We start from the raw sequence: 115,277 nt of genomic DNA, 5'->3' as shown, positions 1-115,277 counted from the left end.
TTTAGAATTAGAGACCCTTTGGACCTCTGGTTTTGCTAAAAAACCACCCCGAAAAGAACTCTTGATTCGTAATAATTAGAGAGACGTGTTGCAAAATCCTATTCCCCAACTTTTATTTACGCGTCCCTCACTTAAAAAAACATATGAAGAATCAACAGCTTAATAGGAATGTAAAGCCATATGGTGGGCGATGAGAGACTCGAACTCCCGACATCCTCGGTGTAAACGAGGCGCTCTACCAGCTGAGCTAATCGCCCAATGCAATGATCAGCAATTGAATGGAGACTCTTTAAGGAAAAATTTTTCTAAACGCAAGAATAAAGATGGTATTTGATAATTTTTTTTAAAAATGCATAATCCTTCTTGACATAAACGCGTGAACCCCTTACACGACCGCTTGTACCAAATTAAATTGGTTCGAAAAAAAATGCGCGGGTGTAGCTCAGTTGGTTAGAGTGCTGGCCTGTCACGCCGGAGGTCGCGGGTTCGAGCCCCGTCACTCGCGCCATTTCTTGATTCCTTATGAAATTTCCTTTTTTTAAGTATCCATATGCTATAAGTGAGGTGGTGGAGTATTTGATTGGGGGATAAATATGTTTTTTCTTTCTTTTTATATGGTTTATAAGAATAGGGCTTGCGTCTTTCTTTGCTCTGCGTTACCTATGCCGATAAGAAAAGTATCGCTCTGTATGCCTTTGAAGCAGTATGAATAGAGTTAATAGAGCGATTGTTAAATTTGTCTGTTTGGTCTCGCAATATTGAATCATTGTGTTAAACTCAGGCATTTCGTTACGATGGAAGAGGGTTATGGCTTATTTATTGAGCTCTTACTTACCAGTCTTGATTTTCATTATTGTGTCAGCGGTTATTGCTGGAGTTTTGTTGATTACACCTTACATTGTAGCATATCGTTCCCCCGATCCTGAAAAGTTATCGGCTTATGAATGTGGGTTTAATTCATTTAGTGATGCACGCATGAAGTTTGATATTCGTTTCTATTTGGTATCAATTTTATTTATTATTTTTGATCTTGAAGTTGCTTTTCTTTTTCCTTGGGCTGTTTCATTCGAATCAATAGGTATGTTTGGCTTTTGGTCGATGATTGTATTTTTAGCGATTTTGACTATTGGATTTATATATGAATGGAAAAAAGGAGCTCTTGAATGGAATTAAGATCTAATAATTCAACGATTACAGCTCCAAAACCAAAAGGAATCATTGATCCAAATACTGGTGGGCTGATAGGATCTGATGATAAGTTTTTTCGTGATATCAATGCTGAATTATCAGATAAGGGTTTTTTAGTTACCTCGGCAGATGCTTTGATTACTTGGGCACGTACCGGTTCTTTAATGTGGATGAGTTTTGGTTTGGCTTGTTGTGCTATCGAAATGATGCAATGCTCAATGCCTCATTATGATAATGAGCGTTTTGGATATGCACCACGAGCTTCACCCCGCCAGTCCGATGTGATGGTGGTTGCTGGTACGCTCACAAATAAGATGGCGCCTGCTTTAAGGAAGGTTTATGATCAGATGCCTGAGCCACGTTATGTGATTTCTATGGGATCATGTGCAAACGGTGGGGGATATTATCATTATTCCTATTCAGTAGTGCGGGGATGTGATCGTATCGTGCCTGTCGATATATATGTTCCAGGGTGTCCACCTACAGCAGAGGCATTATTATACGGCATATTGTTGTTACAGAAAAAAATCCGTCGTACCGGATCCATAGAGCGATAGAGAGTTTTCTTGTCATGGTGGATGAAACATTGGTTGAACTTGCTGCTTATTTGGAAAACAAGTTAAAAAATAAGCTTGAAGAGACTGTTCTTGCTTTTGGTGAATTGACCATTGTGGCACGTCTTGATGCAATTATCGATGTCTTAATGTTTGTTCGAGATGATTCTCGCTGTCAATTTATTAATCTTACAGACATTAGTGGTGTGGATTATCCTTCTCGCGATAAGCGCTTTGATGTTTCTTACCAATTGTTATCTCCTCGTGAGAATTTACGCTTACGTGTAAAGGTTCGTACTGATGAAAATACTCCTGTTGCTTCAGCTTGTACGGTTTATCCTGGTGCAGAGTGGTATGAACGAGAAACGTATGATATGTATGGGATTTTATTTTCAGGACATCCGGATTTGAGACGGATTTTAACAGATTATGGGTTTGAAGGATATCCTTTACGCAAAGACTTTCCTGTGACAGGATTTGTTGAATGCCGTTATGATAATGAAGCAAAGAGAGTGATTTATGAGCCTGTTGTTTTGCGCCAAGAGATGCGTAATTTTGATTTTCTGTCTCCTTGGGAAGGAGGACAGTATACTTTGCCACGTGATGGAAAAGCAGATGAAAAAAAATAATATTGGTTTTGATAAGGTATTATATTAGAGTACTGTATTTATTAAATAATTAAATATTTTTTAGCGTGATAGATTTTTTGATATTTGATATGAAGTTTTTTAAAAAGCAAGGGGTTGATTGTGGCTGAGGTCAATGTTCGAAACTTTAATATCAATTTTGGTCCGCAGCATCCTGCCGCGCATGGGGTTTTGCGCATGGTTCTTGAGTTGGACGGTGAAGTTGTTGAGCGTGTAGATCCACATATTGGGTTGTTGCATCGCGGTACTGAAAAATTAATGGAAACAAAGACTTATCTTCAAGCGGGTCCTTATCTGGATCGTTTGGATTATGTTGCTCCTATGAATCAGGAACATGCCTTTGTTCTTGCTATTGAAAAGTTATTAGATATTAAAGTTCCTAAAAGAGGGCAATTAATACGTGTTTTGTTTTCTGAAATTGGGCGTATTCTTAATCATTTGCTTAATGTAACGACACAGGCAATGGATGTTGGCGCTTTAACACCACCGCTTTGGGGGTTTGAGCAACGTGAAAGGTTGATGATTTTTTATGAGCGTGCCTGCGGTGCTCGTCTTCATGCAAATTATTTTCGTCCCGGTGGCGTGCATCAAGATTTACCAGAATCTTTAGTTGAAGATATTGGTGATTTTATTGATCCATTTCTTGTTTCTCTCGGAAAACTTGATGCGCTTGTGACCCCAAATCGGATTTTTAAGCAGCGTAATGTGGATATTGGCGTTGTAAGTATTGATGAAGCTTGGGCACGCGGTTTTTCTGGGGTTATGATTCGTGGAGCTGGTGTTCCATGGGATTTGCGTAAAAGTCAGCCTTATGAATGTTACGATGAAATGGAATTCGATATTCCTGTAGGTAAAAATAGCGATTGTTATGATCGCTATCTTATTCGTATGGAAGAAATGCGTCAATCAGCGAAAATCATGCGCCAATGTGTGGAGCGTTTACTGAGTACTGAAAAAAATGGACCGGTTTCGAGCTTGGATCGCAAAATCGTACCACCGACGCGGAGTGAAATGAAAAGCTCGATGGAAGCACTGATTCATCACTTTAAACTCTATACGGAAGGTTTTCATACACCTCCTGGAGAAGTATATGTTGCTGTGGAAGCTCCGAAGGGTGAGTTTGGTGTTTATCTTGTTTCTGATGGGACCAATAAGCCTTATCGTGTCAAGTTGCGTGCTCCTGGGTTTGCTCATCTCCAAGCTATGGATTTTTTAACCAGAGGTCATATGTTGGCAGATGCTACAGCTATTTTGGGTTCGATTGATATTGTTTTTGGGGAGGTTGATCGCTAATGTCCGTACGCCGTCTTGCAGATGATGTTTATCAGCCGGCTGAGTTTTCTTTTACAAAAGAAAATCAGATATGGGTACAAAATACCATAAAAAAATATCCTGTAGGGCGTCAGCAGTCTGCTGTAATTCCATTATTAATGCGCGCTCAAGAGCAAGATGGTTGGGTGACACGTGCTGCGATTGAGCATATTGCTCAGATTCTTTCCATGGCTTATATCCGTGTCTTAGAAGTTGCTACTTTTTATACTCAGTTTCAGCTTAAGCCTGTTGGAACAAAAGCGCATATTCAAGTTTGTGGTACAACGCCTTGTATGTTACGTGGTTCTGATGAATTGATTAAAGTTTGTCAGAAAAAAATTCATCATGAACCTTTTGCGACCAATCAGGATGGAACCTTATCATGGGAAGAGGTAGAGTGTCTTGGTGCTTGTGTTAATGCTCCGATGGTTATGATTTTTAAAGATACTTATGAAGATCTTACAGCTGAACGCCTTGAAGAAATTATTGATGCATTTGAAGCAGGTGAAAGTTCTGAGATAGCGGTTGGTCCACAAAATAGTCGTAAATCGTCGGAACCGATTAGTGGTTTAACTTCTCTTATTGATGATGAGAAAGAAAAAAAGATCTCTCAAGTCTTCACCAAAAAAGGATAAGGAAAGAATGGGAACATAATTAAGTATTTTTCTTGAAAAAATATTTTATTATTCTACCCATGATGGCAACATTTAACAAAAAGTAAGAAGTCTTGAAAAGATATTTAAAAATTGCATTTGAGGAAAAGCGGAAAATGCTATGGGTAATAGAAAAAAGGTGAGGTATGCTAGCTGATAAAGATCGTATCTTCACCAATATTTATGGCTTAAAAGACAAATCATTAAAGGCTGCGATGTTGCGTGGGCATTGGAATGGTCTGAAAGAGATGATTGACAAAGGTCGTGATTGGATCATTGACGAAGTGAAGGCATCGGGTTTACGCGGTCGTGGTGGTGCTGGTTTTCCTACTGGTATGAAGTGGTCCTTTATGCCAAAGCAGAATGATGGGCGTCCTCATTATTTGGTTGTCAATGCCGATGAATCTGAACCTGGAACTTGTAAAGACCGTGATATTTTACGTCATGACCCCCATACTTTGATTGAAGGATGTGTAATCGCTACTTTTGCTATGGGAGCCAATGTTGCTTTTATTTATATTCGTGGTGAATATATTCGTGAACGTGAAGCGCTTCAAGCTGCCGTTGATGAGTGCTATGATGCGGGGTTACTTGGCAAAAAAACGAAATATGGGCATGCTTGTGATATTGTTATTCATCATGGAGCTGGTGCTTATATTTGTGGTGAAGAAACGGCTCTTCTTGAAAGTCTTGAAGGAAAAAAGGGGCAACCTCGGCTTAAGCCACCATTTCCTGCCAATATGGGGGTTTATGGCTGTCCAACAACAGTAAATAATGTAGAGTCTATTGCCGTTGTTCCAACGATTTTGCGGCGGGGTGCTTCGTGGTTTTCATCAATTGGACGAGCAAATAATGTTGGAACGAAATTATTTATGGTTTCAGGGCATGTTAATGCACCTTGTACATTTGAAGACGCTCTTGGTGTTTCATTCCGTGAATTAATTGAAAAACATACGGGTGGTGTTCGTGGTGGATGGAATAATCTTTTAGCGGTTATTCCAGGGGGGGCTTCTTGTCCAGTCGTTCGTGGTGAGGATATGATCGATGCGATCATGGATTTTGATGGGATGAGAGATGTCGGGTCTTCTTTTGGCACAGGGGGAATGATTGTTATGGATAAATCAACCGATATTATCAAGGCAATTTGGCGTATAGCTGCTTTTTTCAAGCACGAGAGTTGTGGACAGTGTACACCGTGTCGTGAGGGGACGGGGTGGATGATGCGTCTTTTAGGGCGTATGGTTGAAGGAAGAGCGCAAAAACGCGAGATTGATCTTTTGTTTGAAGTGTCTAAACAGGTTGAAGGACACACTATTTGTGCGCTTGGTGATGCTGCCGCATGGCCTGTACAGGGGTTGATACGTAATTTTCGTCCGGAAATCGAGCGTAGAATTGATGAATACACGCGAAATGTAGTCCAAAGCAAAAATATTGCTTTAGAAGCGGTTTAATAACGGATTTTGTTCTAAGAGCAACCGAATGCAAATTTTAAGTGGGTTATCCGCAGGTTGGATGGGTGATGATAAATATCAAAGTTGATGGCAAAGAGATTGAAGTTCCTGATTACTACACGTTGCTTCAGGCTGCTGAGGCGGCGGGTGTTGAAGTGCCACGTTTTTGTTTTCATGAATCTTTATCAATTGCTGGAAATTGTCGTATGTGTTTAGTTGAGGTTAAGGGTGGTCCTCCAAAACCTCAGGCTTCTTGTGCTATGGGGGTTCGTGATTTACGAGTAGGGCCTAACGGTGAAGCACCTGAAATTTTTACCAATACGGCGATGGTAAAAAAAGCACGTGAAGGTGTTATGGAATTTCTTCTCATTAATCATCCTTTGGATTGTCCAGTGTGTGATCAAGGGGGAGAGTGTGATCTTCAAGATCAAGCAATGCTTTATGGACGAGATTGTTCTCGTTATACAGAAAATAAACGTGCTGTAGAAGATAAATATATTGGACCTCTTGTCAAAACTGTTATGACACGATGTATTCATTGTACACGGTGTGTTCGTTTTACAACGGAAGTTGCAGGTATTTCTGAGCTTGGTTTGATCGGTCGTGGTGAAGATGCTGAAATTACGACGTATCTTGAAAAAGCTATGACATCTGAGTTACAGGGAAATGTTATTGATCTTTGTCCAGTGGGAGCTTTAACTTCAAAACCTTATGCGTTTCATGCCCGTCCGTGGGAATTGGTAAAAACGGAATCGATTGATGTGATGGATGCGCTTGGTAGTGCTATCCGTATTGATAGCCGCGGCCGTGAAGTTATGCGGATTATGCCGCGTACGAATGAAGATGTAAATGAGGAATGGATCTCTGATAAAACGCGTTTTATTTGGGATGGATTACGGACTCAGCGGCTTGATAAGCCATATATACGCAAAGATGGAAAGCTTCAACCTGTCAGTTGGACAGAAGCTTTTGCAAAAATTAAAATGGTGATCTCTAAAATTTTTCCAGAAAAAATTGGAGCCATTGCTGGAGATCTTGCTTCTGTTGAAGAAATGTATGCCCTTAAAGCATTATTGAGCTCTTTGGGCTCAACGCTTTTTGATTGTCGTCAAAGAGGGGGGGCTTTATCGCCAGAGTTTGGACGCTCGAGTTATATTTTTAATCCTACAATTGTAGGTATTGAACAGGCTGATGCACTGCTTATTGTGGGATCTAATCCACGTCATGAAGCAGCTGTTTTAAATGCGCGTATTTTAAAGCGCCAACGGATGGGCAATTTTCCTATTGCATTAATTGGAGAGAAAGTCGATTTACGTTATCCTTATTCTTACCTTGGATCTGGGAGTGATACATTAACGACACTTATTCGTGGAGAGGATGTTTTTTTTAATGTCTTAAAAGAAGCGAAGAGGCCCCTTATTCTTATCGGAGAGGGGGCTGTTTCAGGAAATGAAGGTTTATCTGTTTTAAAAAGTCTTGCTAAATTAGCTGATAATATTGGTGCTCTGAGTGAGACATGGAATGGGTTTGGGGTTCTTCATAATGCAGCATCGATTGTTGGAGGGTTAGACATAGGCTTTACTTCTAAGCTTGGGGTTGCAAATATACTTAAAACCTGTGAAGTTCTATTTTTGCTTGGTGCTGATGAAGTAGAATTAGCCAATACAAAAGCTTTTACAGTTTATATTGGGAGCCATGGTGATAATGGTGCACATGCTGCTGATGTTATTTTGCCTGCATCTGCTTACACTGAAAAATCAGGGCTTTATGTGAATACAGAAGGACGTGTTCAAATGACAAATCGGGCTGGTTTTGCTCCAGGTGAAGCAAAAGAAGATTGGGCTATTTTGCGTGCTTTATCGGATATTTTAGGACAAAAACTCCCTTTTGATTCTCTTCCTCAATTAAGGCAATGCTTGTTTAATGATTATCCACACCTTTGTGCTGTTGATGATATAGTGCCTTCTGATATAAGTGGTCTTAAGGCGCTTGGTTCAAAAATGGTTTCTCTCGAGAGTCAAACATTTACTTCTATGGTTAAAGACTTTTATTTAACAAATCCGATAGCACGTGCTTCTGCTGTTATGGCTAAATGTTCATCTCTTGCAAAAAATCGTTCTACGCAAACTGTACTGTAAAGTAAGGGCAAAGGAAAAAGAATAATGATGTATGATTTCTTTATGACTTGGCTGTTGCCATTACTCATTATAATCGGAAAAACACTTCTTCTTTTGGTCGTTCTTTTGGTCTTAGTTGCTTACCTTCTTTACGCAGATAGAAAAATTTGGGCTGCGGTACAATTGCGTCGTGGACCAAACGTTGTTGGTCCATGGGGATTGTTACAGTCTTTTGCAGATTTAATTAAATTTGTTGTGAAAGAACCTATTATCCCAGCAGGTGCAAATAAGGGGGTTTTTCTTTTGGCTCCTTTTGTTTCAGCGACACTTGCTTTATCAACTTGGGCTGTTATTCCTGTCAATGAGGGTTGGGAGGTTGCGAAGATTAATGTTGGCTTGCTTTATATTTTAGCCATTTCATCTCTTGAAGTTTATGGTGTTATTATGGGGGGATGGGCATCAAATTCAAAATATCCTTTCTTAGGAGCTCTTCGTTCGGCGGCACAAATGGTTTCTTATGAAGTTTCCATTGGTTTTGTGCTTGTGACCGTTATTTTAGTGAGTGGTTCGTTGGATCTTACAACAATTGTTCTTAAACAAAGTCATGGTTTTGGTACAACTCTTGGTCTTCCTTTTAACAGTTTTCTCGATTGGAATTGGTTGGTCCTTTTTCCAATGTTTATTATATTTTTTATTTCTGCGCTTGCAGAGACAAACCGTCCTCCATTTGATTTGGTGGAAGCAGAATCTGAACTTGTTGCTGGTCATATGGTAGAATATTCTTCAACGCCTTACATGCTCTTCTTTTTAGGTGAATATGTTGCGATTGTTTTAATGTGCGCATTAACAACCATTCTATTTTTAGGCGGTTGGCTGCCTCCTTTAGATGTTTGGTGGCTTAATTGGGTTCCTGGTATCATTTGGTTTGTTTTAAAAGTCTGTTTTGTATTTTTTTGGTTTGCTATGGTTAAAGCATTTGTTCCACGTTATCGCTATGATCAGCTCATGCGGCTTGGTTGGAAGGTTTTTCTTCCTCTCTCACTAGCAATGGTTGTGATAACTGCTGCTTTTTTAAAGTTTACGGATTTCGTTTAAGAGGAGATTTTACGATGTCAGGTTTCATTCAGGCGGCAAAGTCACTTCTTCTATTGGAATTTGTGAGTGCTTTTTTCTTAGCTATGCGCCAATTTTTTTCACCAAAGCCCACGATTAATTATCCTTATGAAAAAGGTTTTGTATCTCAGCGTTTTCGCGGTGAGCATGCATTGCGTCGCTATCCAAATGGTGAAGAACGGTGTATTGCTTGTAAATTATGTGAAGCGATTTGTCCTGCTCAAGCGATTACAATTGAAGCTGGGCCACGGCGCAATGATGGTACACGTAGAACTGTCCGTTATGATATCGATATGGTTAAATGTATTTACTGTGGTTTTTGTCAAGAAGCTTGTCCGGTTGAGGCTATTGTCGAAGGTCCAAATTTTGAGTTTGCGACGGAAACACGTGAAGAACTTTATTATGATAAAGAAAAGCTTTTATTGAATGGAGATCGCTGGGAGCGAGAAATTGCTCGAAATATATTGATGGATGCGCCTTATCGTTAAGTGTATCGTTAAATGAGGTGTCGGATATTTTTCCGATAAATTGTAATCTGGTATGAAGTTTATACCAATTGTTTGAATAATTAAGGAGAAGCCTATGCTAACAGATCTAGCGGCGGCATTTTTCTATTTGTTTGCTTTTATTATGCTAACAAGTGCAGTTATTGTTATTACAGCACGCAATCCAGTGCATTCTGTTTTGTTTTTAATCCTCGCATTTTTTAATGCAGCAGCTTTGTTTTTACTTGCAGGGGCAGAGTTTTTAGGGCTTATTCTGCTTGTTGTGTATGTTGGAGCTGTCGCTGTTTTATTTTTATTTGTCGTTATGATGCTTGACGTTGATTTTGCTGAGTTAAAGAGTGGAACTCTTCGGTATGCTCCTATTGGAGCTCTTATTGGTGTTATTATCGCTGTAGAATTGATTGTTGTTTTTATGAGTAGCTATTTTTCTCCAATCTTGAGAACGCATGTTACGCAACCAATGCCAGATTTAGCCCAGCGAACAAATACACAAGCATTAGGTGATATTCTCTATACGGATTATGTTTTCTATTTTCAAATTGCTGGAATGATTTTATTGGTTGCAATGATTGGAGCTATTGTTCTAACACTTCGTCATAAATTAGGAGTAAAGCGGCAATCTATTGCGGAGCAAGTTTCTAGAACGGTAGAAAGTGCTATTGAAATCAAACAAGTTGAATCAGGCAAAGGTATATAAGGGGGCTATGTAGATGTATATTGATATTACACATTATCTCACTGTTTCTGCTTTGATGTTTACAATTGGTATTGCTGGAATTTTTCTCAACAGAAAAAACGTGATTATTATCTTGATGTCCATTGAGCTTATATTGCTTTCAGTTAATCTCAATTTTGTTGCATTTTCAGCATTTCTTCATGATCTCGTTGGTCAGGTATTTGCTTTATTTGTCTTAACCGTAGCAGCTGCTGAAGCTGCCATTGGTTTAGCAATTCTGGTCGTTTTTTTCCGTAATCGTGGTTCCATTGCGGTTGAAGATGTTAATGTAATGAAAGGCTAACCAGTGATGTATTATACGATTGTCTTTCTTCCGCTTTTGGGTTTTTTAATTGCTGCACTAGGTGGAAAAACGATAGGAGATCGTGCGAGTGAATTGATAACATGTAGCTTTATGGTTGTTGTTGCCATATTATCGTGGATAGCATTTTTCAGTACTGCACTTGGTCATATTCCAGCGATTGATGTATCGGTATTACATTGGATGACTGTTGGTGACTTAAGCTTTAATTGGGCTTTACATGTTGATGCATTAACAGCTGTCATGCTTATTGTTGTAAACAGTGTTTCGGCATTGGTGCATATTTATTCAATTGGTTATATGCATCATGATCCTTCAAGGTCTCGTTTTTTTTCTTATCTTTCTTTATTTACATTTATGATGCTTATGTTGGTCACATCCAATAATTTGATTCAGATGTTTTTTGGATGGGAAGGTGTCGGACTTGCTTCTTATTTACTCATTGGTTTTTGGTTTCAGCGCGATTCTGCTAATAAGGCCGCAATGAAAGCTTTTGTAGTTAACCGTGTTGGAGACTTTGGTTTTCTCTTAGGAATCTTTAGTATTTTTGTTTTGTTCCAATCGGTTGATTTTGCCTCTATTTTTGCAAAAGCTGCCGACAAGAGCTTTATACAAAATGTGACATTTTTAGATTGGCAATTTGATGGGCAGACGGCAATTACCATTACATGTCTTTTATTATTTATTGGTGCGATGGGAAAATCCGCACAATTTCTTTTACATACTTGGCTGCCTGATGCAATGGAAGGACCAACCCCTGTATCAGCGCTTATTCATGCTGCTACAATGGTAACGGCTGGTGTTTTTATGGTTGCGCGTATGTCGCCAATTTTTGAACTTTCTTCGACTGCTTTGACCGTGATTATTATTGTTGGTGCAACAACAGCGTTTTTTGCAGCAACTGTGGGGTTGGTGCAGAATGATATTAAGCGTGTTATTGCTTATTCTACATGCTCTCAACTTGGTTATATGTTTGTGGCATTAGGTGTTGGAGCTTATGGCGCTGCTGTCTTTCATCTTTTTACGCATGCTTTTTTTAAAGCCTTATTGTTTCTTGGTGCAGGTTCTGTGATTCATGCTGTATCTGATGAACAAGATATGCGAAAAATGGGTGGGTTACGCAAACATATAAAGGTCACCTATTGGATGATGATGGTCGGGACCATTGCCTTGACCGGTGTTGGAATTCCAGGAACACTTTTCGGGACTGCAGGTTTTTTCTCAAAAGATGCGATTATAGAGTCTGCTTTTGCATCTCATAATATTGCTTCAGGATATGCTTTTTATCTTCTTGTTTTTGCTGCCTTTTTAACAAGTTTCTATTCATGGCGGCTTATCTTTATGACATTCCATGGTAAACCACGGGCAACAGTTGATGTGATGCATCATGTTCATGAATCGCCTCCAGTTATGTTGATTCCACTCTTTCTTTTATCTATTGGAGCAATATTTTCTGGTGTCGTTTTCCAACCTTACTTTTTTGGTGAGTTGTATAATGCTTTTTGGAAGGGAGCATTATTTACAAGCAGCCATAATCACATTCTTCATGATGCCCACCATGTCTTTAATTGGGTAAAATGGTCGCCATTTATAGCGATGCTTCTTGGGTTTATCTTAGCTTATTTATTTTATGTTTCTATTCCATCTCTTCCTAAGAAAATGGTTCGTATTATGCCAAGAACATATAACTTTCTTTACCAAAAATGGTATTTCGATCAATTATATAACTTTTTGTTTGTTCGTCCTACCTTTAGAATTGGTTCTTTTCTTTGGAAAGTGGGAGACGGTAAGATTATTGATGGTCTAGGCCCTAATGGTATTGCAGCGCGTGTTGTTGATATTACAAATAGAGTTGTTCGAATGCAAACAGGCTATCTTTACCACTATGCATTTGCAATGCTTATCGGCGTTGCATTGCTCATTACATGGATGATGATCGGGGGCGTAAACTAATGACCGATTGGCCTATTCTTTCTACGGTTACATTTTTGCCGCTTGTTGGTGTGCTTCTGATTTTGTTTATCAAAGATGATAGTGAAGTAGCACGCCATAATATACGTAATGTCGCATTTTTTACGACTCTATTTGTTTTTATTATTTCTTTAATTATTTGGATAGGATTTGATTCTAGCAACCAAAATTTTCAAATGGTTGAAAAATCCAGTTGGTTAGGGGGGGGTATTAGCTATCATATGGGGGTTGATGGTATTTCTATTCTTTTTGTTGTTCTCTCGGCTTTTCTTTTGCCTTTCTGTATTTTAGCAAGTTGGGAGAATGTTAAAGAGAGATTAAAGGCTTATATGATTGCGTTTCTTCTTCTAGAAGTTGCGATTATTGGCGTTTTTTGTGCTCTTGATGCAATGCTATTCTATGTTTTTTTTGAAGGCAGCCTTATTCCAATGTTTATCATTATAGGTGTATGGGGAGGAGCACGTCGTGTTTATGCAAGTATAAAGTTTTTCTTATATACTTTACTTGGTTCAGTGCTTATGCTGGTTGCTCTTATGGTTATGTATTGGGAGGCTGGGACACTTGATATACCAACTTTACTCAATTATCAGTTTCCTGCTCATATGCAAATATGGCTATGGCTTGCATTTTTTGCTTCTTTCGCAGTTAAAATGCCAATGTGGCCAGTTCATACATGGCTCCCTGATGCTCACGTAGAAGCACCGACAGCGGGTTCCGTTATTTTAGCTGGTGTCTTACTCAAATTAGGTGGGTATGGTTTTCTTCGTTTTTCTTTGCCTATGTTTCCTATCGCTTCAGCAGATTTTGCGCCTTTTGTTTTCACATTATCGCTTATCGCTATTATTTATACATCACTGGTTGCACTTGTTCAAAGTGACATCAAAAAACTTATTGCTTATTCTTCAATAGCGCATATGGGGTATGTGACAATGGGTATTTTTGCTGCAAATGAACAGGGGATACAAGGGGCTATTTATCAGATGCTATCCCATGGAATTGTTTCAGCAGCATTGTTTCTTTGTGTTGGGGTTATCTATGATCGCTTGCATACACGTGAAATTTCAGCGTTTGGTGGTTTAGTGAATAATATGCCTAAATATGCTGTTGTTTTCTTAATTTTCACTATGGCAAATGTTGGTTTGCCTGGAAGCTCAGGATTTTTGGGTGAGTTTTTAACCTTAATAGGTGTTTTTCAAGTAAATAAATTAGTTGTTGTTTTAGCAACAACAGGTGTTATCTTATCGGCAGCCTATGCCCTTTATCTTTATCGGCGTGTGGTTTTTGGTTCCTTGGATAAAGAGAATTTAAAAGTATTAATAGATCTTTCTTTAAGAGAAAAATTCCTCCTTTATCCAATGGTTATTCTTACAATATTCTTTGGTATCTATCCAACGCCTATTCTTAAGGCAACGGCGTTTTCCGTAGAAACCCTCATCAATAAACTGCACTAGATAAGGGAAGAATGCACATGCAAACTGAAATAATAGCGCAATTAGTCTTAATTCTTCCAGAGCTTTTAATTGCATTAGGAGCTGTCGTGCTACTTATGATTGGTGTTTATTCCAATACACGTGCTTCTTTAACAGTGACAGGTTTAGCCATGGCACTTCTTGTGGCAACCATTATTATTCTTATAGTTTTTCCGAAAAATGGTTCATTTCAAACCAATGCGCTCGTTATCGATTCCTTTAGTCGTTATATGAAAATTTTAATGCTTATTGGTGCACTCTTTTCTCTTATCATGTCTGTTGGTTTTGCCAATGCACAAAAGTTTAATATATTTGAGTTTCCAGTGCTTGTTCTTTTAGCAACCCTTGGAATGATGTTTATGATTTCAGCGGGTAATATGCTGTCGCTTTATATGGGGTTAGAATTGCAATCTTTAGCTTTATATGTTTTAGCAGCGATTAATCGTAATAATGTGAAATCTTCTGAAGCCGGTATAAAATACTTTGTTTTAGGAGCATTATCTTCAGGGTTGCTTCTTTATGGTATTTCTTTACTTTATGGTTTTACCGGTCAAATTGGTTTTCACGAAATTGCTCTTGCTTTAAAAGGTAAGAATGTACAATTGGGGGTCATTTTTGGAATTGTCTTTATTTTAGCTGGTTTGGCTTTCAAAATTTCTGCTGTTCCATTTCATATGTGGACACCTGATGTTTATGAAGGAGCGCCCACACCGATTACAGCATTTTTTGCTGGTGCCCCTAAAGTTGCTGCAATGGCTTTAATCATCCGTATTATTGTGACGACCTTTATTCCCCTAGGGCGTGTTGATAACGTGATGCCTGCATGGCAACAAATTTTGGTGTTCATGGCGATTGCATCAATGATACTGGGTGCTTTTGCTGCAATTGGTCAAAATAATATTAAGCGCTTAATGGCTTATTCGTCGATCAGTCATATGGGCTATGCACTTGTTGGTTTATCTGCTGGAGATATGCTAGGAGTAAAAAGTGTTATTCTTTATATGACGATTTATCTTGGAATGACGATTGGTTCATTTGCCTTTATTCTTGGAATGCGCTCTCAGAATGGCAATGTTGAAAATATTTATGATCTTTCAGGGTTAGCAAAGACGAATCCTTTTATGGCTGTTGTGATGACAATACAGCTTTTTTCTTTAGCAAGCATACCTCCTATGGCTGGTTTTTTTGGAAAGTGGTATACATTTTCTGCGGCTGTCCACGCTGGACTTACTCCACTTGCTGTCGTGGGGATGATAGCGTCTGTCGTTGGGGCTTTTTACTATTTGAGAGTCATTAAAATTATGTGGTTTGATGATGCAAAAGCGCATTTTGTTGCTTTATCGAATGAGCTTCAGTTTTGTCTTAGTCTTTCTGTATTCTTTATTTTATTTTACGCGCTTTTTGGAGTTTGGTTCGCTGAGCTAGCAGAAAAAGCAGCAACAGCATTGTTTTAATGAATATGGTTTATACTTTATCAGATTTTGCACAAAAACAGGGATATACTGTTGAAGCGTACGATAGTGTTGATTCAACAAATCTCATTGCGCAACGAAAAGCGAAAACTGGTCATCAAGGTAATCTTTGGATTGTTGCACAAGAACAATCACAGGGAAGAGCAAGAAGAGGGAGGACTTGGTCTAGTCCAAAAGGGAACCTTTATTCTAGTCTTTTATTAATTGATGATATTGTTCATCAAACTGCGGCTCAACTTGGCTTTGTTGCTGGAGTAAGTGTGGCAGAGGCAATAAAACAATTGATAAAAGAGGAAAAGCAGACAAACAATATTGTGAGCTTAAAATGGCCAAACGATATTTTGCTCAAAGGAGAAAAAAGCTCTGGAGTTTTGCTTGAGATTTTAAAATTGTCATCACAACAATATGCCTTGGTTATTGGTATTGGAATAAATGTGAAATATAATTATGAAGATGCACCTTATTCCACTTCAAGCTTAAAGAATATCGGTTTGCATATTGATGCAGAACAATTATTTACGGTTTTGACGGAGTGTTTTTCTAAAAATTACCTTCTTTGGAAACAACCAAAAGGATGTGAAATAATCCGAAAAAAATGGCTTTTATATTCCGCTCACCTTGGAAAACATGTCAAAGTGGTGAATGATGAAAAAGTCATTGAGGGTATTTTTGATGGTCTTGATAGTGATTTTAACTGCATCATAAAGCAAAAAGACGGTCAGACAGCCATTATAACAGCTGGAGATGTTCATTTTGGTTCCGCTGATTCTATTAATGCAGGTCGTTATTGAAAAATTATTTTACCATCAGATACCTTAATGATTTGGGAGATGTTTATGGTTGCAGCCAATAAGAATGAATTTGTTTTTTTACCTCTGGGAGGTGTAGGTGAGATAGGGATGAATTTAGCTGCTTACGGATTTGGTCCCCAAAGTCTTCGTGAATGGCTGCTGGTTGATATGGGGGTTAGTTTTGCTGGTTCTGAATTACCAGGTGTCGATCTTGTTTTGCCTGATATTCGTTTCCTAGAAAGTGAAAAACATAATATACGGGGTCTTGTTTTAACACATGCACATGAAGATCATTATGGGGCCGTTCTTGATTTATGTCCAAAGTTACAAGTGCCAATTTACTGTACGCCTTTTACGGCAGGGTTATTGGAAACTAAAAAACAATTAGATTTTGAATCTCAAAAAATTTTACTCAATATTTTTCAAGCTGGTGATTGTTTTCAGGTAGGTTCCTTTGCTGTAGAGGCTATAGCCGTTAACCATTCAATACCAGAATCTGTATCTTTAGCAATTACAACCTCTTTGGGGACTGTGATTCATACTGGTGATTGGAAAATTGATCATACCCCTTCACTCGGGGCTGTAACCGATGAAAAAAGATTTCGTGCTTTAGGCAAAAAAGGTGTTTTAGCATTACTTTGTGATTCCACAAATGCATGTCGGGATGGTATATCTCCATCAGAGCAGCAAGTTCAAGCCAGTCTTTCTGAGATTATTTCCAAAGCTGAAGGGCGCGTTGCGATAGCAACTTTTTCTTCTAATATTGGTCGGATACGTTCTATTGCTCTTGCAGCTGAAGCTGCTGGACGTAAGGTGCTTGTCATTGGGCGTTCCCTTAAGCGAAGTATTATGGTTGCACAAGAGCTTGGTTATATGAATGGTTTAGCGCCATTTGTAACGGAAGATGATTATGGCTATATCTCGCGAAAAGATCTTGTTTTAATTGTCACTGGGAGCCAAGGTGAGCCATGTGCAGCTTTGGCTAAACTGTCACGTGATGGAATGAAAAATATTGCACTTTCCGCTGGTGATACCGTTATTTATTCATCACGAAGTATTCCAGGAAACGAAAAAGCGATTATTGAGGTACAAAATCGTTTCATTGATTTGGGTATTGAAATTATTACGAATGAAGATGCGCTTGTTCATGTTTCAGGTCATCCACGTCGTTCAGAACTTTTACAGATGTATGATTGGATAAAGCCACAAATACTTGTCCCTGTACATGGGGAAGCAATGCATCTTAAGGCTCAGGCAACTTTAGCACGTCAAGCAGGTATTAAAACTGTTACGGATATCAGAAATGGACATATTTTACGCCTTGCACCAAAGCCTGTAGAAGTTATTGATCAAGTTCCTGTTGGCCGCATCTATAAGGATGGTTGCTTAATTGGAGATGAAGATGAATTAGGGATTCGTGAGCGCCGCAAACTAAGTTATGCTGGTCATGTTACTATTTCTCTCCATATAAATAGTAAGCATGAATTATTAGGGGATATAGGTCTAACAATATTAGGGTTACCTGAAAGTAATGGAAAGGGGAAAAGTTTAAAAGATATTCTTTTAGATATCGTAGAAAATACAGTTTATAATATCCCACGCATGAAACAGAAAAATAATGAACTTATTCGAGAGGCAACACGACGTGCAGTGAGAGCGGCTGTTCATGAAATTTGGCAAAAAAAACCTATCTGTACAGTTTTTTTACATCGGTCAAAATAAAGAACTTTCATATTACGTTATTTAAAAAGAGAAGAGCATTTTTATTTTATTGCTAAATAAGAAAAATAGAGAATAAAGCACAATAAATTTTTAAATGATAAGATCGTTATATTTGCAAGTATTCAGAATGCGGCTATAGATGAATAGAGGGTGTGATAAATTGTTCCGATATGATAGATCTGATTAGGAGTTAATTATTTCAATGCGTCTTTCTCAATATTTCCTTCCACTTTTAAAAGAGAATCCTAAAGAAGCAGAAATTGTTTCTCATCGCTTCATGTTGCGCGCTGGAATGATTCGACAACAAACATCAGGGATTTATTCTTGGCTTCCTTTGGGAAAAAAAGTGCTTGATAAAGTTTGTAAAATTATTCGTGAAGAGCAAGAACGTGCGGGTGCAATAGAAATATTGATGCCTACAATTCAGTCTGCTGATCTTTGGCGTGAAAGCGGTCGTTATGATGATTATGGTTTGGAAATGCTCCGCATTAAAGATCGTCAAAAGCGTGATTTACTTTATGGTCCAACCAATGAAGAGATGGTAACAGATATTTTTCGCTCTTATGTTCGTTCTTATAAAGATCTTCCGCTGAATTTATATCATATTCAATGGAAATTTCGTGATGAAATTCGTCCACGTTTTGGTGTGATGCGAGCACGAGAATTTTTAATGAAAGATGCTTATTCTTTTGATCTTGATTATGAAGGCTCTAAAACATCTTATAATCGTATGTTTGTTGCTTATTTACGCACTTTTTCTCGCCTGGGATTAAAAGCAATTCCTATGCGTGCAGATACAGGTCCAATAGGGGGGGAACTCAGTCATGAATTTATCATTTTGGCTGAAACAGGAGAGAGTGCTATCTTCTGTGATAAACAATTTCTTGAACTTACCGTTCCAGATAGTTCAATCGATTTTAGTGATAAAGCTGTTTTAGATGATATTGTTAAGCAATGGACATCTTGTTATGCAGCAACGGAAGAAATGCATAATGAAGAGGAGTGGGCTAAAGTTTCTGATCATAATCGTCTTTCAGCGCGTGGTATTGAAGTAGGTCATATTTTCCACTTTGGTACTAAATATTCTGCTCCAATGGGAGCAAAAGTTATGGGACAAGATGGAAAAGAGCATGTGGTCTCTATGGGATCTTATGGTATTGGGCCTTCGCGTCTTGTTGCGGCCGCTATTGAAGCTTCTCATGATGAAAATGGTATTATTTGGCCAAAGTCGATGGCACCGTTTGATTTTGGGATTATCAATATGAAACCCGATGATGAAAAATGCACACAGGCATGTGAGTTTCTCTATCAGGGATTAAAGGAGGTTGGTTTTGATCCGTTATTAGATGATAGAAATGAACGTCCTGGATCAAAATTTGCAACAATGGATTTGATTGGTTTGCCAATGCAAGTCATTGTTGGCCCTAACAGCATTGCACAAAATGAAGTTGAAATTAAAGATCGAAAAACAGGAATAAAAAAATCTCTAAAGGTTGAAGATGTGCTCAGCCAACTTTCTATAATTTAATAGGAAATGTTATGAAGAGGCTGAAAAACAAATGCTTTTCATCTTATGAGTGGATGATCGCTTTTCGTTATATGATTCCCAATAAAAAACATGTCGTTGCATCTGTTATTTCAATTATTTCTCTTATTGGGATTATGTTGGGCGTATTTGCTCTGGTTGTTGTTATGGCGGTGATGAATGGCTTTCGTACAGAACTTCTCAATCGTATTCTTGGTATGAATGGGCATCTTATTATTCAAACAGTTGATTCTGGTTTTTCTGATTATAAGACTCTTATTTCTTCTTTAGAAACTACAAATGGTGTGAAGTTTGCTTTACCTGTTATTGAAGGTCAAGCGCTTGTTCAAGGTGAAGTTCAAGGTGGCTCTGGCGCATTAGTTCGTGGTATGCGCAAACAAGATCTAGAAAAGCTTAAAACAGTCTCTCAAAACATTAAATTAGGATCGATTTCTCGGTTTGATCAAGAAGAAGGTGTTGCAATTGGAAGTGGCTTAGCAGAAAAATTAGGACTGACAGTTGGAAGAGATATTCGTATTATTACTCCAGATGGTGATGAGACTCCTTTTGGCGTTACCCCACGTGTGAAAGCTTATAAAGTCGTTGCTATTTTTGAAGTTGGTATGTCTGAATATGATTCAATATTTATCTTTATGCCTCTCCATGAAGCACAAATGTTTTTTAATTTGGGAGATAAGGTTCAGTCTTTGGAATTATTTCTAAATGATCCTGATGCTGTTGATCAAATAAAACCTGTTGTAGAAAAAGCAGTTGAACAACAGGTCTATTTAATTGATTGGCGTACACGCAATCAGGCTTTTTTTTCAGCCTTACAGATTGAACGAAATGTTATGTTTTTCATTCTTTCTCTGATCGTTCTTGTTGCTGCTTTAAATATTATTTCAGGGCTGATTATGCTTGTAAAAGATAAAAGTCATGATATTGCAATTTTACGCACGATGGGGGCTCAACAGAGTGCGATTTTGCGTATATTTATCATTACAGGAATGATGATTGGTTTTATTGGAACTATATTGGGTTTAGTTTTAGGTGTTATCGCGACCGCGAATATTAATCATATCCAAGATTTTATATCTTGGTTATTTAATGTCGACGTTTTTAATCCTCAACTTTATTTTTTAACAAAATTGCCTGCACAAATTGAGTGGAAACAGACCATCTTGGTTGCTATGATGGCTTTATTCTTGTCGTTTCTTGCTGCTCTTATTCCGGCATGGCGTGCTGCTAAGCTAGACCCCGTACAAGCTTTGAGGTATGAATAATGACAGCTATTTTAGAGCTTGTAGAGATTGAAAGACACTTTTTCGAGAGCCATAAGCCGCTCATTGTTTTAGATAAAGCGAATTTTATTCTTAATCGTGGAGAGCTTGTCGCACTTGTTGCACCATCTGGTGCTGGAAAATCAACACTTCTTCATATTGCTGGATTATTAGAAAAACCAACAGCTGGTGATGTGATGTTACGGGGTGTTTCTTGTGCAAAGCGCTCTGATAGTGAGCGAACAGCTATAAGACGGAATGATATTGGTTTTGTTTATCAATTTCATCATTTACTTCCAGAGTTTACGGCGTTAGAAAATGTCATGATACCGCAAATGATAGCAGGATTAAAAAAATCTATAGCAGAAGATCGTGCGCGCAAATTATTGACGTATCTGCGTGTTTCTCATCGTGCGAACCATCGTCCCTCAGAGTTATCGGGAGGAGAACAACAACGTGTTGCTATTGCACGTGCAGTAGCAAATGGCCCTTCGGTTCTTTTGGCTGATGAACCTACAGGAAATCTTGATCCAGTAACTTCAGCTTATGTCTTTCAAGCTTTATCTATCCTTGTTCGTCAGTCTGGTCTTTCTGCTCTTATTGCAACACATAATTACGCTTTGGCTAAGCAAATGCATCGTCGAATTACACTTAAAGAACAAAAGATTATAGAGCTTCCTTAAAGCAAGGTACAAATTTTATACGACTAATTGAATAGTTTATATTACTTTATTCAAGGAGATTTTTTATGACAGTTTTTGTCGTTGACAAAAATCAATTAGATGCTCGTCGTCGTCGATTGATTTTTCGTGCATGGCATCGCGGTATTCGTGAAATGGATCTCATTTTTGGACATTATGTCGATGCTCATATTACTGGGATGAATGATAGAACGCTCTCTGAGCTTGAGTATATTATGTCTTTTGATGATCGTGATTTACTGACATGGATTACTGGAGAAATTTTGCCCCCCTCTGAGGTTGATAGTCCACTTTTTCGTGATATTGCCAATTATCGTACTTGCTTAAGTTATTAATCCTGATGCCTATATTTAAAAAAATTGTTATTCCCAAAAATAATTCTGTTCGTATGATTTTAGATGGCGTTACTGATGGATTTGAAGCCTTTGCGCTTGCTAAATTAAGTTCAGAAATTGCACAAGGTAAACCGCTCCTCTATGTTGTCCGTGACGGAACAAAAATTGTGCATTTACAACAAGTTTTAAATTTTATTGAGCCAAATTTACCCGTACTTCAATTTCCTGCATGGGATTGTTTGCCTTATGATCGTGTGTCACCAGGAATTGCTGTTATGGCTCGTCGACTATCAGCATTGGCACACATAGCAAATTTACGTAAAGATCCACATCCTGCAATTATATTAACAACAGCAAATGCGATTATGCAAAAGCTACCTCCTCGTGAAATGATAGAAGCTCAGCTTATTCACGCACGTGTTGGCCAGCGCAATAACATGGGAAATCTTATTCAATTTCTAGAAACTAATGGTTTTGAACGCGTTACGGTTGTCCGTGATGTTGGTGAGTTTGCTGTAAGAGGAGGAATACTTGATATCTTTTCTCCGATGGATGTTGAACCTTTACGTCTTGATTTTTTTGGAGATACCCTAGAAAGTATCCGCGTATTTGATCCAGAAAATCAAAGGACAACAGGCCAAAAAACTGAACTTTTATTACAGGCAATGAGTGAGGTTGTTCTTACACCAGAACGTATCAGTCGTTTTAAAAGCAATTATACCCGTACATTTGGTGTATCACAAAAAAATAACATGCTTTATGAAGCAATTTCTCAAGGTCGGCGTTTTGCCGGTATGGAACATTGGCTTCCATTTTTTTATGAAAACCTTGATAGCTTTTTTGATCATTGTGGCAAATTACCGATAGTTTTTGAGCATCTCATAGAAGAAGTCTTCATTGAGCGCTATCGTCTTATTGAAGACTATTATAACGCGCGCAAAGAGCGCGAAAATGATGAAAAAAATTCTACTTCTTATCATCCAATAGATCCTAGTCTTTTCTATTTAACGCCAGAGCGTGTTTTGGAAGATGTGCAACAATCTTCACAGCGTATTGATTTTTCGCCTTTTAATGTTCCACAAAGTTTGGAACAAACTGTTATTCACACCAATGTTAAACAAGGATATGATTTTGTAAAAGAGCGTAATGCGCAGGAAAAAAATGTTTTTTCAAGTGTTATTGATCATATCGCATCTTTACGCGCTGCTGGTAAAAAAGTGCTTTTAGCGTGTTGGAGTGAAGGATCTCTCAATCGTTTGCTACAAGTTCTCGACGAGCATGGATTGAAAAAAATAGATGTTGTAAAATCCTTGCAAACTGTCAAAGCAACCCCACGAGATCGCATATTAGCAGCGGTTATCATGATAGAACATGGTTTTGAGGCTGAAGATTTGGCTATTATAGCAGAGCAAGATATCCTTGGCGATCGTTTTATAAGATCACCAAAGCGGCGTAAGAATAATACAAATTTTATTTCTGAAATTTCTGCTTTAAATTCTGGTGATATTATTGTGCATATCGACCACGGTATTGGCCAATTTGTTGGTCTTAAAACCATCAGAACCACTGGAATTTTACGAGACTGCCTTGAAATTAGATATGCTGGAGGTGATTTACTCTTTTTACCTGTTGAAAATATTGAGCTTCTCTCACGTTATGGCTCAGAAGGAACAGAGGTAACTTTAGATAAACTAGGGGGTGTTGCTTGGCAAGCACGTAAAGCTAGGCTTAAAAAACATTTATTGGAAATGGCAGGGCAATTAATCCGTATAGCTGCAGAGCGTATGACTCGTGCTGCGCCTGCTTTACTTCCACCAGTTGGACCATTTGATGAGTTTGTTGCTTGCTTTCCCTATGAAGAAACGGAAGATCAAATGAATGCAATTGATGCTGTTTTGGACGATCTAGCCTCAGGTAAGCCGATGGATCGCTTGATATGCGGTGATGTTGGTTTTGGAAAAACTGAAGTAGCTATTCGAAGTGCTTTTGTTGCAGCATTAAATGGATATCAGGTTGCTGTTGTTGTACCGACAACTTTGCTTTCACGTCAACATTACAAAACATTTATTTCGCGTTTTCAAGGATTACCGGTTAAAATTGGACATGCTTCGAGGCTTGTAAAAGCGAAAGAACTTGCACGAGTAAAAAAAGGTGTTTCAGATGGTACAATCGATATTGTCATTGGAACCCATGCATTATTAAGTGGTGCAGTTAATTTTTTACGGTTAGGCCTTCTTATCATTGATGAGGAACAGCATTTTGGTGTCAAACACAAAGAGCGTTTAAAAGAGCTTAAAAGTGATATTCATGTTCTCACACTTTCAGCAACTCCCATACCACGCACTTTAGGGTTAGCTTTATCGGGTGTACGTGAACTTTCATTGATAACAACCCCCCCCATTGATAGAATGGCGGTTCGTACTTTTATTTCACCCTTTGATGCACTTGTTATACGAGAGACCCTGCTTCGAGAATATTATCGTGGTGGACAAAGTTTCTATGTTTGTCCTCGTATTTCTGATCTGGCTTTTGTAGAAGAATATCTCAAAACACATGTGCCAGAACTGAAATTCGTTGTGGCTCATGGACAAATGCCGGCTGGACAACTTGATGATATCATGAATGCATTTTATGATGGACAATATGATGTGCTGCTATCAACAACCATTATTGAATCAGGTCTTGATATTCCAACAGCCAATACCCTAATTGTGCATCGTGCTGAGATGTTTGGTCTTTCTGCCCTTTATCAGTTACGTGGTAGGGTAGGACGTTCAAAACAACGTGCGTATGCTCTCTTTACATTTCCTGCTGGTAAAGTTTTAACAACTGCTGCTGATCGTCGTCTTAAAGTGTTACAATCTCTTGACACCTTAGGGGCCGGTTTTCAATTGGCAAGCCATGACATGGATATCCGCGGTTCAGGAAATTTTTTAGGTGAAGAGCAATCGGGGCATATCAAAGAAGTTGGATTTGAACTCTATCAAAAAATGCTTGAAGAAGCTGTTGCTGAATTAAAAGATGGAGAGCTAAATGAAGATAAGCAATGGTCACCTCAAATTTCTCTTGGTACAACAGTGATGATACCAGAAAGTTTCGTGCCTGACTTATCATTACGTATGGGACTTTATCGTCGTTTAACAGAACTTGATGGTTTAGAACAAATTGATGAATTTGCAGCGGAGTTAATTGATCGCTTTGGTCCTTTGCCCCTTGAGGTTCAACATCTTCTTAAAGTCTTTCATATTAAAACATTGTGTCGAAAAGCACATGTAGAAAAATTAGATGTTGGACCAAAGGGGATTGTCATACAGTTTCGTAATAACTATTTTGCAAATAGTGTTGCTCTTGTTCAGTGGGTGGGAAAACAAGGTTCAATGGCAAAAATTCGACCAGATCAAAGTATTGCTCTTATTCGTGATTGGTCCACAGCGGATGAAAGGCTTGTTGGAGCAGCGAATATTATGACACAGCTTGTCGAAATGGCAGAACAACATTCTGTTTAAAAAATTTCTTTATTGTTTCAGAACTGTTACTCATTTTTATAAAATCATTCTATAAAAACAAACAGTTATTGATTTTGTATAAGAATAAAATTTAAGTTTATAATAAAGAACCCTTTATATATTTATTTGGTTTTTATTATATACGTATTGATATAATGAAGAAAATAGATTAGACGGTTGGACCGCATTAAATAGCACTTTCAATATAATAAGCTAATAAGCTCCTGTAAATTTTTTAGAAAGAATTTAGGTAAAGATAGCATGCTTTCTTCATTACAAAAGTGTCTAACTATCGTTTTTTTATTACTCACTTTAATACATGGCGTAAAAAACGCTTATGCTGAGTTATCTTCTGATGAACAATACCAACATTTAAAAAACAAAAGAAAGAATATTAAAGAGAGCATACAATTTATTGAAGAAAGTATATCTCATTTGGATATTTGGGAAAAAAATATTTCTAAAGCAGAATACTATGAGCGTTTACAGGAACGGAATAAGTTATATAAAAAACTGAAAACTCTGAAGGATGAATATTATAATCTTGGTTCGAAATTACAGGATCTAGCTGAAAAAAAACAAAAAATTATCTCTAGAATACATATAGCGAGAGAGTATGAAGTAGGGGAGTATGAAGAAAAGTTGATTAAAGCAAAAGACTATTTAAAAAAAACTCAAACGTTTAATGAATGGGGAATGAATGAGAAAAGTGGAGGTGATGATGAGATAATGAAAAATTATCTCATGTTTATTATTGCTTGCAATACGTTAGCGGATATATTGCAAAGTGATATAGGTGCTATTTTGCGCAAAGATTTTGATTGGAAAGATAAAGATTTTAGTTGGGCTAAAGGCGCAAATAATTCAATAAGTCCTAGTTTAGTCAGGGATATTAAAGAATTACTAACAGATGGCTCTTATAGTTATGAAAAACAAATATTTGACGATATAAAAAATAGTCTTACAGAAGATAATTGGTTTGTAAAAAGTGCACCTAAGCTTTGTAATACCATTAAAGAAGTACATAATATAATGCTTCCAAACAAGAAAAAGAATATTATAGATCGTATGCGTTTTCATGTTGAAGAATTATTCAATTAAAAATTATTTATTTGATTTATGTTGAATTATATTCAAAATAGAAAAATACTTAATTTTTCGTAACATTATAGTTTAGAAAATTCATAAAAAATAATGCTATGAGAATATCCAATTAAAAATTTACTTATACAAATACAGAGAAATTAAGATAATATACTAAATAATAGTTAAAATATATTTTAATTTTTTGTTTTTAATTATTATTTATAATAAAGTAATCTTATACACATAATATATTATCTGTTATTCTTATCATATAAGACTTAATATATATATATATTAAATAATAAACTCATATATTTTTTTATGTTTTCTTTTTATGCATAATTTTTTGTGCTTGTAGTTTTTTATTTTTATCTGATTAATTATTTTAATGACGATACATCTCATATCATAAATATTGTTTCATTAATACGATAAGAGAAATATTTTATAGCTCTAAATTGTGTTATATAGGAAAACAAAATGATACTTTGAATTCATTTTTTCTTAAAACTTAAATCATTAACGATTTATATCTTTGATGTTGTGAAAGCTGAAAAGAATTTATCATTTTAGAAGCTTCTTTTATTTGAGAAATAACTTAAAATAAATTGATAAAAGCTACATTTTTTATTCACGTTATAAAGCTGAGAGATGATATTTGTACAGAGATGCAATAATAGATGTATAATATATGAGCATAAATTTATTATGGCTTTAGGCACGTGAGATGATTCATAGGGGGGGCCTTTGTTCAGTAGTTTTATCTATAAAACTAACTCCGCTTGTGATGTACAAGTGGATAAATTTTATTGATTCAATATAAGAGAGGTTTGCGCTATTAGGATCTTTCATACAATATAGAAATAGAAAAAAGATAAATTATTATTATAAATTAATATGTTATTATATTTTAAGAAAGTTTATTATAAATAAAATATTTTCAGCAGTTATAGATTTTCTCTCTAAGAAAATGTGTTGTTTAATTAAGAAAAAAGCACTTCTTTAGTAACGTATTTTTAAACTAAACTTTTTAGTTAAACGCTATGGAATATAAAATTTTTATTACAAAAGCGTATCACCATTGTTTTGTAAACAAGGGAAGAAAATTGTTCATTAGCAAAAAGTTCTCTTACAATTATGCAGAAATTTTAGACAATCAGTGGTTTTAATTCATTAAATGTTTCAATAATATCGTAGATGATTTTGTTTTTGTGTATCACACGAGGCACATAAGGAAAACAGTAAAATTTATCTGATATTTTGGAGCTTCATGCATTGCAACAACCTGTTGCTAAGGCTCTATAAGCTTAACATGAAGAGTAATAAATGTAAAAAGTTTAATTAGTAAGTTTTTTAGAGTAGTATTAGACTTTATTTTAATTAATATTGCAATATTGATTCGTTTGTGTAATCTTAGTTTAAATGCACAGAGGTATTTTATAGATAGATTATATCAAATACCAATGTGATGAAGAGGGGAATTATATGGGTGTATAAAAATAGAATGGCTCATCGTATTTTTTCTCTAAATTTGACTTTTTTTTTTATATTGAAGTAAAAATAGTAAAATTAATTGTTATTTCATTATAATTTAATAAATTTAAGTTGGAATTACATTTAATATTTTTTTTAAAGTTACTTAAGAGCGCGTTGAAAGGATTAACTTAATCATGTCGCATAAAAATGTTTATTCTGCTGTTTCAGTATTAGTTGGAGCCGCTGCCCTTTTTCTTATAGCTGGTATTTCTGCAAATGCGCAAACTTTATCACAAGGTTGGTACAAAGTTTGCAGTAAGCAGCATGATGTTGATATTTGTAATACAATGAATACTGTATTATCGAATACGGGACAACCTTTAACGGCTTTTAATCTTGTTGAAATAAAAGGGAAGCAAAATGAAAAACGTATAGGTATTCAAGTACCTACTGGGCGTTTTTTGCCAGAAGGTGTTCACATTAAAATCGGTGACGAGTTCTCTAAAAAAATTCCTTATATTATTTGTAATGGACCAAGTTGTATTGCTAATGATGTCTTAGATGATAAGCTTATAGCAGCTATGAAAAGTGGAACAAAAATGGTTGTAACCACAGTTAATTTTCGTGGTTCAGCTAATCCTATTGAATTTTCTCTTAATGGGTTTACAGCAGCCTATACCGGTCCTGGTATGGAGGAAAAAGATTTCCAACAAGAACAAATAAAGCTGCAGCAAGCCATTCAATCAAAGCAAAAAGAAATTGAAGAGCGTATGCGGGCTGAGCAAGAAAAAGCAAAACAAAAGTAATAAACCCACACTATAGAATTGGTTGAAACGTTTTCTATAATTGTTTATTTGAACCGCCACAGTTTTCTGTGGCGGTTTTTTAATCCTTAATTTTTCGAAAGAATTCTGCGTTTCCACCAACCAATACGTTCAGTTTTGGAAGAATCATTAGGCGTTGATGAAATAACAACGGATTGATTAATTGTTTCTTCAATTTGGGAAGGAGAGGTTTCTACAACTTCCTCCATCTCGATTACAGTTTCTTGCTCTAATATTTTTTGTATTTGCGTCTCTTTAGAAGATGATTTTTTACGTGTTCCACGTGTTGATTTTTTACTCTTTTCAAGAGCTTTATCTTCTACCTCATGAATAGATTTGTCTGCTTTTTTTGTTTTAGCTTTACGCATCGAACTGGTTGTAGGTTTTTCTTCAAGAGATTTTTGTTCTGCAACATTTTGATCATTCTCTAAAGAAAGCTGATTTTCTACTACTTTTGAAGAACGTGTTTTACGTTTTTTAGGTTTAATACTTGTATCAATTTTTTCAGATTCACCCTGTTGTTGTATATCTAGAGCTTGTGTATTATTTGTTGTTTCTTCAAGTTCAAAAGATTTAGTAGGCGAAATACGACGTTTGCGATGCGCTGCTTTAATTTCTGCCAAAGCTTTCTTAGCAAAATCTCCCACTGGTTCTGCGTAAGGAACGCGAATCTGATGAAAACTATTATCTTGATTGCGTCGACCACCACGACGTCCTCGACGACGTCCTCGACGATAAGAATCATCATTCAAAGTATCTTCTTTTTTATGAACGTTGGAGAGAGAATGATCAGTAATTTCACCGTGACGATTTTTACGCCTACGCTTTTGGTTTGTTTCAATGGGAGAAGGATTTTCAATAGATTCACTCTTTATGAAAATAGAATCTTCAATTTCTTGCTCATTGGCATCTTCCAATGAAGATCGAGAAATGCTCTCTGCTATTGAGCCTTTAGAAATAACAAGATGTTGCGTTCCAATACTATCATCTGCTTCAATACTAATATTAAGCTTAAAACGAGCTTCTAAATTAACAAGAATGTTGCGTTTATGATTTAATACATAAAGCGCTGTTGCTACGGGTGTGCGCACGATAATATTATATTGCGAATTATGAAGAAGATATTCTTCAATTGAGCGCATGACATGTAACGCAATGGATGATTCAGAACGTATATTTCCTGTTCCTGCGCAATGCGGGCAGGGCTGTGTTGTACTTTCTAAAACCGATATGCGAATACGTTGACGACTCATTTCTAAAAGGCCGAAGTGTGAAATATGACCTACTTGAATACGAGCACGATCGTTTTTTAAACAATCTTTTAATTTTTTTTCGACCAGCTTCACATTGCGTTCTTCAAGCATATCAATAAAATCAATCACAATTAAACCAGCAAGGTCACGCAAGCGTAATTGCCGCGCTACTTCTTCAGCAGCTTCAAGGTTAGTTTGTAAGGCTGTCTTTTCGACAGAGAATTCTTTCGTGGAGCGGCCAGAATTTACGTCAATAGCAACAAGTGCTTCTGTTTGATTAATAACAAGATAACCACCAGATTTTAAAGAAACTTGTGGTTGCAACATTTTATCAAGTTGAATTTCAATATTATTTCTTGCGAAAATGGGTGTAGGATCACGGTAAGGTTGCACAACTTTTGCATGACTTGGCATGAGCATACGCATAAAGTCTTTCGCTTCACGATATCCTTGGTCTCCAGAAACAAGAATTTCACTAATGTTCTTATTGTAAAGATCTCGTATAGAACGCTTGATGAGATTGCTTTCTTCATGGACAAGGCATGGCGCCGTTGACTCGAGTGTCAAAGTGCGAATAGTATCCCATAACCGCATAAGATATTCATAATCACGTTTAATTTCAGCTTTTGTTCTATTGGCACCAGCAGTTCGTAAGATAACGCCCATACCTTTTGGAACAGCTAATTCTTTTACGATTTCTTTAAGACGCTTACGGTCTTGTACGTTCGTAATTTTTCGTGAAATACCACCACCACGTGCTGTGTTGGGCATTAGAACAGAGTAACGACCTGCTAGAGATAAATATGTTGTAAGGGCAGCACCTTTATTACCACGCTCTTCTTTGATAACTTGTACCAACAAAATTTGACGTCGTTTAATGACTTCTTGAATTTTATACTGGCGCCCTTGTTTTCTTTGATAAATTGGGAGCTCTTCACGGATGTCCTCAGCACCGACCATTTCGATCTCATCATCAGAGATATCGGCATTTAATGCTTCTTCTGTATTATCAATTATTGTCGCTTCAGATGTGATGTCACTTTCAATATCGGCTGCAATGACATTGTTTTTTCCATTTTTTTTTGTTCTTCTGGAGCGTTTTTTATTTTTAGTTGCTTCTTCCGTAAAGGTATCTACAGAATTTTCTCCTATAGCTGCTTTTTCCTCTTCTTCAAGAAGAGCAAGTCGATCAGCAATAGGAATTTGATAATAATCAGGATGAATTTCAGAAAATGTTAAAAAACCATGTCGGTTTCCACCATATTCAACAAAAGCTGCTTGGAGAGACGGTTCTACACGCGTAATCCGTGCGAGATAAATATTCCCCTTGAGCTGTTTTCTATGTTCTGATTCAAAATCAAGTTCTTCAATTTTGTTGCCGTGAACAACAACAACACGAGTTTCCTCCGGATGGGAGGCATCTATAAGCATTTTGTTTGACATAAGTTAATATCCTGAAGGCGACATGCACAATTTTATTCAAACGAACGCTATAACTATTCGTAAACATAAAAGGCTGTCTGCCATAAAAGGGAGGTACCAGAAAAACAGGACGGAACACCACGTGCAGAGGCATGACTGCATTTACACTATTTCTCATCATTATTTCCATCTGTTTTTTATGACTCATATTTCTTAAAAGTCTCCGGTAAAATAATCTTTAAAACAGTTCGGATATCCGAACCAACGAATCTTAAGTAATGCAATCCTAATATTATAACATAGAAATTTTTCATCCATAAAAAAGTCTCAACGCATAATAGGCAAAAAACCTCTAAAGACAACTTAATATGAGTTACAGATAATTTAGATGACTATTATCAGCTAGGAAGCATAAATATTCTTTTATGTTGATATCATGCGTTTGGCAAGTAACAATGTAAATCATGTATAATTATAATATCTTTATGACCTTAATTTCGTTTTTGGGTGTTTATTTAGCTTTTATTGAAAAATAGAGAATAAATTGGTGTATCATTTTATATAACCAAGATAAATTATTACAAAGGTAATGTAGAGTATTTTGCTTATGATAAGAGTTTTTTTTACCAAAAAGCTGAAAACAGCTTATGGGGATGTTATTGTGCTCGTCACATACTTTTTATTATCTTTTTTTCTACTCCAAACCAGTGTTCAAGCCGCAGATCCTCTGAGACTTATTAATTTTCGAACCATTGGTGATAGTGTTCATACGCGTATTATTGCGGTTTTTAATTCAAAACCAAATGTTCGTTTACAGATTTTGGACAGGCCAGCACGTTTGGTTATCAATTTACCTACAATTGACTTTTCGATGCAAAATACGCCTTTAAAGAAACGGAATACATTATCCGTTATGCTTTCAGATGTACGTTATGCTTTCTCTGATATACAGACTTCACGCATTATTTTGACAAGTAAAACGGCTTTTGTGGTTGAAAAAAATGTCGTAAAAAAATTAAATAATGGTTTATGGCAGTTGCTGATTGATATTCGTAAAAGTACACAGGAAAAATTTGATGAGATATTAAAAAAACAGCAAAGAAGCAATTTTGATACAAAAACACAGTTAATGCCAGCATATAATTTCCGTGTTGTTCTTGATCCTGGTCATGGTGGTATTGATGGTGGTGCACGGGGTGTTACTGGAATTTTAGAAAAAGATGTGACTTTAGACTTTGCGCGTGCATTGCGAGACGAATTACAAAAGGATTCTCATATTACCGTTGCTTTAACACGAGATTCCAATATTTTTTTAAGACTAAGTGAAAGAGTTAAAAAAGCGCAAGAGTTTGATGCTGATCTTTTTATATCTATTCACGCGGATACGATTGATTTACATTCTCTTCGCGGTGCTACAGTGTATACCATATCAGAAAAAGCCTCTGATGCCATTGCAAAATCTTTAGCTGAAAATGAAAATAAAGTTGATTTGCTTGATAGTTTGCCTGCAGATGAAACGCTCGAAGTTACAGATATTTTGATGGATCTTACACGACGTGAAACACATACATTTTCGGTTAATTTTGCAAATAGTGTTATTTCAAGTTTATCAAAGAATCATATTAACTTGATTAATAACCCACATCGGTATGCTAATTTTCAAGTTTTAAGAGCTTCAGATATACCCTCAGTCTTGATAGAGATAGGTTATTTATCCAATAAAGAGGATGAAAAGTTACTAAATGATCCTCATTGGAGAAAACAAATGGCAGCCTCTATTGCTCATTCTATTCGTCAATTTGCTGATTATAGGCAGAAAATGATACAGCCTCTTTAAATTTGTGAGAAAATAGAGTATCAATATGGGCTTCTAGTGTACCCTAGTATAAATAAAAGATAGAAAACAATTTCTCTTGATCTCAATCTTGTGGTGATATCCACTTGGTGTGTTTGAAGTAACGTATTTTTTCTTTAATTAATTCTTAAGAAAGCGATAGCCGTTTTTATGATAATTTTTTTAAGATATCTTCTTCGTTTTTTTATTGCTATTGGACTTTGTGGTGCAATAACGTGGGGTGTTATGACCAGTGGTCAAGCAAATGCACTCCCTGATTATGAAGTTCTTTCACTTTATGAGCCGCCGGTAATGACCCGCGTCCATGCTTCTGATGGCCGTCTTATGGCAGAGTTTGCAACAAAACATCGCCTCTATTTACCGATTCAATCAATACCAAAGCTTGTTATAAATGCTTTTATTTCGGCTGAAGACAAAAACTTTTATCATCATTTTGGTTTAGATCCTGAAGGACTTTCTCGAGCTTTGATCAATAATATTCGTAATATTGGTTCTGGAAGACGTCCAGAGGGTGCATCAACTATAACGCAACAAGTCGCTAAAAACTTCCTTTTAAGTTCAGAAACAACGTTAGAACGTAAATTTAAGGAAGCTATTTTAGCAATGCGTATTGAGAAAACTTATTCAAAAGATCATATTCTCGAACTTTATCTCAATGAAATTTATCTGGGTCGTGGCACTTATGGTATAGCAGCTGCTTCTTTGACTTATTTCAATAAATCCGTCAATGACCTGACGCTAGAACAATGTGCTTATTTGGCTGCTCTTCCAAAAGGACCAGCAAATTATGATCCATTTAAGAATACACAACGTGCTATTGATCGGCGTAATTGGGTTATAGACCGGATGATTGCAAATGGATATGTAACGCGTGAACAAGGTGAAAAAGCAAAAGCTAAACCTTTAGGAGCGACAATACGTGGGAGTGATAGCTATGTTTTTGCGGCTGATTATTTTACTGAAGAAGTGCGGCGTCGTTTAATACATCGCTATGGGGCTAAAACACTTTATGAAGGCGGGCTTTCCATTCGTACAACGCTTGATCCGCATTTACAACTTATTGCGCGACGTGCTTTGCACGATGGATTAATTAGATTTGATCATGCGCAAGGATGGCGTGGAGCTTATGCGCATATTGATGAGAAAAGTGATTGGGGGACAGAACTTGCAAATATCACAGGGCTAAGTGATGTTCCTGAATGGCGTTTAGCTGTTGTTCTTTCTACTAATCCCAACAAAGTAGAGATTGGTTTACAGCCACAGCGCGAAGCTTCAGGTATATTATCAAAAAAACGGGAAATTGCTGTTTTATCTGAAGCTGATTCAAAATGGGCACTCCATGTTGTAAAAGAAAATGGTTATCAAAAAACTGTTCAGAGCTTATCTCATGTTCTGCAAGTTGGGGATGTCATTTTTGTTGAAAAACTACCCAATACAAACAATACTTATCGTTTACAACAAATTCCAAAGGTTGAAGGTGCAATTGTTGCTATGGAACCTCATACAGGGCGCGTTCTTGCTATGGTGGGAGGATTTTCTTTTGCCGCATCTGAATTCAATCGTGCAACCCAAGCTTATCGCCAACCGGGGTCTGCTTTTAAGCCTTTTGTTTATGCAGCAGCTCTTGATAACGGATATACACCAGCATCCGTTGTTTTAGATGGCCCCATTGAAGTTCGTCAATATAATGGTGAAGTTTGGCAACCCAAAAATTATGGAGGTACCTTTGCAGGACCTTCAACATTGCGTTATGGTATTGAGCGTTCTCGTAATCTTATGACAATACGGCTTGCCAATGATATGGGAATGCCTCTTGTCGCTGAATATGCAGAACGCTTTGGGATCGTAGATAAATTGCAGCCTTATCTTCCCATGGCTTTAGGGGCTGGCGAAACAACAGTATTACGAATGGTTACAGCTTATTCAGTTATTGCCAATGGGGGACGCTCTATTAAACCTTCTCTGATAGACAGAATTCAAGATCGTTATGGGAAGACAATTTATCGTCATGATGATCGTATTTGCGAAAATTGTAATACGCATTCATGGAATAATCAAAGTGAGCCCACATTGATTGATGAAAGAGATCAAGTTCTTGACCCTATGACGGCTTATCAGATTACATCGATGATGGAAGGGGTTGTTCAGCGTGGTACTGCGGCACGTTTACGTTATCTTAATCGACATATTGCTGCTAAAACAGGAACAACCAATGACTCTAAGGATGTCTGGTTTATGGGATTTACTCCTGATATTGTCGTTGGTATTTTTGTCGGTTATGATCAACCAGCTCCGTTAGGATATAATGGAACAGGAAGTTCATTAGCTGCGCCTATTTTTGGTGATTTTATGGCAGATGCTCTTAAAGGGAAGCCAGATGTTCCCTTTAAGATGCCAAAGGGCATGATTTTAATGCCAATTAATCGAAAAACAGGAATGCTTGCCGAAAGAGGAGATCAAGATGTTATTATAGAAGCATTTAAACCAGGGACTGGTCCTGCTGATATATATCAAGTTATTGGGAGTACAAATTCTTTTCAAGAAGGTGTTCCTGCAGTAACGACTTCTCCACAAGTCAACAAAGCACTTGAAAGTGGGACAGGTGGGCTGTATTAATCGACAAAATCTCCTTTTGCCATGAGTCATGGTTTTTATCTCTTTTTTACAATGTCGGTTCTGTAAATAGAGTGATAGAATTGTACCATTTTCTGATAGCAGCTATTAAATTTGTATAAAATGCTAAGAGACACAACCAAAAAGAGTTTTTAAAAATACGGTGTTAAATTATGCGAGCAGAAATAGAAACATTAGTTGATGAAATCCAGAAAGCAATACAATTGCTAAGGGGGCATCTTTGACTGGGATCAATCACTAAAGCGTCTCGAATATCTTAATCAAAAAGCAGAAGATCCATCATTATGGGATGATGCACAACGAGCACAGGATATGATGCGTGAGCGTCAACGTCTTGATGATTCAATCAATGGTCTTTTATCATTTACAAAAACACTTGAAGAATGCATTGAGCTTATTGCGATGGGCGAAGAAGAAAGTGATGTTGAAATTATCGCTGATGCAGAAAGATCAATACGTAATCTTAAAAATGAGATAGATAAAAGGCAAATTGATGTACTTCTTTCAGGAGAAGCAGATCCGAATGATACCTATTTAGAAGTTCATGCTGGAGCAGGGGGAACAGAAAGCCAAGATTGGGCTTCTATGCTCTTACGTATGTATATGCGCTGGGCTGAACAGCATGAAATGAAGGTTGAAATTTTAGAAATTCATGATGGAGAAGAAGCAGGAATAAAGTCAGCGACTATTCTTGTAAAAGGGCATAATGCTTATGGAATGTTAAAAACAGAATCAGGCGTTCATCGTTTAGTGCGGATTTCTCCATTTGATTCGAATGCAAAGCGCCATACCTCTTTTGCAAGCATTTGGGTTTATCCAGTTATTGATGACAATATTGAAGTTGATGTTTCAGAGGCAGATGTGCGTATTGATACATATCGTGCATCGGGAGCAGGAGGACAACATGTTAACACGACAGATTCTGCTGTTCGCATCACGCATATAAAAACGGGTATTGTTGTTCAATGTCAAACAGAGCGCTCTCAACATAAAAATCGCGCTACGGCTTGGTCGATGTTGCGTGCACGGCTTTATGAAGAAGAGCTTAAAAAAAGAGAAGAAGAAACCAATGCTGCTGAATCTTCTAAAACAGAAATCGGATGGGGACATCAAATTAGATCTTATGTTCTTCAACCCTATCAGCTTGTCAAAGATTTGCGTACAGGAATTGAAAATACGGATCCACAATCCGTACTTAATGGTAATTTAGATGCATTTATAGAGGCAGCACTCGCACGGCGCATTTATAAACAAGACAAAAAAATTGAGGATATTCGTTAATTATATATCCTTCCTTCAAGCCATGTAGATTTTTTCTTAAGCTGTTCGTTTTATTGATGTTGTGATGTTACGATAGTCCTTGATACTTTAAAGGTTTAAAGAGGGATTTTCTTGTTTCTTTCTTCATTTTTTTTCTCACACGCCAATTCTGCTTATGATATTGCAAGTGATAGGAAGAATCTGAAATAAGAAAAATTTGGGATATTCGGGGGACTAATATAAATGTAAAACAATTCATTATCCTTATAAATCAATATATTGTAAAAATTGAATCCGTTGAAAAACTAAAATCAATTAAGGAGGATAACTTTTGCTTTTTAAGGCAAATCAAACACTCAATTTACAAGTTACCATTATGATATAAAAGTGTTGCAGTAGCTAAAACATTTTCAGCATGCCCAGATACGCTTACTTTACGCCATTCTTCTGCTATTATTCCATTTGCATCAATTAAAAAAGTGCTCCGTTCAACTCCCATATATTTGCGTCCATACATGCTTTTCTCAACCCAAACACCATAAGCTTCGAGGGTTGTTTTTTCTTCATCAGAAACCAAGATGACATCAAGTTCATGTTTTACTTTAAATTTATCATGTTTTTTTACATTATCTGGAGAGATTCCAATAACAGAAACACCGATTTCATCAAATTTCATCTTTAATTTTGTGAAATCAAGTGCTTCGCTTGTGCAACCACTGGTGTCATCTTTTGGATAAAAATATAAAACAACAGACTTTCCTTTAAAGTCAGAAAGACATACCATCTCTCCTCCATCGCGCGGCAAATTAAAATCAGGAGCAAGAGCACCTTTCATTGGTCTTGTCATTATTTTCATCTTTCTTTCTTGTGTAACAGGTATAAGATATCAGAGTACACAGAAGAAAAGAACTATTCAACTCTCTAGAATATTATTGTTTTGAAGAGACCTTTATTTCCTAACAAAACTCGCCCTATCACAACAATTGAATTGAAAGAACAAGGTCGACAACATAAACAAAACAGCAAAAGATTATACTGGTTTCATCACAACATGTTTTTTCTTACCAAAAGAAAGTTTAACGGTTCCTTCTGCACTGACATCCCCTTCAATAATAAGATGTGTTTCATCCTCAATAATTTGATCATTTACACGGACCCCCCCACCTTGAACGTGTCGGCGTGCCTCACTATTAGATCTAGCGAGTCCTGCTTGTACTAAAAGAGTGAGCAATCCAACACCTTTTTTTAATTCTGAGGCATTAATTTCAACAGTTGGAAGATTTTCTCCTAGAGTTTTTTCTTCAAACGTCTTGCGAGCTGTTTCTGCTGCTGCATCAGCAAGAACACGTCCATGCAACATTGCTGTAATTTCTGTTGCAAGAATTTTTTTTGCTTCGTTAATTTCTGTCCCTTGTAATAGAGAAAGTTTAAGAATCTCATCCATTGGCAATGGAGTATAGAGCTTTAGAAATCGTGTTACATCAGCATCTTCTGTATTGCGCCAGTATTGCCAAAATTGATAAGGTGAAAGCTTATCCGCATTCAGCCATACAGCCCCATTCAATGATTTACCCATTTTGGCACCGGAAGAGGTTGTCAGCAATGGTGATGTTAACGCATATAATTGCGGTGTTCCTAAACGATGCCCTAATTCGATTCCGTTAATAATGTTGCCCCACTGATCAGAGCCCCCCATTTGCATACGCAATCCATAACGTTTATAAAGTTCAACAAAATCATAAGCTTGCAGAATCATATAATTAAACTCTAAGAATGACAAAGAGTGCTCACGCTCAAGTCTGAGTCTAACGGAATCAAATGACAACATACGATTGACAGAAAAATGTTTTCCTACATCACGCAAAAATTCTAAGTAGTTTAAATTGCATAACCATTCCGCGTTATTCACAATACAAGCATCGGTTTCTCGGTCACCGAATGTCAAATAGTTAGCAAATACCTTTTTAATACCATCAATATTTTCAGCAATATCATTTTGTGTCAGAAGGCGTCGCGCTTCATCTTTGAAAGAAGGATCACCAATCAATCCGGTTCCTCCACCCATTAAAGCAATGGGGCGATGACCTGTTTTTTGTAACCAATAAAGCATCATAATCTGAAGAAGACTTCCAGCATGTAAACTCGATGCTGTTGGGTCAAATCCAGTATAAGCGCTTACAGTTTCTTTTGAAAAAAGATCATCTAAGCCTTTTTCATCTGAAATTTGGTGGATAAAACCACGTTCGCTCATAATGTGTAAAAAATCAGATTTAAAGGCAAACACAGATTTAATTTCCTAATTTAAGAGTGCATTATTTTATAGAATAGGCGATTATATAATGAGTTATTAATGCGTTATCTATCATAACTGACACACACCTCACAAGAGAAAGAGACATATTGGTAACATAAAGATAATAATACAGGTATTATTTCCTTTTTACGTTAAAAAAGAGACTTATCAGTGATAGAAAACAGGTATGCTGTTATTCTCATTTCTATCCTGAAATAAAATTTAGAAAAATTTTAAATGCAAACTGAAAAAATTACTTTGTTATGATCAGAAACGACTTTTGCTAATTTTTTATAAATCTATCGTATTTTCCTAAGTTAGTGAAAGTATTTCAGGAGGAGGAGCGAGAAGTTCATTGGAGATATGGTTATCCAAATAGTGGGCACATCGCTCAATAAGTTCTTCATGACATCCACTGAAAAAGTGATTAGCCTCTTCTAATATTTCTTGTGTGATGATGATACCTTTTTGTGTTTTTAATTTATCGACAAGTATTTGAACATCTTTTGGAGGGGAAACTTTATCGATACCGCCATGAATGATAAGCCCAGAGGAGGGACAAGGTGCAAGAAATGAAAAGTCATAAACATTAGGCTGAGGGGCAACTGAGATAAATCCCTCAATTTCCGGTCGGCGCATTAAAAGCTGCATACCAATCCATGCTCCAAATGAATATCCTGCTACCCAACAATTTTTAGAGTCTGGATGTTGTGTTTGCACCCAATCGAGAGCAGCAGCAGCATCTGAAAGTTCTCCTATTCCATAATCAAATTCACCCTGACTACGACCAATACCACGAAAGTTAAAACGTAAAGTTGTAAATCCACGTTGTTGGAACATATAAAAGAGGTCATAGACAATTTTATGATTCATAGTTCCACCAAATTGGGGATGAGGATGCAAAATAATCGCAATGGGTGCATTTTTTTGTTGTGAAGGTTGATAACGTCCTTCGAGCCGACCCGCAGGACCGTTAAAAATAATTTCTGGCATAAAATGCTCCTTAAATGCAATAAAAGGCTTTCATTGATCTTGGTCGACTTTTACCATAGAATCTCTTAAATAATTATTAGATATTCTTTTTTTAGTGCACTTTTCAAGAAAATTGCGCTATTTTTTTAATCAATTCATAAGATTAATGATTGCGATGTAAAATGGTTATAAAACGCCGATATTTTGATCATAACGCAACAACACCACTCAAAAAAGTGGCACGAATAGCGTTACTGGAATCTTTAGAAATATTTGGTAATCCATCATCTGTTCATAAGGAAGGGCGTGCGGCTAAAACTTTGTTGCAAAAGGCTCGTCGGCAAATCGCTGAAAATCTTAAAACAGATCCAGATCACGTGGTATTTACCTCTGGTGCGAGTGAAGCCGCAATGACTTTGTTAACACCCTTTTACAATATGGGGAATGCAAAAGTTAAATTTTCTCGTCTTTACCTTGGAGCGACTGAACATCCCTCTGTGGCAGAGGGAGGACGTTTTTCTAAAGAGTTGATAAGCGTCATTGCTGTTGATCAAGATGGGCTCATACAACAAGATAAATTAACATCACTCTTAACGGTTCATGATAAAACAAAAGGTTTACCTCTTGTTGCTATTCAAGCTGCAAATAGTGAAACGGGTGTTATTCAACCATTAACAGAAATCGCCGCTATTGTTCGGGATTTAGGAGGCACTCTTATTGTTGATTTGACACAATATGTAGATAAAAATTTTGTGGATATTAATCAGCTAGGAGGAGACTTTTTTATATTGTCTGCACATAAAGTTGGCGGTCCGAAAGGAATCGGTGCTTTTGTTTCATGTGGTAATCTTCTCATGCCACACCCTCTTATTATTGGGGGAGGACAAGAAAAAGGTCTCCGTGGAGGAACAGAAGCATTGCCCCTTATTGCTGCTTTTGGGGCAGCAATGACTGATTGCTTCACACAGGAGGAAATAAAACAGTTAATATATTTACGCAATAAATTAGAAAATGGACTACAAAGTATAAGTAAAAATGTTGAGATTTTTGGCAAAAGAGTTCAACGTTTGCCAAATACAACTTACTTTACCGTGAAAAATATAAAAGCTGAAACGATGCAAATTGCTTTTGATTTAGAAGGGTTTTCTTTATCATCCGGCTCTGCTTGTTCTTCGGGAAAAGTAAAACAAAGCAAAGTGTTGGAGGCAATGGGGTATCATGTTCCAAATGGTGCCATTCGCATTTCGCTAGGGCGTGGCACAACTTCTGAAGATATTGATGATTTTCTGTCGTTTTTTTCTCAAATTATAAGCAGGAAAAAAGGGGACGATTTATCATCAGAAAGTTATAAAAATTAGAATTATTTTAAAAATAAAATAAGTTTGATTGAAATTTTTGCACTTTACCTATAGCCTAGAGATAACTTGCTTACTTTAATCTTGTAAAAAACAAGACTTTAGTTACCGGTTTTTGACGCCAAAAAATGGAGAAAATTTATGCCGGCAATACAAGAAACGATACGCCAAGTACGTGAAATAGATGTTGACCAATATAAATATGGTTTTGAAACCAATATTGAAACCGATAAAGCTCCAAAAGGCTTAAATGAGGATATTATCAAATTTATTTCCGCTAAAAAACATGAGCCTGAATGGATGCTAACATGGCGCTTAAAGGCTTACCGACGTTGGCTGACAATGCAAGAGCCTCATTGGGCGCGTCTTGAATATCCTAAAATTGATTTTCAGGAGCTTTATTATTATGCTGCTCCAAAAAATCATACAGGACCAAAATCTTTGGATGAAGTGGATCCTGAGTTATTAGCAACGTACGAGAAACTTGGCATTCCCCTTAAAGAACAAGAGATTTTGGCAGGAGTAAGAAAACAGTCTGATCCCTCTACTTTTGATGACAGTATGTCTGTATCGGGGCAGGTGGCTGTTGATGCAGTCTTTGATTCTGTTTCTGTTGTAACAACATTCAAAAAAGAGCTGGCACGTGCCGGTGTGATTTTTTGTTCTATTTCAGAGGCGATTATTGAACATTCTGAGCTTATTAAAGAATATTTAGGAACAGTTGTACCTATAAGTGATAATTATTATGCGGCCTTAAATGCAGCTGTCTTTACAGATGGTTCATTTGTTTATATTCCCAAAGGGGTTCGTTGTCCTATGGAGCTTTCAACTTATTTTAGGATTAATGAACGCAACACTGGCCAATTTGAACGAACATTGATTATCGCCGCTGAAGATTCTTATGTTTCTTATCTTGAAGGGTGTACAGCACCCCAACGTGATGAAAACCAACTTCATGCTGCTGTTGTTGAGCTTATTGCCCTTGAAAATGCAGAGATTAAATATTCTACAGTACAAAATTGGTATCCTGGCGATAAAGATGGAAAGGGTGGTATTTATAATTTTGTGACGAAGCGTGGAGATTGTCGAGGTGATAGCTCTAAAATTTCATGGACACAAGTTGAGACTGGTTCTGCGATTACTTGGAAATATCCATCTTGCTTACTCCGTGGTAATAATGCGCGTGGAGAATTTTATTCTATTGCCGTTGCAAACGGTCATCAACAAATTGATTCCGGTACAAAAATGATTCATTTGGGAAAAAATACTTCCAGTCGCATTATTTCCAAAGGTATTTCTGCAGGTTTTTCAAATAACACGTATCGAGGACAAGTCACAGCTCATCGAAAAGCACAAAATGCGCGTAACTTTACGCAATGTGATAGTTTGTTAATCGGGAATGATTGTGGTGCACATACAGTTCCTTATATTGAAGCAAAAAATGCAACAGCTCAGTTTGAACATGAAGCCACAACATCAAAAATTTCTGATGACCAACTTTTTTATGTTATGCAGAGAGGAATTCCCGAAGAAGAAGCTATCGCATTAATTGTAAATGGTTTTGTAAAAGAGGTCATTCAAAAACTTCCCATGGAATTTGCTGTCGAAGCACAAAAGCTTATTGGTATTAGCCTTGAAGGTAGTGTTGGATAATTTTATTTAATTAGATAAATAGAAGACTTTATGTAAAAAGGCTGTAACAGTAGCATATAATGCTAAAAATGACCTCTATGCTAATTACAAAAGTAGATGGATGCTAAGGCAAAATAATCCGCATCTGTATCTGAAAAAACAGCCAAAACAGGATTAAATTATGTTAGAGATAAAAAATTTGCACGCCCGTATTGCTGAGACCGATACAAAAGTTATTCGTGGTTTAAACTTGACAGTTCAAGATGGAGAAGTTGCCGCTATCATGGGACAAAATGGAGCCGGAAAATCAACTTTGTCTTATTTACTTGCTGGTCGTGATGATTATGAAATAACAGAAGGAGATATTCTCTATAATGGGCAATCACTTTTAGAAATGGATCCAGCAGAACGTGCTGCATATGGTGTTTTTCTTGCATTTCAATATCCAATGGAAATACCAGGAGTAGCAACAATGGAATTTTTAAAAGTTGCGATGAACTCTCAACGCAAAGCACGAGGTCACGAAGAACTTAAAATTCCTGAATTTATAAAATATGTTAAAGAAGTTTCAGCCAAACTTGAAATAGATATGGATATGCTAAAGCGTCCATTAAATGTAGGTTTTTCAGGTGGAGAAAAAAAACGCGCTGAAATTTTACAAATGGCACTTCTTGAACCTAAACTTTGCATTTTAGATGAAACGGATTCTGGTTTAGATATTGATGCACTAAAAATTGTTGCAGATGGTGTTAATAAACTTCGGGATTCAAAACGTTCATTTCTGGTGATTACCCATTATCAACGGCTACTTAATTATATTATTCCTGATACGGTACATGTTCTTTATAAAGGACAAATTATCAAAAGCGGTGATAAATCCTTAGCGCTTTATTTAGAGGAAAATGGGTATGCTGATCTTATCAGGGAAGCGGTTTGAGGTTATTAAATATGAATGCACAGCAAAACTTGTTAGCGGTTGAAGAAAATATCCTCAGTAATTTTAATCAGTATGTAAACGACTTACCTGGTGATAAAGCTGTACAGGAAATCCGCAAGAAAACTATTGAGCAGTTTCAAATGACACGGCTTCCTTCCCGTAAAATCGAAAGATGGCATTATACCAATCTGCGTACCTTACTGAAGTCTATTAGCAATTTTTCAAAAGTTCAAGACAATCAATTGGTTGATGCATTGCTTTCAGAAAGTGCTGTTTTCTCCATAAACAATGGAAAAACATCGATAGAGTCAAAGGTAGACAATATTACAGTAAAACGCCTTTCAGACGCATTAGAAGATAATTCTGTGCAGATAAATCAAAACATTTCTGATGAAGATTTTATTGGACAGTTAAATACAGCTTTTGTTACAGATGGTTGGCTTTTTCACATCCCTGAAAATACAAAGTTAAATATACCCATTGAATTACAAAATATACAAATGGGGGGACAATCTCATATTTTTTCGGATATAAAAGTTGATAAAAATAGTCAAGTTATGTTTATTGAACATCAGGTTGGCAATGATAAAGATACCTTTGTCAGTTCAATATTTTCATTAAGTATTGCTGCTGATAGTGATGTTACGTGGATTCTCATTCGCAATCGTGATTTTAATTCTACACAATTTGGTCGATTTTGTGCTGTTCTTGATCAAAGAGCGAAGTTATCACTTTATGTCATTAATATAGGGAGCCAATTAAATCGCCAAGAAATCGATATTGAATTACAGGGAGAAGAATCTAATTTTCAATTACGCGTCATAAATTTATTATCAGGACAAACACATAGTGATCTTACAATGACTGTTCGTCACGTGGAAGAAAAGTCAACATCAACCGAAATTATACGCAATGTGGTTACAGATAAGGCTGTTGGTGTTTTCCAAGGAATAATACGTGTTTCTCAAAAAGCGCAAAAAACAGATGCACGCATGGCTTGTAATAGCCTTATTCTTTCAGATGATGCAGAATTTAATGCAAAGCCTGAACTGGAGATTTTTGCTGATGATGTTGCGTGCGGTCATGGTGCAACAGTTGCTAATATTAATCATGATTATCTTTTTTATCTTATGGCGCGTGGTATCCCATTTAAAACGGCTCGTGCACTTTTGATTAAAGGATTTATCTCTGAGCTCATTGATGACATCAAGCAGGATAAGATTCAAATCGTTTTGGAGAATATCATTAGTAAATGGCTTGAAAAAAATGTTTAAGGTAGAAAAAATGGAAAATAACGTACAAACATTTACTTATAATGTCGAAGAAATTCGGCGTGATTTTCCTATTTTACACCATCAAGTTTATGGAAAGCGATTAGCATATCTTGATAGTAGTGCTTCTGCCCAAAAACCAATGTCAGTACTCAATGCAATGAATAATTATTATCACTATAGTTATGCTAATGTGCATAGGGGAATGTATTTTTTAGCCAATATAGCAACACAATCTTATGAAAATTCTCGTGAAACCGTTCGTGTTTTTCTAAATGCTCAAAAAGCTGAAGAAATTGTTTTTACGAAAAATGCAACAGAAGCTATTAATACTGTTGCTTATGGTTGGGCGATGCCAAAACTCAAAGAAGGTGATGAGATTGTTCTAACGATCATGGAACATCATTCAAATATTATTCCTTGGCATTTTCTCCGTGAACAAAAAGGTGTTAAACTTATTTTTGTTCCTGTCGATGAAAATGGTGTTCTGCACATTGAAGATTTCCAAAAGGCTTTAAGCGAAAAAACGCGGCTTGTTGCTATAACGCATATGTCCAATATATTAGGAACTGTGCCTCCTGTTAAAGAGATTATTAAACTAGCACATCAAAATTCTATTCCGGTTCTTGTTGATGGTTCTCAAGGAGCAGTACATTTAACCGTTGATGTGCAAGATCTCGATTGTGATTGGTATGTCTTTACAGGTCATAAGCTTTATGGTCCCACTGGTATTGGTGTTTTGTATGGTAAAGAAGATAGATTAGAAGAAATGCGTCCTTTTCAAGGGGGAGGGGAAATGATCGAGGAGGTAACAACCGATAAGGTGTTTTATAATGCTCCTCCTTACCGTTTTGAAGCAGGTACCCCTCCTATCGTTGAAGCTATTGGATTAACTGCGGCTATTGATTATATACAAGAGAAAGGTCGTAGCACGATTCATGCCCATGAGAGGTCCCTTTTAGCTTATGCGCAGGAAAAACTTAAAATGGTTGAGTCATTGCGTATTTATGGTCATTCTCCCAATAAAGGAGCTATTATATCATTTACAATTGAAGGAATTCACGCCCATGATATCGCTATGTTTATTGATAGAAAAGGGGTTGCAATACGTGCGGGAACTCATTGTGCACAGCCTTTATTACAGCGCTTTGGTCTAACATCTATTTGCCGCGCATCGTTAGCCATGTATAACACTAAAGAAGATATAGATCAATTGGTAGAAGCATTGCAAGAAACAAGGACATTTTTTAATGGCTGAATTAATTGAAGAGCGTCATTCTACAGAATCTGTTGAAACTGTAAGTGAAAATAAAAAATCTTACATATCAGCAATTCCAGCAGATGAAATTGATCGTATGACGAATGATATTATTGCTGCTCTTAAAACAGTTTATGACCCAGAGATTCCTGCTGATATTTATGAGCTAGGACTGATTTATCGTATTGATATTGAAGATGATCGTTCAGTAAAAATTGAAATGACTCTTACAGCACCGGGATGCCCTGTTGCTGGTGAAATGCCGGGGTGGGTAGAAAATGCAGTCAGTGCAGTTGAAGGGGTTTCGTATGTTGAAGTCACTATGACTTTTGATCCACCATGGACACCTGATTGTATGTCAGAAGAAGCTCAAATTGCTGTCGGATGGTACTAAAAGTATTGTTAAGAGACTCTAATTTAGCCATTCATGAATAAGCTGTTTACTTTTCACAAGCGTTTGAATTTAAGGACGATCGCATGAGTTATAATAAACAAAAACTAGAACTCACTTGGATTGGAAAAGAAAAACGCCCAAAACTAGAGCCTCGTATCTTATTAGAGGATCTTGAAAAATCTTATCACGCTTCGCATCAAATATCATCCCAAGATATTTTTGATAATAAACTTATTTTTGGTGACAATTTGCTCGCGCTCAAAGCGCTTGAGAAAGAATATATGGGGAAGGTAAAATGTATCTATATCGATCCGCCTTATAATACAGGCAATGCCTTTGAACATTATGAAGATGGTTTAGAGCATTCCATATGGCTCAGTCTTATGAGAGACAGGCTAGAATTGTTACATCATTTACTGGCGGATGATGGAAGTATCTGGATATCAATTGATGATGATGAACAAGCCTATCTTAAAGTGATGATGGATGAAATTTTTGGTCGCCAAAATTTCATCAACAATATTATTTGGCAAAAGAAATATGCTCCACAAAATGATACAAAATGGCTTTCCGATAACCATGATTTTATCATGGTTTATGCCAAAGATAAAACGATTTGGCGCCCTCAATTGCTTCCTCGTTCAAACAATATGGATGCGCGCTATAAAAATCCTGATAATGATCCTCGCGGTCCTTGGAAATCTGGAGATTTATCCGTAAAAAGAGTAACACCTAAGGATATTTATGAAATCATCACACCTTCTGGACGCAAGGTAATGCCTCCTAATGGTAGAAGTTGGGCTATGAATAAAAAAAAATTCTTTGAATTATTGAACGATAATCGTATTTGGTTTGGTCCAACAGGAAGTAATGTTCCTTCTATGAAACGTTTTTTATCAGAAGTAAAAAATGGTATGGTTTCAATGACGATTTGGCTCTATACAGAAGTGGGACACAACCAAGATGCCAAAAGAGAAGTCAAAGTTTTTAATTCTGATAATGTCTTTACAACTCCCAAACCTGAGCGGTTAATGGAACGCATCATTCAACTTGCCACTAATCCTGGTGATCTTGTTTTAGATTCTTTTGCGGGTTCCGGCACAACCGGTGCTGTTGCTCATAAAATGGGAAGAAAGTGGATTATGATTGAACTTGGTGAACATTGTCACACCCACATTATCCCTCGTTTAAAACAAGTCATTGATGGAACTGATCAAGGGGGAATTTCCAAAAGTGTCAATTGGCAAGGTGGCGGTGGATTTCGTTATTATAGCCTTGCACCTTCTCTGTTGCAAAAAGATCCATGGGGACAATGGATTATTAGTCGCGAATATAATGCTGCGATGCTTTCAGAAGCAATGTGCAAACATATGGGATTTACCTATGCACCTGATGAAAATCATTATTGGATGCAAGGGTACTCAACCGAAACAGATTATATTTATGTCACAACAAGCGCTATGACCCATGAACAACTCCGTATAATGAGTGAAGAGGTAGGCTCTCATCGCACGTTGCTGATTTGTGGTACAGCCTTTGATACAAAATCAGCATCCTTTGAAAATCTGACACTCACTAAAATCCCCCGTGCAGTGTTAGAAAAATGCGAATGGGGAAGGGACAATTACAGTTTAAATGTAGCCAATCTTGAACCAGTGATTGTGGTAAAAGAAAACAACAAAAATAAAGATATTGCGCAAGCAGAATTAGATTTATTTGAATAGTATATAAAAAGCGGAGTTTTTCATGAACACTATTGAAAAAAGGATTTCTGCTCGCTTATCGTTACGTGATCCTCAACGTGAATCTTTAAATATTTTGGTTAAAATCTTAGAAAATATAGAGCTTTCTAAAAATGCTGATTTGGTTGCAGAGTTAGAAGTGATAAAAAATCTTTATCCTTCTGTACAAGATTTTGAACGAAACTTTCCCTCTTTTTGTTTTGCCTTAGCAACAGGTGTTGGAAAAACGCGACTTATGGGGGCTTTTATTAGCTATCTTTATTTAACAGGTCGCAGTCGCCATTTTTTTGTTTTAGCGCCAAATTTGACTATTTATGAAAAGTTAAAACAGGATTTTAGTCCCCAAAGTCCGAAGTATGTTTTCAGTGGAATGAGTGAATTTATTGCCAATAGACCCGTTATTATTACAGGTGAAGATTATGAAAGTGGTAAAGGTATTCGCGTTGATGAACACCATTTTGAAGGACAAAAGCGTTTGTTTGAGAATAGAGATACGGCCTTTATCAATATTTTTAATATTTCTAAAATTAATACAACAGATAATAAAAAAGGCGCACTAAAATCTAGTATGCCGAGGATTAAACGCTTACAAGAGACAATTGGCGAAAGTTATTTTGATTATCTCGCAAATCTTCCTGATTTAGTTTTGTTAATGGATGAAGCACATCGTTATCGAGCTTCTGCTGGTGCGGCGGCAATTAATGAGTTAAAACCTGTTTTAGGAATAGAGCTTACAGCGACACCAAAAACAATAGGTGCAAAACCCGTAGATTTTAAAAATGTTGTCTATAGTTATTCACTTGCAGAGGCTATGAGGGATGGTTTTGTAAAAGAGCCTGCTGTTGCTACACGTAAAGATTTTCAACCTCAAAATTATACATCTGAACAATTAGAACATATCAAATTACAAGATGCAATTCATGCCCATGAAAACGTGAAAGCAGATTTAATTGTCTATGCAAAAGATTATAACAAAAAGTTCGTTAAGCCTTTTATTTTAGTTGTCGCTCAAGATACAAATCATGCACAGAAATTGCGTGATTTATTGGAATCAGATGATTTTTTTGCAGGAGCTTATAAGAGAAAAGTTATAGAGATTCATACAAAACAGTCGAATATAGAAGAAGATCAAAATATTCAAAAGCTGATTGCAATTGAAGATTCTCATAACCCAACAGAAATTGTTATTCACGTTAATAAATTAAAGGAGGGGTGGGATGTTACGAATCTCTATACTATTGTACCGTTGCGTGCATCGGCTTCAGAAATTTTAACAGAGCAAACAATTGGGCGTGGATTGCGTTTGCCTTATGGGTATAGAACAGGCGTGGAAGCTATTGATCGTTTAACAATTATTGCGCATGATCGTTTTCAAGATATTATTGATCGTGCAAACGATCCAAACTCAATTATAAAAAAGCATATTGAGATTGGAACAGGAGGGAATATCCCCTTTGAAAAGACCGATATAGTGACAGTTCCAAGTCAAGTAGAAGCTTTATTGATGCAAACGATGGTAACACGTAATTCCGATATAAATGGAGCATCTTCTGATTTACAAGGTATCATATTACGTAATACAGATTCCCCTACATTAACGCCTGAGGAGCAAGAAATTGCAGCGATCGCGTGGGATCTTATCAAAGAGAATGATAAATTGCCAAGTTCTCAAATGCTTTGTTCTGCACAGATACAAGAAAAAATTGCTAATAAAGTTATGAATATTAAGCCTTCATCACAAAAGTCTCTTGTATCAAAAGTGGTGACAATTCTGACAAAACAATTAACAGAACTGATAATAGATATTCCAAATATTATACTCATACCTTCGCGTGATGTTACTTATGGTTTTTATGATTTTGATTTAAAAAATCTAGAAATCTTAAATTTTCAACCTGTTAGTAAAGAACTTTTAATTCGAGAATTGCGTACCCATAAAAGCATTTTTCTTACTTCTAAGAATGAATATGTAAAAGAGCCTTATCTTAAAAACTACCTCATTCGTGGTTTGATTGATAATGACTTTGTTGATTATGATAACCATACGCTCTTATTACGAAAATTAGCTAGTCAGATAGTAGAACATTTCCGATCTTATTTACCCAATGATACAGCTGTTGAGAACGTATTAATTCACTATCAGCACAAGCTTACTAGTTTTATTGTTGCGCAATTAAGAGAACATCAATGGGAAACGCAAAAAGATTATGCGGTTAAAGTTACACGAGGTTTTGCAACTTTATCACCTATCCATTATGTGTTACCGCAAGGGACGTCTCCTCTTGATTTTCGTAATATTCCTGCCATTAAAAGTGATATTAAAAAACTTGTATTCAGCGGCTTTAGAAAATGCTGTTATCCTTTACAAAAGTTTGATTCAGTAGAAGGGGAATTACGATTTGCTCAAATATTAGAGGATGATGCACAAGTCTTGAAATGGATGAAACCCGCTCGAGGTTTTTTCAGAATAGAATATGATAAAGGATCGACTTATGAACCGGACTTTGTTGTAGAAACGAAGGATGCCAAATATCTTTGTGAGCCTAAAAAAGCCTCTGAAATGCAAAATCCTATTGTTTTAAAAAAGAGAGAAGCTGCAGTTCAATGGTGTTGTCATGCAACGCGCTATGCGGCGACTTATGGCGATAAAAAATGGTATTATGTTCTTATTCCCCATGATGCTATTAAAGCAAATAGTAGTTTTGAAGGTTTGTGTGCAGAGTTTACCATTTCAGAATCTATACTTGAGAGCTCGTAACTTTTTGCTTCAAAAATAAAACACATAAGTTTTTTAATTGACGGGTGTGAGGTTCAATCAAATGTTTGAATAATTATTTTTAACTTTTTTCTAACGACGTTAAAATAAAAAGAAAAATGTATAGAAAAGTTATACAAGATTATGCTTTTGTATGGGGATTTGTAGCACATTTACAATTTTTTATAAAAGTACAATCTTATTTTCGTTATGTGAAAAGATCTTTGAGTTATAGTCATAAATTAAAAAAATATTTTGATTTTATTGAGTAATTTGATAAATGTTCTTTTTTTAAAAAACTTAAACAGTTTATTGTTCTTTCATTTAAAACGCTTGAATATAATGAAATACCCAGAGGATAAAAGGGGGAGTTTTTCATATGACTTTAAATTTAACAAATACTGTTTTTAATTTTTTAAAGAAAAACCCGACGAAAAAGTTTACAGCTCGAGAAATTGCTCAATGGATATTTGAAAATTACCCAGAGAAATGCCGCCAAAAACAAAAGCATTCAACGGCGATAATCAATCCCCTTAATAGTGATGCAGCTCTTATTCAGCAAATTGTTGCTGAAATAGGATCGCAGCGCCCTCAATTACAAAAGCGTTATTCAGAAATTAAAACCACTGAAGGACGACCGCGACAATATTATTTTACTAAACAAACAGATAGTGCTGAAATTGACGCAATAGAGGACAATGCAAAGAGTAGAACAGAAGGTAGCTCTGTTAAAGAGCATGATCTTTATCCGTTATTATCTAAATTTTTATGGTCAGAGCTTGCAGTTTATAGCAAGCGCATTAATGAGAAATGTTCTCGTAATAAACATGGTGCAGGCGGAAATAAATGGCTTTATCCAGATCTCGTAGGGATGCAAGATTTAAGCAAGGAATGGAATCGTGAAATCAAAGACTGTGTTTTGCAATATTTTGATAAAAAGACAAAGCTTTGGTCTTTTGAAGTAAAAATTCTCATCAATCGTTCAAATTTACGAAAAGCATTTTTTCAAACAGTTAGTAATTCTTCATGGGCTAATTTGAGTTATTTAGTAGCTAGTGAAATTGAAGGAGTTGATACATTAAAAGAGCTTCGGATGCTTTCAAGTTTGCATGGAATTGGATTTATAAGACTTAATAAGGAAAACTCTTCCGAGAGTGAGATCTTAATTCCTGCCAAAGAACGTAGTGATATTGACTGGGATACTGCTAATAGATTAGTGGAGGAAAACAAAGATTTTCTTGATTATATTAAGCTTATTCGTCAATTTTATCAAACTGGTGAGATGCGTTCTCTAGATTGGGATCATATGTATCTATGAGGGGTATTTTTAAAAAGACTCCATTGTTTAAAAGCCCTTTTTTCAGAGTGATGAAAAATTACTCTAACTATTTTGTTTGACTTATTATATTGATATTGTATCAATTAAATTTTTTTCGCGTACCTCATGAGTGGGGTTGAGTCGGGGAAGAGTAAAAATTCTGTTTTAGGCCTGTTCTATTTTGTGCATTGGGCATGATTCCATTAGATACTAGACTTAATGACTATAATTTATTACAAATTTGCTACTTTAGAGAGTGAAATTCGACTTTTTTGCTTTGTTTATATCAAGCATTAAAAATATTACTTTCTCATATTGAAGTCTTCTTACGGAGAATTTACACTACTATTTCTTTAATTTCTACTGCTGTTCATTTTGATTATTATTAAGTTTTTTATTATCCGAAGTAAACATTCAAAAATATTAATTTTATAAAATATTCACACAGTTTACTCAATTTCTTGAAATAGATTTAGAAAATAAATTTTTCTCACATCTTATAGTAAAGGGGTGTACTATCACAGTTTGCCACAATACTCTCTTTATTTTTCAATAATACCGCACGCTAAACGTGCACCACCTCCGCCAAGCGGTAATGGTTCATCTGATTGATTATCAGCCCCTAAATGAATGACTAAAGAGCGCCCTTTAATTTCAGAGATTTTTTTTAATCGTGGAGCAAGAACGCTCATTATGGCATATCCGTGCTTATCAACATAAAGTGCTGGTAAATCACCAAGATGACCATTGACATTATAAGGTCCTAAATGTTTTCCGGTATGTTCCGGATCATAATGTCCACCTGCGCTTCCACCAATTATGCCATCTTTTGTATCACATGAAGGATTCACATGTACATGAAAACCATGCATCCCTTCTGATAAAGTAGATAAATTAGGGATGAAAATCAAACCGTACGTGTTTTCTTCAATTTTAATGCTACCAATAGCCTTTTTGAAATTGTTATCTTCTAATTTATAAATATTTACTTGTGTTGATAGTGCTAATACAGAATTTTTATGAATTAAAAATGCCATAAAAAACAATAATGATAATAATATTTTTTTCATAAAATACCTTTATACTTATTTTAAATAGATTATTATCTATAATTAATAATCTATATTAATAATATATTATATAAGTGTCTTAAATTGAACTTTTACAAAAATAATTTAAATAGAAATATTAGTTATTAGAAAGAGCAAATAAATTAAAGTATGTTTATATATATATTTCTAAACATAACTTTCATTTTTTGATCTATAAAAAATGTAGCTTCCATAGACTGATAATTATATCTCGCTTACATTTCTTCAAGAGATGCTTTAAAAAATCTACTTTTTTGATGTATAATAAAGAATTAAGCAAACAGTTTTAATAAGTTAGATGTTATTTCATTTATAATATGATAATCGTTTCATCAAAAAAAAGAACATATAATTTGTTGATGATTTAATTGTTTTTCATAGAAAAAATGACGAGAAATTTCTATTCATTATGAAATTTATAAGAGAAAGAATTATTATGATTCATATAAATTTCCCATAAAATACAGCATATACCGACACTTCCTCCCATTCCTGATCCTATCAGTGCTCCTATTATTATTCCGGCAGAAAGTGCTACTCCTATACCCATTGCGATAACTGGACCAAATCCTGGAAGAGCAATATAACCATAAGCTGAAAGAATTGCCGCGATAGCTCCTGATATGCTTCCATTTAAACCGCCAATGAAAGCAAATTCTTTAATAGAATGGCAGCACTTTTTTAAATTTTTTTTCTTACGGCTGTAAAAAGAAACGTTGCTGTAAGTTTTAAAATCAATCATATTCTTTTCTTTCATTTTGAATGCTAACTGTTCCTGAATAGTCAACGGATACGAAAAAATGGGACTTTTTAAATTTTACTAAAGCACGCCAGATGCCATTGTCATCTAAACGCAATCGTTTAATATTCTCAAAACCATTTTGCATAAGACAATTTTTAACTTGTGAAGCAGTAAATGAGTTCTGACCTATTTTAGTGACATTTTGAGTAGAGCTATAGGTAAAGGTTTGACAATAAGGAAGGTGAAAAACTTCACTTATTGAAGTAGTGACTATCAACGAGACACATACAATCATTATAAAAAAAGTACTTAATTTCAAAAATTTATTTAGTGTCATCTTGTTACCATTTGTTAAAACAACACTTCATTAACCTCTGTGTTACTAACAGGTTCCAAAGATGATTTTATTTTTAATATTATACTTAATAATAAAAAGATTTTAAAATCTATTGATTAAATAAAACTGTTTTTTATTATTTATTTTCTTATTAAAATTAATATTATAAAATAACTCTTTAAAAACGGTATTATTTTTCATTTTCTTTATAGTGCAAAATTTAACAGATGTGATTTAGCAAGATATCTTTACAATTTAAGCTTTAGTCTATAATTAAGTTTTATCTTATTTCATATCAATATGCTAAATATATATAATAATTTTTTCTTTCCTAGAAAGAACAAAGATATTTTTTGCATCAGTAATATGATATGATTGCAAAATGCAATTTATTATTTTTTTATTTTACGTTATTATCCATTATTGTTCAGTAGGGCTGTTTTGATGATTTTGTTGGAGATATTTGCATAATTTCCTTGAATCCATAACCCGGATACATTCCTTCGCGCATAAATAAATTACGTAATGGTGGAAAACTATGTAACAAACCAAGCCCAATGCTTCGTATGATATGAACAGGCAACATATGAGAAAGTAGAGCAGAGTTCAGTGTATGAACAGCTCCACTTCGGATTAATATATCTGGTTTGCGACATTTGTTATAATGTGCAACAATCATTTCAGAGTTAGAATTGGATATTTTATTAGGTAAAATATCAATTAAAGTTTGGACATCACGGAATCCTAAATTCAATCCTTGTGCCCCAATAGGGGGGAAAACATGAGCGGCTTCACCAACTAAAATTGTTCGATTAGCAGCAAAATGACGAGAAAGAAGTCCGAAAAGCGGCCATGCTTGAATTGATGTTTCTAAGCTTAGCTTTCCAAGCATTGATTGCATTTTGTTTTCGATCATTTTTGCAATTGTTTTTGGTTCTGTATTCAATAATTCTTCAGCACGGGAAGGATGAACAACCCATACAAGACTAGATCTTCGTCCTGGTAGTGGAACCTGTGTAAATGGACCGTGTTCTGTATGAAATTCGGTTGATGTATTTTGATGAGAAAACTCATGAGAAAAGTTGAGAACAAGTGCTTTTTGTGGATAATTCCACTGTTTGACACTTATCCCTGCTGCGGCACGTGTAAGAGAGTGACGTCCATCAGCTGCAATAACAAGTGGTGCTTGAATGACTCTACAATCAGCAAGAGTAATACATACATGTTTTTTTGTGTGATGAACAGATTTGGCTGCAGAAACAAATCTTGTAATATTGGGCGTATGTGTAACAGCATCGACTAAAGCACTGTTCAATTTTACATTAGGTATATTATAGCCAAAAGCTTTTTCACCAATTTCAGCAGAAGAAAAATGCACCGTAGGAGCATGCACAATTCTAGAAGTTATATCTATAATTCTCATGGAAGATAAAGCTGCTGCATGTTTTTGAAGATTATCCCAAATATTGAGTTTTTGAAGCATGCGTATTGCAGGCATCATAAGAGCAGTTGTCCGTAACTCATCTGTATGAGCAGGGGGCCCAACAAGAAAAACAGAAAGCCCCTCATGTGCAAGACTCAGCGCCGCTAACATTCCGACAGGGCCTGCACCAATAACAGCAATATCTTTATGCTCTTCCTTTTCAAATATCACAATGACTTGAACCTTTCTCCATTGAGAAAATATTTTAACATTTCCAAATGATCGCTCTCTTTTTATTATATGAAGCTCTTCTATTATAGTATGTAATAAATAATGCGATATAAAAAAGTAACCTTTTTATGATTTTTTAAAATGCTGAGTTATATCATCGGTAAAAAATGGCGTATTGATAGATGGTTGAAGACTTTAAAAACGAGGATAAGAAAAACTTGAAACGTAAACTAACAAAGAAAATCAAAACAAATGCTAAATTATTACGCCATAAAAAAGTAACAATGCCACAAGCAAAGGCCTTTTCTGTTCATTTACTAACAGCTTCGGGATCATTTTTAGCGTTTCTTTCTCTTATATCAGCCTCTCAAAAAGAATGGACAGCTATGTTCTGTTGGCTTGGGCTTGCTCTTCTCGTTGATGGTATAGATGGACCAATTGCACGTAAACTTGATGTTAAATACGTTCTTCCAACATGGTCTGGAGAGCTGTTAGATAATATTATTGATTACGTGACTTATGTCTTAATTCCTGCCTTTGCACTCTATCAAAGTGGTTTTATGGGGGTAGGGTTATCATTTTCATTGAGTGCAATTATTGTTATTTCATCTGCTATTTATTATGCAGATACTAGTATGAAAACCAAAGAAAATTTTTTTAAAGGATTTCCTGTTGTTTGGAATATGATGATTTTTACGCTTTTTGTCGTCAGACCAGGAGAGTGGATTACTTTTATCATTATTGTTTTATCGGCGATTATATCTTTTTTGCCAATTTATTTTATTCATCCAGTAAGAGTCCTTCGTTTACGTAGGGTTAATTTTCCCATTTTTCTCTTATGGTGTTTTTTTGGTATTTCTGCCTTCTTTTATCAACTAGAGGCTCCCTATTGGATTAAAATAGGAATTTCGGTAACAGGAATTTATATATATTGTATTGGTGCAATCATGCAAATATTTCCTCAACTTGGGGCAAAAAATATAAAAAAAACAATGAAATAGTTGTTTTAAGAAGGGTGTGAGATGCAAATTAATTTTGGAGCAGATGATGATATTTCTTTTACGAAAGAAGGGCGGGCTGGTATTATAAAGCTCACACGTCCTTCAGCATTAAACGCTCTTAATCAACGAATGGTTTCAGCTTTAAAAAAAGCTCTCAGAACATGGGAAACAGATGATAATGTTTCTTGTGTCTTAATTGAAGGGGAGGGGCGTGCTTTTTGTGCTGGTGGAGATGTTGTAGAAATCTATCATATGGGGAAAAGTGTTGCTGCTTGTCAATACTTTAGGGATGAATATAGCTTAAATGCTTATATCAAACATTTTTCAAAGCCCTACATTTCTTTCTTAAACGGTATTTGGATGGGAGGAGGGGTCGGTATTTCTCTCTATGGTTCGCATCGAATTGTTACAGAAAATACAGTTTTTGCTATGCCAGAAGGTGCGATTGGATTTTTCCCAGATGTAGGTGCAAGTTTTTTCTTACCATCTCTTCCCAATCATTTTGGCATCTATCTTGCATTAACGGGCGCACGCATAAAGTGGGGAGATTGCTTAAATTTAGGATTAGCAACACACGCCGTTGCTGAAACTGAATTCGATATGATTAGAAAAGCTGTTATTGAGCAAGGAGATCCCACTTTAGCTTTAAACGAGCGAGCAATTACAAAAGACTATGAAACAAGTCATGAAATACGTTGTATTATTAACAGTTGTTTTAGTGCCCATAGCTTAGAAGAATGTCTTGAGTTGCTACATAAAAAAAGCAATGAAGATGTTTTATTTGCTAAAGAATGTTATGATATTTTGCAGTCACGTTCCCCGACAAGTTTAAAAGTTATCTGGAAACAAATGAAACAAAATTCATCTCAAACGTTGGAAGATTGTATGAAAATTGAAAACCGCATAGCGCATCATATGATTCATTCACATGATTTTTATGAAGGTATACGTGCTATGTTAATCGATAAGGATAAAAGACCTCAATGGCAGCCAGATAAACTTTCAAATGTGACAGATGAAATGGTAGATTCTTACTTCCAACCTGTTGAACAAGAGTTATTATTGTGAAAAATAATTCTCACAAACAGATTTCAAAAATCAATTTAATCTATAACTGTTACTTACGGTTTTTGGCACTTATTTGCTTAGTTCTAGGTATTTGTTATTGGATACGCCTTGTTGGTGTTTTTCCAGGTATTCTATGGCGTTTTGATCTTATGCCTTGGCAGTGGCAATTTGCATCAGTTATATTGGCTATTCTCTATCCTATTGCCTTAGTTGGACTTTGGATGTATTCACTATGGGGCATCATTGTGTGGTGTATTGCAGCATTGATTGAAGCAATAACAATGTATTATTCCGATTTTATTTATCAGCCATTTGTACCATTATTTCATGGAATATTGTTTTTAGCTTTTATAGCACTACAAATTGTGATGATTTTTTTTAAAAGAGTAAAAAATAAAAAACATTGTGATTGAAATTTTCGAGCCAGAATAACAGGCTCGATTTTCAATCTTAGCTAACGTAAGTAGCTCATTTTAAAGATTCGTTCTTCAAAGCGCTGATGCTAGATATACTTTTTCTATAAAGTTCCATAATATATATTATGCGATAATATGATACAGAAGATAAATCCTTTATCCAAAAAGAAAACCCTACTTTAAAACATCATCATAATATTTATATCATACAATTTACTTTTAAAATAAAATTTGGTCTTTAAAGTACATTCCTTAAAGACCAAAAAATGAAATTACGTATAATAAAACTAAGAAAAATTATTGTGCTATTTGACAACGTTTCGTACGTGCAAGATCATTCAAAACAGCATTACGGTTATTTAAAGCTGAAATTTCATTACTTTCACTGGATTTAGGATCTATAAAAAACAAAGCAGGAAGAAATACAAGACTTGTTGCTGCTAAAGCCGCATTTTTATTTCTTGCTTTATAACGCTCTCTAATTGTAGCATCGATTTGGCGCTTATTAGCAAAAAATTCCCGTTGAATATCAGAACAACTCATTGTTCCATCATGTAATGTGGTAACTGGAATATTTTTTTCTAAACGCCCCCCACATGCTGTCAAAAAAAACGCTAAAACGACAATACATACACCCCATTTAAAATTTTCTTTATACATAAAAACCTCACTTTTAACACAAAATGTTTTTAATGAGATTTAAATAGAGCAAAAGTAAGATTAAAATTTTAACAAATATACTATCAACAAAAATATATTTCGTTAATAAGTTCACGCATCTGTTTAAAAAGTAAGACCTTGATATGCAGGTTTTACATAGGATGGGACGTAATTTGCGACCACATTGTAATCCAGCGATCTATCCATATGTGTGAGTATTGCTTGTTTTGGCTTTAAATATTCTATCCATTGTAATGCTTGATCAACAGAAAAATGACTTGGGTGAGATTTAAATTGAAGAGCTTCAATGATGAGAACATCCAAACCCATTAATTTGGATAACGTTTTTTCAGGAAACTCACTAACATCTGTGCAATTGGTCTTTAAAGTACATTCCTTAAAGACCAAAAATAGTGATAGTGAAATTACGTATAATAAAATAAGGAAAATTATTGCATTATTTTACAACGTTTCATACGTGCAAGATCACTCAAAACAGCATTACGATTGTTTAAAGCCGAAATTTCATTACTTTCACTGGATTTAGTATCCATAAAAAACAAAGCAGGTACAAATACAACACTTGCCGCTGCTAAAGCCACGTTCTTATTTCTTGCTTTAGAACGCTCTGCAATTGTATCATTAATCTGACGTTTATTAGCAAAAAACTCCCGTTGAATATCGGCACAACTCATTGATCCGTCATGTAATGTTGTCGTTGCAATATTTTTTTCTAAACGCCCCCCACATGCTGTTAAGGAAACCGCTAAAACCACAATACATACACCCCGCTTAAAATTCTTATACATAAAAGCCTCATTTTTGACATAAAAAACACTAAATATGTCAAAAATGAAATAAAATAAAGGATAAATTTAAAAGTATTTTATTTAACTTAAAATATTGCGCATAATAAGCTTATGCATCTGTTTCAAAAGTAAGACCTTGATATGCAGGTTTTACATAGGATGGAACGTAATTTATAACCTTATTGTAATCCAGCGATCTGTCCATATGTGTGAGTATTGCTTGTTTTGGCTTTAAATATTCTATCCACTGTAATGCTTGATCAACAGAAAAATGACTCGGATGGAATTTAAATTGAAGAGCTTCAATGATGAGAACATCCAAATCCATTAATTTGGATAAAGTTTTTTCAGGAAATTTACTAACATCCGTACAATAGGCAACATTCCCAATCCGAAAACCTAAGGAATGAATGTTTCCGTGGTGTTGTAAATGTGTATTGACGCTTATTTCTCCGCCCTGCCCCTGAATAATAAATTGGCTATCTTCATTGATAAGATGCTCTTTTAAAATGGGAGAATAAGATGAATCTTTTGGAGTTTGAAAACAATATCCGAAAGCACTTTTGAGATGCTCTAGTGTAAATCTGTCGGCATAGATATCTATTAAACATTTTTGTGCAAGTGCATAGCTGCGTAAATCATCAATACCGTGGATATGGTCTGCATGAGAATGCGTGTAAAGAGCAGCATCAAGATGGCTTACACGCGCATCGATCATTTGTGAGCGAAAATCTGGACCTGTATCAATAACGATCGTTGTTTTTTCTCCTGAAGGTTTAATACGTTCAACTAATAAAGAACTTCTGTAGCGTTTATTTTTAGGGTTATTCGGATCACATGTTCCCCAATCACCATTAGGTCTTGGCACTCCTGGAGAAGGACCACAACCTAATATTGTAAATCGGTATTGATCACACATATCTTTTGCCTTATTTCATTTTGCTAAATAAACGAAAAGCATTACGCGTTGTTATTTGAGCTGTTTCTTCAATGCTTAAGCCAATTGTTTCAGCCAAAACAGCTGCTGTATAACATACAAAAGATGGTTCATTTGTTTTGCCCCGATGGGGACTAGGTGCTAAAAATGGAGCATCTGTTTCCACTAACAAATGCTCATGGGGCACAATTTTTGCTATTTCACGGATTTCAAATGCGTTTTTAAAAGTAAGAATACCTGAAAAAGAAATATAACCACCAAGTTCAATTCCAGCACGAGCAAGTTGCATTCCAGACGAATAACAATGAAGGATAAAGGGAAAAGCTCCTTCTTTTGTCTGTTCACGTAATATTTTCTCCATATCGATATCGGCATTGCGTGAATGTATAACAAGAGGAATCTGTGTTTCTCGAGAAGCAATGATATGTTCATGAAAAACTTTCTTTTGCTCTTCTGGAGTAGAATAATCATAATGATAATCAAGTCCCCCTTCCCCAAACGCAACAATTTTAGGGTGATTCGAGAGCTGTATAAGCTCTTCCGCTGTAATATTTTGTTCTTCATGCGCATGATTGGGGTGTGTTCCAACGGAACAAAAGACTTGATCATAGCTTTGCGCAATGGCTAACAGCTTATCTAACTTATAAACATGGGTTGAAATTGTTATCATACGTTTAACGTCAGCATCTAAAGCCCGTTGGATAACATTATCCAAATCTTGTGAAAAATCTTCAAAATCAAGATGACAATGTGTATCAATCAACATGATGAGTATCTTCTTTCTTCAAGATATAACGAGGAAAAATTGGTTCTGGTGGTGGAAGATCAAGCCCTTCTTGAATTTTTGAATGACTTATATGATACAATAACCGATCATCTTCAGCAACCGCAAGGCTATCAAGAAGTTTCGCTGCTGATTGGGGTATGAAAGGCAAAAGCATAATTCCTATTCTCCGCAAGATTTCTACAGTTATATAAAGAACTGTAGAAAATCGCTCTCGATCATTTTTACGTAAACTCCAAGGTTGTTCGTTGGCAAAATAGCGATTGGCATCTGCTACAATTGAAAAAATAGCTGAAAGTGCTAAATGCATACTATAAGAAGATATAGCTTGGTGTACAGTTTCAAGTACTTGAAGAGATTGTTCTAAAAGCTGTTTATCTTGAGCTGAAAATGAAGCTGGTTTCGGGACTTGTGCATTACAATTTTTGGCAATCATAGACAAACAGCGCTGTGCTAAATTACCAAGATCATTAGCAAGATCAGCATTAATACGGTTCACAAGGCTTTCATGACTATAACTACCATCTTGTCCGAATGGCACTTCACGGAGAAGGAAATAACGGACCTGATCAAGACCATAGTGTTCAACCATTTCAAAAGGATCAACGACATTTCCAATAGATTTTGACATTTTTGCACCACGATTAAGTAAAAAACCATGTGCAAAAATATTTTTAGGCAATTCAATTCCAGCAGACATTAAAAATGCCGGCCAATAGACTGCATGAAAACGAATAATATCCTTACCAATAATATGCGTATTTGCAGGCCAAAAATCACGTTTTTTTGAATTTTCATTGAAAAAACCTATTGCTGATAGATAATTTGTAAGCGCATCAACCCAGACATACATCACGTGCTTTGGATTCTCAGGAACAGCAATTCCCCAGTTAAAACTTGCGCGTGAAATAGAGATATCTTTTAAACCTGATTTGATAAAACTTATAATTTCATTACGCCGCTCAAATGGAGCAATAAAATCAGGATGTTTTTCATAATATTCAAGAAGAGCCTTTTCATAATGAGAAAGTTTAAAAAAATAACTTTCTTCTTCATTCCATTCAACTGGAGAGCCTAATTCCTTCTCACGACGGATGTTGTCTGGTCCAACTTCCGTATCTTTTTCTTCATAATAGGCTTCTTGGCGAACCGAATACCACCCCGTATAACGACCGAGATAAATATCGCCATTTGCTTCCATCTTTTTCCAAATTTCTTGACAAGCTTGATAATGGCGTTCTTCTGTCGTACGGATAAAATCATCGTTAGAACAATTTAATACTGCAAGCATTTTTTGAAACACCGCACTATTACGATCTGCAAGCTGCTGAGGTGTCATGCCTAATGCAGCTGCTGTTTGTTGCATCTTGAGACCATGCTCATCTGTACCAGAAAGAAAAAATACATTTTTTCCGTTTAACCGTTGAAAGCGGGCTAAAACATCGCTTGCAATTGCACTATAAGCATGTCCAATATGTGGAGCACCATTAGGATAAAAAATGGGAGTTGTTATGTAATATGTGTCACGCATGTCATACTCGTTGTAAAACGCTATAAATAAAAGATATTATGACATAACGTTTGTTTATCGCATTGTCACGGAAAAACTAATCCTCATGAATGATCTTATGAACTTTAAAAAGCAAGTTAATAACAAACTGCTTTTTATCGAGATTAAACAGTTGTATTTCCTCTATTTCTTGATGAATCTCCCGCCATTTTTCCGCATATTTTTTTGAGAGAAATAAGTCTCCCTTTTCAACGAGCATGATAGCTTTTTTTTGAATTTTATTAAGAATTTCATCACAAAATTGTTGAAATTGGAATGTAGAAGAAACAGATGAAAATGTTTGTGCAAGAGTATGTACAATCATTGCGTTACAAACAGGTTTCTCTAGGAGAGCATCAATTGTTTTAATAATTTCAAAACCGCCATGGCAAACAAGTAAAGCAGCTTTTCGAGGACTTCCTTTAGATTTTTCAATAATCATTTCAATTGTTTTCTCATCAGGTAAATCCTGATTGGCGAAAATATGTGTAATAACTTTTTTCATTTCATCGTTATTCAAGGGACGAAAAGAGATTTTTTGACACCGTGAATGGATTGTTGGAAGCAATTTGCCAGAAGAATGCGCGATAATAACAAATAACGTTTTTGTAGGTGGTTCTTCAAGTATTTTAAGAATTGCATTTGCTGCATTTCTATTCATATCATCTGCAGAATCAACAATAACTATACGCCATCCATTTTCTTGTGATGTTCGGCTTAAAAAATGCATAATATCACGGATATCATCAACGAGTATTCCTGTTTTAAACTTTTGCGTTTTCACATCAAATCGACGTGAAATATACAAAAGACCAGGGTGACTTCCTTGTGTAATTTGGCGCCATGGGGTAGAATAAGGATCGGGTTTCAAGAAAGCACTCTGTTGAGAACTTAAAATGTTCCAAGCAAGATGAAAGGCTAATGTAGCCTTTCCAATCCCATATTCTCCTTCAAATAATAATGCATGATGTAAACGCTCTTCTTTAAGCATTTGTGTCAAAAAATGACGCACATCCTCATGACCAAAGATAACATTGTTCTGGGATGGTGATAAAATTGTATCAATATCATCATATTGGCGTAAGGTATTTACATTACTCATGAAAGCTGATCCAACAATACCTGATGACAAATATTTTTTATTTGATGAGCAATGGCTTCCACTGAGCCAGTGGCATCAATAACTCGAAATCTATGGGGTTCCTGTTTGGCCAATTGAAGAAAAGCCTGACGCCTTTGTTCTTGAATTTCCAACAGATCTTTTTCAAAATAATCAATTTCTTCTGTTTTTTTTCTTCGCAAATTTGCACGCTTCATACCACACATTGCAGGCATATCTAATAAAAATGTTAAATGAGGCAAAATACCATTGAGCGCAATACACTCTAAAACAGAAAGAAGAGAAGAACTGACGGTATCATTGAGTCCTTGATAAACGCGTGTAGAATCAATAAAGCGGTCACATAAAACGATTTTACCTTTTTGCAAAGAAGGTGCGATAACCTCAGTAACATGGTCGACACGTGCAGCTGTAAACAAAACAGCTTCAATCAACGGTCCATACTGTCGCGCCTGCCCCGACAACAAAATATGCCGGATTGCTTCTGCTCCTGGTGTTCCTCCTGGTTCTCGTGTTGTGACAACATCATAACCTTGGTGTGAGAGAGACTCAGCAAGTAAAGAAATCTGCACCGTTTTCCCTACCCCGTCCCCTCCTTCAAATGTAATAAAATAACCTGACACGTATGATCTTAACCTTATTAGCGCGTAACTACAAATATTTTCGTAACCATCCAATTGTTATTTCATAGAATGCATTTTTTACTTTTGCAAAGAAACTTCCTTCCTGAACATTCATTCCGGCAAAAACTGGTTTTTCCAGAAGAACCTTTTTATCTTCTAAAATTTGAATAACGCCAACTGATTGCCCAGAAACGATGGGAGCTTTCAATGGACCATGATATTTAATTTTTGCTTTAACATTTACTTTTTTTTCATTCGAAAGCATAAAACTTATTGGTGTTTTAACAATGAGTGGAACAAAATTTTGTTTACCACCATAAACAGAAGCACGACCAACCGTTTCTTCTTTTGTAAAAATCGTTTTGAGATCAAAAGCCGTCATTCCCCATTGAAGAATGCGTTCTATTTCTTTTGTATATTTTTTACCATCTTGCAAACCATTGATTGCTAAAAAAAGACGTCGATGATTTTTAGAAATGGTGGCAACCATTGAAAAACCTTCTTTTTCACTGTAGCCAAAACCAAATCCTTCTACACCAATTTCCTTAGAAATAAGAGGATTTTTATTACGTTGAAAAATATTATTCCATGTAAAATGAGGCTCACAATAAAGTGCATAATAGTCCGGATATTCCTGAACAATATGACGTGCTAATATAATCATATCACGCACAGTTACAAATTGTCCCTCTTCGGGTAACCCTGTTGCATTAACAAAATGACTCTGAGATAATCCGATTATTTTTGCGCGCTGATTCATCAACTTTGTGAAATGAGCTTCATCTCCCGATATTCCTTCAGCAAGAATAATAGCAGCATCATTTCCATTCACAATAATTAAACCACGCAACAGATCAGAAACACTGATTTCTGTTTTTATCTTTGCAAACATAGTGGTTGTACCGGAAGGTGCTCCACCCTTGCGCCAAGCATTTTCACTGACCTTAAATTTCTGCGTACTTTTTAATAATCCTTTTTTTAATTGATGAAATACAACTTCTGCTGTCATCAATTTTACTAATGAAGCAGGAAAAAAAGGAATAGCACTTTGTTTTTCATAAAGTATTGTCTCTGTATCATCATCGAGTAATAACAATTGTGAAGCAGAAATTTGAAAATCTTCTGCTTTCCCCCACATGACAAATACCAATATCCCCCATAAGGTCAATAAGATCCTTAATATTGTGTACATAGCTGCTCCTCCCATCCCAAAGATCAACATAAAAAATCTTATATAGGAAAAAACTTTTTTATTTCCGCAAATTGAGGAATTATTGATGACTCAAGAAAAGATTTTATTTTTATTCAGCGTTAGTAAAAGTAAAATGATGCACTTCTTATATTCCACCTAGATTCAATTTTATGTTTTAAAGCATGAGAGACAAAAAAATTTTTTTATTTGTTGTTTTATATTGATAGTAGATTGATTTATTATGATAAATTATAATCTTTTAACGTGTATCTGATTCAAAATACTGTAAGATTCTTTCGTTATATTTCCTCTCATATTGAATTCAATAAAATCGCTTGCTTACGCATCATAAGTAGGGTTCGTATATAGATAAAAATTATTAAAAAAGAGAGTAAAAATACTTCTTATCAACCTCTCAAGTGTTAAGAATTATCGCATAAAACATTGGGGCTTGCAAAGTGTATGACGGTGTCGGTTTATATCTTCATAAGTGTGAAGATGGTGATATCTAAAGGCGTTACAGTTATGCCATTCACAGGCGATGTCGTAAAATAGACCTGTAGCGTGTTGAAGTATGTCTCTTTTAAATAAGTTCGCGAATTGGCAATGTAAGCGTATTTTGTTTGAGACGCTCTGTTTTTCGTGAGGGAACTTACTCCATTAAAGAACATGATAAACAAAAGCATGAGGTAATATATAATCTCTTCATAAGATATTACCGTGGATACTTTGGAAAATTGCAAAGCCGAATCAAAAGAAAATATTTTTTTACTTGTTAAGCTTTTTATTCCTCTCAAATCGATTGTACAGTTGTTTTGGAGATTACACAAACAGACTGATACAATAATCTACCTTCGTCTAGCAAAAGCTATTACAGTAAGAAAAGTACGCGCTTTATTAAGCAAGCAATATCATAAAACGACGAATAGACCAGCAATGGAGTAGAAAGGCCGTACTGAATTTATAATAATAGCACCCCACCACGCTTTTTGAAAAGGACAAAGCGCTTTAAGATGAAAATCTTACACTAAATCCGTAAGTTCTTACCTTTTTTACTAGAAAATTATATAGATAAAAAATCAATGCATTTTTTCTTAAAACAGTTGTAGCCAATTGACCTTTGTTTTTTTGTTTAGCTTATTTATAGAAGCAACTTGATCGAATGGAATCGGCTTATCAACCATGATAGGACCAATTTCTGGCAATTTAACTGCAACAGTTTTATTACGTTGTTCCTGTTCAACAGCAGCTGCTTTAGCTAGTTCCTTTTTGTTTCCTGTATTGCGCTGCTCTTTTAACAAAACAGTTTCTCTTTTTTTCGAAACATTTTCCGACGCTAATGAATATGGGGCAGCATTTCCAGGAGTATAAGAGGACATTAAATATGCACCATCATAATAGCCAACAGGTGCTTCAGCAATATATTCTACTTTAACATCTGCAACCCCCCTATCTACATACCCCAGTATTGTCGCAGCTTGCCTTGATAAATCAATGATTCTGTCTTTCATAAAAGGTCCGCGATCATTCACTCTAACAACGATTGAAGATCCATTTTTCAAATTAGTGACACGAGCATAGCTAGGTAAAGGCATTGTAGGATGAGCAGCAGTCAAAAGATTCATGTCATAAATTTCACCGTTGGCAGTTAAACGTCCATGAAAATCTGAACCATACCATGATGCTTCGCCAACACGTTTATAAGTTGGATCACTTTGAGGATAATACCACTTTCCTTTTATTTGATAAGGTTTACCAACAATCGCTCGTCCACGCTTTTTTTCTTCCGATTGATTCTTCTTATTGGAGACTTGTTGAGGTAGTACAGAAGTGTTTACGTTAATTGGTTTATTATGATAGGAATCTTTTATTGAAAAATTCATAGTTTGGCTTGCGCAACAAGATACCAGTGACTGAGAAATGACGATCATAGAAAACAATTGAAGTGTTGGTTTAATCATAAAAGTAAATTTCTTTTTTCTATTTGAAGGCATCTATTCAGTCCACTTATTTCTGTTAAGTACTACTGTAAAAACCACGTCACGCTTTTTGTACGCAACGGAAGAATTTACGTTTTTAAATGATTCCCCTCGCGCATATACCACTCTTGAATTGGCCCCTTCTATCAAGAAATTAACGTATTGTTAACCTTTTTATGATCTTCATAAGAAATAAATGTACTATAGTAGATGTTAAAAAGAGTAAAAATTAAATAAATCAACATCTTATAGAAAAGTCATTTCATAATATAAAGTGTGAATAAGTGGTGATTTTAGCAACTTGTTTTGCGAATCATGTAATGCAGTGGGTATTAAAAAATCAACCTATAGATTGAGAAAATTAGAAACCACATGTGCTGCCAACGCAGGTACAATCCTATCGTAATCTTAAAGCTCTTTTTTGTTGGACAGGAGACAGCATAGCATCGCTCTATTTCAAAACAGCTGATAGAAAATGACAGGTTATAGAATCAACAAAAAACTTCAAAAAGAATAAAAACAAGAAAGATTCTTAAATTTTTTATAGCCTATTGATATTAATTTAAATTTGGTGAGCGCGCAGGGATTCGAACCCTGGACCTACTGATTAAAAGTCAGTTGCTCTACCAGCTGAGCTACGCGCTCTCATACAAGCTATCTAGTTTGCACACTATCTAATTTGTAGAAAGTGAAGGGAACATACGGTTGACTTTCCATTTGGTCAACACCTTTTGGAGAAAAATATTATTATTTTCTTCAATTATCAATAATTTTTCGTTTTCACCCCTTTACTTCATCATTGTATAAGTACTCTTTAATCTTATTTTTGAAGTTTCAATAAAGGAAAAATTTCACTGCAAAATATTGCATAGATTCGAAGCGTTAAAATTATGAGAAATTACCCCCTTCCCCTCACATGGGTTGTTGAGCATAATGGGTAGAGAAGAAAAAATACCTTTTATTATAATATTATTTTTTATATCTTTATATCTTAGTGTTCAATTTTCAAATATAAATACAGATTTATAAGATAATATATTGATTTATAATAATTTATCATTTTTATCACTTGAGTGATAAGTCTCAAATACTGTAAGCTTATCTCATTTCAAATCTTTTTTATATTGAAACAATAAAAAGCATTTTCTTGACCAATATAAGTGAGAGAATAAAACTATAAAAAAGAAATGAAAATACCTTTTATGCCTCCTTTCAATAATCAAAATTTATCGTAACATTAGGGTTCATGAAAATAGTATATAGCAGTTGACACGTTAGACCTGAAAATGGAACAATGAGCAACAATGGCATTTTGAGAGTATAATTTTATTTATGCATAATGAATATATAACGAAAGCCAGTTTATCCTATAGAATAAAGTAGATATGAAGCAAAAATTTAGTCTCATTGAAAATATCTCGAATGACTATAAATTGTGTTCACTATTAGAGCTGTAGATAATTTTACTAAGAATAAAAAAGCAGAAATAATATGCAGTATGTAAAATGATTTTAAATACCCATAGAGAGTTCTAAATATATAGAATACCTTCTATTTAACTTTTTTATATCAGAAATTACAAAACATGTAGATATATTTTTAGAAGAAAAGGATAATACTGGTCATAAAATTTGGTGTTAGATAATTCAGTCAGAACTATAAAGTATTTTATACATTATTTAATATTAATGTAGCTATATAGTATATAAATAATAATTTAAATATATCTATAAATAAACATATTACTTTATTAAACGATAAGATCAAAAACAAAGAAAATAATTTTGATTTGTCGATAAAAATTGTAAAAGTGTTATATATACATGTATTTTTACTTTACTAATTTTTATTATTTTGATTGGAATATTGAATGCTAACATGTAAACAGTATGAGCTACTCTTGTTTATTCATAACCATATAAAAGAAACTGGTGTTCCTCCTTCTTTTGAAGAAATGAAAAATGCATTAGAACTTTCTTCAAAGTCTGGTATTCATAAGCTCATTATAGCCTTAGAACAAAGAGGTTTTATACGTCGTTTGCCTAATCGTGCTCGTGCTGTGGAGGTAATTCGACTTCCTGAGAAAATAACATTTAACCTTTCTTTAGCACGTAAAATTTCTCCCAGTATAATAGAAAGAAATAAAAGGGAAATATCAAAAAGCTTGAGTCCCTTTGATGAAGAAGAAAAAAAAAATATCACCATTCCTATTATGGGACGTATTTCTGCAAGCGTACCCGCCTCTGCTATACTGCAGCAAATAAACAGCCTTTCTCTTCCACTCGATATGGTTAATACAGGTGAGCACTACGCATTAGAAGTTAAAGATGATTCTATGATGGAGGCTGGTATCTTTGATAAAGATACGATCATTGTGAAACGTCAAAATACAGCAATAACAGGTGAAATTATTGTTGCGTTTATTGATAAAAAAGAAGCAACATTAAAACGTTATCGACGCAAAGGAGCTTCTATTGCATTAGAAGCTGCAAATCCTCATTATGAAGTACGGACATACGAATCCGAGCGTGTAGAAATACAAGGCAAACTTACCGGACTTATTCGCAAATATTAAAAAATAAACCTTATAGTACGCGATATATATCGCAATAAGAAGCTGTTGAGTATTTTTTTATTGTGCCACACGCAATTGACTTCTTCTCCACAGACAAAGGATGCCCCCAATTCGGTTTATAAACAATCCAGATCCTTATCGAGCGGATTTCACTTTCCCTTCCCTCCATGTTCTTCACTTATGCAAGGCTTGGCAAGTAAGCTTTAAAATATTCACCACGTACTTTGAAAAGAACTTGAATGTTTTTAAAGAAAGCAGCCTTATATCCTCGTCCTCAATGATGGAATTTTACGATATAATAAGACAAAATTGTATGCATGCATAAAAACACATAAAATTTTGTAGAAAAAAATCAAATAACTTTGTAACAGACTGTATTGCATAGGTATAAAAATAAAGAACATTATTTTTAAGTTAATAAAAACGTAACTGAATCATTCATAGTAATTGTAGGATCATCATGGTAGCACCTCGTATTAGTTTTGTCTCCCTCGGATGCCCAAAAGCACTCGTAGATTCTGAGCGAATTATTACACGCCTTCGCTCTGAAGGGTATGAAATTTCACGTCAACATCAAGGAGCTGATGTCGTTATTGTGAATACCTGTGGTTTTCTTGACTCGGCAAGGAAAGAATCATTAGCCAATATTGATGAAGCTCTTAAAAAAAATGGAAAAGTTATTGTAACAGGGTGTCTTGGTGCTGATCCTGATGCTATTCGCCAAACATATCCTAATGTATTGGCTATTACAAGACCGCAAGCTTATGAAAGCGTTATAGAAGCTGTTCATACAGCAATTCCTCCAATTCATGATCCTTTTCTTGATTTAGTTCCTCCCCAAGGTATTCGTTTAACACCTCGCCATTACGCCTACTTAAAGATTTCTGAAGGATGCTCTAACCAGTGTAGTTTTTGTATCATCCCTACTCTGCGTGGTAATCTCACTTCACGTCCCATCAGCGATGTTCTTCGTGAAGCTGAAAAACTCGTGCAAGCGGGTGTAAAAGAACTTTTGGTTATTTCACAAGATACGAGTGCTTATGGTGTTGATCTTAAATATCTCGAAAATTCTTGGAAAGATCGTACAATCAAAACGAAATTCTTTGATCTTTGTCGCGAACTAGGCGATATGGGTATTTGGATACGTATGCATTACGTTTATCCTTATCCCCATGTTGATGAAGTTATCGAACTTATGGCTGCAAAAAAAATTCTTCCTTATCTGGATATTCCTTTTCAGCATGCATCACCGGCTGTTTTGCGTCACATGAAGCGTCCCGCACTTATGGAAAAAACAAACCGTAGAATTGAAAAATGGCGGAAAATCTGTCCAGATCTTACTTTGCGATCAACATTTATTGTTGGTTTTCCTGGTGAAACGAATGAAGATTTTAATATACTTCTAGAATGGCTAGAAGAAGCAAAAATTGAACGCGCTGGGTGCTTTAAATATGAAGAAGTAAAAGGAGCTGCCGCAAATGATTTGGGATTAGAAAATATTCCTGAAGAGGTGAAAGAAAACCGCTGGCATCGTTTTATGGCAAAACAACAACAAATTTCTACATATCTTTTAAAGAAAAAAATTGGAAAAAGACTCCAAGTTCTTATTGATGAAAGTCAAGGAAAAGTTGCCAAAGGACGGAGTCAGTACGATGCTCCAGAAATAGATGGTGTTGTCCATATATCATCACGACGCCCACTGCGTGTTGGTGAATTTGTCACCGTTAAAATCGAACAATCGGATGCCTATGACCTTTATGGTATAGCCGTTTAAAAATTTAACTCCTTCTCTGTCCTCAATGATGAAGATTTCTATCAGCATTGGTTTATAAAAGGTCGGCTACTCACAATCGAACTTGATCACTTATGTAACTCACTTCATGAGAATTTACGAGCAATTCTTGCCCTGAGTGTTGCTATACACTCCCAAAATATCAAGCAGTTATATATTCTCTTAATTTAATACCTTAAATGACGGTGATGGCGGCGCAACAGAATAAAATAAAATCCACAAGGTTCACTATTTTTAATTAACAAAAGAGAAAATCAACAACCGTACTATTTTCCTATTTTTGATATTGCGACAGTCATTGGTTAGTGAAAGGAAAATTTTTTCAAGAGAGTTTGATGCACACGAGAATTTCCTTTGTGATATGCAGGCAGATGTTTTTTATAGATGCAATATAAGAGAATTTGAAACAAAACAATCTGACGGTATTTAAATTAAAAAACAATAAATTATCATTATAAATAAGTATCTTATCTTAAACTCTTTGAACTTATTTTTTTAAATATCTAATTTTTATTAACACGTTTTAAAATCAAAGAATTTCTTATCAAGCAAATGACTTGGGCGTACATTTGTTAAAGCGCGAATCATCGTATCTTTACGTCCTGGCATTTGTCTTTCTATATTTTTCAGCATTTCTTTCATGGCATTACGTTGTAAACCATCTTGACTACCGCAAAGATTACAAGGAATAATCGGAAATTGCATTGCTTGAGAAAATTTTTCCATATCTTCCTCAGCAGCATAAACAAGAGGACGTAACACAAAAAGATCTCCTTCATCATTTTTAAGTTTTCCAGGCATGGCAGCTAATCGGCCACCGTGAAACAAATTCATAAAAAATGTTTCTAAAACATCATCACGATGATGACCTAAAACTAATGCAGAACATCCCTCTTCACGTGCAATACGATAGAGATTACCACGTCGTAATCGAGAACAAAGTGAACAATATGTCTGCGACTCTGCCAATTTATCTGTAACAATGGAATAAGTATCCTGATATTCAATACGATATGGAATTTTATAAGAACTTAAAAAGTCTGGAAGAATATGCTTAGGGAATTCTGGTTGCCCTTGATCAAGATTACAGGCAAGAATTTCAACGGATAAAAGACCTCGCCACTTTAAGTCTAAAAGAAGCGCTAATAAACCATAAGAGTCTTTTCCACCCGATAAAGCAACAAGCCATTTTTCTCCTGTAGAGAGCATAGAAAAATCATCCAAAGCTTGTCGCATATGACGTAAAAGTCGTTTGCGTAATTTATTAAATTCTACGCTTGAAGGAGCAACACGAAACATTGGATGACAATTATCTGCTTCGCTTATTAAAGGATCATCTCTCCCTTCGTTTTCTTCTATTACTTGATATTCAACTGGAACATCATTCATAATACCATATCCTGCATAAGTAACAGCTCGTTTTGCAAAGATAAAAAAATATTAAAGCAAGCTTACATTTATGTTTTTTGAATTTATAAATTAGATACACAAAAAAGAAATGGAACTATACAAATTTATGACTATAAAACATAGCAATAAACTTAATATAGAACCATTTACAAAAAGAACTTATTAACTTCAAATATTGTAAGAATAACACAATATTTTGAAGTTATCATACTAGAAGAGAGAAACAATTTCTCTTACAGAAAAATTATCGAGAATAAAATTCAACAACCAAATTAGGTTCCATTTGCACAGCATAAGGAACATCTGCAAAAGCAGGAATACGCGTAAAGGTTGCTTTCATCTGTTTATGATCTGCTTCAATATAATCAGGGACATCACGTTCTGCCAATTGCACTGATTCTAACACTAAAACAAGTTGTTTCGATTTTTCCCGAACCTCAATAACATCACCTGGTTTACAACGATAAGATTGAATGTTTGTGCGCCGCCCATTGACATTAACATGACCGTGATTGATAAATTGGCGAGAAGCAAAAATCGTAGGTACGAATTTTGCACGATAAACAACAGCATCCAAACGTGATTCTAACAGACCGATAAGATTTTCGCCAGTATCGCCCCGTCGACGAGCAGCCTCTTCATAGGTTTTATGAAATTGTTTTTCTGAAATATCTCCATAAAACCCTTTCAATTTCTGTTTAGCGCGCAACTGCACCCCATAGTCAGAAAGTTTTCCTTTACGACGCTGTCCATGCTGACCTGGACCATAATCACGACGATTGACAGGAGATTTTGGACGCCCCCAAATATTTTCTCCCATACGACGGTCAATTTTATACTTTGTTGTTTCGCGTTTACTCATCGCATTTCCTTATAAAATAAAACACGAGATCTTAAGATCCCAAGGAAACGCGCCCTCCTCTGCCTTTAAATACTAAAGACTGACAGAATACCTTAACATATCAATATGCAAAGTTATCCACGGGACACGTCAATTAATGCTATTTTCTTGAAAAAATAGCCAGATCATCATTATTGGTCTCGTAACCCAAAGTCAACTCCTTTCATGAGTTTTAAGCCAAATCCTTTAAACAAATTCTCCGTTAAAGAAGTGATATTTTTCGATGTCAACAACGCAAAATCTTGATATTTCTTTATATATTGATGGTGTATTTCTCCCGACAATGGTAATAAAGATCTGATATGTTTGGCGATCGCTTTCGCCGGATCAATCCACTCAACGGACCATAAAGCATGTTCACGAAAGAAATTAATCAAAAAAGGATAATGTGTGCAGGCTAAAACAATAACATCCGTATATTGTCCATTTTTTTCCACAAAACATGGCAGGATTTCTTTTCTTAACTCTTCTGAATCGATAGATTTTCCCCGTAAATAATCTTCAGCAAGTCCAGCCAGCTTTTTACTTCCCACAAGCTGAACATGACACTGTCCAGCAAAAGAGTTAATTAATTCATTTGTATAAGCACGTTTAACTGTTCCAGGAGTCGCTAATACGGAAATAAAACCAGATTTTGTTTGTTCTGCAGCTGATTTAATTGCAGGAACCGTTCCTACAAAAGGGACATGAGGAAAATTCTGTCGTAAATCTGCTATCATCAGTGTAGAAACAGTGTTGCAAGCAATCACACATAAAGCTGGATTGTAGCGTGTTAAAAGATTTGTAAAAATCTTCAAAATACGCTCTTTCAAAATATTTTCTTTCCAATTTCCATAAGGAAATCCTGCATCATCAGCAACATAGATAAATTGCATTTCAGGAATAAGAATACGCGCTTCCCTAAACACTGTTAAACCACCAATACCGCTATCAAAAAAAAGAACAGGTCGTTCATCCATTAGTTTTCACACTTATTTTTAATTTTTTTACGATCACGTTCTTCAGGTGCTCTACTCCCCCGTGGATATTGTGGCGAAAAATGATCCAAAGAAGATATAATGCCTCGCAATAAACGAACCTCAGGTTCACTAAAGTTAGCGCGCGTAAAAACAGAGCGCAAATTTGCAAGCATTACTTCTTTGCGTTCTGGGGGTCTAAAATACCCACGGATATTCAAAGCCTCTTCTAACTGAGATAAAAAACCATGAAATATTGTTTTATTTGCAGGTTCCATCTCTGCGGCACGAAATGCCGTATCGCTGACATTCTCTAAACCAGTTTTCATCCATTCGTAAGACATTAAAAGAACCGCTTGCGCAATATTAAGTGACGCAAAAGCAGGATTAACTGGAAAAGTAATAATTTCATCAACAAGGCTGATTTCATCATTTTCTAGTCCCCATCTCTCTCTTCCAAAGACAATACCTGTCTTATGTCCGATACTTTCACGCTGACGTAATACGCTTGCTGCTTCGACAGCACTTTTTACAGTTTTAAATCCACATCTTTCACGTGCTGTTGTGGCAAAAACATAGTGTAAATCTGCAATTGAATCACGCAATGTGTTAAAAATCACAGCATTGTTAATGACATGATCAGCTTTACTTGCAGCAGCTCTAGCTTTTTCATTTGGAAACATTTCTCGAGGATTGACTAATCGAAGCTTAGAAAGCCCAAAATTTGCCATTGCCCTTGCGACCATACCAATGTTTTCAGGAAGCTGCGGTTCAACTAAAATAATAATGGGACCATTTGTTAAATTTTCACGATTCTTATTCGTTCCTGCCATCAATCTTACCTAGTTTCACTTAAACTATCTCCCTCTCCACTATTTTTTACGAAACCTTTTTCACAATACTCTAATGCTGTTTAATAATAAATTATAGACAATGTTATCTTTTCATTCAAAGATAATAGTTTCTAAACCTAATAATAAATTTTAAAAGCCATTAAAGTGAACGATATCGTAGCGTTTTTTACATCAATTTTATCTACTTTTAATAGGAAACAGCCCCTGCAAATCATAATCTCAGTTGAATTATGAAATCATAAATCCTAAAAAGGGATATGCACTTTATTCCCAAACTTTTTCCTGCAAAGCTTATCCGTCGTTATAAACGTTTCCTTGCAGATGTTCAACAAGATGATCAGCATGTCCTCACCGTGTCTGTACCTAATACAGGATCAATGCTTGGATTAACAGCTTTCAACTCCAATATTTGGCTTTCTTATCATAACGACATCAAACGAAAATATGCCTATCAATTAGAAATTATTGAAGCCGATAATACTTTGGTTGGCATTAATACTTCTTTACCCAATAAGCTTGCGTTAGAGGCAATTCAAAACGGATTACTACCAGAATTAAGTGGATATAAAACAATTTTAAAAGAACAACGCTATGGGACACAATCACGAATTGACTTTCTTTTACAAGATGACATTCTTCCTGATTGTTACCTAGAAGTCAAAAATGTTCATTTTATTCGTCAGAAAGGATTAGCAGAATTTCCTGATAGCGAAACAAAACGTGGTGCACGTCACCTTGATGAGCTCATAGGAGTTGTACAACAAGGAAAACGAGCTGCTATGCTTTATATTATTCAACGAGAAGATTGCACAGCTTTTACAATTTGTCATGATCTTGATCCACTCTATGGACGTAAGTTTGATTTAGCATTAAAATCAGGGGTAGAATGTTATGCTGTAAAGTGTCATGTAAGTGTAGAAGGCATTTTTCCGATTCAGAGAGTAAAAATAGAAAATAGAAGAAACAATGACTGAGTATATCGAATATAATAAAATCCCTTTAAAATTTAATGGAAAAATCCGCATTTTCGATGATTATGCTTTTGCTAAAATGCGTGAAGTTGGTCGTATTGCTGCAGAATGCCTTGATGCGCTTACGGATATTATTAAGCCGGGCGTTACTACGCAAGAAATTGATGATTTTGTATTCGTTTTTGGAGCTAAGCGAGGAGCACTTCCTGCTGATCTAAATTATCATGGATACAGCCATTCATGCTGTACATCTATCAATCACGTTGTCTGCCATGGCATTCCCAATAAAAGACCTTTGCAAGAAGGTGATATTGTAAATGTTGATGTAACCTTTATCCTTGATGGTTGGCATGGGGATTCAAGCCGAATGTATCCTGTTGGAAAAATTAGGCGTGCAGCAGAACGCTTGCTAAAAATAACCTATGAAAGTCTTATGAAAGGAATCGCTGTCGTTAAGCCTGGAGCAACGACAGGTGATATCGGGGCAGCCATTCAACAGTATGCAGAATCCGAACGCTGTTCAATTGTGAGAGACTTTTGCGGACATGGTATCGGCCAGCTTTTTCATGATGCTCCTAATATCCTCCATTATGGAAACCCTGGAGAAGGAGTCGAATTAAAACAAGGTATGATGTTTACAATTGAGCCTATGATTAACCTTGGTAAACCACAAGTTAAGATTTTATCTGACGGTTGGACTGCTGTTACCCGTGACCGTTCTCTGACAGCACAATATGAACATACAATTGGTGTGACAAATGAAGGATATGAAATATTTACGCAATCTCCTAAAAATATTTTTTATATTCCAAATTCGCATACCTAACGCAACGTAGAGATGTTATGGCTAAAAAATTAAATCAAAAGGAAGGTACTCAAAGTAATCACTTTGCATTAACATCGAGTTCTCCACTCACCCCAGTATCAGAAAGAAAAAGTGAAGAGCCTCAGAAAAACGCACAGCTTCATAAACATTATCAAGGACATCGTGAACGTCTTCGGAAGCGCTATTTAAAGTCAAAAGGAAATGCAATTGAAGATTATGAGTATCTTGAATTATTGCTTTTTCGCACAATACCCCGTGCAAACACAAAACCCATAGCTAAAAATTTGATAGCGCGTTTTGGTTCATTAGCTGATGTGTTGGGAGCGGATATTCACCGACTTCAAGAAATTCCAGGATGTGGTCCCGCCACTGCAATTGATTTAAAAATTATTTCAGATGTTGCTGGACGTCTTGCTCGTGCGCAATTGTTTAAACGCGATATTTTTTCATCATGGGATAAAGTTTTAGCTTATTGTAAAGCTGTTATGGCTCACCAAACACGTGAACAATTTCGTATTTTATTTCTTGATAAGAAAAACGGCTTGCTTGCTGATGAGGTGCAACAAACTGGAACCATTGATCATACCCCTGTTTATCCTCGTGAAGTTATTTCTCGCGCTTTAGAGTTATCCGCCTCAGGACTTATCTTAGTCCACAATCACCCTTCTGGCGATTCCACCCCCTCTGATGCAGATATAACAATGACATATAGATTAAAAGATGCAGCAAATGCATTAGGCATTATTATCCATGACCATCTTATTATTGCACGAAATAACCATACGAGCTTTAAAGCGTTAAAACTTATATAAATCTTATGGGATAAAAAGACTTCATTCAACTATGAATAACAAATCAATTTTCTAAATCAATATCTAATATAGCCATTGAAAAATTATAGGAGAGCTCTTCTTCTTCATCATCTCGATAGATAATGCCTAAAAACTCATCTCCCATATAAACCTCACAAGAATCACTCTTTTTAGGCCGTGCTCTGACTTGCAATGCTGAGTTTTGGAATATATTTTTAAAATAATTATCAAGTTTTTTTATTTCATCAGCATTCACTATGCTCTCCTATTTTTTGAAACGATTAAAATAATTGCGTGTCGCGCAAATAAGACACTCTTATGATTCTGTAAAGTCAGTAAAAAAGCATAATCTGAATATTTACTTAATGTTACATATATTTACAACGTTCTTTATAAATTCATAAAGAACGTTTACAAAAAGAGTCTATCATTATTAAATATACCCGTATAGATTAAAAAATGGCAAAAAACTGTATATTTTTAATAATTTTACTTTATCTCCAATTTTAGCATCTGTATTTAGAATGCATATTTGTAAGAATAAATTGATCAATAATTTATAATTTTGTTCCTTTTATAAAAAATGTAAATAACAATATTTTTTTATTTAAAACTACATTTTTTAGCAAAAAATATTTATTACATCATTCAAAAATAATTCTTTTTAATAACTTTTAAAGTATAATTATCTAATCTTAGAAGAGTTACATCTCTGAAAAATATACAAAATAAGCTAATAAGAGTTTATTTTTCTTTTCATTCTTTATAAAAACTTATGTCACAAAAGAAAGATTTTTAAATAAGCTTTTTTAATTTATACGAGATAAAAATATTGGGTATTTCTGTAAATTCTAAAAGCTATGAAGAATTCTTATTTTATAGGATAACGAGAAAGAAAATCGATAACACCTTTTTTATAAACTTTATCGCCTACAGCAAGCATATGATCTCGATCAGGAATTGATATAGCTTCACCACAAGGCAACAAGGCTGCCAATGGCTCTGCAGCACCGCCAATTTCATCTAATGAACCAACAGCAACAAGTGCTGGTTGTTTGATTTTGTAAACTTCAGACGCCGTTAACTCCTGTTTTGATGTAATGATACAAGCAGCAAGAGCACGTCTATCGCTTTTCGTTTGATCTGCAAATTTACGGAACATTAAACCGCGTGCATTGGTAATGGTGGAAATATCTTCTGCTAAAAGGGCCTCAGCAACGGGCTCCCAATTTCCTGCTCCCGTCACCATACCAATACCTAAACCACCAAAAATAACACTGTGTACATATATTGGATGCAAAAGAGCCATAAAAGCACTAATACGAGCCCCCATAGAATATCCCATAACATGAGCTTTAGATAACTCTAAATGCTGTAGTAACTTTACAGCGTCGCCAGCCATAGCTTGAGGTGTATAAAAGACAGGATCATAACTTTTAACTGAATCTCCGTGACCGCGATTATCAAGAGCAATAACACGATATCCTGCTTCAGTGAGAATACGAAACCAACCCGTTGCATACCAATTCACCCGTGCAGAAGATCCAAAACCATGGATCAACAAAATAGGCGCGCCCTGCCCTTCTTCTCGATAAGCAAATCGCAAACCATTATATTCAAAAAAACGAATATCTTCAGCGGTCATTTTTTATTGCACTTTCCACAAAGTACAGGATGAATAACACGTTGCCCTTTTTGTATCTTTTTTTCAGAAACTTCACCAGCGTTAATCTCAAGTGCAAAAGCTGCAGGAACTTCTGATGAAATGGTCTTTGTTGAAAATGGAGAAGTATTTTCAACAATCGATACAATAATTCCCTCAGAGTTTAAAAAAATCATATCTAAGGGTAAAGGGGTATTTGCCATCCACATAAAAATTTTCTGTTCATCTCCCGATTGGGAACTTTTTAGCTGCTTAAAGAGCATTGCACGATCGCGTGGAAAATCAGTTCGATACATTAAACCAGCTGCTGCTTGAGATGGCGTAAAAGCAATCTCTACCTTATAAAAAACCGGACCTTGCTTTGTATGTATTTCTAAAGGAATCGGATGCACAGGAATCTCTATGGGCTCCTTTGCTACAACAACACGCATATCTAGCATAAAAAGCATCACCAATAAAGCAATATGCCCCTTTTTAAAAGGCTTTAACATTCTTGTCTCCACCACAGAAAAATTTTAAATTTTGTTTATAAAATAAAAAGTACCAGAGTTTAAAAGTCAAAAAACAAGAGAATTGCTTCCTTGTTATTTTCTAGTTTCTTTCAACGTAATATGCACAATTTCCTTCATTTGGTTTATAGATTCACGAGAGCTATATTTTCTTTAAAAATCTACTTCTATAGCAATTTATGAAACAATCACCTTTAAAAATACAGAAAACATACTGATTTCACTCGTGAAATTTAATGCGTAGCTAAAGGAATGCCTATATCCGGATAAATCTCTGCTGTCATTAAACCTTTTTCTCCTTTACCAAAACGTACAAGAACAACTTGACCGGAACGAAGCTCTGCTAAACCAAAACGGCGCAATGTTTCCATATGAATAAAAATATCTTCCGTTCCTTGCCCACGGCTAAGAAAACCGTATCCTTTGTCACGATTAAACCATTTAACAATTGCTCGTTCTAGTCCACTTTCTGGAGTAACAACAACATGGGTACGGGCTGGAACTTCTGATGGATGAATTGCTGAAGAACAATCTATGGATTTCACCTGAACGCACTTTAATCCTCGTTCGGTTTTTTCCACAGCACAAATGACTTTAGCTCCCTCCAAAGCTGTTTGAAAACCATCCCTTCGCATTACTGTAACATGCAATAATATATCGGGGAAATGAGGTAAATCAGGTACAATAAATCCATACCCCTTACTACCATCAAACCACTTAATGACACCACTGATTTCGATAATCTCCCCACAAGCACCTATACTATCCTCAGATGGGGAACAATCCTTTAATGCATCCTTACTCGTCATAATAACGTGATCCTGTAGCTTATAAATTGTACGATATTGATTCTCTAGATTTAAGTAAACATTGCTCTTGTATCAACACGCAAGCCCCAAGATAAGATTTCCCCACATTGTCGTATCTTCTATGTTCATGTCAGAGAATATCAACATGAATATTTATAAAACTATTTGATTGTACACTTTACATACCTTACAAGAAGTGCCCTACAAAAGAGGTCATATAAAAGTTTTTTTACATAATGATATTTTGATTAATGTGTAACTTGCATGATGAAGAAGTTCAATATAAGGTGAAAAAACGACAATTCAATTAAGGAAAATGCGCAATGCAATTGAAGAAAATCCTTACGATAATCGCAGCATTTATGGCATTTACAGCAAATGTTTATGCGAGTGAACCTATTAAGATTGGTGTTTATCTTCCATTAAGTGGTCAAAATGCATTTGGAGGTCAGCTTGAAATTAGAGGTATAGAATTAGCCCATAAAAAAGTTCCAGAAATTTTAGGACGTAAAGTAGAACTTGTTATTATTGATAATAAGTCTGATAAAGTAGAAGCGGCTAATGCTGTTATGCGTTTAACAGCAAGTGAAAAAGTGAGTGGAATCATTGGTAGCTATGGTTCTTCGCTCTCGTTAGCAGGTGGTGAAATATCTGAAAAGGCAAAGACTCCAACCATTGCAACGTCCTCAACAAGTCCCCTTGTTACACAGGGTAAAAAATATTACTTTCGTGCTTGCTTTATTGATTCCTATCAAGGAGTAGGAATCGCAACTTATGTAAGCCAAACTTTACACGCAAAAAAGGCTGCTATCCTTAAAGATATTTCAAGCGATTATGCTATTGGTCTTGCAAGTTATTTTACGCGTGCTTTCAAAAAATTAGGTGGTGAAGTTATCTCAAATTTAAATTATAATTCTGGAGATCAGGACTTTTCAGCTGTTCTCACGCAAATTATCGCCCAGAAACCTGATATCTTATTCATTCCATCTTACTTTTCTGAAGGTGCTATCATCATGAAACAAGCACGAGAATTAGGGGCTAAGTTTCAAATTATGGGTGGAGATGCTATGGATAATCCAGAAACCATTACGATTGCAGGAAAAGCTGCAGAAGGTTTCTTACATACGACACTTCCCTATAGTGAGGATATGCCAAATATGTCAGTAGCTGCGCAAGAATTCACAAAAGAATGGAAAAAAGCTTACCCTGACAAAGAACCAAATATCAATTCTGTTTTGGGATACACGAGTTATATGATGTTCATGAAGGCTATTGAAAATGCTGGTAGCACTGATCGTGAAAAAATTACTATCGCACTTAGCCAATTAAAAGATTTTCCTACCCCCTTTGGGGATATGTCAATGGATGAAAATCATAATCCTAAAATTCCTATTGGTATCATTAAAATACAGGATGGAAAACGTGTTTATTTAGAAGAAGTTAAACCTGCTTTTTAATTAAAAAGTTGTACTTATTAAAATGCAAGAATTGGTTGAGGATCTTTTTCTCAACCAAAAACTTAGAAATTTCTTATTGTCCTATGTAAATTAACAAATGTGGAAGGATGAGAGATGAGCACTGAAATGTTCATCCAGTACTTTTTTAATGCACTGGCATTGGGATCTCTTTATGGGCTTATTGCTATTGGCTACACCATGGTCTACGGTATACTGAGACTCATTAATTTTGCTCACGGTGATATCTTTATGCTGGGAGCATATTTTGTTTTCTTTTCCACAATTGGCTTTATGCCTGCTTGGGCAGCTTTTCTTCTTTTGTTCCTTGCTGCTCTTGTTTATTATTCGGTCTTTATAGGCTTTAAAAGGCGTCCTCCAATTTATTGGATTGCTACTTTTTTAATTCTTGCGCTAGGATTTGTTTATTATTTTAAAATTTCCCCACAAGATTTTACACCGATTTGGGCTTTAGCTCTCTGTTTTTCCATTTTTATTACAAGTGCTGTGGGTGTTGCTGTTGATCAATTTGCTTATAAACCTCTACGCCATGCTCCGCGTATTTCGGCACTTATCGGTGCAATCGGTGTTTCTTTTTTTATTGAAAATCTTGCTACTGTACTCTTTAGTGGTGTTCCGAAAGGTGTACAACAGCCAGATTTTCTTGTAACACCATTTTTATGGCATCTAGGATCAGGAGCAGATGGTATCATCAGAATTGCTCCCATGTCTTTGATCGTTCCCTTTGTGTCATTAATTCTTATTTTATTACTATTATGGATTATCCATAAAACAAAACCGGGTCTTGCTATGCGCGCAATCTCCCATGATATTGAAACAACACGTTTGATGGGTGTGTCTGTCAATAAAGTTATTGCGTTTACATTTGGAATAGGCTCAGCTCTTGCCGCCATAGCAGGCATTATGTGGTCTTTACGTTATCCTCAAATTCAGCCTTATATGGGTGTTCTTCCTGGTCTCAAAGCATTTATCGCTGCTGTTATCGGAGGTATTGGTTCGATACCAGGTGCAATGTTGGGAGGATTGTTATTAGGGTTTATTGAAATTATGATTATCGCATTTTTTCCCGCGCTATCTGGATATCGAGATGCCTTCGCTTTCATTTTATTGATTCTGATTTTATTGATATTGCCCACAGGATTAATGGGTAAAAGAAGTCAGGAGAAAATCTAATGGCGAAGTCAGCGACAACTGTTTTATCGTGTATAAGTATTTTCGTTTTTATAGGTTTTTTATTTTATGCTGATAGCCATTTTAATGACTATACGCTTCGTATCATAAATCTGATTGCTATTAATGCGATATTGGCAATTTCGCTTAATTTGATTTACGGTTTTACAGGTATGTTTTCTCTTGGACATGCTGGATTTATGGCTATTGGTGCTTATGTTTGCGCAATTTTACTTCTTTCCCCTGAACAAAAAGAAATGATGTGGATTCTTGATCCTATTGCTGAACCATTATACCATTTACAGTTACCTTTTTTTATCGCTGTTGTTGTAAGTGGTTTGTGTGCTGCAGTTGTAGGTTTATTGATTGCTTTACCAATATTGCGTCTTGGTGGTGATTATCTTGGAATTGCAACATTAGGTTTTGCAGAAATTATTCGCATTGTCATTACGAACGCAACATCGCTCACAAATGGCTCTTTGGGAATCAAAGGAATACCTCAAAATGCAACATTATGGTGGAACTACGGTTGGCTAGCATTTACTGTTCTCTTTATTGTCCTCTTACTGCAAAGCAATACTGGTAACGTATTACGTGCTATCCGTGATGATGAAATAGCTGCGAAAACTATGGGAATTAACGCTTTTTTCTACCGTAGTTTTTCTTTTACTGTTGGAGCGTTTTTTGCAGGTATAGGTGGCGCATTAATGGCGGCTCTTATTTCAACCATTGATCCAAAAATGTTTAATTTTCTTTTGACTTTTAATATTTTGATGATTGTTGTTGCTGGTGGTCTCGGTTCAATTACAGGGAGCATTATTGGCAGCATTATTATTACAGTAATGCTTGAATGGCTTCGTATTATTGAAAGTCCATTTGACTTAGGTTTTATACATATTCCAGAAACCCCAGGACTTCGTATGGTTGTTTTTTCTCTTTTATTGCTGGTAATTATCTTGTTTTGGAGAAAAGGGTTAATGGGACAACGAGAATTCTCATGGAATGGAATTTATAGCTTTTTGACACGCAAAAAGCTTTCTAATACTGAGGGAAAGCTATGAACGACAACATCCTTTCACTCAATAATATTGTAATGCGTTTTGGCGGATTAGTTGCTGTAAATAATGTTAATATGGCAATTAAACGAGGAAGTATTACTGGGTTAATTGGTCCCAATGGTGCTGGAAAAACAACAGTTTTCAATATGATTTCTGGATTTTATGCTCCTACAAGCGGCATCATTCTTTTTGATGAGAAAAAAATTTCTGGAGCGTCTCCTTATATTATCTGTAGAAGCCATATTGCCAGAACATTTCAAAATATTCGTCTTTTTTCAGGGTTAACGGTTTTGCAGAATGTTATGGTAGGAGCGCATGTTCGACAAAAATATCCTTGGTTTTCTTCAGCTCTATTTTTTTCAAAAGCAATGAAAGAAAAGAAGGAAGTTTATAAAAATTCCTTGGAGCTCCTTGAACAGCTACAACTTGATCACCTTGCCAATCAATCGGCAACAGCTTTACCTTATGGTGTGCAACGACGTCTAGAAATTGCACGCGCGTTAGCCACAAAGCCCAAATTGCTTCTTCTTGATGAACCTGTTGCTGGCATGAATCCACAAGAAAGTGAAGATCTTAGAAAATTCATCGCAAAAGTGCAAAAAGACTTTGATCTTACAATTCTTCTTATTGAGCACGATATGAAAGTGGTTATGGGGCTTTGCCAACATATTTTGGTTATGGAATATGGCTGTTGCATTGCCAATGGTACACCAGATGAAATTCGTAATAACCCTAAAGTTATTGAAGCTTATCTTGGCGGAGATGTTTATGGATATTCTTAAAATAAAAAATCTTTACGTTCATTATGGCGCCATTAAAGCTGTCCAAAATCTTTCTATGTCCATAAAGCGGGGCAGTATTGTCACTTTAATTGGAGCCAATGGTGCAGGAAAAAGCAGTATTGTACGTTCTATTACAGGACTTAATCGCTCTGTTTATGGAGAAATTACCTATAATGGCAAATCTATTATTAAAAAATCACCAGAAGAGATTTTGCGATTAGGGATTGCTCTAAGTCCTGAAGGACGACGTATCATGCCCCATCTCACTGTTTTAGAGAATCTTCATCTAGGTGCTTATATTCGTCACGATAAGCAGGGAATTTCCCGTGATATTGAATGGATATTTGACCTTTTTCCGCGCCTACGTGAAAGAGCAAAACAGTTGGGAGGAACAATGTCAGGTGGTGAACAACAGATGGTTGCTGTGGGCCGTGCACTCATGAGCAATCCTGATATGGTCATATTAGATGAACCCTCGTTGGGGTTAGCGCCACTTCTCGTTCGAGAAATTTTTTCTATTATTCGAAAAATTAATGATATGGGAAAAACTGTTCTTCTTATTGAACAAAATGCATTTGCTGCACTTTCCATAGCTGACTATGCTTATATTTTAGAGGTAGGACATATTTTATTTCACGGTGAAGGAAAAACTATGCTCTCTGATTCGCGTGTTAAAGAAGCCTATCTTGGTGGATAAAGACTACGAATTAAGGAAATAGAGCTCATTCCCTCCACCTTTAAAAAAAGCATTTCTCATTAAGGATGAGAAATGCTCCTTTGTGAATTTTGACTATTACATCCACCATTTTTCTGCACTGAATATTCCTGCTTCTTGTTCAATAATATGCGCTATCTGAAAAATGACTTCTTCAGAAAAAGGTTTACCAATCAATTGCAATCCTAGAGGTAAACCATTTGATGACAGACCAGCAGGAACAGAAATTCCTGGTAAACCAGCCATATTGACTGGTACCGTAAAAATATCATTAAGATACATTGCTACAGCATCAGTTTTTATTTTTTCATCAGCAATACCAAAAGCAGGTGTTGGTGTTGCTGGTGTCAAAATAGCATCAATGCCTGAAGCAAAACATTGATCAAAATCACGTTTTACGAGTGTTCTTACTTTTTGAGCTCTTAGATAACAGGCATCATAATAACCAGATGAAAGGACATAAGTCCCCACCAAAATACGCCGCTTAACTTCATTACCAAAACCAACAGAACGTGTATTTTCATACATCTCAATGATGTCTTTTCCAGGCATGCGCAAACCAAAACGCACACCATCATAACGCGCTAAATTAGAAGAGGCTTCTGCAGGAGCTATAATGTAATAAGAAGGTAGAGCATATTTTGTATGAGGCAAAGAAATATCCTTAATCTCAGCACCTGCTTCTTTTAACCAATTTATTCCTTTTTGCCAAAGCTCAATAATTTCTGGAGACATTCCATCCACATGATATTCTTTTGGAATACCTATTTTCATTCCTTTGATTGATTGACCAAGATAACTTTCATAATCAGGAACTGGTAAATTGACGGAAGTAGAATCTTTTTCATCAAAAGAGGCCATTGATCTGAGTAAGATAGCACAATCACGAACATCTCTGGCAACAGGTCCAGCTTGATCAAGAGATGAAGCAAACGCGACAACGCCCCATCGCGAACAACGTCCATAAGTTGGCTTTATTCCTACAGTTCCAGTAAAAGCTGCTGGTTGACGTATTGAGCCACCTGTATCTGTTGCTGTTGCCCCAGCACAAATTTGTGCAGCAACAGCGGCAGAAGATCCTCCCGATGAACCACCGGGTACGAGTTTTTCATTCGAGCCTTTTTTTCTCCATGGACTAATAACGGGGCCATAATATGATGTTTCGTTGGATGAGCCCATAGCAAACTCATCCATATTAAGTTTTCCTAACATCACAGCACCGTCTTGCCATAAATTAGCTGTGACAGTTGATTCATAGTGCGGTTTAAAACCATCAAGGATATGTGAACAGGCTTGAGTATGAACACCATAGGTTGCAAAAAGATCTTTAATCCCCAAGGGGATTCCTTCTAAAAGCCCTCCCTGCCCTTTCGCTAAGCGACTGTCTGATTCAGCAGCCATTTTCATTGCCTGTTCTGCTGTTATTGTTACATAAGCATTCAAAATTGGATTAGCTAATTCTATTGCTTGTAAATAAGCTTCCGTTAATTCTGTTGCTTTGAGATTCTTCTTTGTTAAAGCATCACGAGCTTGCGCAATTGTGAGGGTTGTTAAATCAGTCATATTGGTTCTCAAATTTCAAAAATATAAAAAATTACTCAACAATTTTTGAGACAAGAAAAAATTTTTCTTCTGTAACAGGAGCATTGGCTACAATATCTGCTGCTTTATCACCATCTGTAACACTATCTTCACGCATTCGTAGAGTCATCGGCATCACAGATATTAATGGCTCAATTCCACTGACATCAACTTCATTCAATTGTTCTACAAAACCTAAAATAGCATTGAATTTTTTTGTCACAGGTTCTATCTCATCATCGTGGAGGGCAATCCTTGCTAAATGTGCTATCCGCTTGACTGTCTCTTGATCAACAGACATACTCTTTACGCCTTTCTGCTTTTTTGTTTATTTATTGATCTTTATTCTGGCTATACAAGGCTGCACTTGTAAGTGCAAGAATATTAGATAACATGAATAAAGAATATAACTATAGATCTGAAACATTAAAAAACGTATTATACCCTTATGACTGTTATTAATATAGATGAAGTTATAACACATCTTTTGCCTAAACAAACAATAGCAGGCTTAGATTTAGGGACAAAAACTATCGGAATTGCCATTTCTGATATGGGGCTGACTGTTTCAAATCCACGTCCTGTACTACAGCGAAAAAAATTTACAGAAGATGCTTACACACTTATTAAAATTTTTGACCGTGAAAATGTAGGCGTTATTATCATTGGCTTACCTCTTAACATGAATGGAAGCAGTGGCTCTCGTGTTCAAGCAACCAGAGCTTTTGTGAGCAATATGAAAGCTTATACAAAAATTCCATTTGTTTTTTGGGACGAACGTTTATCAACAATTGCTGCGGAACGGTCTCTTTTAGAAATGAATGTATCGCGCGCTAAAAGAGCAAGCCGTATTGATTCGGCGGCCGCCGCTTTTATATTGCAAGGTGCTCTCAATAGAATTCAACACTTTCATCATATGGAAGGATAGAGGACATTGAGCAAATGCCCTGCATTATATCGTGCAATGAGCATCCCGTAAGAAGATCTCCATTGTCCCCCAAGGCGGCTTTCCATATAGGCATTTGCAACATGTTCTATGTCTGTAGAACGTAATGCTGCTGCTGCTGCTGCATAAGCTACTTGTTCAACAAAAAACCTTCCTGCACCTTCATTTGCTGATGCCATATCACCTGCTGACTTAATGATTTCAATTGCTCGGGGTCCCGCTGGCCCAATATCAAGAGCAATTTTTTCCAACAATTTCTGAAACAATCCCGGTGCTTTTTCAGCAATAAGAATGGCATCCTTTACCAATTGATTAGCAGAACTATTTCTCACAATTCGCGCAGGCCCATTATGCAACATTTGTGATAATGGATTATTCTCTATAAAACTTTCAATACCAAGTTGTGCAATAATTTCACCAATAATAGGCACAACCAATTGACTTACATGATAAGCAATAATAGGTGTCATAATACGGGCAAAAGCGGCTTCAGAACGGTCATTTGCTGCATTGTCAAATGCTCTCGCTAAACGCAAAACCAATGCTTGTGAGGCAGCTATATCTAATGCAATATCTGCAAAAATACGTTCTGTCAGTGGAGGTAACGGCTGATTGGGCATTTTTTTCCGGAAAAAATCTATACCAAATTGAAGAGCCGCTCGTAAAACACCTGCCGATATGACAGATTGATCGAAACGCATCATCGTCTCGATATCTTTAATAACTTTAAGCCCTTCTCCAGCATTTCCCAAAAGCCAGCCATAACTGCCTTGGAAATCGACAACCCCCTCTGGTGTTAAAAGTTCTCCAGAACGCTGAATTAAATGACGAATCGATATAGATCCATTTAATGCGCCATTTTCTTGTATGCGTGGAATAAAAAAACAACTTAAATGACCATTTAAATCTGCACTAACAAGATATCCGTCAGCGGTAGGATTAATAACATTGGTTTTTACAACATTTAAACGATATAGATCACGTTCCATACTTTCATCGAAAGAAATTTTCTTAACACTTGGAAAATTGAAAGCGTATTTTTCAATATCGTCAAATGCACAAGTTAGAGAAGCAGCCTTTTTATGATGAATAGGCTTTGATGAAGAATCATATTGGCGTGATAAAAGTACATTTTGCCATTTTTTGAAGAGCTCAATATCACTAATTAAAACAGCAATAGCTGCACTCGTTATGATAACTTCATTCAAATGTCCTGTTTCTAAACCAGCAGATAAAGCTAAACGAATCGCACGCGCTTGATAGCGTACTCCATTTTCTGAACTCGCATTTTCCCAAAGTGAGGTAACCAAACCTGCTTGTCTAGAATATTGTTGAAGAGCTTGATAGGAAGAATGGATCTCTAATTTTTCCGTTGGTTGCCCCCATTCATCATTATAGCATAATAAAGGCTTATAATGATTCGCTAAGCAAGAAAGTTTCCATGCTTCTCGACTCGCGGCAAAATCCCCTATTTCTTCAAAACTTGCTAACAAAAACTTAGGCAAAGTAGAAGCAATACGAAACATAAGCGTATCGCTAAGAAATGTATTTTTTCGACGAGTATTTTGCGCAGATACAGCACTCATAGGTATATTCCTACATTCAAATCATTCATATCATAGACTATTTGTCTTTTTAGAGTTAAGAAACATTTATCATATTCAAACAAATGCTTGTTTAACCTGTTTAGAGAGAGATAAAGAAGAATGCTATGATGCAAGATAATTTTTTTCCACTTTTCCCTCATCAACATCTTTTAGCTATTAAAGATCTAAGTGTACAAGACCTTAATACATTGCTTGATCGTGCAGAAGCAAATGTTATCCTTTCTAACAAAATTGATAAAATAAAATCTACTTTGCATGGACGGACTCAAATTAATCTCTTTTTTGAAGCCTCTACGCGAACACAATCTTCTTTTGAATTAGCGGGTAAAAGGCTAGGTGCACATGTGATGAGTCTTGCGATCGGCAACTCATCTGTAAAAAAGGGAGAAACATTACTTGATACAGCTACAACTCTCAATGCGATGAAGCCAGATATACTGGTTTTTCGCCATAACAGTGCAGGAGCAGCAGCTTTATTAGCGCAAAAAGTTGATTGTTGTGTTATTAATGCAGGTGATGGTGCTCATGAACATCCAACCCAAGCTTTATTAGATGCTCTAACCATTAAAAGGGCAAAAGGTCGTATTGAAGGATTAACTGTTGCGATTTGCGGAGATATCTTACACTCACGTGTTGCCCGTTCCAATATCTTGTGTCTTAATGTTTTGGGTGCTCGTGTTCGTGCTGTTGCTCCCTCAACACTCTTACCCGCAGAAATCGCTCATATGAGTGTTGAGGTTTTTAACACGATGAAAGAAGGTCTTAAAAATGCTGACGTTATCATGATGTTGCGCTTACAGCATGAACGGATGACAGGCTCTTTTATTCCCTCTACGCGTGAATATTTCCATTATTTTGGCTTACATAAAGAAAATTTAGCCTATGCCAAAAATGATTCTATTATTCTGCATCCTGGACCATTAAACCGTGGTGTAGAGATTGCATCCGACATAGCAGATGGACCACAAAGTATGATTCCTACACAAGTAGAAATGGGAATTGCAGTGCGTATGGCTGTCATGGAGGCTTTATTAGATTCACGCGCAAAGATCAGTGGAGAAAAAAAATGATAAAACCAATTGTTTTTCAAAATGCTCGTATTATTGATCCTTCGCGCACAATCGATGAAATTGGTACAGTTATTGTTGAAAATGGACGAATTATAGCCGCTGGAAAAGAAGCTCTGAATCAGGGATTCCCTGAAGAAGCAGAAGTTATTAACGCACAAAACAAAGCAATTCTCCCTGGACTCGTTGATGCGCGCGTTTTTGTTGGAGAATTAGGGAATGAGCATTGTGAAACAATTGCATCAGCAAGTCAAGCGGCCGCAGCAGGTGGTATTACTTCCTTTCTTATGATGCCAAACACGCATCCAGTTATTGATAATATTGCTCTGATTAAATTTATTACGCATACAGCACAGGAAATCTCATTGGTCAATATTTATCCCGTTGCTTCAATCACACAAGGTTTCAACGGACAAGAAATAACCGAATTTGGTTTGCTCAAAGATGCAGGAGCCGTTGCTTTTAGTGAAGGCAAAAAAACACTTCAAAATTCATCTGTTATGCGGCGTGCAATGACTTATGCACGCGATTTTGATGTTCCATTGATGCATGAAACGCAAGATAAAGATCTTACAGGGCAAGGTGTGATGAATGAAGGACTGCTTGCCAGTTGGCTTGGTCTTTCTGGCATCCCTCGCGAAGCAGAAGTTATCCCACTTGAAAGAGATCTGCGATTAGCAGTATTAACGCAAACACGCTATCATGCCGCTCAAATATCGACAGCACTCTCTGCTGATGCACTTCGTTTAGGTAAAAAACGCAGTGAGAAAATTTCAGCGGGTGTATCTATTAATCATTTATCTTTCAATGAAAATGACATTGGTGAATATCGCACCTCTTTTCGCTTAATGCCCCCATTGCGTACAGAAGAAGACCGTATAGCAATGATTGAAGCAATAAAGGATGGGACTGTAGATGTTATTGTCTCTTCTCATGATCCTCAGAGTATCGACAAAAAACATTTACCATTTAATGACGCGGCAGTTGGCGCTATTGGTATGGAGACCTTATTGAGCGCAGCCTTACGCCTTTATCATGATGAGAGCCTATCTCTTCTACGGATAACGGAACTTTTGTCAACGGCGCCTGCAAAGCTCTTTGGACTCAATGCAGGAACACTCAAAAAAGGTGCTCATGCAGACTTTATTGTGGTTGATCTTGAAGAACCATGGGTTGTTTCGAAAGAGAAGCTCTATTCACGTTCAAAAAATACCCCTTTTGATAATGCACGTTTTCAAGGACGTGTGCTCCAGACCTTTGTGAAAGGGAAATCCGTTTTTAAACTTGATCAACAAACTTAATGAGATTCTTAATGAATGAAGCAGAAATATTTTTTCAGTCCACTCCATGGTTTATTTTCCTCATATCTTATCTCATTGGCTCGATTCCATTTGGTCTTCTTTTTACGAGATTGTTCAAAATTGGTGATATAAGAACAATCGGTTCCGGCAATATTGGAGCAACAAATGTTTTACGAACAGGAAATAAAAAGCTTGCTGCTCTAACACTTCTTTGTGATATGTTAAAAGGAACTATCGTTGTTTTGATTATAAAGTTTTTTAGTAATCCGCTAGACAAGAGTATACTTGTTTCTCTAGCGGGTTTTTTTACTTTCTTAGGACATCTTTTCCCCGTATGGCTTAAATTTAAAGGTGGCAAAGGTGTTGCTACCTATCTAGGGGTCTGTTTAGGAATCTATTGGCCCGCAGCAATTATTTTTATTATTGTATGGAGTGCGATTTTTCTTCTCATGCGTTATTCTTCATTATCTGCGCTTATTGCTGTTACGATCACACCGATATTTGTTTTTTATTTTTCCGCTTCTTATTTCTATTGTATGCTGATTGTGATGAGCGTATTTGTGTTTATAAAACATTCTGCAAATATCAGTAGATTATTAATTGGGGAAGAAAGTAAGATTGGTACGCAACACGGAGATAAATAAAGGAATCCTGCTTACTGATCGTCAACGTCTAAGCTGGTTACGGTTGTTGCGCAGTGAAAATATTGGAGCTGTTAGTTTTCGCAATCTCATTGATCATTATAAAACAGCAGAAAATGCTCTGGCAGCGCTGCCAGAGCTTAGTAGAAAAGGTGGTGGTTCTGTATCTATAAAAATAGCAAGCTTAGAAGATGCAGAAAAAGAAATGCAAGAAGCTGAAAGATTAGATATTCGGTTCATCGGTGTGGGCGAACCAGACTATCCAGCTTTTCTTAAGGTTACAGAAGCCCCTCCGCCGCTTATTGCTATCAAAGGTAATATTTCAATTTTTCAAAAAACTTCTATTGGAATTATAGGTTCTCGAAATGCTTCAGCTGCTGGGAAAAAGCTTACGGCTCAATTTGCGCGTTTTCTCGGAGAAGCAGACTTTGTAACAATTTCTGGTCTCGCTCGTGGAATTGATAGCGTTGCGCATCAAGCAAGTTTAAAAACAGGAACTGTTGCAGTCATGGCTGGAGGAATTGATCATATCTATCCTCCTGAAAATAAAAAGTTGCACGAAGATATTATCGCCAACGGTGGAGCCATCATCAGCGAAATGCCCATTTCTTGGAAGCCGCGTGCTATCGATTTTCCAAGAAGAAACCGTATTATTGCAGCTCTATCACTTGGTCTCTTGGTTGTAGAGGCAGCCCTGCGCTCAGGGTCCTTAATTACCGCACGTCAAGCAGCTGAAATGGGACGGTTAATTTTTGCCATTCCCGGTTCTCCACTTGATCCAAGATCTGTTGGTACAAACAATCTTATCAAAGACGGTGCTCTACTCACCACACATCCTTCTGACATTATAGAAACACTTACGCCATTAATTTCACCGCTTCCAAATTCGCAACTCAATTTTTTTGAGGAACCATCCTCTTTACAACTTGAAAAGGAGAATTTTAATTTAGCAGATGAAAAAAACAGCGGTCTCTCTTCAGCAGATGACAATGCAGCACGTGCAGCAGTTCTCTCCGCTCTTTCAACAACGCCAATCGATTTAGACACACTTAGTATCCACTCAGGTGTTTCACTCCCAGCTCTCTACCTCTTGTTGGTAGAACTCGACCTTGCTGGAAAGCTTATTCGACACTCTGGTGGTTGTGTGTCATTGTCGAATCTTGATCTTCCCCAAGAGCCTCAGCACTATTAATAATGCTTTGCCCTTCTTTGGCAACCATATCCAAAAGCAATGCTAAAAGCGGACTATGCGCCTGACGCGCCATCTGATTCATTTGCTTTGACATGTCTGTAATATATTGGATAACTTTTAAATGATTTATAAACATAATCCTCTATCCTTGAGCATTTCCCCTCCTACCTCTCAATAGACGTCTTAGTATTTCGCCGTATGTTTTTGTAATAACAGTGGAAAATAAATCGTGTAATTCTATATAGGGTGTATTCTAATAATGACAATCATAAGTTGTACAATATTCATGTTTTTTATATGGCTAATATTTTTTTATGTGCTCTTAAGCAATTGGCATTAGCTATTCGCGTAAAAGGCGTTTATAAAAAAATTTTTATTTCAATATTTGGGTAAAATTATGAATATCGTTATCGTTGAATCTCCAGCAAAAGCAAAAACAATTAATAAATATCTTGGATCTCAATACAAAGTTGTCGCATCATTTGGACATGTTCGTGATTTGCCTGCAAAAGATGGTTCTGTTTTACCGGATCAAGATTTTTCTATGAAATGGGATATAGATTCTGCTGCCGCTAAACGTTTAAATGAAATAGCAAAAGCCGTTAAAGAAGCCGATAGCCTTATATTAGCAACAGACCCTGATCGTGAAGGGGAAGCTATTTCATGGCATATTCTGGATGTTCTCCGTCAAAAAAAAGTTTTAAAAGATAAACCTATTAAAAGAGTTGTCTTCAATGCCATCACCAAAAAGTCTGTGCTTGATGCTATGAACAATCCACGTGATATTGATACATCACTTGTAGATGCTTATCTTGCACGTCGCGCTCTTGATTATCTCGTTGGTTTTACACTTTCACCTGTTTTATGGCGGAAACTTCCTGGTGCCCGTTCAGCAGGACGCGTTCAATCGGTTGCTTTGCGTATTATTTGTGATCGTGAATCAGAAATAGAACATTTTATCAAAGAAGATTATTGGTCCATTACAACACAGTTAAAAACCATCCGAAATGATAGTTTCCAAGCAAGATTGACAATGTTTAATCAAAGAAAAATAGGCAAGCTTGATATTCAATCTCAAGAACAAGCAGACCAAATTCGCCTTATGTTGGAGCAAGCCCAATATCATACACTCAGTGTTGAAGCAAAACCTACAAAGAGAAATCCTTTTCCTCCATTTACAACCTCCACACTACAACAAGCAGCTTCTTCAAAATTAGGATTTTCAGCTTCTCGCACTATGCAAATTGCCCAAAAGCTTTATGAAGGCATTGAAATTAATGGTGAAACGGCAGGGCTGATTACTTATATGCGTACCGATGGTGTGCAAATAGCACCAGAAGCTATTGATTCAGCACGAAAAGTTATTCATGAAACTTTCGGTAAAGACTATATTCCTGAAAAACCACGTTTTTATTCAACAAAGGCAAAAAATGCACAGGAAGCACACGAAGCGATCCGTCCAACAGATTTTCAACGCAATCCTAGTCAAGTCCGTAATTTTCTCGATAGCGATCAAGCAAAGCTCTATGAGCTGATATGGAAGCGTGCTATTGCCAGCCAAATGCGTTCTGCTGACATTGAACGTACAACCGTTGAAATTGAAGCACAGCAAGGAGAAAACCGTGCAAATCTACGAGCAACAGGATCTGTTATTCGCTTTGATGGCTTTATTTCCGTCTACACGGATCAACGAGACGAAGAAAATAATGAAGAAAATGAAACAACACGTTTACCACAAATAAACACTGGTGAAGCACTTACAAAAGAAAAAGTTGAATCCGTACAACATACCACAGAGCCCCCTTCTCGTTATTCTGAAGCTTCATTAATTAAAAAGCTTGAGGAGTTAGGAATTGGTCGTCCTTCGACTTATGCCTCCACATTGGCGACATTGTGTGACCGTGGATATATTGTCATTGATAAACGAAAGCTTATTCCCGATGCTAAGGGACGTATTGTTACGGCCTTTCTTGAAAATTTCTTTAATCGCTATGTAGAATATGGTTTCACAGCAGATCTTGAAGAAAAGCTGGATCTTATATCTGACGGCAAACTTTCTTGGAAAGACGTCTTAAGGGATTTTTGGGATGGATTTAATGCATCTATTAGCAATATCCAAGAACTCCGTATAACCAATGTCCTTGATGTTTTAAATGTAACATTAGCACCTCTCGCCTTTCCTGAACGCGAAGATGGAAGTGATGTGCGTTCCTGTCCTCTTTGTAAAAATGGTCAATTATCATTAAAACTCGGTCGTTATGGTGCTTTTGTTGGCTGTTCCAATTATCCCGAATGTAAATACACACGCCAACTTGGTACAGATACTGGAGAAGATAATGAAGCTGTACGCAATGATGAACCTGTTATACTTGGTATTGACCCTGAAACAGGAAAAGATATCTCTCTTCGCAATGGCCGGTTTGGACCCTATATTCAACTTGGTGAAAGCAAAGAAGTTAAGCGTGCAGGACTACCAAAAGAGTGGCAGGCAGAAAATGTAACCCTTGATAAAGCCTTGGCTTTACTATCCCTTCCCCGTGAAATTGGCATTCATCCTGAAACTGGAAAAATAATCACGGCTACGATTGGACGATATGGTCCCTATCTTAGCCATAACGGAAAATCTGCGCGCCTTCTTCATGCAGATGAAGTTTTTGATATTGGTATCAATCGCGCTGTTACAGTATTGGCAGAACAACAAGAAAACAAAACCAAGCAAAGCAGAACAACACCTGAAGCATTGGCAACATTAGGAGAGCATCCAGAAGGAGGAACCATTACCGTGCGCAACGGGCGTTATGGTCCTTATGTCAATTGGGGTAAAATTAATGCAACATTGCCAAAAGATAAAGATCCCATTAGTGTAACACTTCCAGAGGCACTAGAACTTATATCGGTTAAAGCATCGAGTAAAAAAACAACTTCAAAAAGAGCTTCTTCTAAAACAAAAGCAAAAATAAAAGAGACATAAATTTTGGCTAAAGGTGAAAAAAACATAAAATATCTCTCTTCATTCAAGGGGAAAACTTTTCCCAATAAGGAAGCAATCCTTTCCTTTATAATTGAGAATCCTAACCACTCAAGTAAACGAGAAATCGCTAAAGCTTTTAACTTAAAAGGCGATTCTCGTATCTGGCTTAGAAATATGTTACGTGAGTTAAAGGATCAAAATCTCATATCTAAACACCACAAAAGAGCAATAAACAAAGGAAAATTACCCCCTGTTTCTTTAGTAAAAATTAGCGGACGTGATAAAGATGGAAGTTTTATTGCACAACCTCTTGAATGGGAAGATTCTCCAAAGCCCAATATTGAAATACACTCTTTTCATCACATAACAGGAAGTAATATTGGTGTTGGAGATCATATTCTTGTAAAAGTTTTTCGAAATAAAAATTCTGAAAGCTCAAGCCATCCTTATACGGGACGAATTATTCGTAAAATTGATGTATCTCCCAAAAGCGCATTTGCTATTGTACGAAAATTGGAAAATAATCAATGGCGCCTTGATCCTATAGACCGCAAAACCAATGAACTCATTGTTGAAATGTCTCCAGAAATGAAGATTCAAATTGGTGATCTCGTTGAAGTCGAAATAAAAAAAAATACTGGTTACGGATTAAAGAGCGCAAAAATAAAGAATGTTTTAGGGCACATTAAGAGTGAGAAAACACTCTCAATGATAGCGCTTCTTTCGAAAGGAATTCCTTATATTTTTCCTGAAAGTGTTCTTGAGCAAGCCAAACATATCAAAGCTGCCAATATGGATAATCGTGAAGATTGGCGACAATTACCCTTTATTACAATTGATCCACCAGATGCAAAAGACCATGATGATGCAGTTTATGCAACCAAGGATAAGGATCCAGCAAATAATGATGGTTGGATTATTATTGTAGCCATTGCAGATGTTTCTTATTATATCAAAACAGGAAGCGCTTTAGATAAAGAAGCATTGAAACGTGGAAATTCTGTTTATTTTCCCGATACCGTTGTGCCAATGTTACCTGAACGCCTTTCTCATGATTTATGTTCTCTTCGTGAAGGAAAAGAAAGACCAGCTTTAGCCGTTCGTATGATTTTTGATGCAAACGGTAATAAACGAAAACATAGTTTTCATCGTACTATGATTCGTGTAAGAGCCAAACTTTCTTATCAAGAAGTACAATTGGCAATTGAAGGTAATATAAATGAAAAAATAACCCCTCTTTTTGAGAGCATTTTGCACCCCTTATGGGAAGCCTATGCATGCCTTAAAGCTGCGAGAAATCGTCGCCAACCACTAGAATTAGAAATTGCAGAAAAAAAGATTATTCTTGATCAAAATGGATGCATAAAAGATGTTGTGAGTGAAACACAATTAGAAGCGCATCGTTTAATTGAAGAGTTTATGATACAAGCTAATATTGCAGCTTCTGAAACATTAAAACAACATCACCAGCCGCTCATTTATCGTATTCATGAAAAACCTTCTCTTGCTAAGCAAGAAATACTTCGGAGCTTTCTTCAAAGTTTGGGGATACCACTCTCCCGCGGAAGCGAACTTACCTCAGCGCGCCTTAATAGAATTTTAGAAAAGGTCGCTCATACTCAACAACAAGAACTAGTCAATCAAGTTATTTTGCGTTCACAATCACAAGCAGAGTACAACCCTAAAAATAGTGGCCATTTTGGTTTGAATTTGCAAAACTATACACATTTTACATCACCAATCCGTCGTTATGCTGATCTCATTATTCATCGAGCACTCATTAAAGCTCTCAAATTAGGAAATGATCAATTAACAGATACACAAGAACAAAATCTTGCAGAAATTGCTACGCAAGTTTCTTTATACGAACGCCGTGCAATGATGGCTGAAAGAGAAACGATTGATCGGCTTGTTGCTCACTATTTAACGAATAAAATCGGTCGTATTTTTACAGGCCGCATTTCCGGAGTTACAAAAGCAGGTCTTTTTATCTCACTTGATAAACTCAATACAGATGGTTTTGTCCATATTTCTACACTTAAAAATGATTATTATCATTTTGATGAAGCACAACATGTTCTTGTAGGACAGCGTAGCCATAAAGGCTATCAGCTCAGTGATGTTGTAGAAGTAAAACTTATAACGGTACAACCTTTTGCTGGCGCTTTATGCTTTGAACTGTTAACAAAACCTCGTCCAATAAAATTTTCACCGACATCCTACCATAAAAACAAATTAAAAAAACAAAAGTATACTTTTTATGGGAAAAGAAAAAATTAAGCTTCTTGCCATCCATTGAATATAATATGAATAATAAATTCAATTTAAGAAATGACTTATATTATATAATATTTATACGTACAATCTTCTTTCTTTAGTATACAAGAGGATAAATTTTATTGTTAAGTCTATAATAACCATATAAAAATCTTGCAGTTTTTTATACTTAGAAAATGAAAGAAACTGCAAAGGATAGTTTTGGCTCCCTTTCATTTCAGCTCATCTTTTCATTGTTTAAATAAACAAGAGTACCTTAAGCCATTCTCATGAAAAAAAAACCTTTTGACTCTCAAAATAATTCTTTGCGTGCAATTATTGCCGCTATTGCAACCATTGGCACTGTTGGAACAGCATTGGCAATGGGAACACAACTTGTCTCTCTTCTTATGGCAGAGAAAGGACTTTCCAACAGTACAATCGGCTATAGTGGAACAGTTGGTGGAATCGCCACAATTATTGCAGCTATTTTTACGTCTCGAATTGCCTTATGCTTAGGAATCGCTCAAACAATATTGCTTATGATGGCGATAGGATCTTTAAGTTTTTTAGGATTCTATTTTTTTGATCCCATATGGATTTGGTTTATTTTAAAGTTTATATTACATTTCAGCATGACAGTTATGTTTATCCTATCAGAGTTTTGGATCAACAGTTATGCTCCCCCCAAAAAACGCGGTTTGATCCTTTCTATTTATGCTATTGTCTTAGGATTAGGGTTTATAATAGGTCTAACGCTGCTAGCAAAAGTGGGAACACAAGGATTTATTCCTTTTGCTGTTGGATATAGCCTTATTATACTTGCTACTATACCAATTCTTACCGCTTGGAAATTAAGTCCAGAATTTCAAAAAAATCAATATATGCCATTTTTTCGTTATCTTTTTCACGTTCCAAGTGCAATGATGGCGGTCCTTGTTTACGGGGCCATTCAAATGGGCGTCTTAACTCTTATAATACCCTTTAGTTTATCCATTGGTTATAATGAGAATGAAGCAGCACATTTTATGGCAACCCTTGCACTTGGGAATATTTTCCTCTTAATTCCTATCAGCATTATAAGCGACTACGCCAAAGATCGACGCTACCCGCTGATGAGTTGCGCTATTTTAGGTTTTATAGGAACTTTTATAGTACCATGGATTCTTCAATATCCATGGATTCTGATGCTTGATTTGTTTTTTCTGGGTGGTGTATCAGCGAGCCTTTATACAATTAGTCTTGCACATTTAGGAGCCCGTCTCAAGGGGCAAGAACTTGCTGCTGCTAATTCTGCTTTTATTTTTTGTTATGGAATTGGTATGCTCATCGGACCGACCTTTATCGGAAAATCCATGGATATCTTTAAACCCTTTGGTTTTTCAATAGCCATGGCTGTTTTTTTCGGTTTATATGTCATTTTGGTGTTTGTCCAACTTATGAGAAAATTAATCAGCTCTTGACTTTTTTGAGAACATCCGTAGTGTTGCCGGAAAATCTGATGATGTCGGAAATAAGTTTTGACAGAAATAATATTTTTTCAGTATAAATAGGGTATTTACATTATGGCTAAAGCAGCAACCATTAAGATCAAGCTTTTATCAACTGCAGATACTGGTTTTTTCTATGTAACAAAGAAAAACAGCCGTACAATGACAGATAAAATGAGCAAGCGTAAATATGATCCAGTTGTAAAAAAGCACGTTGAATTTAAAGAAACAAAAATTAAATAAATAAAATTATTATTAAATTGATAGATTTTATACTCTAAAAGAAATGTGGGAGTATTGCTCTTCAAAGTTATTTTTTGAGGGGTGTTTTTTTATTTCCTTAAGTTTAAAAAGTTTACTTTAAACTTTGTATGTTTTGTACGGATTTGGATAAGTTGATTTATTATTTAAGTTGCTTACATATATTCTGTATGAGTATTTGATTATTGTGATATCTAATGAAAATTTTGTCATTAAAACGAAACACTGTTTCGTCATATGAATAAAGTTTCTCGGGTCAATTATAAACAATACTAAAATAGAGTTATAATAATGTTAGCAGTTTCTTTATTTCATGAAAAAATCTTTTTCTCATTTTAATCTAAGAAGCTTTAATCTAAAAGTTATCGGTTTCAGTATTTTTGTCGCTGCTAGCATTCTTATCATTATGTCAACTTATTTTAAGAAAACTCAGCTGTTGCCTCAAAAAGAAAAATTTTCTTCTCAAAACACTGTTGAAGGAAATGCATTAATCATTGATGGCGATACCATTATGATTTCTTCAATTAAGATTCGACTAGCTGGAATTGATGCTCCTGAACTCCACCAGTTTTGTGGAAAAAAGGAAGCGCGCTACCCTTGTGGGCTTGAGGCAAAAAAATATTTAGAACAACTATTAAAAAATCAAACTGTTACATGTCACTGGAAAAAAACAGATAAATATCGCCGTATTCTTGCAACATGTAAAACAAAACAAGTTAGCAATATCAACGCAACACTTGTACATAATGGTTGGGCTGTAAATTATTATGAATATCCTAAAGAAGAGCAAGAAGCTAGAAAGAAAAAGAAAGGAATATGGGCATCAAGTTTTCAACGACCAAAAGAATGGCGCAAAGCAAATCCTCGCACAGAATAAGAAAAATATTTTTTAATTTTATTTACCAATGAAACAATGTAGCCAAATTATCAAACTTGAAAAAGAGATCTATTCCTGTCGTGTTTGCGTCCAACAACCCCATTATTTTCCTCCTCTTCCTCATGAACCAAACCCGGTCGTTTATTTATCCGATACCGCTTCGATTGCAATTGCAGGCCAAGCACCAGGGTTGCGTGTCCATGAAACTTCTATCCCTTTTAATGATCGTTCTGGCGAAAAATTGCGTAATTGGCTGGGTGTCACGAAAGAAGAATTTTATAATAGATCTCTTTTTGCTATTGTTCCTATGGGATTTTGTTTTCCAGGCTATGACAAAAATAAAGCTGATTTACCACCAAGACGTGAATGTCGAGAAATATGGCATGAAAAGATATTTCAAGCGATGCCTCAAATAAAGCTTGTTCTTGCTATTGGCAGTTATGCGCAAAAGTGGCACATTACAGAATTAAAATATAAAACCGTTTCTGCAACTGTTGGTGATTGGAGAAATATTCTTTCCATTCCCCAACCTCGAGGCTATAATGTTATGCCTTTGCCTCATCCATCATGGCGAAATACTTCTTGGTTACAGAAAAATCCATGGTTTAATGATGAGCTTATTGTATATCTGCGTTGTTTAGTGCGTAAATTTTTATAAATTAAAATATTGAGAATAAATATGGATCGTCTTGACCGAAAAATTTTACATCTTTTGCAAGAAAATGCGACACTTTCTGTTGCTGATATTGCTAAAAAAGTGGGACTTTCGACCACTCCTTGCTGGCGTAGAATTCAAAAACTTGAAGAAGATGGCGTCATTCAGCGTCGTGTTGCTGTTCTTTCTCCTGAAAAAGTAAACGCACACGTCACTGTTTTTGTGTCTATTCGCACAAACACACATAGTCATGAATGGTTTAAGCGTTTTTCAAAAATTGTGCAAGAATTCCGTGAAGTCATTGAATTTTATCGAATGAGTGGAGATATTGACTATTTATTGCGTGTTGTTGTGCCCAACATTGAAGCTTATGATCTTTTTTATAAAAAATTAATTTCTAAAATTGATATCCGTGATGTCTCATCTTCTTTCGCAATGGAACAGATTAAATATACAACGGAACTTCCACTTAATTATATTAAATTACACGACAAGACGCATGAACAAAACTCTTAAGATTTTTATATCCGTCTCATGATCTTTTAGGCATTCAAACTTTCTTGTTGAAAAACGACCATTTGTGCATGTGTTAAAACAGCAGCTTTGACAATACCAGCTGCCATAGCTGCTCCTGTCCCTTCACCAAGACGCATCCCCAAATCTAGAAGTGGTTCTTTGCCAATTTTTTTTAAAAGTTTACGATGAGCTGTCTCAGAAGAAACATGTCCAACAAGGGTATGATCAAGAGCTTTTGGATGCATTTTATAAAGGACCGCTGCAGCTGCTGTTGCCACAAAACCATCTAAAATAACAGGTATTTTTTCTATTCTTGCTGCTAAAATAGCACCAACCATAGCAGCAATTTCACGTCCTCCTAAGCGACGCATTATCTCAAAAGGATCATTAAAATAATCCTTGTGCAAAGAAATAGCTGTCTTAACCGCTGCAATTTTACGCTGATAAAAATCACCTTCTGATTCCATAGCATTTTCTGTCCATTCTTCCACTTCCCCTCCAAACAATGCTAAGCATAAAGCTGAAGCTATTGCTGTGTTTCCAATTCCCATTTCTCCAATACATAAAAGATCTGTTCCACCCGCAATGGATTCCATTCCAAATGCCATTGTAGCAGCCGCACTCCGCTCATCCATTGCGGCATCCTTCGTAATATTCATTGTTGGATATTCCAATGCTAAATCAAATATTTTTAATCCAAGATCATAAGCAATACAAATTTGATTGATAGCAGCTCCACCAGAGGCAAAATTTTCTACCATTTTTTGTGTCATAGATTGTGGAAATGGTGTAATATTCTCCTCTACAATACCATGATTTCCAGAAAAAATAGCGACCAAAGGTCTCGTTACGATAGGTTTTTCTGTACCCCTCCACCCCGCATACCAAACAGCAATATCTCCTAGTTTTCCTAATGTTCCTTGCTCTTTTGTTAAGTCTTTTTGCCGTTTTTTTGCCAAAATTATAGAAAACTCATCAGCAACAGGTAAATTTGTAAGCAAAGCACGAAAATCATCAAATGGACTAGCGGTCATAAGGATACCTTTTAAAATCTACAATGTTTATGAAAATCCCGTCATATATACAGGATATGAATAATTTATTGTTTTTTTAACAGTGCTTTAAAAATGTTAAATACTATGAAAGCAATAATTTCTACATTCTATTTTCAACCCTAATAACAAACGTGCAAGATTCAAAATGTTATTAATATCTTATGATTACCTTTACAGTGATACCCTTAACCTATTTTTTATTTAATAGGCATAATCAGCATGCCGTTTAATATATACATTCCAACAATTCTTATGCATAATAAAAGTTATAAACTTTCAAAAACTTATAAAATTGAAGAGATCAAAATTATCGCAAAGACATCCAAACGCAAAGGATCTCAACTTTAATATATGTTAATTATTAGGCTATTATTAAATGAGAGCATAAAAAGCTTCTTTTAAAATACATATATCTGCATTTGGTTTTGTCGCATCATTTGATAATATTTGCCTCCATCGACGTGCCCCACCCCGCCCATGAAATAAACCAATCATGTGACGTGTCACATGAGAAAGCCGCCCCCCCGATGCAATATGTCGAGCTGCATAATCACACATAACCTCAATAAGATCACTCTCACTCAGATTATTTTGCGTCTCACCATAGAGTTCAAAATCAATATGTTTTAACAAAGCTGGATTATGATAAACTTGGCGACCAACCATGACAGCATCACAGAAAGTTAGGTGTTCTTTGATTTCATCAATCGATTTAATTCCACCATTTATCCCAATGAATTTATGAGGATATTTACGTTTTAATTTGTAAACTCTTTCATAATTAAGGGGCGGAATATTACGGTTTTCTTTCGGACTCAATCCTTGCAGCCATGCCTTGCGTGCATGTATCCAGAGCGCATCACATCCAGCATTCCAAACCTGATTAGCCAAAAGATCTAACGCTAACTCTTCATCTTGTTCGTCCACTCCAATCCGACATTTGACAGTTACAGGTATAGTAACCTCTCGTTTCATCGCTTCCACGGCATTTGCCACAATGTCTGGATGTAACATCAAACAAGCCCCAAAGACACCTGCTTGAACACGATTTGATGGGCACCCGACATTAAGATTTATTTCGTTGTAGCCAAAATCCTCAGCAATTCGTGCAGCTTCTGCTAACTTTTTCGGATCAGCCCCCCCTAGTTGTAATGCAACTGGACATTCTTTATCGCTAAAAGCCAACAATTGTTCGCGAACACCATGAATGACAGCATCTGCTACCATCATTTCCGTATAAAGGAGAGCTTTTTTCGTTAAAAGACGATAAAAAAACCTGCAATGTCGGTCTGTCCAGTCCAACATTGGTGCTACTGCAAATTTTATAGTCGATGGAAGGTTGTAAAATATCATGAGGGTATTACTCTCATGTCCCTATAGCTCTCTCTTTATACATAGAAAAATACTTACTTTTAGTTTACGGAAAATTTTATTCTCTTATACTATCATGAGTATAATAACAGTTCATTATTTTCAATTGATATCAAGGTTTACTACAATCAATCATGATAAAACACAATTTTGCATTTCTCATAGATTAGTGTTCAGGTATATAAACATGAAAAAAGAAGATTTTCACCATAATATAAAAAACTCATTTACAAGTTCTTCTTACGCTCATCAAGCCTCCATCCTTACATGATTTAGCACAGCATTTAAGATAATAAATGCTAAACTAACACATTATACAATTTTTTATAATAGATTTAATTTTCTTTAGATTTTTTTAACTTATTGTGCAAATAAATGCTACAGAAAGTATCTTTATCTTCTCCTAAAGAAAGAATAAAAATCCTTATTTCACATGAATCTAATTATAAATCATTTTTTTCAATGAGTTATTCTTGGTAACATTCTTGAATTTCACTTTATAAGATAGACAAATTTCATCCTAAATATTCTATCTAATTTTGCCATTTTATGATTCTTGCAAAAAAAACTAAAATCAGGGTATAGACAGCCATTGCCTTTTTAATATCTATGACTGATATCAGTATCTCTTTAAGGAAAATATTTTACAATATTGCAGATAAAATCTGTAAAATGAAATGATCATAAAAGTTGTTCAATCTCTTGTTGGCTTTGCATATAGGAAGAAAGAGTACCAACCTCTTGTTCATTAAATAGGAGACCCAGTTTTGAACGACGCCATAACACATCTTCACATACTTTAGCCCATTCTTTTTCCATCAACCATTTTACTTCTACTTCATAAAGCCCATGTCCAAAATTTTTTCCTTTATTTGCCTTACCATGTGCAAAGATCACCAATGCTTCCGTACCGTAGGAGCGTGCAAGCCTGCGATGTGTAAAAGCATCTAAATCTGGCATCAAAAGAGCAATCCTATTTTCGATTGTATCTAATTTGTTATAGGGAAAATCACCCCCAGGAAGCACTGCCTTAGCCGTCCATGATGCTCCCTTTTTACCAAGCTCTTTTTCAACAAATTTCATCGCATCTTCAGCCAACTTACGATAAGTTGTAATCTTTCCACCATAAAGATTAAGAATCTTTGGTGTTGTTCCTGTTCCCATTTCTTTTAAAACATAATCGCGCGTAATTTCTTGTGCTTTTGAAGCTCCATCATCATAGAGTGGACGAACTCCAGAGTAAGACCAGACAATCGTTTCAGGCAACACTGGTTGTATGAAATATTCACTGGCTGCTGCACAAATATAATCAATTTCTGTATCAGTAATATGAACGTCAGCCGGATCTCCTTGATAATTACAATCTGTTGTTCCAAGCAAGGTAAACTCTTCTTGATACGGAATAGCAAATATAATACGCCCATCACCATTTTGAAAAATATAAGCACGATCATGAGTATAAAGCTTGGGAACCAAAATATGAGAACCTCTAACAAGCCGTACTGGTGGATGTTCTTTACAATCTAATATGCTTGCCAAAACATGATCAATCCAAGGTCCTGTCATATTCGCGACATAAGAAGCTGTGACACTATATTCTTTGCTACTTAACTTGTCTTGAAGAAAGATACGCCATTTATTGTCTTCTTTTTTTAAAGAGAGAACTTCTGTTCGTACTTTTATATCAGCTCCCCTCTTTTCTGCATCACGCGCATTGCCAATAACTAAACGCGCATCATCTACTCTTGCATCAGAATATTCAAAACCTCTCTGATATTCTTTCTTCAGTGTAGAGCAAAATTTTTGTGAAAAATTAATCGTTTTACTGCGCCACAATTTCTGATTCCAATTCCCTAAATAATCATAAATAAAAAGTCCAAAACGCAACATCCAAGCAGGGCGCAATTCTTTATGATAAGGAAGGAGAAAACGCAAAGGACGCACAATATGTGGAGCCATGCGTAAAATGATCTCGCGTTCTTTCAATGCTTCACGAACAAGTTTGAACTCATAGTGTTCAAGATAACGAAGCCCACCATGAATAAGCTTTGTTGACGCACTTGAGGTCCCAGATGCAAGATCGTTCATTTCAGCCAATCCCACTTTAAAACCGCGTCCTGCTGCATCTCTTGCCAATCCACACCCGTTTATCCCTCCCCCAATGATAAACAGCTCATAATGTGTTGTGGTTTTCATAATTTCACTTTTCATTATTTAATTTTTTTCTCAGTACTCAATAAAGCAACAGGAAAAAATAATACAAGTGTTCTTCATTGTATTATCAACGTACTTTTTCCTAAAATAAACACGCACAAAAAGCTTTTGATACCCTTATACATCAAAACAACATTTGACAAATTAAAGAGATTTTTTTTATCTTTTACAAAACATAATCCTTGCCAAACCAAGGTTCATCATATGAAATCTTTTTAGAGAAAAATTGATGTTTTTTCTCATTCTTAAAGACACACTATAGCTAAATGCTTTATTGCACATAGAGAGCGCTTTTCCTATAGTTCACTCAATGACACCCTAGAAAATGTGAAGGTATACAGATGAATTATCACTCTCAAAACTCGAAAATAACACTTCTTTCAAAAATTTTAGTCCCAGTTATGTCGAGTATTTTAATATTTTTACCTTCTTTATCAAACGCAACATCACACTCAAAAACAGCAAATAATTTAAGCTTAGAAAAGCTTAAAACACAACTTTTGGAAGATTCTAGCTTTCTATCTAAGCTTAAAGAAAAAATGATACCACATACTGATTCTCATCATATTCAACAAATTGTCAGAGAGTACCTCCTTACTCATCCAGAAATTATGATTGAAATGCAGCTTATTCTTCAAGATAAGCTGGAAAAACAGAATGAATACGAAAACCAAAAACAAACTTCTGTCATTCATTTGTTAGAAAAAGAAATTTTTCATTCTCCTCATGACGCTGTTTTGGGAAACCCAAATGGTAAAAGAGTGCTTGTCAATTTTTTTGATTACAACTGTGGATATTGTAAAATTTCCTATTCAAATATAGAAGACTTGATAAAAGAATACCCAGATTTAAAGGTTATTATCAAGGATTTACCAATTTTAAGCTCTGATTCTATGGCAGCCCATACTGTTGCCTACGCATTTCGAAAACAATTTCCAGAGAAATATCCTCAGTTTCACAAAACGCTTTTAATGTATCAGGGTCGTGCAAATGAAGCTAAAGCTATTAAAGTAGCTGTTTCATTAGGAGCAGATGAAAAAAAACTACGTAATGCAATAAAAGATCCCACTCTGCAAAACGCTTTTAAAGAAAATATTCAAATTGCCTCTACACTTCATATTACGGGAACACCTTCTTACATCATTGGTAATAAAATATTCATTGGCGCAGCCAAACAAGATATTCTAAAACAAGCGATAGACAATACACAGTGAATTCCTGATCCATTTTAGAAAGAATACTGTAAATGAGGTAATTTTATGCTTTCTCTTTTTTGACAACAGGCTTATAAGTGCAATTTTGCGTAAAGCAGATACGAGTTTTAAATTGCAAAGTATAATAATTTAAAGGAAATAAAAATCTTTAAAGCCTCAAAAGATGTCATCCCTAATCTAGAGATATTCGGTCATAAAATGAGATAATGACGATCTTCATTGATCAAGGAGTTAGAAATAAAATGACAACAAAAAAAATGGATTCGGCAAAAACCGCAATTGATACGAAAATTATTCGTGATCTTGCTGAAATTTTGAATGATACAAATTTAACGAACATTGAAGTTGAACAAGGGGAGCTTCGTATTTGTGTCTCACGCCAAAATACCTTAATTTCTTCTGAGCAAGCAATCTATGCTCCTGTTTCTACTCCTACTTTTTCTGTAACATCTTCTCCAGTTCCAACAGTTGAATCTCCTATACAATCTATCCAAGAAGATAAATCAAAAAACACAATAACCTCTCCCATGGTTGGAACAGCTTATCTTGCACCTTCACCAGGCGCGCAACCTTTTGTAGAAGTAGGACAAAATGTTTCTGAAGGGGAGACATTACTTATTATTGAAGCCATGAAAACAATGAATCAAATTTCATCACCACGCTCAGGCACAGTAACCACTGTTCTTGTCAAAGATGGTCAACCTGTTGAATTTGGTGAACCACTTATTATTGTTGAATAAAGCGAGGGGTAACCATGATTCGAAAAATCCTCATTGCTAATCGGGGAGAAATTGCTCTTCGCGTTTTACGTGCATGTAAAGAACTTGGCATAAAAACCGTGGCTGTTCACTCTACCGCTGATGCAGATGCAATGCATGTTCGTCTTGCTGACGAAAGTGTTTGTATTGGACCTCCTCCCGCTCGCGATTCTTATTTGAGTATTCAGCAAATTATTGCTGCTTGTGAAATTACAGGAGCTGATGCTGTTCATCCAGGTTATGGCTTTCTTTCTGAAAATGCAAAATTTGCGGATGTTCTAGAAGCCCATGATATTACATTCATCGGTCCAACAGCTACTCATATCCGAATCATGGGCGATAAAATCGAAGCAAAGAAAACCGCCCAAAAACTTGGTATTCCTGTAGTTCCCGGTTCAGATGGGGCCGTCACTGAAGAATCAGATGCTTTACGCACGGCTCGTGAAATTGGTTATCCAGTTATTATCAAAGCTTCTGCCGGTGGTGGTGGACGTGGTATGAAGGTTGTTCATTCTGAACAAGAATTTTCTATAGCTCTCAAAACAACACGTTCAGAAGCGAAAGCTGCTTTTGGTGATGACGCTGTTTACATAGAAAAATATTTAGAAAAACCCCGTCATATTGAAATTCAAGTCATAGGTGATGGTGCGGGAAATGCTATTCATTTAGGAGAACGCGATTGTTCACTTCAACGACGGCATCAAAAAGTATGGGAAGAAGCTACATCACCTGCACTTAATGAAACAGAACGGAAAAAAATTGGAAGTATTGTTGCAAATGCCTGTGCCAAACTTGGATATCGTGGAGCTGGTACTATTGAATTTCTTTATGAAAATGGCGAATTTTATTTTATTGAAATGAATACACGTTTACAAGTAGAACATCCTGTAACTGAAGCAATTACAGGTATAGATTTAGTCCATGAACAAATCCATATTGCATCAGGCTGTAAGCTTTCAGTGACACAAGATGAAGTCTGTTTTTCTGGTCATGCCATTGAATGCCGTATTAATGCAGAAGATCCTATTAACTTTACGCCATCACCTGGAACCATTACACATTTTCATACACCTGGAGGTTTAGGGATTCGTGTTGATTCAGGCGCTTATTCAGGTTATCGTATCCCTCCTTACTATGATAGCATGATTGGAAAGCTGATTGTTCATGGACGTACCCGTTTAGAATGTATGATGCGTTTACGGCGTGCTTTAGATGAATTTGTCGTCGATGGGATAAAAACTACACTACCTCTTTTTCGCGATCTTATTAATAATCAAGATGTTGCTGATGGTAATTATAATATTCACTGGCTTGAAAAATACCTTTCTCATCAATCAAAGTCTTCAGATTCGTAATTTGATAGCAAAATAGTGCATTCTTATAAAAGATTCTATAAGATATCAACATAAGGATAGTGCCAACCTTGCTGTAAAAAGTAGTAAAAGAGGAAATAAGTTAGTTATTTTTATTTATTATATAGTTTTCACTTAATATGCACAAAATTTGATAATTTTCTGTTTTCCTTTTTGTGAGTTTGTGCTAATCCCTACATGGTTACGCCCTTATAGCTCAGTTGGTAGAGCACCTGATTTGTAATCAGGGGGTCGGGAGTTCGAGTCTCTCTGGGGGCACCATTTTTTATTTTACACATGTTTGTAAATGAATCGGCTTTTAAAACCTTGTCTGTTAAAGTTTATGCTTTCTGCTTCTGCATAATTTAGCATTTTTAAGTTCTATTCTTGAAAAACTATGTAATACCTTAACAAATTATCTATTGATCTAAGTGTATTGCTCAATAATTTTTTCTTCCATTCAAATTAACTTTTTGCTTATCCCACAGAAAAAGCATTATAAATATACCTAATTTCCAGTCATATCTAGAAGAAATTTTAAACTATCGATGCAAATCTTACATAAAATTTTATTCAAATAGTGCAAATCAGCCATTCCCTCCAAGGTACTCTTTAGACGCACTAAATATCTGAATATTTTTATTTAAAAAATTAAAATCTTTTAAAGAGCTTTCTTATTGAATTGTACTTAATTTAAACTCAATAAAAACTTTCCTTGAATATATATGTCATTCTTACAAATTTATCTCTCATAAACTGTTAGAGTAATAACATTTTCTTTTCGCCAATATGAACGATCTAAATAAAATAAATATCTGGAAAGGTAAAATAATTCAAAAATACACGACCGGAATTTAATATAATTTATCAAACATTTTCAACTAAACATTTCTTATTATTACGAAAACGATTGTTAGAACTTTTAAAAAATATTGCTTTATAAAAAACTTTTAAACAGGAAAAAAATGATAAATATCATAATTACCTTTCATTTTTTCAGAAAAAACTACCATGTTTAGAAATGAAACTCTTAGATAACACACTCAAAGAATTAACTTATGAAAAATTATTTTAATTGAAACTTAAATAGTTTTACAAAGAACGCTTTAAAATGCGTATTAAAATGATTGACCTTTTACAAGAAATTTGTCAAAAAGCATATCTAGTTTGGAGGGGTGGCCGAGCGGTTTAAGGCACCGGTCTTGAAAACCGGCGTGCAGGAGACTGTACCGTGGGTTCGAATCCCACCCCCTCCGCCACAGCACTTTTATCGTGCTATAACTTTTTGATTCTGTGTAATTGTAGCTTGCCAGCGGGTTTTGTATATTTTGCCACTAGGTTTTGTACCAATTTATTTTTTCTCTGTAGCTTGCCAGCAGGTTTTGTATATTTTGCCACTAGTTTTTGTACCAATTTATTTTTTCTCAAAGAGTTTTAAAGGGTCTTCAAATGCCTTTCAAAGGATATTTAAAGCTCTCTTTAACGCGTTTTTCTGCTCCTATTTTTCCAGATCACTAAAGCGTGTAAAATCGGATTGAAAGGCAAGGGAAACGATTCCTGTCGGACCATGGCGTTGTTTTGCTATAATAACCTCGGCTTTACCCTTGGCTTGCTCCATTGCATCTT

95 protein-coding genes, 5 tRNA genes and 4 pseudogenes are annotated in these 115,277 nt (G+C 35.8%); 68 read left to right on the top strand and 36 right to left on the bottom strand.

What is annotated here, in order from left to right:
* Positions 1 to 181: 181 nt before the first annotated feature.
* A tRNA-Val gene (locus ACFILA_RS05520) sits at positions 182 to 257 on the bottom strand.
* Between the two features lie 174 nt (positions 258 to 431).
* On the opposite strand from ACFILA_RS05520, the gene ACFILA_RS05515 reads away from it, so the two are divergent.
* The 24 genes and pseudogenes from ACFILA_RS05515 to ACFILA_RS05400 all read left to right on the top strand — a co-directional run bounded on the left by ACFILA_RS05515 (position 432) and on the right by ACFILA_RS05400 (position 28,717).
* A tRNA-Asp gene (locus ACFILA_RS05515) sits at positions 432 to 508 on the top strand.
* A gap of 299 nt (positions 509 to 807) precedes the next feature.
* Positions 808 to 1,173 carry an NADH-quinone oxidoreductase subunit A gene (locus tag ACFILA_RS05510; protein WP_005773599.1) on the top strand — a complete coding sequence of 122 codons (366 nt, stop codon included), beginning with the start codon at positions 808 to 810 and terminating at the stop codon, positions 1,171 to 1,173.
* Positions 1,164 to 1,745, top strand: a complete 582-nt coding sequence (locus ACFILA_RS05505) for an NADH-quinone oxidoreductase subunit B family protein (RefSeq protein ID WP_273791282.1) — start codon at positions 1,164 to 1,166, stop codon at positions 1,743 to 1,745. The genes ACFILA_RS05510 and ACFILA_RS05505 overlap by 10 nt, the downstream gene beginning before the upstream one ends.
* A gap of 14 nt (positions 1,746 to 1,759) precedes the next feature.
* Entirely contained in the window at positions 1,760 to 2,371 is a 612-nt protein-coding gene (locus ACFILA_RS05500; RefSeq protein WP_273791281.1) for an NADH-quinone oxidoreductase subunit C, read from the top strand.
* Positions 2,372 to 2,491: 120 nt separating this feature from the next.
* Positions 2,492 to 3,682, top strand: coding sequence for an NADH-quinone oxidoreductase subunit D (locus tag ACFILA_RS05495; RefSeq protein ID WP_375654461.1), 1,191 nt, complete (start codon positions 2,492 to 2,494; stop codon positions 3,680 to 3,682).
* Positions 3,682 to 4,354 (top strand): annotated as a pseudogene (gene nuoE / locus ACFILA_RS05490) (NADH-quinone oxidoreductase subunit NuoE). The gene ACFILA_RS05495 and the pseudogene nuoE overlap by 1 nt, the downstream one beginning before the upstream one ends.
* A gap of 145 nt (positions 4,355 to 4,499) precedes the next feature.
* Positions 4,500 to 5,804: an NADH-quinone oxidoreductase subunit NuoF gene (nuoF, locus tag ACFILA_RS05485; RefSeq protein ID WP_273791278.1), complete on the top strand. Its 1,305-nt coding sequence runs from the start codon at positions 4,500 to 4,502 to the stop codon at positions 5,802 to 5,804.
* Between the two features lie 68 nt (positions 5,805 to 5,872).
* Entirely contained in the window at positions 5,873 to 7,942 is a 2,070-nt protein-coding gene (gene nuoG / locus ACFILA_RS05480) for an NADH-quinone oxidoreductase subunit NuoG (protein WP_375631155.1), read from the top strand.
* Between the two features lie 27 nt (positions 7,943 to 7,969).
* On the top strand, positions 7,970 to 9,016 hold the full coding sequence (nuoH, locus tag ACFILA_RS05475) for an NADH-quinone oxidoreductase subunit NuoH (protein ID WP_375637643.1): 1,047 nt from the start codon (positions 7,970 to 7,972) through the stop codon (positions 9,014 to 9,016).
* Between the two features lie 14 nt (positions 9,017 to 9,030).
* Entirely contained in the window at positions 9,031 to 9,522 is a 492-nt protein-coding gene (nuoI, locus tag ACFILA_RS05470) for an NADH-quinone oxidoreductase subunit NuoI (RefSeq protein WP_273723184.1), read from the top strand.
* Positions 9,523 to 9,616: 94 nt separating this feature from the next.
* Positions 9,617 to 10,237, top strand: coding sequence for an NADH-quinone oxidoreductase subunit J (locus ACFILA_RS05465; protein ID WP_273791276.1), 621 nt, complete (start codon positions 9,617 to 9,619; stop codon positions 10,235 to 10,237).
* Positions 10,238 to 10,250: 13 nt separating this feature from the next.
* Positions 10,251 to 10,559 (top strand): NADH-quinone oxidoreductase subunit NuoK, encoded by a 309-nt coding sequence (nuoK, locus tag ACFILA_RS05460; protein WP_273791275.1) that lies wholly within the window; start codon positions 10,251 to 10,253, stop codon positions 10,557 to 10,559.
* A 6-nt stretch (positions 10,560 to 10,565) separates the two neighbouring features.
* Positions 10,566 to 12,530 (top strand): NADH-quinone oxidoreductase subunit L, encoded by a 1,965-nt coding sequence (gene nuoL / locus ACFILA_RS05455; RefSeq protein WP_375631157.1) that lies wholly within the window; start codon positions 10,566 to 10,568, stop codon positions 12,528 to 12,530.
* A complete protein-coding gene (locus ACFILA_RS05450; RefSeq protein WP_273791287.1) occupies positions 12,530 to 13,999 on the top strand; it encodes an NADH-quinone oxidoreductase subunit M in 1,470 nt (489 codons plus the stop codon). Before nuoL ends, ACFILA_RS05450 begins: the two co-directional genes overlap by 1 nt.
* A 17-nt stretch (positions 14,000 to 14,016) precedes the next feature.
* Positions 14,017 to 15,471: an NADH-quinone oxidoreductase subunit NuoN gene (nuoN, locus tag ACFILA_RS05445; RefSeq protein ID WP_375637640.1), complete on the top strand. Its 1,455-nt coding sequence runs from the start codon at positions 14,017 to 14,019 to the stop codon at positions 15,469 to 15,471.
* Positions 15,471 to 16,280 (top strand): biotin--[acetyl-CoA-carboxylase] ligase, encoded by an 810-nt coding sequence (locus ACFILA_RS05440; protein ID WP_375631153.1) that lies wholly within the window; start codon positions 15,471 to 15,473, stop codon positions 16,278 to 16,280. The genes nuoN and ACFILA_RS05440 overlap by 1 nt, the downstream gene beginning before the upstream one ends.
* A gap of 45 nt (positions 16,281 to 16,325) precedes the next feature.
* Complete coding sequence (locus ACFILA_RS05435) at positions 16,326 to 18,002, top strand: ribonuclease J (RefSeq protein WP_273791272.1); 1,677 nt, start codon at positions 16,326 to 16,328, stop codon at positions 18,000 to 18,002.
* A gap of 202 nt (positions 18,003 to 18,204) precedes the next feature.
* On the top strand, positions 18,205 to 19,530 hold the full coding sequence (gene proS, locus ACFILA_RS05430) for a proline--tRNA ligase (protein ID WP_375637639.1): 1,326 nt from the start codon (positions 18,205 to 18,207) through the stop codon (positions 19,528 to 19,530).
* A gap of 11 nt (positions 19,531 to 19,541) precedes the next feature.
* Positions 19,542 to 20,810 (top strand): lipoprotein-releasing ABC transporter permease subunit, encoded by a 1,269-nt coding sequence (locus ACFILA_RS05425; RefSeq protein ID WP_273791270.1) that lies wholly within the window; start codon positions 19,542 to 19,544, stop codon positions 20,808 to 20,810.
* Positions 20,810 to 21,490: an ABC transporter ATP-binding protein gene (locus ACFILA_RS05420; RefSeq protein WP_273791269.1), complete on the top strand. Its 681-nt coding sequence runs from the start codon at positions 20,810 to 20,812 to the stop codon at positions 21,488 to 21,490. The genes ACFILA_RS05425 and ACFILA_RS05420 overlap by 1 nt, the downstream gene beginning before the upstream one ends.
* 65 nt (positions 21,491 to 21,555) lie before the next feature.
* The gene (locus tag ACFILA_RS05415; RefSeq protein WP_273791268.1) at positions 21,556 to 21,843 is read left to right on the top strand and encodes a succinate dehydrogenase assembly factor 2; all 288 of its coding nucleotides are present in this window, start codon (positions 21,556 to 21,558) and stop codon (positions 21,841 to 21,843) included.
* A 5-nt stretch (positions 21,844 to 21,848) separates the two neighbouring features.
* Positions 21,849 to 25,349 carry a transcription-repair coupling factor gene (gene mfd, locus ACFILA_RS05410; RefSeq protein WP_375660786.1) on the top strand — a complete coding sequence of 1,167 codons (3,501 nt, stop codon included), beginning with the start codon at positions 21,849 to 21,851 and terminating at the stop codon, positions 25,347 to 25,349.
* A gap of 261 nt (positions 25,350 to 25,610) precedes the next feature.
* Entirely contained in the window at positions 25,611 to 26,450 is an 840-nt protein-coding gene (locus tag ACFILA_RS05405; RefSeq protein WP_375631150.1) for a hypothetical protein, read from the top strand.
* A 1,655-nt stretch (positions 26,451 to 28,105) separates the two neighbouring features.
* Complete coding sequence (locus tag ACFILA_RS05400) at positions 28,106 to 28,717, top strand: invasion associated locus B family protein (protein WP_273791265.1); 612 nt, start codon at positions 28,106 to 28,108, stop codon at positions 28,715 to 28,717.
* Positions 28,718 to 28,803: 86 nt separating this feature from the next.
* Here the strand turns inward: ACFILA_RS05400 and ACFILA_RS05395 are convergent, their stop codons facing one another.
* Positions 28,804 to 31,431, bottom strand: a complete 2,628-nt coding sequence (locus ACFILA_RS05395; RefSeq protein WP_375660785.1) for an Rne/Rng family ribonuclease — start codon at positions 31,429 to 31,431, stop codon at positions 28,804 to 28,806.
* Between the two features lie 586 nt (positions 31,432 to 32,017).
* Here ACFILA_RS05395 and ACFILA_RS05390 point away from each other — a divergent pair.
* The 3 genes from ACFILA_RS05390 (at position 32,018) to prfB (ending at position 37,180) form a co-directional block, all read left to right on the top strand.
* Positions 32,018 to 33,247 carry an N-acetylmuramoyl-L-alanine amidase gene (locus ACFILA_RS05390; RefSeq protein WP_375660784.1) on the top strand — a complete coding sequence of 410 codons (1,230 nt, stop codon included), beginning with the start codon at positions 32,018 to 32,020 and terminating at the stop codon, positions 33,245 to 33,247.
* 168 nt (positions 33,248 to 33,415) lie between these two features.
* Positions 33,416 to 35,881 (top strand): penicillin-binding protein 1A, encoded by a 2,466-nt coding sequence (locus ACFILA_RS05385; protein ID WP_375631148.1) that lies wholly within the window; start codon positions 33,416 to 33,418, stop codon positions 35,879 to 35,881.
* A 170-nt stretch (positions 35,882 to 36,051) separates the two neighbouring features.
* A protein-coding gene (gene prfB, locus ACFILA_RS05380) for a peptide chain release factor 2 (protein WP_273791261.1) occupies positions 36,052 to 37,180 on the top strand; the annotation gives its coding sequence in 2 pieces (ribosomal slippage) (positions 36,052 to 36,120 and positions 36,122 to 37,180; 1,128 coding nt in all).
* Positions 37,181 to 37,520: 340 nt separating this feature from the next.
* On the opposite strand, the gene ACFILA_RS05375 is transcribed toward prfB, so the two are convergent.
* From ACFILA_RS05375 to ACFILA_RS05365, 3 genes are all read right to left on the bottom strand, one after another.
* Entirely contained in the window at positions 37,521 to 38,006 is a 486-nt protein-coding gene (locus tag ACFILA_RS05375) for a peroxiredoxin (RefSeq protein WP_273791260.1), read from the bottom strand.
* Between the two features lie 183 nt (positions 38,007 to 38,189).
* The gene (gene tyrS / locus ACFILA_RS05370) at positions 38,190 to 39,443 is read right to left on the bottom strand and encodes a tyrosine--tRNA ligase (protein ID WP_375631146.1); all 1,254 of its coding nucleotides are present in this window, start codon (positions 39,441 to 39,443) and stop codon (positions 38,190 to 38,192) included.
* A 321-nt stretch (positions 39,444 to 39,764) separates the two neighbouring features.
* Positions 39,765 to 40,445 carry an alpha/beta hydrolase gene (locus ACFILA_RS05365; protein ID WP_273791258.1) on the bottom strand — a complete coding sequence of 227 codons (681 nt, stop codon included), beginning with the start codon at positions 40,443 to 40,445 and terminating at the stop codon, positions 39,765 to 39,767.
* Positions 40,446 to 40,606: 161 nt separating this feature from the next.
* Between ACFILA_RS05365 and ACFILA_RS05360 the strand changes: the two genes are divergently transcribed.
* The 9 genes from ACFILA_RS05360 (at position 40,607) to ACFILA_RS05320 (ending at position 53,086) form a co-directional block, all read left to right on the top strand.
* Entirely contained in the window at positions 40,607 to 41,782 is a 1,176-nt protein-coding gene (locus tag ACFILA_RS05360; protein ID WP_375660783.1) for a cysteine desulfurase family protein, read from the top strand.
* Between the two features lie 138 nt (positions 41,783 to 41,920).
* On the top strand, positions 41,921 to 43,432 hold the full coding sequence (sufB, locus tag ACFILA_RS05355; protein WP_375660782.1) for a Fe-S cluster assembly protein SufB: 1,512 nt from the start codon (positions 41,921 to 41,923) through the stop codon (positions 43,430 to 43,432).
* A gap of 160 nt (positions 43,433 to 43,592) precedes the next feature.
* Positions 43,593 to 44,348, top strand: a complete 756-nt coding sequence (gene sufC / locus ACFILA_RS05350; protein WP_273791255.1) for a Fe-S cluster assembly ATPase SufC — start codon at positions 43,593 to 43,595, stop codon at positions 44,346 to 44,348.
* An 11-nt stretch (positions 44,349 to 44,359) separates the two neighbouring features.
* Positions 44,360 to 45,622 (top strand): Fe-S cluster assembly protein SufD, encoded by a 1,263-nt coding sequence (sufD, locus tag ACFILA_RS05345; RefSeq protein WP_273791286.1) that lies wholly within the window; start codon positions 44,360 to 44,362, stop codon positions 45,620 to 45,622.
* 10 nt (positions 45,623 to 45,632) lie between these two features.
* Positions 45,633 to 46,877 (top strand): cysteine desulfurase, encoded by a 1,245-nt coding sequence (locus tag ACFILA_RS05340; RefSeq protein ID WP_273791254.1) that lies wholly within the window; start codon positions 45,633 to 45,635, stop codon positions 46,875 to 46,877.
* Complete coding sequence (locus ACFILA_RS05335) at positions 46,870 to 47,271, top strand: SUF system Fe-S cluster assembly protein (protein ID WP_273791253.1); 402 nt, start codon at positions 46,870 to 46,872, stop codon at positions 47,269 to 47,271. The genes ACFILA_RS05340 and ACFILA_RS05335 overlap by 8 nt, the downstream gene beginning before the upstream one ends.
* Before the next feature lie 83 nt (positions 47,272 to 47,354).
* The gene (locus ACFILA_RS05330; RefSeq protein ID WP_375660781.1) at positions 47,355 to 48,995 is read left to right on the top strand and encodes a site-specific DNA-methyltransferase; all 1,641 of its coding nucleotides are present in this window, start codon (positions 47,355 to 47,357) and stop codon (positions 48,993 to 48,995) included.
* Between the two features lie 22 nt (positions 48,996 to 49,017).
* A complete protein-coding gene (locus tag ACFILA_RS05325; RefSeq protein WP_375660780.1) occupies positions 49,018 to 51,771 on the top strand; it encodes a DEAD/DEAH box helicase in 2,754 nt (917 codons plus the stop codon).
* Between the two features lie 376 nt (positions 51,772 to 52,147).
* Positions 52,148 to 53,086 carry a COG2958 family protein gene (locus ACFILA_RS05320; RefSeq protein WP_375631140.1) on the top strand — a complete coding sequence of 313 codons (939 nt, stop codon included), beginning with the start codon at positions 52,148 to 52,150 and terminating at the stop codon, positions 53,084 to 53,086.
* Between the two features lie 542 nt (positions 53,087 to 53,628).
* Here the strand turns inward: ACFILA_RS05320 and sodC are convergent.
* From sodC to ACFILA_RS05300, 4 genes are all read right to left on the bottom strand, one after another.
* Positions 53,629 to 54,156 (bottom strand): superoxide dismutase [Cu-Zn] SodC, encoded by a 528-nt coding sequence (gene sodC, locus ACFILA_RS05315; RefSeq protein ID WP_375631139.1) that lies wholly within the window; start codon positions 54,154 to 54,156, stop codon positions 53,629 to 53,631.
* 421 nt (positions 54,157 to 54,577) lie between these two features.
* Complete coding sequence (locus ACFILA_RS05310) at positions 54,578 to 54,934, bottom strand: hypothetical protein (protein WP_375631138.1); 357 nt, start codon at positions 54,932 to 54,934, stop codon at positions 54,578 to 54,580.
* Positions 54,912 to 55,256 carry a hypothetical protein gene (locus ACFILA_RS05305; protein WP_273791056.1) on the bottom strand — a complete coding sequence of 115 codons (345 nt, stop codon included), beginning with the start codon at positions 55,254 to 55,256 and terminating at the stop codon, positions 54,912 to 54,914. Before ACFILA_RS05305 ends, ACFILA_RS05310 begins: the two co-directional genes overlap by 23 nt.
* A gap of 427 nt (positions 55,257 to 55,683) precedes the next feature.
* The gene (locus ACFILA_RS05300) at positions 55,684 to 56,910 is read right to left on the bottom strand and encodes a UbiH/UbiF family hydroxylase (protein ID WP_375637628.1); all 1,227 of its coding nucleotides are present in this window, start codon (positions 56,908 to 56,910) and stop codon (positions 55,684 to 55,686) included.
* 182 nt (positions 56,911 to 57,092) lie between these two features.
* On the opposite strand from ACFILA_RS05300, the gene pcsA reads away from it, so the two are divergent.
* From pcsA to ACFILA_RS05285, 3 genes are read left to right on the top strand one after another with little or no spacing between them, the layout of a single operon-like run.
* A complete protein-coding gene (gene pcsA / locus ACFILA_RS05295) occupies positions 57,093 to 57,911 on the top strand; it encodes a phosphatidylcholine synthase (RefSeq protein ID WP_375659996.1) in 819 nt (272 codons plus the stop codon).
* Between the two features lie 21 nt (positions 57,912 to 57,932).
* Complete coding sequence (locus ACFILA_RS05290) at positions 57,933 to 58,979, top strand: enoyl-CoA hydratase/isomerase family protein (RefSeq protein ID WP_375660779.1); 1,047 nt, start codon at positions 57,933 to 57,935, stop codon at positions 58,977 to 58,979.
* Positions 58,976 to 59,392: a DUF6163 family protein gene (locus tag ACFILA_RS05285; RefSeq protein ID WP_273791052.1), complete on the top strand. Its 417-nt coding sequence runs from the start codon at positions 58,976 to 58,978 to the stop codon at positions 59,390 to 59,392. The genes ACFILA_RS05290 and ACFILA_RS05285 overlap by 4 nt, the downstream gene beginning before the upstream one ends.
* Positions 59,393 to 59,692: 300 nt before the next feature.
* Here the strand turns inward: ACFILA_RS05285 and ACFILA_RS05280 are convergent, their stop codons facing one another.
* The 9 genes and pseudogenes from ACFILA_RS05280 to ACFILA_RS05240 all read right to left on the bottom strand — a co-directional run bounded on the left by ACFILA_RS05280 (position 59,693) and on the right by ACFILA_RS05240 (position 67,069).
* On the bottom strand, positions 59,693 to 60,055 hold the full coding sequence (locus ACFILA_RS05280; RefSeq protein ID WP_375637625.1) for a hypothetical protein: 363 nt from the start codon (positions 60,053 to 60,055) through the stop codon (positions 59,693 to 59,695).
* 123 nt (positions 60,056 to 60,178) lie between these two features.
* Positions 60,179 to 60,430 (bottom strand): annotated as a pseudogene (locus ACFILA_RS05275) (MBL fold metallo-hydrolase); the annotation flags it as partial.
* Positions 60,431 to 60,504: 74 nt separating this feature from the next.
* Positions 60,505 to 60,864 carry a hypothetical protein gene (locus ACFILA_RS05270; protein WP_375613428.1) on the bottom strand — a complete coding sequence of 120 codons (360 nt, stop codon included), beginning with the start codon at positions 60,862 to 60,864 and terminating at the stop codon, positions 60,505 to 60,507.
* 109 nt (positions 60,865 to 60,973) lie between these two features.
* Entirely contained in the window at positions 60,974 to 61,783 is an 810-nt protein-coding gene (locus ACFILA_RS05265) for an MBL fold metallo-hydrolase (protein WP_273791050.1), read from the bottom strand.
* Between the two features lie 10 nt (positions 61,784 to 61,793).
* Positions 61,794 to 62,567, bottom strand: a complete 774-nt coding sequence (locus ACFILA_RS05260; RefSeq protein WP_273791049.1) for a TatD family hydrolase — start codon at positions 62,565 to 62,567, stop codon at positions 61,794 to 61,796.
* Positions 62,557 to 64,116 carry a methionine--tRNA ligase gene (gene metG / locus ACFILA_RS05255; protein WP_375660778.1) on the bottom strand — a complete coding sequence of 520 codons (1,560 nt, stop codon included), beginning with the start codon at positions 64,114 to 64,116 and terminating at the stop codon, positions 62,557 to 62,559. Before metG ends, ACFILA_RS05260 begins: the two co-directional genes overlap by 11 nt.
* Positions 64,117 to 64,192: 76 nt before the next feature.
* Positions 64,193 to 65,236, bottom strand: a complete 1,044-nt coding sequence (locus tag ACFILA_RS05250) for a DNA polymerase III subunit delta' (RefSeq protein ID WP_375660777.1) — start codon at positions 65,234 to 65,236, stop codon at positions 64,193 to 64,195.
* Positions 65,233 to 65,877, bottom strand: coding sequence for a dTMP kinase (gene tmk, locus ACFILA_RS05245; RefSeq protein WP_273791046.1), 645 nt, complete (start codon positions 65,875 to 65,877; stop codon positions 65,233 to 65,235). Before tmk ends, ACFILA_RS05250 begins: the two co-directional genes overlap by 4 nt.
* 28 nt (positions 65,878 to 65,905) lie before the next feature.
* Positions 65,906 to 67,069: a D-alanyl-D-alanine carboxypeptidase family protein gene (locus ACFILA_RS05240; RefSeq protein WP_273791045.1), complete on the bottom strand. Its 1,164-nt coding sequence runs from the start codon at positions 67,067 to 67,069 to the stop codon at positions 65,906 to 65,908.
* A gap of 729 nt (positions 67,070 to 67,798) precedes the next feature.
* Between ACFILA_RS05240 and ACFILA_RS05235 the strand changes: the two genes are divergently transcribed.
* The gene (locus ACFILA_RS05235; RefSeq protein ID WP_375660776.1) at positions 67,799 to 68,014 is read left to right on the top strand and encodes a hypothetical protein; all 216 of its coding nucleotides are present in this window, start codon (positions 67,799 to 67,801) and stop codon (positions 68,012 to 68,014) included.
* Between the two features lie 149 nt (positions 68,015 to 68,163).
* On the opposite strand, the gene ACFILA_RS05230 is transcribed toward ACFILA_RS05235, so the two are convergent.
* Entirely contained in the window at positions 68,164 to 69,063 is a 900-nt protein-coding gene (locus ACFILA_RS05230; protein ID WP_273791043.1) for a septal ring lytic transglycosylase RlpA family protein, read from the bottom strand.
* A 277-nt stretch (positions 69,064 to 69,340) separates the two neighbouring features.
* Here ACFILA_RS05230 and ACFILA_RS05225 point away from each other — a divergent pair.
* A pseudogene (locus ACFILA_RS05225) lies at positions 69,341 to 69,527 on the top strand (hypothetical protein); the annotation flags it as partial.
* A gap of 90 nt (positions 69,528 to 69,617) precedes the next feature.
* On the opposite strand, the gene ACFILA_RS05220 reads toward ACFILA_RS05225, so the two are convergent.
* A tRNA-Lys gene (locus tag ACFILA_RS05220) sits at positions 69,618 to 69,693 on the bottom strand.
* A 1,225-nt stretch (positions 69,694 to 70,918) separates the two neighbouring features.
* Between ACFILA_RS05220 and lexA the strand changes: the two genes are divergently transcribed.
* Together lexA and rimO are read left to right on the top strand one after the other, a co-directional pair.
* Positions 70,919 to 71,623 (top strand): transcriptional repressor LexA, encoded by a 705-nt coding sequence (gene lexA / locus ACFILA_RS05215; RefSeq protein ID WP_273791042.1) that lies wholly within the window; start codon positions 70,919 to 70,921, stop codon positions 71,621 to 71,623.
* A gap of 460 nt (positions 71,624 to 72,083) precedes the next feature.
* Positions 72,084 to 73,397, top strand: coding sequence for a 30S ribosomal protein S12 methylthiotransferase RimO (gene rimO, locus ACFILA_RS05210; protein WP_375660775.1), 1,314 nt, complete (start codon positions 72,084 to 72,086; stop codon positions 73,395 to 73,397).
* A 531-nt stretch (positions 73,398 to 73,928) separates the two neighbouring features.
* On the opposite strand, the gene ttcA is transcribed toward rimO, so the two are convergent.
* The 4 genes and pseudogenes from ttcA to ACFILA_RS05190 all read right to left on the bottom strand — a co-directional run bounded on the left by ttcA (position 73,929) and on the right by ACFILA_RS05190 (position 77,515).
* Positions 73,929 to 74,804, bottom strand: coding sequence for a tRNA 2-thiocytidine(32) synthetase TtcA (gene ttcA, locus ACFILA_RS05205; protein WP_375660774.1), 876 nt, complete (start codon positions 74,802 to 74,804; stop codon positions 73,929 to 73,931).
* Between the two features lie 265 nt (positions 74,805 to 75,069).
* A complete protein-coding gene (gene rpsD / locus ACFILA_RS05200) occupies positions 75,070 to 75,687 on the bottom strand; it encodes a 30S ribosomal protein S4 (RefSeq protein WP_273722651.1) in 618 nt (205 codons plus the stop codon).
* Between the two features lie 170 nt (positions 75,688 to 75,857).
* Positions 75,858 to 76,685, bottom strand: a complete 828-nt coding sequence (gene murI / locus ACFILA_RS05195) for a glutamate racemase (RefSeq protein ID WP_273791039.1) — start codon at positions 76,683 to 76,685, stop codon at positions 75,858 to 75,860.
* Positions 76,678 to 77,515: pseudogene (locus ACFILA_RS05190) on the bottom strand (RNA methyltransferase). Before ACFILA_RS05190 ends, murI begins: the two are co-directional and overlap by 8 nt.
* Positions 77,516 to 77,793: 278 nt before the next feature.
* Between ACFILA_RS05190 and sfsA the strand changes: the two are divergent.
* Genes sfsA through radC form a run of 3 tightly spaced genes read left to right on the top strand, consistent with a single transcriptional unit; the run spans position 77,794 to position 80,145 of the window.
* Positions 77,794 to 78,510: a DNA/RNA nuclease SfsA gene (gene sfsA, locus ACFILA_RS05185; protein ID WP_273791037.1), complete on the top strand. Its 717-nt coding sequence runs from the start codon at positions 77,794 to 77,796 to the stop codon at positions 78,508 to 78,510.
* Positions 78,503 to 79,333, top strand: coding sequence for a type I methionyl aminopeptidase (map, locus tag ACFILA_RS05180; RefSeq protein ID WP_273791036.1), 831 nt, complete (start codon positions 78,503 to 78,505; stop codon positions 79,331 to 79,333). Before sfsA ends, map begins: the two co-directional genes overlap by 8 nt.
* A 17-nt stretch (positions 79,334 to 79,350) precedes the next feature.
* Complete coding sequence (gene radC / locus ACFILA_RS05175) at positions 79,351 to 80,145, top strand: DNA repair protein RadC (protein WP_375660773.1); 795 nt, start codon at positions 79,351 to 79,353, stop codon at positions 80,143 to 80,145.
* Between the two features lie 43 nt (positions 80,146 to 80,188).
* Here radC and ACFILA_RS05170 read toward each other — a convergent pair whose 3' ends face one another.
* From ACFILA_RS05170 to ACFILA_RS05155, 4 genes are all read right to left on the bottom strand, one after another.
* Complete coding sequence (locus ACFILA_RS05170; protein ID WP_375660772.1) at positions 80,189 to 80,401, bottom strand: DUF3126 family protein; 213 nt, start codon at positions 80,399 to 80,401, stop codon at positions 80,189 to 80,191.
* Positions 80,402 to 81,016: 615 nt separating this feature from the next.
* Positions 81,017 to 81,790, bottom strand: coding sequence for an alpha/beta fold hydrolase (locus tag ACFILA_RS05165; protein WP_375660771.1), 774 nt, complete (start codon positions 81,788 to 81,790; stop codon positions 81,017 to 81,019).
* A complete protein-coding gene (locus ACFILA_RS05160; protein WP_375660770.1) occupies positions 81,787 to 82,299 on the bottom strand; it encodes a DUF192 domain-containing protein in 513 nt (170 codons plus the stop codon). Before ACFILA_RS05160 ends, ACFILA_RS05165 begins: the two co-directional genes overlap by 4 nt.
* A gap of 251 nt (positions 82,300 to 82,550) precedes the next feature.
* Entirely contained in the window at positions 82,551 to 83,126 is a 576-nt protein-coding gene (locus ACFILA_RS05155) for a cold-shock protein (protein WP_273791031.1), read from the bottom strand.
* A 323-nt stretch (positions 83,127 to 83,449) separates the two neighbouring features.
* Here ACFILA_RS05155 and ACFILA_RS05150 point away from each other — a divergent pair, with 323 nt between their 5' ends.
* The 5 genes from ACFILA_RS05150 (at position 83,450) to ACFILA_RS05130 (ending at position 88,308) form a co-directional block, all read left to right on the top strand.
* Entirely contained in the window at positions 83,450 to 84,583 is a 1,134-nt protein-coding gene (locus ACFILA_RS05150; RefSeq protein ID WP_273791030.1) for an ABC transporter substrate-binding protein, read from the top strand.
* Positions 84,584 to 84,697: 114 nt separating this feature from the next.
* On the top strand, positions 84,698 to 85,774 hold the full coding sequence (locus ACFILA_RS05145) for a branched-chain amino acid ABC transporter permease (protein WP_375631123.1): 1,077 nt from the start codon (positions 84,698 to 84,700) through the stop codon (positions 85,772 to 85,774).
* Positions 85,774 to 86,832 (top strand): branched-chain amino acid ABC transporter permease, encoded by a 1,059-nt coding sequence (locus ACFILA_RS05140; protein ID WP_273791028.1) that lies wholly within the window; start codon positions 85,774 to 85,776, stop codon positions 86,830 to 86,832. Before ACFILA_RS05145 ends, ACFILA_RS05140 begins: the two co-directional genes overlap by 1 nt.
* Complete coding sequence (locus ACFILA_RS05135) at positions 86,829 to 87,611, top strand: ABC transporter ATP-binding protein (protein ID WP_273791027.1); 783 nt, start codon at positions 86,829 to 86,831, stop codon at positions 87,609 to 87,611. The genes ACFILA_RS05140 and ACFILA_RS05135 overlap by 4 nt, the downstream gene beginning before the upstream one ends.
* Positions 87,598 to 88,308 (top strand): ABC transporter ATP-binding protein, encoded by a 711-nt coding sequence (locus tag ACFILA_RS05130; protein ID WP_273791026.1) that lies wholly within the window; start codon positions 87,598 to 87,600, stop codon positions 88,306 to 88,308. The genes ACFILA_RS05135 and ACFILA_RS05130 overlap by 14 nt, the downstream gene beginning before the upstream one ends.
* A 96-nt stretch (positions 88,309 to 88,404) precedes the next feature.
* Here the strand turns inward: ACFILA_RS05130 and gatA are convergent, their stop codons facing one another.
* Both gatA and gatC read right to left on the bottom strand, forming a co-directional pair.
* On the bottom strand, positions 88,405 to 89,889 hold the full coding sequence (gatA, locus tag ACFILA_RS05125; protein WP_375631121.1) for an Asp-tRNA(Asn)/Glu-tRNA(Gln) amidotransferase subunit GatA: 1,485 nt from the start codon (positions 89,887 to 89,889) through the stop codon (positions 88,405 to 88,407).
* A 31-nt stretch (positions 89,890 to 89,920) separates the two neighbouring features.
* Positions 89,921 to 90,208 carry an Asp-tRNA(Asn)/Glu-tRNA(Gln) amidotransferase subunit GatC gene (gene gatC / locus ACFILA_RS05120; RefSeq protein ID WP_375660769.1) on the bottom strand — a complete coding sequence of 96 codons (288 nt, stop codon included), beginning with the start codon at positions 90,206 to 90,208 and terminating at the stop codon, positions 89,921 to 89,923.
* A 147-nt stretch (positions 90,209 to 90,355) separates the two neighbouring features.
* Here gatC and ruvX point away from each other — a divergent pair, with 147 nt between their 5' ends.
* The gene (ruvX, locus tag ACFILA_RS05115; RefSeq protein WP_375625758.1) at positions 90,356 to 90,835 is read left to right on the top strand and encodes a Holliday junction resolvase RuvX; all 480 of its coding nucleotides are present in this window, start codon (positions 90,356 to 90,358) and stop codon (positions 90,833 to 90,835) included.
* On the opposite strand, the gene ACFILA_RS05110 is transcribed toward ruvX, so the two are convergent.
* Entirely contained in the window at positions 90,820 to 92,439 is a 1,620-nt protein-coding gene (locus tag ACFILA_RS05110; RefSeq protein WP_273791022.1) for an acyl-CoA dehydrogenase family protein, read from the bottom strand. The genes ruvX and ACFILA_RS05110 overlap by 16 nt on opposite strands.
* Positions 92,440 to 92,564: 125 nt before the next feature.
* Between ACFILA_RS05110 and ACFILA_RS05105 the strand changes: the two genes are divergently transcribed.
* Genes ACFILA_RS05105 through dprA form a run of 4 tightly spaced genes read left to right on the top strand, consistent with a single transcriptional unit; the run spans position 92,565 to position 96,661 of the window.
* The gene (locus ACFILA_RS05105) at positions 92,565 to 93,530 is read left to right on the top strand and encodes an aspartate carbamoyltransferase catalytic subunit (protein WP_375660768.1); all 966 of its coding nucleotides are present in this window, start codon (positions 92,565 to 92,567) and stop codon (positions 93,528 to 93,530) included.
* A complete protein-coding gene (locus ACFILA_RS05100; protein WP_375660767.1) occupies positions 93,527 to 94,828 on the top strand; it encodes a dihydroorotase in 1,302 nt (433 codons plus the stop codon). The genes ACFILA_RS05105 and ACFILA_RS05100 overlap by 4 nt, the downstream gene beginning before the upstream one ends.
* Before the next feature lie 11 nt (positions 94,829 to 94,839).
* Positions 94,840 to 95,472 (top strand): glycerol-3-phosphate 1-O-acyltransferase PlsY, encoded by a 633-nt coding sequence (gene plsY / locus ACFILA_RS05095; RefSeq protein ID WP_375654477.1) that lies wholly within the window; start codon positions 94,840 to 94,842, stop codon positions 95,470 to 95,472.
* Positions 95,429 to 96,661 (top strand): DNA-processing protein DprA, encoded by a 1,233-nt coding sequence (dprA, locus tag ACFILA_RS05090; protein WP_375631117.1) that lies wholly within the window; start codon positions 95,429 to 95,431, stop codon positions 96,659 to 96,661. Before plsY ends, dprA begins: the two co-directional genes overlap by 44 nt.
* On the opposite strand, the gene ACFILA_RS05085 is transcribed toward dprA, so the two are convergent.
* Positions 96,591 to 96,797: a hypothetical protein gene (locus tag ACFILA_RS05085; RefSeq protein WP_005773510.1), complete on the bottom strand. Its 207-nt coding sequence runs from the start codon at positions 96,795 to 96,797 to the stop codon at positions 96,591 to 96,593. The genes dprA and ACFILA_RS05085 overlap by 71 nt on opposite strands.
* A 261-nt stretch (positions 96,798 to 97,058) precedes the next feature.
* On the opposite strand from ACFILA_RS05085, the gene topA reads away from it, so the two are divergent.
* From topA to ACFILA_RS05050, 7 genes are all read left to right on the top strand, one after another.
* On the top strand, positions 97,059 to 99,632 hold the full coding sequence (gene topA / locus ACFILA_RS05080; protein ID WP_375631116.1) for a type I DNA topoisomerase: 2,574 nt from the start codon (positions 97,059 to 97,061) through the stop codon (positions 99,630 to 99,632).
* Between the two features lie 3 nt (positions 99,633 to 99,635).
* Entirely contained in the window at positions 99,636 to 101,912 is a 2,277-nt protein-coding gene (gene rnr / locus ACFILA_RS05075; RefSeq protein WP_375660766.1) for a ribonuclease R, read from the top strand.
* A gap of 266 nt (positions 101,913 to 102,178) precedes the next feature.
* Positions 102,179 to 103,351, top strand: coding sequence for an MFS transporter (locus ACFILA_RS05070; RefSeq protein ID WP_273791015.1), 1,173 nt, complete (start codon positions 102,179 to 102,181; stop codon positions 103,349 to 103,351).
* A gap of 102 nt (positions 103,352 to 103,453) precedes the next feature.
* Positions 103,454 to 103,621 (top strand): 50S ribosomal protein L33, encoded by a 168-nt coding sequence (rpmG, locus tag ACFILA_RS05065; protein WP_004864083.1) that lies wholly within the window; start codon positions 103,454 to 103,456, stop codon positions 103,619 to 103,621.
* 331 nt (positions 103,622 to 103,952) lie between these two features.
* Positions 103,953 to 104,516 carry a thermonuclease family protein gene (locus ACFILA_RS05060; RefSeq protein WP_375631114.1) on the top strand — a complete coding sequence of 188 codons (564 nt, stop codon included), beginning with the start codon at positions 103,953 to 103,955 and terminating at the stop codon, positions 104,514 to 104,516.
* Positions 104,517 to 104,544: 28 nt separating this feature from the next.
* The gene (locus ACFILA_RS05055) at positions 104,545 to 105,174 is read left to right on the top strand and encodes a uracil-DNA glycosylase family protein (RefSeq protein WP_375637613.1); all 630 of its coding nucleotides are present in this window, start codon (positions 104,545 to 104,547) and stop codon (positions 105,172 to 105,174) included.
* A gap of 21 nt (positions 105,175 to 105,195) precedes the next feature.
* Entirely contained in the window at positions 105,196 to 105,687 is a 492-nt protein-coding gene (locus ACFILA_RS05050; protein WP_015856433.1) for an Lrp/AsnC family transcriptional regulator, read from the top strand.
* A 26-nt stretch (positions 105,688 to 105,713) separates the two neighbouring features.
* On the opposite strand, the gene cobT is transcribed toward ACFILA_RS05050, so the two are convergent.
* The 3 genes from cobT to glpD form a co-directional block, all read right to left on the bottom strand.
* The gene (cobT, locus tag ACFILA_RS05045) at positions 105,714 to 106,721 is read right to left on the bottom strand and encodes a nicotinate-nucleotide--dimethylbenzimidazole phosphoribosyltransferase (RefSeq protein ID WP_375660765.1); all 1,008 of its coding nucleotides are present in this window, start codon (positions 106,719 to 106,721) and stop codon (positions 105,714 to 105,716) included.
* Positions 106,722 to 107,114: 393 nt separating this feature from the next.
* Complete coding sequence (gene dusA, locus ACFILA_RS05040; protein ID WP_375631111.1) at positions 107,115 to 108,095, bottom strand: tRNA dihydrouridine(20/20a) synthase DusA; 981 nt, start codon at positions 108,093 to 108,095, stop codon at positions 107,115 to 107,117.
* A 699-nt stretch (positions 108,096 to 108,794) separates the two neighbouring features.
* On the bottom strand, positions 108,795 to 110,324 hold the full coding sequence (gene glpD, locus ACFILA_RS05035; RefSeq protein WP_375660764.1) for a glycerol-3-phosphate dehydrogenase: 1,530 nt from the start codon (positions 110,322 to 110,324) through the stop codon (positions 108,795 to 108,797).
* Positions 110,325 to 110,668: 344 nt separating this feature from the next.
* Between glpD and ACFILA_RS05030 the strand changes: the two genes are divergently transcribed.
* The 5 genes from ACFILA_RS05030 to ACFILA_RS05010 all read left to right on the top strand — a co-directional run bounded on the left by ACFILA_RS05030 (position 110,669) and on the right by ACFILA_RS05010 (position 114,910).
* Positions 110,669 to 111,541 carry a DsbA family protein gene (locus ACFILA_RS05030; RefSeq protein ID WP_273791009.1) on the top strand — a complete coding sequence of 291 codons (873 nt, stop codon included), beginning with the start codon at positions 110,669 to 110,671 and terminating at the stop codon, positions 111,539 to 111,541.
* Positions 111,542 to 111,783: 242 nt separating this feature from the next.
* Positions 111,784 to 112,281 carry an acetyl-CoA carboxylase biotin carboxyl carrier protein gene (gene accB, locus ACFILA_RS05025; protein WP_375631109.1) on the top strand — a complete coding sequence of 166 codons (498 nt, stop codon included), beginning with the start codon at positions 111,784 to 111,786 and terminating at the stop codon, positions 112,279 to 112,281.
* 14 nt (positions 112,282 to 112,295) lie between these two features.
* Positions 112,296 to 113,654 (top strand): acetyl-CoA carboxylase biotin carboxylase subunit, encoded by a 1,359-nt coding sequence (accC, locus tag ACFILA_RS05020; protein ID WP_273791007.1) that lies wholly within the window; start codon positions 112,296 to 112,298, stop codon positions 113,652 to 113,654.
* Between the two features lie 203 nt (positions 113,655 to 113,857).
* A tRNA-Thr gene (locus ACFILA_RS05015) sits at positions 113,858 to 113,933 on the top strand.
* Positions 113,934 to 114,820: 887 nt separating this feature from the next.
* A tRNA-Ser gene (locus ACFILA_RS05010) sits at positions 114,821 to 114,910 on the top strand.
* A gap of 239 nt (positions 114,911 to 115,149) precedes the next feature.
* Here the strand turns inward: ACFILA_RS05010 and ACFILA_RS05005 are convergent.
* Positions 115,150 to 115,277, bottom strand: a 128-nt coding sequence (locus ACFILA_RS05005) for a DnaB-like helicase C-terminal domain-containing protein (RefSeq protein WP_375660787.1), incomplete at its 5' end; no start/stop codon positions are given.

It is taken from the genome of Bartonella sp. CL71SXKL (assembly GCF_042194935.1).
Lineage (GTDB): Bacteria > Pseudomonadota > Alphaproteobacteria > Rhizobiales > Rhizobiaceae > Bartonella.
Note: the sequence above shows the minus strand (reverse complement) of the source record. Positions and strands in the feature narration are given on the sequence as shown.

Bases quoted from the DNA above. Each gene is read 5' to 3' on its own strand.
- ACFILA_RS05500 (WP_273791281.1), top strand. From the start codon at position 1,760: ATGGTGGATGAAACATTGGTTGAACTTGCTGCTTATTTGGAAAACAAG.
- ACFILA_RS05310 (WP_375631138.1), bottom strand. From the start codon at position 54,934: ATGAAAGAAAAGAATATGATTGATTTTAAAACTTACAGCAACGTTTCT.
- map (WP_273791036.1), top strand. From the start codon at position 78,503: ATGACTGAGTATATCGAATATAATAAAATCCCTTTAAAATTTAATGGA.
- ACFILA_RS05260 (WP_273791049.1), bottom strand. From the start codon at position 62,567: ATGTTGATTGATACACATTGTCATCTTGATTTTGAAGATTTTTCACAA.
- ACFILA_RS05030 (WP_273791009.1), top strand. From the start codon at position 110,669: ATGAATTATCACTCTCAAAACTCGAAAATAACACTTCTTTCAAAAATT.
- ACFILA_RS05140 (WP_273791028.1), top strand. From the start codon at position 85,774: ATGGCGAAGTCAGCGACAACTGTTTTATCGTGTATAAGTATTTTCGTT.
- ACFILA_RS05510 (WP_005773599.1), top strand. From the start codon at position 808: ATGGCTTATTTATTGAGCTCTTACTTACCAGTCTTGATTTTCATTATT.
- ACFILA_RS05320 (WP_375631140.1), top strand. From the start codon at position 52,148: ATGACTTTAAATTTAACAAATACTGTTTTTAATTTTTTAAAGAAAAAC.
- nuoN (WP_375637640.1), top strand. From the start codon at position 14,017: ATGCAAACTGAAATAATAGCGCAATTAGTCTTAATTCTTCCAGAGCTT.
- lexA (WP_273791042.1), top strand. From the start codon at position 70,919: ATGCTAACATGTAAACAGTATGAGCTACTCTTGTTTATTCATAACCAT.
- rimO (WP_375660775.1), top strand. From the start codon at position 72,084: ATGGTAGCACCTCGTATTAGTTTTGTCTCCCTCGGATGCCCAAAAGCA.
- ACFILA_RS05155 (WP_273791031.1), bottom strand. From the start codon at position 83,126: ATGACGAGTAAGGATGCATTAAAGGATTGTTCCCCATCTGAGGATAGT.
- nuoF (WP_273791278.1), top strand. From the start codon at position 4,500: ATGCTAGCTGATAAAGATCGTATCTTCACCAATATTTATGGCTTAAAA.
- topA (WP_375631116.1), top strand. From the start codon at position 97,059: ATGAATATCGTTATCGTTGAATCTCCAGCAAAAGCAAAAACAATTAAT.
- ACFILA_RS05150 (WP_273791030.1), top strand. From the start codon at position 83,450: ATGCAATTGAAGAAAATCCTTACGATAATCGCAGCATTTATGGCATTT.
- ACFILA_RS05130 (WP_273791026.1), top strand. From the start codon at position 87,598: ATGGATATTCTTAAAATAAAAAATCTTTACGTTCATTATGGCGCCATT.
- ACFILA_RS05085 (WP_005773510.1), bottom strand. From the start codon at position 96,797: ATGTTTATAAATCATTTAAAAGTTATCCAATATATTACAGACATGTCA.
- cobT (WP_375660765.1), bottom strand. From the start codon at position 106,721: ATGACCGCTAGTCCATTTGATGATTTTCGTGCTTTGCTTACAAATTTA.
- ACFILA_RS05160 (WP_375660770.1), bottom strand. From the start codon at position 82,299: ATGTTAAAGCCTTTTAAAAAGGGGCATATTGCTTTATTGGTGATGCTT.
- ACFILA_RS05330 (WP_375660781.1), top strand. From the start codon at position 47,355: ATGAGTTATAATAAACAAAAACTAGAACTCACTTGGATTGGAAAAGAA.
- radC (WP_375660773.1), top strand. From the start codon at position 79,351: ATGGCTAAAAAATTAAATCAAAAGGAAGGTACTCAAAGTAATCACTTT.
- ACFILA_RS05505 (WP_273791282.1), top strand. From the start codon at position 1,164: ATGGAATTAAGATCTAATAATTCAACGATTACAGCTCCAAAACCAAAA.
- metG (WP_375660778.1), bottom strand. From the start codon at position 64,116: ATGCGTGACACATATTACATAACAACTCCCATTTTTTATCCTAATGGT.
- ACFILA_RS05390 (WP_375660784.1), top strand. From the start codon at position 32,018: ATGATAAGAGTTTTTTTTACCAAAAAGCTGAAAACAGCTTATGGGGAT.
- ACFILA_RS05280 (WP_375637625.1), bottom strand. From the start codon at position 60,055: ATGTATAAAGAAAATTTTAAATGGGGTGTATGTATTGTCGTTTTAGCG.
- ACFILA_RS05360 (WP_375660783.1), top strand. From the start codon at position 40,607: ATGGTTATAAAACGCCGATATTTTGATCATAACGCAACAACACCACTC.
- ACFILA_RS05250 (WP_375660777.1), bottom strand. From the start codon at position 65,236: ATGAGTAATGTAAATACCTTACGCCAATATGATGATATTGATACAATT.
- accC (WP_273791007.1), top strand. From the start codon at position 112,296: ATGATTCGAAAAATCCTCATTGCTAATCGGGGAGAAATTGCTCTTCGC.
- glpD (WP_375660764.1), bottom strand. From the start codon at position 110,324: ATGAAAAGTGAAATTATGAAAACCACAACACATTATGAGCTGTTTATC.
- ACFILA_RS05400 (WP_273791265.1), top strand. From the start codon at position 28,106: ATGTCGCATAAAAATGTTTATTCTGCTGTTTCAGTATTAGTTGGAGCC.
- sufD (WP_273791286.1), top strand. From the start codon at position 44,360: ATGAATGCACAGCAAAACTTGTTAGCGGTTGAAGAAAATATCCTCAGT.
- ACFILA_RS05450 (WP_273791287.1), top strand. From the start codon at position 12,530: ATGACCGATTGGCCTATTCTTTCTACGGTTACATTTTTGCCGCTTGTT.
- rpsD (WP_273722651.1), bottom strand. From the start codon at position 75,687: ATGAGTAAACGCGAAACAACAAAGTATAAAATTGACCGTCGTATGGGA.
- ACFILA_RS05290 (WP_375660779.1), top strand. From the start codon at position 57,933: ATGCAAATTAATTTTGGAGCAGATGATGATATTTCTTTTACGAAAGAA.
- mfd (WP_375660786.1), top strand. From the start codon at position 21,849: ATGCCTATATTTAAAAAAATTGTTATTCCCAAAAATAATTCTGTTCGT.
- ACFILA_RS05050 (WP_015856433.1), top strand. From the start codon at position 105,196: ATGGATCGTCTTGACCGAAAAATTTTACATCTTTTGCAAGAAAATGCG.
- ACFILA_RS05060 (WP_375631114.1), top strand. From the start codon at position 103,953: ATGAAAAAATCTTTTTCTCATTTTAATCTAAGAAGCTTTAATCTAAAA.
- ACFILA_RS05415 (WP_273791268.1), top strand. From the start codon at position 21,556: ATGACAGTTTTTGTCGTTGACAAAAATCAATTAGATGCTCGTCGTCGT.
- ttcA (WP_375660774.1), bottom strand. From the start codon at position 74,804: ATGAATGATGTTCCAGTTGAATATCAAGTAATAGAAGAAAACGAAGGG.
- ACFILA_RS05230 (WP_273791043.1), bottom strand. From the start codon at position 69,063: ATGCCTTCAAATAGAAAAAAGAAATTTACTTTTATGATTAAACCAACA.
- ACFILA_RS05385 (WP_375631148.1), top strand. From the start codon at position 33,416: ATGATAATTTTTTTAAGATATCTTCTTCGTTTTTTTATTGCTATTGGA.
- ACFILA_RS05365 (WP_273791258.1), bottom strand. From the start codon at position 40,445: ATGCCAGAAATTATTTTTAACGGTCCTGCGGGTCGGCTCGAAGGACGT.
- ACFILA_RS05145 (WP_375631123.1), top strand. From the start codon at position 84,698: ATGAGCACTGAAATGTTCATCCAGTACTTTTTTAATGCACTGGCATTG.
- sufC (WP_273791255.1), top strand. From the start codon at position 43,593: ATGTTAGAGATAAAAAATTTGCACGCCCGTATTGCTGAGACCGATACA.
- nuoK (WP_273791275.1), top strand. From the start codon at position 10,251: ATGTATATTGATATTACACATTATCTCACTGTTTCTGCTTTGATGTTT.
- nuoH (WP_375637643.1), top strand. From the start codon at position 7,970: ATGTATGATTTCTTTATGACTTGGCTGTTGCCATTACTCATTATAATC.
- ACFILA_RS05340 (WP_273791254.1), top strand. From the start codon at position 45,633: ATGGAAAATAACGTACAAACATTTACTTATAATGTCGAAGAAATTCGG.
- nuoG (WP_375631155.1), top strand. From the start codon at position 5,873: ATGATAAATATCAAAGTTGATGGCAAAGAGATTGAAGTTCCTGATTAC.
- nuoI (WP_273723184.1), top strand. From the start codon at position 9,031: ATGTCAGGTTTCATTCAGGCGGCAAAGTCACTTCTTCTATTGGAATTT.
- ACFILA_RS05265 (WP_273791050.1), bottom strand. From the start codon at position 61,783: ATGTGTGATCAATACCGATTTACAATATTAGGTTGTGGTCCTTCTCCA.
- ACFILA_RS05465 (WP_273791276.1), top strand. From the start codon at position 9,617: ATGCTAACAGATCTAGCGGCGGCATTTTTCTATTTGTTTGCTTTTATT.
- ACFILA_RS05435 (WP_273791272.1), top strand. From the start codon at position 16,326: ATGGTTGCAGCCAATAAGAATGAATTTGTTTTTTTACCTCTGGGAGGT.
- ACFILA_RS05135 (WP_273791027.1), top strand. From the start codon at position 86,829: ATGAACGACAACATCCTTTCACTCAATAATATTGTAATGCGTTTTGGC.
- pcsA (WP_375659996.1), top strand. From the start codon at position 57,093: ATGGTTGAAGACTTTAAAAACGAGGATAAGAAAAACTTGAAACGTAAA.
- ACFILA_RS05425 (WP_273791270.1), top strand. From the start codon at position 19,542: ATGAAGAGGCTGAAAAACAAATGCTTTTCATCTTATGAGTGGATGATC.
- ACFILA_RS05105 (WP_375660768.1), top strand. From the start codon at position 92,565: ATGATGCAAGATAATTTTTTTCCACTTTTCCCTCATCAACATCTTTTA.
- sodC (WP_375631139.1), bottom strand. From the start codon at position 54,156: ATGAAAAAAATATTATTATCATTATTGTTTTTTATGGCATTTTTAATT.
- proS (WP_375637639.1), top strand. From the start codon at position 18,205: ATGCGTCTTTCTCAATATTTCCTTCCACTTTTAAAAGAGAATCCTAAA.
- sufB (WP_375660782.1), top strand. From the start codon at position 41,921: ATGCCGGCAATACAAGAAACGATACGCCAAGTACGTGAAATAGATGTT.
- ACFILA_RS05405 (WP_375631150.1), top strand. From the start codon at position 25,611: ATGCTTTCTTCATTACAAAAGTGTCTAACTATCGTTTTTTTATTACTC.
- ACFILA_RS05375 (WP_273791260.1), bottom strand. From the start codon at position 38,006: ATGACAAGACCAATGAAAGGTGCTCTTGCTCCTGATTTTAATTTGCCG.
- sfsA (WP_273791037.1), top strand. From the start codon at position 77,794: ATGCACTTTATTCCCAAACTTTTTCCTGCAAAGCTTATCCGTCGTTAT.
- ACFILA_RS05110 (WP_273791022.1), bottom strand. From the start codon at position 92,439: ATGAGTGCTGTATCTGCGCAAAATACTCGTCGAAAAAATACATTTCTT.
- gatA (WP_375631121.1), bottom strand. From the start codon at position 89,889: ATGACTGATTTAACAACCCTCACAATTGCGCAAGCTCGTGATGCTTTA.
- ACFILA_RS05395 (WP_375660785.1), bottom strand. From the start codon at position 31,431: ATGTCAAACAAAATGCTTATAGATGCCTCCCATCCGGAGGAAACTCGT.
- ACFILA_RS05420 (WP_273791269.1), top strand. From the start codon at position 20,810: ATGACAGCTATTTTAGAGCTTGTAGAGATTGAAAGACACTTTTTCGAG.
- ACFILA_RS05070 (WP_273791015.1), top strand. From the start codon at position 102,179: ATGAAAAAAAAACCTTTTGACTCTCAAAATAATTCTTTGCGTGCAATT.
- ACFILA_RS05440 (WP_375631153.1), top strand. From the start codon at position 15,471: ATGAATATGGTTTATACTTTATCAGATTTTGCACAAAAACAGGGATAT.
- ACFILA_RS05305 (WP_273791056.1), bottom strand. From the start codon at position 55,256: ATGACACTAAATAAATTTTTGAAATTAAGTACTTTTTTTATAATGATT.
- ACFILA_RS05270 (WP_375613428.1), bottom strand. From the start codon at position 60,864: ATGTATAAGAATTTTAAGCGGGGTGTATGTATTGTGGTTTTAGCGGTT.
- nuoL (WP_375631157.1), top strand. From the start codon at position 10,566: ATGTATTATACGATTGTCTTTCTTCCGCTTTTGGGTTTTTTAATTGCT.
- ACFILA_RS05325 (WP_375660780.1), top strand. From the start codon at position 49,018: ATGAACACTATTGAAAAAAGGATTTCTGCTCGCTTATCGTTACGTGAT.
- gatC (WP_375660769.1), bottom strand. From the start codon at position 90,208: ATGTCTGTTGATCAAGAGACAGTCAAGCGGATAGCACATTTAGCAAGG.
- ACFILA_RS05165 (WP_375660771.1), bottom strand. From the start codon at position 81,790: ATGACCGCTGAAGATATTCGTTTTTTTGAATATAATGGTTTGCGATTT.
- accB (WP_375631109.1), top strand. From the start codon at position 111,784: ATGACAACAAAAAAAATGGATTCGGCAAAAACCGCAATTGATACGAAA.
- ruvX (WP_375625758.1), top strand. From the start codon at position 90,356: ATGACTGTTATTAATATAGATGAAGTTATAACACATCTTTTGCCTAAA.
- rpmG (WP_004864083.1), top strand. From the start codon at position 103,454: ATGGCTAAAGCAGCAACCATTAAGATCAAGCTTTTATCAACTGCAGAT.
- ACFILA_RS05240 (WP_273791045.1), bottom strand. From the start codon at position 67,069: ATGTACACAATATTAAGGATCTTATTGACCTTATGGGGGATATTGGTA.
- ACFILA_RS05335 (WP_273791253.1), top strand. From the start codon at position 46,870: ATGGCTGAATTAATTGAAGAGCGTCATTCTACAGAATCTGTTGAAACT.
- murI (WP_273791039.1), bottom strand. From the start codon at position 76,685: ATGGATGAACGACCTGTTCTTTTTTTTGATAGCGGTATTGGTGGTTTA.
- dusA (WP_375631111.1), bottom strand. From the start codon at position 108,095: ATGATATTTTACAACCTTCCATCGACTATAAAATTTGCAGTAGCACCA.
- plsY (WP_375654477.1), top strand. From the start codon at position 94,840: ATGAATGAAGCAGAAATATTTTTTCAGTCCACTCCATGGTTTATTTTC.
- ACFILA_RS05055 (WP_375637613.1), top strand. From the start codon at position 104,545: ATGAAACAATGTAGCCAAATTATCAAACTTGAAAAAGAGATCTATTCC.
- ACFILA_RS05100 (WP_375660767.1), top strand. From the start codon at position 93,527: ATGATAAAACCAATTGTTTTTCAAAATGCTCGTATTATTGATCCTTCG.